The sequence below is a fragment of the Leisingera sp. SA32 genome, from assembly GCF_056033425.1.
Genome location: NZ_JBVYHB010000007.1, coordinates 111,828 through 203,793, shown reverse-complemented (window position 1 = coordinate 203,793; position 91,966 = coordinate 111,828). Strand labels below are relative to the sequence as shown.

General features: G+C 63.1%; 85 protein-coding genes, 2 tRNA genes, 7 pseudogenes, 2 riboswitches and 1 other annotated feature (1 of these 97 running past the window's edge). Of the genes and pseudogenes, 68 read left to right on the top strand and 26 right to left on the bottom strand.

From position 1 onward, the window contains the following. Positions 1-39 precede the first annotated feature (39 nt). Positions 40-1,268, bottom strand: a protein-coding gene (locus AC0IPL_RS12620; protein WP_474274872.1) for an IS3 family transposase whose coding sequence is annotated in 2 segments (ribosomal slippage) — positions 40-980 and positions 980-1,268 — 1,230 coding nt in all. Because the reading frame shifts where the segments join, the coding sequence is not laid out codon by codon here. Further along, positions 871-987 (bottom strand) — a sequence feature (AL1L pseudoknot). It overlaps the preceding gene by 117 nt. A 53-nt stretch (positions 1,269-1,321) precedes the next feature. On the opposite strand from AC0IPL_RS12620, the pseudogene istA reads away from it, so the two are divergent. Together istA and AC0IPL_RS12610 are read left to right on the top strand one after the other, a co-directional pair. Beyond that, positions 1,322-2,131, top strand: a pseudogene (gene istA / locus AC0IPL_RS12615) (IS21 family transposase); the annotation flags it as partial. A 664-nt stretch (positions 2,132-2,795) separates the two neighbouring features. Then, entirely contained in the window at positions 2,796-4,574 is a 1,779-nt protein-coding gene (locus AC0IPL_RS12610; RefSeq protein ID WP_474274871.1) for an SLC13 family permease, read from the top strand. Positions 4,575-4,578: 4 nt separating this feature from the next. Here AC0IPL_RS12610 and AC0IPL_RS12605 read toward each other — a convergent pair whose 3' ends face one another. From AC0IPL_RS12605 to AC0IPL_RS12575, 7 genes and pseudogenes are all read right to left on the bottom strand, one after another. Then, positions 4,579-4,977, bottom strand: coding sequence for a sodium:calcium antiporter (locus AC0IPL_RS12605; RefSeq protein ID WP_474274870.1), 399 nt, complete (start codon positions 4,975-4,977; stop codon positions 4,579-4,581). Positions 4,978-5,158: 181 nt separating this feature from the next. Next, positions 5,159-5,260, bottom strand: a pseudogene (locus tag AC0IPL_RS12600) (calcium/sodium antiporter); the annotation flags it as partial. A gap of 650 nt (positions 5,261-5,910) precedes the next feature. After that, positions 5,911-6,024: pseudogene (locus AC0IPL_RS12595) on the bottom strand (IS5/IS1182 family transposase); the annotation flags it as partial. Further along, positions 6,014-6,410, bottom strand: a pseudogene (locus tag AC0IPL_RS12590) (IS5 family transposase); the annotation flags it as partial. The pseudogenes AC0IPL_RS12590 and AC0IPL_RS12595, both read right to left, overlap by 11 nt. 335 nt (positions 6,411-6,745) lie before the next feature. Next, positions 6,746-7,888: an FAD-dependent monooxygenase gene (locus AC0IPL_RS12585; RefSeq protein ID WP_474274869.1), complete on the bottom strand. Its 1,143-nt coding sequence runs from the start codon at positions 7,886-7,888 to the stop codon at positions 6,746-6,748. Between the two features lie 182 nt (positions 7,889-8,070). Then, the gene (locus AC0IPL_RS12580) at positions 8,071-11,487 is read right to left on the bottom strand and encodes a molybdopterin cofactor-binding domain-containing protein (protein WP_474274868.1); all 3,417 of its coding nucleotides are present in this window, start codon (positions 11,485-11,487) and stop codon (positions 8,071-8,073) included. Beyond that, positions 11,484-12,032, bottom strand: coding sequence for a (2Fe-2S)-binding protein (locus AC0IPL_RS12575; protein WP_474274867.1), 549 nt, complete (start codon positions 12,030-12,032; stop codon positions 11,484-11,486). Before AC0IPL_RS12575 ends, AC0IPL_RS12580 begins: the two co-directional genes overlap by 4 nt. A 286-nt stretch (positions 12,033-12,318) precedes the next feature. Here AC0IPL_RS12575 and AC0IPL_RS12570 point away from each other — a divergent pair, with 286 nt between their 5' ends. The 8 genes and pseudogenes from AC0IPL_RS12570 to AC0IPL_RS12535 all read left to right on the top strand — a co-directional run. Then, entirely contained in the window at positions 12,319-12,783 is a 465-nt protein-coding gene (locus AC0IPL_RS12570; RefSeq protein ID WP_222455987.1) for a MarR family winged helix-turn-helix transcriptional regulator, read from the top strand. 314 nt (positions 12,784-13,097) lie between these two features. After that, entirely contained in the window at positions 13,098-13,847 is a 750-nt protein-coding gene (gene ndpH, locus AC0IPL_RS12565; protein WP_474274866.1) for a maleate isomerase, read from the top strand. Positions 13,848-13,858: 11 nt separating this feature from the next. Next, positions 13,859-14,641 (top strand): alpha/beta fold hydrolase, encoded by a 783-nt coding sequence (locus AC0IPL_RS12560; protein ID WP_474274865.1) that lies wholly within the window; start codon positions 13,859-13,861, stop codon positions 14,639-14,641. A gap of 26 nt (positions 14,642-14,667) precedes the next feature. Further along, positions 14,668-15,699 carry a 2,5-dihydroxypyridine 5,6-dioxygenase NicX family protein gene (locus tag AC0IPL_RS12555; RefSeq protein WP_474274864.1) on the top strand — a complete coding sequence of 344 codons (1,032 nt, stop codon included), beginning with the start codon at positions 14,668-14,670 and terminating at the stop codon, positions 15,697-15,699. Positions 15,700-15,720: 21 nt separating this feature from the next. Then, on the top strand, positions 15,721-16,344 hold the full coding sequence (locus AC0IPL_RS12550) for an isochorismatase family protein (protein WP_474274863.1): 624 nt from the start codon (positions 15,721-15,723) through the stop codon (positions 16,342-16,344). 116 nt (positions 16,345-16,460) lie between these two features. Continuing rightward, the gene (locus tag AC0IPL_RS12545) at positions 16,461-16,646 is read left to right on the top strand and encodes a hypothetical protein (RefSeq protein WP_474274862.1); all 186 of its coding nucleotides are present in this window, start codon (positions 16,461-16,463) and stop codon (positions 16,644-16,646) included. Further along, a complete protein-coding gene (locus tag AC0IPL_RS12540; RefSeq protein WP_474274861.1) occupies positions 16,643-18,127 on the top strand; it encodes a sodium:solute symporter family protein in 1,485 nt (494 codons plus the stop codon). Before AC0IPL_RS12545 ends, AC0IPL_RS12540 begins: the two co-directional genes overlap by 4 nt. A gap of 389 nt (positions 18,128-18,516) precedes the next feature. After that, a pseudogene (locus tag AC0IPL_RS12535) lies at positions 18,517-18,660 on the top strand (IS1595 family transposase); the annotation flags it as partial. Between the two features lie 328 nt (positions 18,661-18,988). Here the strand turns inward: AC0IPL_RS12535 and AC0IPL_RS12530 are convergent. From AC0IPL_RS12530 to AC0IPL_RS12520, 3 genes and pseudogenes are all read right to left on the bottom strand, one after another. After that, positions 18,989-19,165 (bottom strand): annotated as a pseudogene (locus AC0IPL_RS12530) (IS3 family transposase); the annotation flags it as partial. A 40-nt stretch (positions 19,166-19,205) separates the two neighbouring features. Beyond that, positions 19,206-20,231: pseudogene (locus AC0IPL_RS12525) on the bottom strand (NAD(P)-dependent oxidoreductase); the annotation flags it as partial. A gap of 192 nt (positions 20,232-20,423) precedes the next feature. Further along, complete coding sequence (locus AC0IPL_RS12520; protein WP_474274860.1) at positions 20,424-21,215, bottom strand: shikimate dehydrogenase family protein; 792 nt, start codon at positions 21,213-21,215, stop codon at positions 20,424-20,426. Positions 21,216-21,326: 111 nt separating this feature from the next. Between AC0IPL_RS12520 and AC0IPL_RS12515 the strand changes: the two genes are divergently transcribed. The 9 genes from AC0IPL_RS12515 (at position 21,327) to AC0IPL_RS12475 (ending at position 29,783) form a co-directional block, all read left to right on the top strand. Further along, positions 21,327-22,013: a GntR family transcriptional regulator gene (locus tag AC0IPL_RS12515; RefSeq protein WP_474274859.1), complete on the top strand. Its 687-nt coding sequence runs from the start codon at positions 21,327-21,329 to the stop codon at positions 22,011-22,013. A gap of 52 nt (positions 22,014-22,065) precedes the next feature. Next, positions 22,066-23,082, top strand: a complete 1,017-nt coding sequence (locus tag AC0IPL_RS12510) for an ABC transporter substrate-binding protein (RefSeq protein ID WP_474274858.1) — start codon at positions 22,066-22,068, stop codon at positions 23,080-23,082. 59 nt (positions 23,083-23,141) lie between these two features. Continuing rightward, entirely contained in the window at positions 23,142-23,909 is a 768-nt protein-coding gene (locus tag AC0IPL_RS12505; RefSeq protein ID WP_474274857.1) for an ABC transporter ATP-binding protein, read from the top strand. After that, complete coding sequence (locus AC0IPL_RS12500; protein ID WP_474274856.1) at positions 23,902-24,714, top strand: ABC transporter permease; 813 nt, start codon at positions 23,902-23,904, stop codon at positions 24,712-24,714. Before AC0IPL_RS12505 ends, AC0IPL_RS12500 begins: the two co-directional genes overlap by 8 nt. After that, entirely contained in the window at positions 24,711-25,967 is a 1,257-nt protein-coding gene (locus tag AC0IPL_RS12495; RefSeq protein ID WP_474274855.1) for an FAD-dependent oxidoreductase, read from the top strand. Before AC0IPL_RS12500 ends, AC0IPL_RS12495 begins: the two co-directional genes overlap by 4 nt. A gap of 101 nt (positions 25,968-26,068) precedes the next feature. Continuing rightward, positions 26,069-26,276, top strand: a riboswitch (cobalamin riboswitch). Positions 26,277-26,364: 88 nt separating this feature from the next. Continuing rightward, positions 26,365-27,084, top strand: a complete 720-nt coding sequence (locus AC0IPL_RS12490; RefSeq protein ID WP_474274854.1) for a (2Fe-2S) ferredoxin domain-containing protein — start codon at positions 26,365-26,367, stop codon at positions 27,082-27,084. Continuing rightward, positions 27,071-28,009: an ABC transporter substrate-binding protein gene (locus AC0IPL_RS12485; protein ID WP_474274853.1), complete on the top strand. Its 939-nt coding sequence runs from the start codon at positions 27,071-27,073 to the stop codon at positions 28,007-28,009. Before AC0IPL_RS12490 ends, AC0IPL_RS12485 begins: the two co-directional genes overlap by 14 nt. Continuing rightward, positions 28,010-29,017, top strand: a complete 1,008-nt coding sequence (locus AC0IPL_RS12480; protein WP_474274852.1) for a FecCD family ABC transporter permease — start codon at positions 28,010-28,012, stop codon at positions 29,015-29,017. Next, a complete protein-coding gene (locus AC0IPL_RS12475; RefSeq protein WP_474274851.1) occupies positions 29,007-29,783 on the top strand; it encodes an ABC transporter ATP-binding protein in 777 nt (258 codons plus the stop codon). The genes AC0IPL_RS12480 and AC0IPL_RS12475 overlap by 11 nt, the downstream gene beginning before the upstream one ends. A gap of 27 nt (positions 29,784-29,810) precedes the next feature. Here the strand turns inward: AC0IPL_RS12475 and AC0IPL_RS12470 are convergent, their stop codons facing one another. Continuing rightward, positions 29,811-30,107 (bottom strand): DUF2218 domain-containing protein, encoded by a 297-nt coding sequence (locus AC0IPL_RS12470; protein ID WP_474274850.1) that lies wholly within the window; start codon positions 30,105-30,107, stop codon positions 29,811-29,813. A gap of 77 nt (positions 30,108-30,184) precedes the next feature. Next, a complete protein-coding gene (locus tag AC0IPL_RS12465) occupies positions 30,185-32,161 on the bottom strand; it encodes a TonB-dependent receptor domain-containing protein (protein ID WP_474274849.1) in 1,977 nt (658 codons plus the stop codon). Positions 32,162-32,324: 163 nt separating this feature from the next. On the opposite strand from AC0IPL_RS12465, the gene AC0IPL_RS12460 reads away from it, so the two are divergent. Beyond that, positions 32,325-33,251, top strand: coding sequence for an AraC family transcriptional regulator (locus AC0IPL_RS12460; RefSeq protein ID WP_474274848.1), 927 nt, complete (start codon positions 32,325-32,327; stop codon positions 33,249-33,251). Positions 33,252-33,285: 34 nt separating this feature from the next. Here the strand turns inward: AC0IPL_RS12460 and AC0IPL_RS12455 are convergent, their stop codons facing one another. From AC0IPL_RS12455 to AC0IPL_RS12445, 3 genes are all read right to left on the bottom strand, one after another. Then, entirely contained in the window at positions 33,286-34,836 is a 1,551-nt protein-coding gene (locus AC0IPL_RS12455; protein WP_474274847.1) for a TRAP transporter large permease, read from the bottom strand. Continuing rightward, complete coding sequence (locus tag AC0IPL_RS12450; RefSeq protein WP_474274846.1) at positions 34,833-35,330, bottom strand: TRAP transporter small permease subunit; 498 nt, start codon at positions 35,328-35,330, stop codon at positions 34,833-34,835. The genes AC0IPL_RS12455 and AC0IPL_RS12450 overlap by 4 nt, the downstream gene beginning before the upstream one ends. Before the next feature lie 68 nt (positions 35,331-35,398). Further along, complete coding sequence (locus AC0IPL_RS12445; RefSeq protein WP_474274845.1) at positions 35,399-36,484, bottom strand: TRAP transporter substrate-binding protein; 1,086 nt, start codon at positions 36,482-36,484, stop codon at positions 35,399-35,401. Between the two features lie 213 nt (positions 36,485-36,697). Between AC0IPL_RS12445 and AC0IPL_RS12440 the strand changes: the two genes are divergently transcribed. Next, positions 36,698-37,399, top strand: a complete 702-nt coding sequence (locus AC0IPL_RS12440) for a GntR family transcriptional regulator (protein WP_474274844.1) — start codon at positions 36,698-36,700, stop codon at positions 37,397-37,399. Positions 37,400-37,419: 20 nt separating this feature from the next. On the opposite strand, the gene AC0IPL_RS12435 is transcribed toward AC0IPL_RS12440, so the two are convergent. Together AC0IPL_RS12435 and AC0IPL_RS12430 are read right to left on the bottom strand one after the other, a co-directional pair. Next, positions 37,420-38,124 carry a GntR family transcriptional regulator gene (locus tag AC0IPL_RS12435; RefSeq protein WP_474274843.1) on the bottom strand — a complete coding sequence of 235 codons (705 nt, stop codon included), beginning with the start codon at positions 38,122-38,124 and terminating at the stop codon, positions 37,420-37,422. A 143-nt stretch (positions 38,125-38,267) separates the two neighbouring features. Then, positions 38,268-39,137 carry a glycosyltransferase family 2 protein gene (locus AC0IPL_RS12430; protein WP_474274842.1) on the bottom strand — a complete coding sequence of 290 codons (870 nt, stop codon included), beginning with the start codon at positions 39,135-39,137 and terminating at the stop codon, positions 38,268-38,270. A 127-nt stretch (positions 39,138-39,264) separates the two neighbouring features. Here AC0IPL_RS12430 and miaB point away from each other — a divergent pair, with 127 nt between their 5' ends. The 12 genes from miaB (at position 39,265) to AC0IPL_RS12370 (ending at position 52,062) form a co-directional block, all read left to right on the top strand. After that, positions 39,265-40,587, top strand: coding sequence for a tRNA (N6-isopentenyl adenosine(37)-C2)-methylthiotransferase MiaB (miaB, locus tag AC0IPL_RS12425; RefSeq protein WP_474274841.1), 1,323 nt, complete (start codon positions 39,265-39,267; stop codon positions 40,585-40,587). Between the two features lie 289 nt (positions 40,588-40,876). After that, positions 40,877-41,455: an OmpA family protein gene (locus AC0IPL_RS12420; protein ID WP_474274840.1), complete on the top strand. Its 579-nt coding sequence runs from the start codon at positions 40,877-40,879 to the stop codon at positions 41,453-41,455. A gap of 12 nt (positions 41,456-41,467) precedes the next feature. Beyond that, entirely contained in the window at positions 41,468-41,773 is a 306-nt protein-coding gene (locus AC0IPL_RS12415; protein WP_474274839.1) for a hypothetical protein, read from the top strand. A gap of 142 nt (positions 41,774-41,915) precedes the next feature. After that, a complete protein-coding gene (locus AC0IPL_RS12410) occupies positions 41,916-42,926 on the top strand; it encodes a PhoH family protein (RefSeq protein WP_474274838.1) in 1,011 nt (336 codons plus the stop codon). Positions 42,927-43,008: 82 nt separating this feature from the next. Beyond that, on the top strand, positions 43,009-43,521 hold the full coding sequence (gene ybeY, locus AC0IPL_RS12405) for an rRNA maturation RNase YbeY (RefSeq protein WP_474274837.1): 513 nt from the start codon (positions 43,009-43,011) through the stop codon (positions 43,519-43,521). A gap of 22 nt (positions 43,522-43,543) precedes the next feature. Next, entirely contained in the window at positions 43,544-44,443 is a 900-nt protein-coding gene (locus AC0IPL_RS12400; protein WP_474274836.1) for a hemolysin family protein, read from the top strand. Next, positions 44,440-45,942: an apolipoprotein N-acyltransferase gene (gene lnt, locus AC0IPL_RS12395; protein WP_474274835.1), complete on the top strand. Its 1,503-nt coding sequence runs from the start codon at positions 44,440-44,442 to the stop codon at positions 45,940-45,942. Before AC0IPL_RS12400 ends, lnt begins: the two co-directional genes overlap by 4 nt. Before the next feature lie 61 nt (positions 45,943-46,003). Then, positions 46,004-46,052, top strand: a riboswitch (SAM-SAH riboswitch). Between the two features lie 8 nt (positions 46,053-46,060). Beyond that, positions 46,061-47,242 carry a methionine adenosyltransferase gene (metK, locus tag AC0IPL_RS12390; protein ID WP_474274834.1) on the top strand — a complete coding sequence of 394 codons (1,182 nt, stop codon included), beginning with the start codon at positions 46,061-46,063 and terminating at the stop codon, positions 47,240-47,242. A gap of 234 nt (positions 47,243-47,476) precedes the next feature. After that, complete coding sequence (gene trmB / locus AC0IPL_RS12385) at positions 47,477-48,253, top strand: tRNA (guanine(46)-N(7))-methyltransferase TrmB (RefSeq protein WP_474274833.1); 777 nt, start codon at positions 47,477-47,479, stop codon at positions 48,251-48,253. A gap of 102 nt (positions 48,254-48,355) precedes the next feature. Further along, positions 48,356-49,702, top strand: a complete 1,347-nt coding sequence (gene aroA, locus AC0IPL_RS12380; protein WP_474274832.1) for a 3-phosphoshikimate 1-carboxyvinyltransferase — start codon at positions 48,356-48,358, stop codon at positions 49,700-49,702. Next, positions 49,699-50,310, top strand: a complete 612-nt coding sequence (locus AC0IPL_RS12375) for a (d)CMP kinase (protein WP_474274831.1) — start codon at positions 49,699-49,701, stop codon at positions 50,308-50,310. Before aroA ends, AC0IPL_RS12375 begins: the two co-directional genes overlap by 4 nt. 180 nt (positions 50,311-50,490) lie before the next feature. Continuing rightward, complete coding sequence (locus tag AC0IPL_RS12370; protein WP_474274830.1) at positions 50,491-52,062, top strand: sulfatase-like hydrolase/transferase; 1,572 nt, start codon at positions 50,491-50,493, stop codon at positions 52,060-52,062. An 86-nt stretch (positions 52,063-52,148) separates the two neighbouring features. On the opposite strand, the gene AC0IPL_RS12365 is transcribed toward AC0IPL_RS12370, so the two are convergent. Together AC0IPL_RS12365 and AC0IPL_RS12360 are read right to left on the bottom strand one after the other, a co-directional pair. Continuing rightward, complete coding sequence (locus AC0IPL_RS12365) at positions 52,149-55,490, bottom strand: M10 family metallopeptidase (protein WP_474274829.1); 3,342 nt, start codon at positions 55,488-55,490, stop codon at positions 52,149-52,151. A 27-nt stretch (positions 55,491-55,517) separates the two neighbouring features. Next, entirely contained in the window at positions 55,518-55,922 is a 405-nt protein-coding gene (locus AC0IPL_RS12360; protein ID WP_474274828.1) for a hypothetical protein, read from the bottom strand. A gap of 258 nt (positions 55,923-56,180) precedes the next feature. Between AC0IPL_RS12360 and AC0IPL_RS12355 the strand changes: the two genes are divergently transcribed. The 4 genes from AC0IPL_RS12355 to AC0IPL_RS12340 all read left to right on the top strand — a co-directional run bounded on the left by AC0IPL_RS12355 (position 56,181) and on the right by AC0IPL_RS12340 (position 59,854). After that, positions 56,181-57,083, top strand: coding sequence for a metal ABC transporter substrate-binding protein (locus AC0IPL_RS12355; RefSeq protein WP_474274827.1), 903 nt, complete (start codon positions 56,181-56,183; stop codon positions 57,081-57,083). Positions 57,084-57,180: 97 nt separating this feature from the next. Continuing rightward, positions 57,181-58,116 (top strand): manganese/iron ABC transporter ATP-binding protein, encoded by a 936-nt coding sequence (locus AC0IPL_RS12350; RefSeq protein WP_474274826.1) that lies wholly within the window; start codon positions 57,181-57,183, stop codon positions 58,114-58,116. Next, complete coding sequence (locus tag AC0IPL_RS12345) at positions 58,113-58,994, top strand: metal ABC transporter permease (protein ID WP_474274825.1); 882 nt, start codon at positions 58,113-58,115, stop codon at positions 58,992-58,994. The genes AC0IPL_RS12350 and AC0IPL_RS12345 overlap by 4 nt, the downstream gene beginning before the upstream one ends. Then, a complete protein-coding gene (locus tag AC0IPL_RS12340) occupies positions 58,994-59,854 on the top strand; it encodes a metal ABC transporter permease (RefSeq protein WP_474274824.1) in 861 nt (286 codons plus the stop codon). The genes AC0IPL_RS12345 and AC0IPL_RS12340 overlap by 1 nt, the downstream gene beginning before the upstream one ends. 36 nt (positions 59,855-59,890) lie before the next feature. Here the strand turns inward: AC0IPL_RS12340 and AC0IPL_RS12335 are convergent, their stop codons facing one another. Continuing rightward, positions 59,891-60,364 carry a nuclear transport factor 2 family protein gene (locus tag AC0IPL_RS12335; protein ID WP_474274823.1) on the bottom strand — a complete coding sequence of 158 codons (474 nt, stop codon included), beginning with the start codon at positions 60,362-60,364 and terminating at the stop codon, positions 59,891-59,893. A gap of 177 nt (positions 60,365-60,541) precedes the next feature. Here AC0IPL_RS12335 and AC0IPL_RS12330 point away from each other — a divergent pair, with 177 nt between their 5' ends. From AC0IPL_RS12330 to AC0IPL_RS12295, 8 genes are all read left to right on the top strand, one after another. After that, entirely contained in the window at positions 60,542-61,513 is a 972-nt protein-coding gene (locus tag AC0IPL_RS12330; protein ID WP_474274822.1) for a GAF domain-containing protein, read from the top strand. A 121-nt stretch (positions 61,514-61,634) separates the two neighbouring features. Further along, positions 61,635-63,155, top strand: a complete 1,521-nt coding sequence (gene adh, locus AC0IPL_RS12325; RefSeq protein ID WP_474274821.1) for an aldehyde dehydrogenase — start codon at positions 61,635-61,637, stop codon at positions 63,153-63,155. A gap of 133 nt (positions 63,156-63,288) precedes the next feature. Then, positions 63,289-64,320 carry a LacI family DNA-binding transcriptional regulator gene (locus tag AC0IPL_RS12320; protein ID WP_474274820.1) on the top strand — a complete coding sequence of 344 codons (1,032 nt, stop codon included), beginning with the start codon at positions 63,289-63,291 and terminating at the stop codon, positions 64,318-64,320. 114 nt (positions 64,321-64,434) lie between these two features. Continuing rightward, positions 64,435-65,742 carry an ABC transporter substrate-binding protein gene (locus AC0IPL_RS12315; protein WP_474274819.1) on the top strand — a complete coding sequence of 436 codons (1,308 nt, stop codon included), beginning with the start codon at positions 64,435-64,437 and terminating at the stop codon, positions 65,740-65,742. Between the two features lie 339 nt (positions 65,743-66,081). Continuing rightward, a complete protein-coding gene (locus AC0IPL_RS12310; protein WP_474274875.1) occupies positions 66,082-66,912 on the top strand; it encodes a carbohydrate ABC transporter permease in 831 nt (276 codons plus the stop codon). Positions 66,913-66,922: 10 nt separating this feature from the next. After that, positions 66,923-67,753 carry a carbohydrate ABC transporter permease gene (locus AC0IPL_RS12305; RefSeq protein WP_474274818.1) on the top strand — a complete coding sequence of 277 codons (831 nt, stop codon included), beginning with the start codon at positions 66,923-66,925 and terminating at the stop codon, positions 67,751-67,753. 12 nt (positions 67,754-67,765) lie between these two features. Further along, a complete protein-coding gene (locus AC0IPL_RS12300) occupies positions 67,766-68,770 on the top strand; it encodes an ABC transporter ATP-binding protein (protein WP_474274817.1) in 1,005 nt (334 codons plus the stop codon). Between the two features lie 58 nt (positions 68,771-68,828). Continuing rightward, positions 68,829-70,331, top strand: coding sequence for a mannitol dehydrogenase family protein (locus AC0IPL_RS12295; protein WP_474274816.1), 1,503 nt, complete (start codon positions 68,829-68,831; stop codon positions 70,329-70,331). A 444-nt stretch (positions 70,332-70,775) separates the two neighbouring features. Here the strand turns inward: AC0IPL_RS12295 and AC0IPL_RS12290 are convergent. Then, positions 70,776-70,850 (bottom strand) — tRNA-Thr (locus AC0IPL_RS12290). A gap of 85 nt (positions 70,851-70,935) precedes the next feature. Here AC0IPL_RS12290 and AC0IPL_RS12285 point away from each other — a divergent pair. The 4 genes from AC0IPL_RS12285 to hisD all read left to right on the top strand — a co-directional run bounded on the left by AC0IPL_RS12285 (position 70,936) and on the right by hisD (position 74,263). Next, entirely contained in the window at positions 70,936-71,097 is a 162-nt protein-coding gene (locus AC0IPL_RS12285) for a hypothetical protein (protein WP_474274815.1), read from the top strand. After that, entirely contained in the window at positions 71,097-72,365 is a 1,269-nt protein-coding gene (murA, locus tag AC0IPL_RS12280; protein WP_474274814.1) for a UDP-N-acetylglucosamine 1-carboxyvinyltransferase, read from the top strand. The genes AC0IPL_RS12285 and murA overlap by 1 nt, the downstream gene beginning before the upstream one ends. Further along, positions 72,362-72,841 (top strand): DUF2948 family protein, encoded by a 480-nt coding sequence (locus AC0IPL_RS12275; RefSeq protein ID WP_474274813.1) that lies wholly within the window; start codon positions 72,362-72,364, stop codon positions 72,839-72,841. The genes murA and AC0IPL_RS12275 overlap by 4 nt, the downstream gene beginning before the upstream one ends. A 111-nt stretch (positions 72,842-72,952) precedes the next feature. After that, positions 72,953-74,263 (top strand): histidinol dehydrogenase, encoded by a 1,311-nt coding sequence (gene hisD / locus AC0IPL_RS12270; protein WP_474274812.1) that lies wholly within the window; start codon positions 72,953-72,955, stop codon positions 74,261-74,263. A gap of 86 nt (positions 74,264-74,349) precedes the next feature. Here the strand turns inward: hisD and AC0IPL_RS12265 are convergent, their stop codons facing one another. Then, on the bottom strand, positions 74,350-75,108 hold the full coding sequence (locus tag AC0IPL_RS12265) for an SDR family oxidoreductase (protein ID WP_474274811.1): 759 nt from the start codon (positions 75,106-75,108) through the stop codon (positions 74,350-74,352). 125 nt (positions 75,109-75,233) lie between these two features. On the opposite strand from AC0IPL_RS12265, the gene AC0IPL_RS12260 reads away from it, so the two are divergent. The 10 genes from AC0IPL_RS12260 to AC0IPL_RS12215 all read left to right on the top strand — a co-directional run bounded on the left by AC0IPL_RS12260 (position 75,234) and on the right by AC0IPL_RS12215 (position 80,560). Beyond that, positions 75,234-75,713, top strand: a complete 480-nt coding sequence (locus AC0IPL_RS12260; protein WP_474274810.1) for a UPF0262 family protein — start codon at positions 75,234-75,236, stop codon at positions 75,711-75,713. 3 nt (positions 75,714-75,716) lie between these two features. Beyond that, positions 75,717-76,175: an arsenate-mycothiol transferase ArsC gene (locus AC0IPL_RS12255; RefSeq protein ID WP_474274809.1), complete on the top strand. Its 459-nt coding sequence runs from the start codon at positions 75,717-75,719 to the stop codon at positions 76,173-76,175. Beyond that, positions 76,172-76,582 carry a ketosteroid isomerase-related protein gene (locus AC0IPL_RS12250; protein WP_474274808.1) on the top strand — a complete coding sequence of 137 codons (411 nt, stop codon included), beginning with the start codon at positions 76,172-76,174 and terminating at the stop codon, positions 76,580-76,582. Before AC0IPL_RS12255 ends, AC0IPL_RS12250 begins: the two co-directional genes overlap by 4 nt. Then, positions 76,582-77,169 carry a GNAT family N-acetyltransferase gene (locus tag AC0IPL_RS12245; protein ID WP_474274807.1) on the top strand — a complete coding sequence of 196 codons (588 nt, stop codon included), beginning with the start codon at positions 76,582-76,584 and terminating at the stop codon, positions 77,167-77,169. Before AC0IPL_RS12250 ends, AC0IPL_RS12245 begins: the two co-directional genes overlap by 1 nt. A gap of 74 nt (positions 77,170-77,243) precedes the next feature. Continuing rightward, positions 77,244-78,122: a carbon-nitrogen hydrolase family protein gene (locus AC0IPL_RS12240; protein ID WP_474274806.1), complete on the top strand. Its 879-nt coding sequence runs from the start codon at positions 77,244-77,246 to the stop codon at positions 78,120-78,122. 83 nt (positions 78,123-78,205) lie between these two features. Then, the gene (infA, locus tag AC0IPL_RS12235) at positions 78,206-78,424 is read left to right on the top strand and encodes a translation initiation factor IF-1 (RefSeq protein ID WP_005620785.1); all 219 of its coding nucleotides are present in this window, start codon (positions 78,206-78,208) and stop codon (positions 78,422-78,424) included. A gap of 179 nt (positions 78,425-78,603) precedes the next feature. Further along, positions 78,604-79,185, top strand: a complete 582-nt coding sequence (locus AC0IPL_RS12230; protein ID WP_474274805.1) for a Maf family protein — start codon at positions 78,604-78,606, stop codon at positions 79,183-79,185. Next, positions 79,182-80,204, top strand: coding sequence for a ribonuclease E/G (locus AC0IPL_RS12225; RefSeq protein ID WP_474274804.1), 1,023 nt, complete (start codon positions 79,182-79,184; stop codon positions 80,202-80,204). Before AC0IPL_RS12230 ends, AC0IPL_RS12225 begins: the two co-directional genes overlap by 4 nt. Then, positions 80,201-80,404: a DNA gyrase inhibitor YacG gene (locus tag AC0IPL_RS12220; RefSeq protein ID WP_474274803.1), complete on the top strand. Its 204-nt coding sequence runs from the start codon at positions 80,201-80,203 to the stop codon at positions 80,402-80,404. Before AC0IPL_RS12225 ends, AC0IPL_RS12220 begins: the two co-directional genes overlap by 4 nt. An 81-nt stretch (positions 80,405-80,485) precedes the next feature. Next, positions 80,486-80,560: transfer RNA gene (locus AC0IPL_RS12215), tRNA-Phe, on the top strand. A gap of 443 nt (positions 80,561-81,003) precedes the next feature. On the opposite strand, the gene AC0IPL_RS12210 is transcribed toward AC0IPL_RS12215, so the two are convergent. Continuing rightward, positions 81,004-81,333: an L-rhamnose mutarotase gene (locus AC0IPL_RS12210; protein ID WP_474274802.1), complete on the bottom strand. Its 330-nt coding sequence runs from the start codon at positions 81,331-81,333 to the stop codon at positions 81,004-81,006. Further along, positions 81,330-82,166 carry an amidohydrolase family protein gene (locus AC0IPL_RS12205; protein WP_474274801.1) on the bottom strand — a complete coding sequence of 279 codons (837 nt, stop codon included), beginning with the start codon at positions 82,164-82,166 and terminating at the stop codon, positions 81,330-81,332. The genes AC0IPL_RS12210 and AC0IPL_RS12205 overlap by 4 nt, the downstream gene beginning before the upstream one ends. Positions 82,167-82,228: 62 nt before the next feature. On the opposite strand from AC0IPL_RS12205, the gene AC0IPL_RS12200 reads away from it, so the two are divergent. Together AC0IPL_RS12200 and AC0IPL_RS12195 are read left to right on the top strand one after the other, a co-directional pair. After that, complete coding sequence (locus tag AC0IPL_RS12200) at positions 82,229-83,320, top strand: mannitol dehydrogenase family protein (RefSeq protein ID WP_474274800.1); 1,092 nt, start codon at positions 82,229-82,231, stop codon at positions 83,318-83,320. A 2-nt stretch (positions 83,321-83,322) separates the two neighbouring features. Then, on the top strand, positions 83,323-84,291 hold the full coding sequence (locus AC0IPL_RS12195) for an aldo/keto reductase (protein ID WP_474274799.1): 969 nt from the start codon (positions 83,323-83,325) through the stop codon (positions 84,289-84,291). Between the two features lie 31 nt (positions 84,292-84,322). On the opposite strand, the gene AC0IPL_RS12190 is transcribed toward AC0IPL_RS12195, so the two are convergent. Then, positions 84,323-85,225 (bottom strand): GntR family transcriptional regulator, encoded by a 903-nt coding sequence (locus AC0IPL_RS12190; protein WP_474274798.1) that lies wholly within the window; start codon positions 85,223-85,225, stop codon positions 84,323-84,325. A gap of 136 nt (positions 85,226-85,361) precedes the next feature. Here AC0IPL_RS12190 and AC0IPL_RS12185 point away from each other — a divergent pair, with 136 nt between their 5' ends. The 7 genes from AC0IPL_RS12185 to AC0IPL_RS12155 form a co-directional block, all read left to right on the top strand. Beyond that, positions 85,362-86,396, top strand: a complete 1,035-nt coding sequence (locus AC0IPL_RS12185) for an ABC transporter permease (protein ID WP_474274797.1) — start codon at positions 85,362-85,364, stop codon at positions 86,394-86,396. 58 nt (positions 86,397-86,454) lie between these two features. Further along, entirely contained in the window at positions 86,455-87,393 is a 939-nt protein-coding gene (locus tag AC0IPL_RS12180) for a substrate-binding domain-containing protein (protein ID WP_474274796.1), read from the top strand. Between the two features lie 72 nt (positions 87,394-87,465). Continuing rightward, positions 87,466-88,242 (top strand): ATP-binding cassette domain-containing protein, encoded by a 777-nt coding sequence (locus AC0IPL_RS12175; RefSeq protein WP_474274795.1) that lies wholly within the window; start codon positions 87,466-87,468, stop codon positions 88,240-88,242. Next, on the top strand, positions 88,239-89,249 hold the full coding sequence (locus AC0IPL_RS12170; protein ID WP_474274794.1) for a zinc-binding alcohol dehydrogenase family protein: 1,011 nt from the start codon (positions 88,239-88,241) through the stop codon (positions 89,247-89,249). The genes AC0IPL_RS12175 and AC0IPL_RS12170 overlap by 4 nt, the downstream gene beginning before the upstream one ends. A gap of 11 nt (positions 89,250-89,260) precedes the next feature. Next, a complete protein-coding gene (locus AC0IPL_RS12165) occupies positions 89,261-90,778 on the top strand; it encodes a UxaA family hydrolase (protein WP_474274793.1) in 1,518 nt (505 codons plus the stop codon). A 25-nt stretch (positions 90,779-90,803) separates the two neighbouring features. Then, positions 90,804-91,529 carry an SDR family oxidoreductase gene (locus tag AC0IPL_RS12160; protein WP_474274792.1) on the top strand — a complete coding sequence of 242 codons (726 nt, stop codon included), beginning with the start codon at positions 90,804-90,806 and terminating at the stop codon, positions 91,527-91,529. A gap of 22 nt (positions 91,530-91,551) precedes the next feature. Further along, positions 91,552-91,966: the 5' end (the start) of a fumarylacetoacetate hydrolase family protein gene (locus tag AC0IPL_RS12155; RefSeq protein ID WP_474274791.1), read on the top strand. Its footprint extends 428 nt past the window's final position; the window shows 415 of its 843 coding nt (coding positions 1-415); it begins with the start codon at positions 91,552-91,554; its stop codon lies off the right edge, out of view.

The following is a 91,966-nucleotide window of genomic DNA, read 5'->3' as shown; positions in this document are numbered from 1 at the left end:
TGAACCGCGCCGGGTTTGCCGGAGGCTGATTTCAGTTAGTTACGCGGCTCGTGCCTCAGTTTCCAGAGCGGCGTAGAAATTGGCCTCTGCTTCTGCCGGCGGAATGTTCCCGATAGGCTCGAGCAGACGGCGGTTGTTGAACCAGTCCACCCATTCGAGTGTTGCGTATTCCACCGCTTCGAAGTTTCGCCAAGGACCGCGGCGGTGAATGACCTCGGCCTTGAAGAGACCGTTGATCGTTTCGGCCAGCGCGTTGTCATAGCTGTCCCCAACGCTGCCGACAGAGGGCTCGATACCAGCTTCTCCCAACCGCTCTGTGTACTTGATCGACAGGTATTGGCTGCCGCGGTCGGAGTGGTGAACAAGCCCCATCGCCTTTGTCGGCCGCCGCTCGTGAACAGCCTGCTCCAGCGCATCGAGAACGAACCCGGCATGCGCCGAGGTGCTGACACGCCAACCAACGATCTTGCGGGCATAGGCATCGACAACGAAGGCGACATAGGTGAACCCCTTCCAGGTGGCGACATAGGTGAAATCGCTCACCCGGAGCATATTTGGAGCAGGCACCCGGAATTGCCGGTTCACTTTATCCAGCGGGCATGGGGCCTTCTTGTCGGGCACAGTCGTCTTGTGCGGCTTGCCCCGGATGATACCTTGAATACCCATGCTCCTCATCAGCCGGGCGACCGTGCAGCGGGCGACGTCGAAACCTTCCCGTTGCAATTGCCGCCAGACCTTCCGCACGCCATAGACTCGCCAGTTCTCTTCGAAAACCCGCCGGATCTCGGGCCGCAATGCCGCGTCACGCCGGGCACGGTCCGACCACCGGGCCGGATCAGCCCGCTTCGCCAGGTGGTCGTAATACGTGGAAGGGGCAATCGGCAGGACAGTGCAGATCGGCTCGACCCCATACTCCGCGCGATGCATGTCGATAAATGACACCATCACTTCGACCGGCGGTCGAGCTCCGCCATCGCAAAATACGCTGATGCCTTGCGGAGGATCTCGTTCGCCTGGCGCAGCTCGCGGTTCTCCCGCTCCAGCGCCTTCAGTTTGTCGGCCACATCGGTTGGAACGCCCGCCCGCTTGCCGCTGTCGACCTCTGCCTTCTTCACCCACTCATTCAGAGTGTGCGCCGAACAGCCGATCTTCGCGGAGATCGACATGATCGCCTGCCAGCGGGAACTGTGCTGGCCCTGGTTGTCCAGCACCAGGCGCACCGCACGCTCGCGAACCTCAGAAGAATACTTGTTTGTTGTCTTGCTCATTGTGGCTTCATCCTACTCAGGAGTTGAAGCCTCCGGCAAACCCGGTGCGGTTCAAGATGCTGGCGGCCAACGCCCGAAAGCCCAAACGCGAGCGACTGACCCGCATCCGCATCTTCGAGGAACTCCGGGCCTGAGGATATGATGGCGGCTATGATGCAGTCCGGCGATATGCGGCCACGTGGTCCAAGGAGGAACAGGAGGCCTCGGCCGCTGCCTATGTGCCGCTGATCTTCGACCCAGGCGAGGCCTACCAGTTCGACTGGAGCCACGAGATTGTGGTGATCGATGGGGCGACGACAACCGTGAAGGTGGCGCATATCCGGCTTTGCCACAGCCGGATGTTGTTCGTCCGGGCCTACCCGCGCGAGACGCAGGAGATGGTCTTCGACGCCCACGACAGGCCTTCGCCTTCTTCGGTGGAGCCTGCGCGCGGGGCATCTACGATAACATGAAGACCGCGGTGGACACGATCTTCGTCGGCCGCGAGCGCGCCTACAACCGCCGGTTCCAGCAGATGTGCGGGCACTACTTGGTCGACCCGGCCGCCTGCACACCTGCCTCTGGCTGGGAGAAGGGACAGTCGAGAACCAGGTTGGGGTTGTCAGGCGACGGTTCTTCGTGCCCAGACCGAAGTTCAGGAGCTATGCCGAGCTCAACGCCTGGCTCGGGGACCGCTGTGTGGCTTGGGCCAAGTCCCATCCGCATCCGGAACTGCGTGACCGGACAATCTGGGAATTATTCGAGGAAGAGCGCGCGAGCCCGGTGCCCTATGCCGGGCCTTTCGACGGCTTCCATGCCGTGCCGGCGTCCGTGTCGAAGACCTGTTCGTTCGCTTCGACAAGAACCGCTACTCCGTGGATGGCCTAATAGCCCAATACCAAAACTGAACGGGATCGTCCTCACCGGACGAGGTTCGTGGAAGAAGCCGAAAGTGTCTGCTGCGCAACGAGAAGCGCGTCCGAAAGCGAGGCTCTCCACAACCAATCCGACACATGCGTGCAGCGATGCCTCACCCGGCATCACCCAGACTGCGAAGAGAAGCGTGACCCGGATGAGCGACAATGATCCCGTACAAGGAAGGAAAACGAGCTTGACCCAAACGCCCAATTAGAGAAGCGGACCTTCAGGTCTGCTCAGCATACCAGGACGATGTTGCATCCCGCTCCAAGGTCAGCGAAGCGCAGTTAGTGGCTTTGGGAAGCTCAGGAAATAAAGCCTGTCAAAACGTACCCATTCGCCGCATAGCCAAATCCTAAAACGCCCATTCGCTGCGGATGCGGCCTTGGAAGACTGCTGGCGAACTGCTGTGCGGGAGGACACAGGCCTCCGCTGCGGCTGCAACTGCCCGGGCCAAGTCAGGTTTGCGATCTGGCGGAATGGGAGTTGGAAAAAACCTATTCCCGGGCGATCCGTTCAGTGGCATAATCACCCGCCACAGAGAAGGTGCGGCAGTCACACTCCCCTGCTCGCCATCCGGGCCTTGCCGCCGTCGCCCGTACAGCGCGGCGTATCTTCTGGGTGCTACACATGCTTCTCGATCTCGGCACTTATCAGTCACAGGCCGCCCTTCTGCTGGTGGCTGTCGTCTTTGCCCTGTTCCTCACCGAGCGTTTCGCCGCAGAAGTCACTGCCCTTGGCGGTGTGGCCGTGGCGCTATTGCTTGGTCTTGCGAGCACCGATGACGTGCTTACGGCTCTGAGTAATTCCGCCCCGGCGACCATCGGCGCGATGTTCGTGCTGAGCGCCGCGCTGGTGCGGACCGGCGTGCTCGAGGCAGTTGCCGAAACGCTGGGGCGCGGCATGGTGCTGCGCCCAAAGCTCACCATCACACTCTTCTTTGGCTTGGCGGCCGTCGCTTCTGCGTTCATGAACAACACTCCGGTGCTGATGATCCTGATCCCGGTGGTTTTCGGTATCGCCTGCCAACATGGCACCAGCGCTTCGCGCTTCCTCATGCCACTCAGCTTCGTCGTGATCATGGGGGGCACCTGCACGCTTATCGGCACATCAACAAACATCCTCGTGGACGGGGTGGCCCGCGGCCTTGATCTGGCGCCTTTCACGCTGTTCGAAATCGCTCCGCTCGGCCTCGTGCTGGCGCTGTCAGGCAGTCTCTACCTCGCGGTTGCCGCGCCGCGCCTTCTGCCCGAGCGAACGCCGGTGGCCAAAATGCACGCCCCGCGCAGCACCCGGTCCTGGCGCGTCGAACTCTTTGTGCCTGCGGCCTCGCCTTTGATTGGGCGCAAGGTCAGCGACGTCGGCGATCTCAGGCGCAGCACGACGCGGATTGTGGACCTGATCCGCGGCGACATCTCGCTGCGGAACAACCTTAATACCGAGGTTCTGCACACTGGAGATCGGATCATTGTACATGCCTCCGACAGCGAGGTGGCCGGCTTTCGCGAAAAAGGCGCCCGGGGCCTTGCCATTCCAGGGCTGGAATCTGCGACGGCCCAACGTCATCAGGTGATCGAGGCACTTGTGAAGGATCGTAAGGGAGTTTTCGCAGAGCTCGGCTGGCGGCGCAGCCACGGCGTTTACCCGATCGCCTTGCACCGGAGGGGCAGCGCGCGCGACCTGCGTGATGAGAAGCTGCACCTGCAACCCGGCGACACGGTGCTGCTTGACGGTCGGGGCGAGGATATTACCCGACTTGCCCTGGACGAGGATCTGATCCTGCTTGCGCCGCTTCAGGCCCGCGCTTTCCGGCGCGGCAAGGCTCCGATTGCGCTTGCGGTGCTGGCAATGGTGGTGCTGGGTGCGGCGCTCAAGCTTGCGCCGATCCTGCCGCTGTCGATCATTGGCGCTGCGATCGTCCTGCTGACTCGCTGCGTCGAGCCGGACGAGGGCATCGGCGCCATCGACGGCCGTCTTCTGCTGCTGATCGTCAGCATGCTGGTGCTGGGCACCGCGATGGAGCGCAGCGGCGCCATGGCGCTGATTGTCGAAGGGCTTTCGGTGCCGCTCGCGCAGATGAGCCCGATCCTCGCGCTGGCGCTGATCTACGCGGTGACCTCGGTGCTGACCGAGGTGGTCACAAACAATGCGGTGGCGGTGATCATGACTCCGATCGCGGTCGGCGTGGCCGCGGCGCTGGGACTGGATCCCCGAGCCTTTGTCGTTGCCGTGATGTTCGGCGCCAGCGCCAGCTTTGCCACTCCCATCGGCTACCAGACCAACACGATGGTCTACAACGCCGGCGGCTACCGTTTCAGCGACTTCCTGCGGCTGGGCCTGCCGATGAACATCCTTGCCGGCCTGGTGACGGTCCTGCTTGCGCCGGTGTTCTGGCCGTTGCAGCCATAACAGCTCACGGCCACAGCAGCCAGAGATAGCCGCCGTAGCCCGCCAGCAGCGCCAGTCCCTCCCAGCGGCGGACGCGGCGCCCCGTCGCAGCAAAGAAGACAAGCACGGCGCTGACGCCCACCATCAGCGGCGCGTAAAACCGTACGATCCCGGCAGAGACCGCGCCCGGCGCGATCAGCGCCGTCGTGCCTCCGATGCCGAGGATGTTGTAGATATCGGACCCGACGATATTGCCGAAAGCCACATCGCCCTGCCGTCTCACCGCCGCAATCACAGAGGTCACCAGCTCCGGCATGGAGGTGCCGACCGCGACGATGGTCAGTCCGATTACAGTCTCGCCTTTGCCGCTGGCCCGGGCCAGCGCCACCGCGCTGCCGACCAGCAGCGCGCCGCCAAGCACCACGAGGGCGAGCCGGCAAGGGCCAGCAGCGGCGGCAGGACAAGGGTCCGGCGCGGCGAAGGGCGGCCAAGGCCGGGGTCAGCCTGCAGCAGGGCGGCGCTTTTGCCGTGGCGCGCTTTTGGCGGATTACCAAGCCGACATAGATCACCAAACCGGCGGCAAACACCGCGCCGAGAAGGCGGGTCATCGGCAGCAGAGCCGCGAGCGTAGTGAAGACCGCCGCCACGCCAAGGCTCAGGGCGGCGCCGCGGCGAAGCGCAACTTCCGCGACGAAGACCGGGCAGATCAGCGCCGAAATGCCCCCGATCAGCAGAATGTTGGCGATGTTCGAGCCAATGATATTGCCATAGCGATGCCAGGGGATCCGGCGAGACCGGCCTGCACTGAGGTCACCAGTACCGGCAGCAATGTTCCGAAGCCGACCAACGTGAGCCCGATGACCAGCGGCTACACGCCCAGCCGTTCCGCGGCCTGCACGGCCCCTCGCACCAGCAGCTCGCCGCCGACCACCAGCAGTACAAAACCGGCGATCAGTGGCACCCAAGTTTCGGTCATTTCCAACTCCCACGCACTCCATTCTGCGCATAGCTGAGCAAGTGGCGACCCGTGCGTTTGCCTTCAAGGACCGAGTAGCGGGTTCACGGAGGTATTTGCAGGTAGCGGTCATGTCTCCGTCAGAAAGCCAAGTTCGCACGTTGCGTAAACTCGGGACGCAATCCCCCAGACTCGACGGTTGCCGTTCCTGCGGCGAGTGGCCGCTTGCAGGCCATCACTTCCTTTGGACATATCAGCGACCCCCGAAGAACTTTGGCGCTTGCGGCCAGAAGCAGCTAAGGTCAGCAGGCAGCCCATTGCCGACATTGGCCATTGTTGTTGGCATTTGACTTTGTTGCACAAATCGGCTTGTGAGCGCACCTTCCCGTTCCCTGGAGGGACTTATCCTACGGGCTCTGTGACAGGTATGCCAAGAGGCGTGTAGCGGTTGAGAACCGCGACGCGGGCCTGGACTTCCGCGACTTGCCGCCCAAAGTCTCTCGCCATCAGGGATTGCGTGCAGCTTGGTGTTCATGCCGCCCTTAGTGCGCCCGATCAGACGCCCACGCCCCCTTTTTAACCCCAAGACTGGAGGCCGCACGGTGTGCTTTCAGGTAAGTTGCGTCGATCATCACGGTCTTTTCCTCACCGTGATCAGCACCCAGACCGGCCATCATCTGGCCAAAGATGCCCTTGTCGCTCCACCGCTTCCAACGCTTGTACAAGGTCTTGCGCGGGCCGTAATCTTTGGGAGCATCACGGCAGCGCAAGCCATTGCGATTGATGGAGATAATTCCGCTCAGAACACGCCGGTCATCAACACGCGGCTTGCCGTGGGACTTCGGAAAGTAAGGCTCTAGACGGGCCATCTGCGCGTTCGTGAGCAAGAAAAGATCGGACATATTACCGCTCATTTTTCGAACCGTGAATCACGCTACCTCTCGGAAATCAATGGGTTCTGACCCTAGCTCACAACGCCCTCGCGGCGACACAGCTCTGCACAATGCTGTACTCCCCCTTCCAGCCGTTCAAGACGCCCTGATCTTTTTGTCAGCTGAATATTACTTTCCGGTGGCACGACGGATGTCCTTACGACCTTCTCGCCGTGGGTCCGCTCGGTTCCGGGTTTCTGTCTCACCCCCAATCCTTTGCGGTTACGATGAGGCAGAAACCCTCTCTTATCAAATCAGCCCAAACTGTCCCATTGGCGCCGACGTCAGACTGGCAAGATCGTCTGTCAGTCTAGCTGTACGCTCAGAGGGTCGTGCGCGTAGACCCAAGCCGGGTCTTCCGGCTCCTTCAGCCAGGTGTTTGCGTTAGATATGGTCTGCACCTTGGTCGCTCGCTCGCGGCGGGTGTTCTCATAGATCCGGAAGGCGGTGGCGTAGTCTGCGGTTCCGGTTTCCACCAGGCTGCGGGTCAGCACAGTGGCATCCTCAATCGCCATGCAGGCGCCCTGGGCCATATGCGGTCGCATCGGGTGGCAGGCATCGCCTAGCAGGCAGAGGCGACCCTGACTCCACAGGTTCAGCGGGTCGCGGTTCCAGAAGGGCCACTTGGTGACTTCCTCGGTGGCGTCGATCAGCGCGTTGACCATGGGGTGCGAGCCGCCGAAGATCGCCTCCATCTCCTCGCGCGAGCTGTCGACGAAACCAGTGTCATGCTCCCAGCCGTCCACTGGCACGCCGGTGACGTAGTAGTACTCGGACCCGTTGCCCTTGGTTGCATAGGCCATGATGTGGCGCGACTGCTCCCACCACCATTTAACGCAGGGCTCGAAATCCAGGCCGGAGGCGCGCAGCTTGTCCATATTGACCAGCGCCCGGTGCCCGACCCAGCCGGAAAAGCGGGGTTTTTCGACACCGAGCAGTTTCTCCCGGATAACGGAGTTGATGCCGTCCGCTCCGATCACCAACTTTGCCGAAACCTGCTTGCCGTTGGCAAAGGTGAGTAGCACGTCGTCATCGCGTTCCGTGATGTCGGTCAGCCGATGGTCAAAGTGGAGCCGGTCCTGCGGCAGTGCGGCGATCTGTTCCGCATGCAGGTCGCCCCGGTGAATGGTGATATAGGGCGCGCCATATTCCTTCTTGGCAAAATCGCCCAGTTCGATGCGGGACAGGTACTCGCCGGTCAGCCCGTCGCGGGAGTACCAGTAATCCGGGTGCGAGCCGATGGAGGCCAGCCGGTCCTCCAGCCCGATCTTGCGGAACACTTTCATTACGTTAGGGCCAATGTGGATCCCCGCGCCAAGGCGGGTGAACTCCGGCGCCTGCTCGAACGTGTGTACCGAGAAGCCCGCTTCATCCAGCAGCGCCATCGCCGCGGCGCCGCCGAGACCCGCGCCGATAACGGCGATGTCCACCTGTTCGATCGAGTGCATGTCAGTTCCTCTCTGTCACAAATTATATTGTTTGTGTACTAACAAATATTCTGGCGCTGGTCCAGATTAAAGCAATGGGAAAAATGCAGGTTTCAATGCAAACCGCCCTGTTTTCGTGTGAAACAGGGCGGTTGAAGGGCGATGGATATTTGTTTTTGTGCGAACAAAGATTGCGACGGGTGTCAATCCCACTGCGGCAGGTCCGGTGCATAACGGGCGCGGACATAGGCGGTGAGTGATTCGATCTGTGTTTCGCTCAGCTCGCCGCCGAAGGCCGGCATGTCGCGCAGGTCGTGGCTCATCGGTGCCGTCAAGCCGTCGCGGATCACGGTCTCCATCGTTTCGGGTGTGGGTGCGCGCACCGCCGCGGACTGGCTTAGCGGCACATGCGCCGCGGTCACGGTCCCGGCCAGCGCCGGTTCGTGGCAGGTTGCGCAGGCGCTTTCGAACAGGCGGTGCGTGGCGTCCGGCGCGGCGGGAAGCACCGGGGCAGGGGGCGGCGCCGCGGTGCCGCTGACCTGGGAGGCCAGATAGGTCGCCATGGCGCGGATATCGCCATCCGGCACCCCGTCGAGACTTTCGACCACGTCGGCCATCGGTCCCGACGCTGCGGCGCGCCCCGGCGCGACACCTTCGCGCAGGTAGCTGTAGAGACTGTCGGCGTCCCAGCCGCGCGCGCCTGCGGCCTCTCCTGCCAGCGCCGGTGCAAACCATCCTTTGATCATCGCGCCGGACAGTGCAGCCGGGCCGGCCTTTTCTGCTCCCAGCGCGTTGCGCGGTGTGTGGCAGGCGCTGCAGTGGCCGACGCTCTCTACCAGGTAGCGGCCGCGGTTCCATTCTTCGGACTGGGCGGGATCGGCGGCAAGTTCCTCCGGGCGGTGGAAAAGCGCATTCCAGACCGCGTTGCTGGCGCGCAGGTTCGCCGGGAAAACCATCTGCGCTCTTGGCGCCTCTGCCTGCACCGGCGGCAGGGTCTGCAGATAGCCATAGAGCGCATACATGTCCTCGCCGCTCATCTTGGCGAAGGATGTATAGGGAAAGGCGGGGTAGAGGTTGTGCCCATCACGGCTGACCCCCTGGCGCATGGCGCGGTCAAAGGCGGTGAAGCTCCACCCTCCAAGACCGGTGTCGGGGTCCGGGGTCAGGTTGGTTGTATAGATGGTGCCAAAAGGCGTTTCCACCGGGCGGCCGCCGGCATTTGGCACGCCGCCGTCTGCAGTGTGGCAGGTGGCGCAGTTGCCGGCGGCAAAGATCTGGGCGCCGCGCTCCAGTAGCTCCGCCGAGAAGCTGGCCGCACCGGGGGCGGGGCCAGCGGGGATCGCGCGGGCCATCGGTAGGGCAACGGCGCCCGCGGTCAGCGCGCCGCCAAGGGCCGCAGCCATTGCCAGCACCCGGGGTTTACGCCGTTTGCGCGCCGGGACAGGGGCCAGCAGGGCGGAGGCCCCCATATCCCGCGGTGCGATCCCCAGCGCGTCGCGCATCCGTTCCGGGGTAAAGGGCGCCTCACGCATGCGCACGCCAGTGGCGTCGAAGATCGCGTTGGCGATGGCGGCGGCAGAGGGCACCGCGGCGCTCTCGCCCACGCCCAATGCCGGTTCATCCGGGCGTTCCATCAGCATGGTTTCGATCTCGGGAACCTCGGGGAAGGTGCTGATCGGATAGGTAGCCCAGCTTTGCGGCGTCACCGTGATCTCGTCAAAGCTGACCTCTTCCTTCAGCACACGGCCTGCGGTCTGGTTGACGTTGCCGTGGATCTGATGGCGCACCCCGTCGGGGTTGATGACCAGCCCCTGATCCTGGCCAACGAACACGCGGGTGAGGGTGACCTCGCCGGTCTCCATGTCGACGGCGACGTCGCAGACCCAGGCCGCAGCCGCGGCGGCGGTGCCAGGGAAGGGCCCGTGGACGTAGGTGGCATAGGCAAAGCCGCTGCCATAGGCCATCCGGCCCTCACGGCGAAGCCGGGGCTTTTCGCGGGCGCCCCAGTCGGCGGCTTCGGCGGTGCGCCGGATCAGGTCGGCGGCGCGGGGATCGTCAATGTGCTGCAGGCGGAAGGCAACCGGATCCGCGCCTGCCTCATACGCCATTTCGTCGATGAAGCTTTCGTGGGCGAAGGTGTTGGGCAGGGCAGAAACGCCGCGCATCCAGGCGGCGCGCACGATCGGCGCCATGTCATGCACGGTGATGCGCTTATTCGGGATGCGGTAGGGCGGCACCGTGGTGCGGTCGCCCATGTCCGAGGGGCGCGGCTCCGGCGAGACGGCGCCGGTCAGCAGCAGCGCAAGGTTGGGCCCACGGTTCGAGGGATACCAGGTGTCGAGGCTGTAGGCGTGCAACGCCCCGTCCTTCAGGCCGCCGGAAATGTCCATCAGCTGGGCGGCGCCCTTCGGTTCCCACAGGTGTTCCTGCGATCGGGTCAACTGCACCCGCACGGGGCGGCCCAGGGCGCGTGCCATCAGCAGTGCATCGCCACATACGTCATCGGCGCAGTTACGCCCATAGCAGCCCGCCGCCTGATAGCGCCGGATCTCAATGTCTTCGGGCGCAAGGCCGGTCAGCGTCGCAAGGTCGCCGCGCAGCATGTGGGGGTTCTGGCTGCCGGACCAAACCACCGGCGCGCCGCCGTTCCAGTCGGCCACCGCGCAGGACGGCCCGATGGAGCCGTGCAGATGATAGGGCCAGACATAGGTGCGCGACAGGGTGGTGCTAGACTCGGCCATGCCGCGGTCGAAATCGCCGGTCCGGTCAAGCGCGCGCGGGGTCGAGGGCTGGTTGCGGATCGCATGCCGCAGGTCGCTGATATCCGGCGCCGCGGGTGGTTGGCGCCACTGCACCGGCAGCGCCTCGGCGATGGCCTGCGCCTGATCGGCGCGCTCTGCGGCAACGCCGAGAAAATCGCCCTGCCGAACCACCGCAATGAAGCCGGGCATGTGCTGCACGGCGGCTTCGTCCCAGCCGATCAGGCTGGTGCCGATGAAGGGGCCGCTGTCGCGCCCGGTATAGGGCGGGCGGATCACATGGCCATGGATCACGCCGGGCACGTCGACGTCGTGGATGTAGGTATGCTGTCCGGTGACTTTGGCAGGCAGATCCTGCCGCGGGGTCTTCTGGCCGACAATGGTATAATCCGCAGGCGATTTCACCGGAGTGGACAGATCGAGCGGCAGGGACTCTTCGCGGCCCTCGAGCAATGCCTCGTAGGAGACGGCGGTGTCCTTCCACAGGATCCGGCCTTCGCGCAAGGCCACGCCGTCGTTCGGTGCGTTCAGCCGCCGGGCACCGCGCCGGGTAAGCTCCTGGCGCAGCTGGGCAGCGGCCGCGCGCAGAGGAACGGCGGTCACCTGGATGGTTTCTGAGGCAATCGTCGGCCCCTGGTCGGGGGTGCGGCTGGTGTCGCCGAGGACGACCTGCACGCGGCTGAGCGGCAGTCCGGCCTCTTCGGCGACGATCTGGGCCAGGGCGGTTTGAATGCCAGTACCCAGATCCACATGCCCGTTGAAGGCGGTCAGCACGCCGCTGCTGTCGAAGGTGACAAAGATCTCGCGCCCGGTGTCGGTCTCGCGGTGGGTCGACAGGCTGCCAAAGGGGAGGTCGTTCATGCAGGATGCGCCTTTGCGGTCTTGGCCTCGGGTGCGGACACAGCGGCGGGCTGTGCCTTGGCGGCGGCCATCAGCCGCGCCGCGTGCTGCACCGAAGCGATGATTTCCTTGTGGGTACCGCACCGACAGAGGTTGTGGGCCAGGGCTGCCCGGATGCGCGCCGCGTCCGGCTGCGGCTCCTGCTTCAACAGCGCCACGGCGCTCACCACCATGCCGTTGAGACAGTAGCCGCATTGCGCACCTTCCTCGGCCAAGAAGCCCGCCTGAACCGGGTGCAGGGCGCCGGTTTCACGATCAGCGAGCCCCTCCAATGTCGTAACCTCGCGACCTCTGACCTGCCCCGCGCGCATGACACAGGCCCGCGCCGGAGCACCGTCCACCAGAACCGTGCAGGCGCCGCACTGGGCCATGCCGCAGCCATATTTCGGCCCCTTCAGGCCCAATTCGCTGCGCAGGATGTCAAGCAGCGTGCGGTGCGGGTCGACTGACAGGTCGTGGCCTGAGCCATTGACCTGCAGCTGCAGTGTTGTTGCCGTTTCCGCCATGCAGAGAGCCTCCCTTGTCGTGTGCAGCATGTCCCACGGATCGCTGCGCCCTAGGTGTTTTTGGGTGTATACAAACAAGTTTTTCAGCGTAGCGCAATGGTCGGCCGCTGCATTGTTCCGGCTTTGGCCCGCCACGTTAAGGGAATGTCTAAAATGTAGGCATGCAAACAGTCTGAAAACGCGAAGAAATCTCTCCGAACAAAGCCCAGACCCTTGTCGCAAGGTTGCCTCCGTGGCGCAGCCATGTAAACGGTGAAGCAGACAGATAACATTGGAGTGCCTGCAAATGCCGCCGCGCCACCACGAAGAGACCTCCGGTAAAACAGCGCAGACCGCGACGGAATACGTGCTGGACGAGCAGGTGGGCTTCTTGCTGCGCAAGGCCTATCAGCGGCACCAGACGATTTTCACGGAGCGGATGATCGGCGGGCTGACAGCGACCCAGTTTTCGATGCTGTTCCGCCTGGTGCAGGTGACGGGCCCAATTTCGCAGAACGCGCTGGGTCGTCTGGTTGCAATGGACGCGGCGACCACCAAGGGCGTGGTCTCGCGGCTGCAAGCCCAGGGGCTGGTGACCACTGAACGCGATACTGAGGACAAGCGCCGCTACATGCTGCGCTCGACCGAGAAAGGCCGCGCCCTCATCCAAGAGGCGCTGCCGGTGGTGATGGGCATTTCGGAAGCGACATTGGCGCCATTGACCAAACGCGAGAGCGAAACGTTCTTGCGGCTACTGGCAAAGCTCTGCTGATCCTCCGCGCCCGGCAGGCGGGCGGCTGAAGTCACAAATAGCATCTGCGAGTTTCGGCAATTCGGCCGGGGTCTGACCCCGGGCCCGGTCGCGATTCGCGCCTGCATTCGCCCGGCAGGCATAGGGCGCAGTTCACGTCTGATTATCAGATGTGTCAGCGTGGCTTTCGGGCACATATCGCGTCTTCGCTTTACCTAAATGACAATCAAGTTATTGAAATAGCTGTAGTTTGTATAAGGTACATTTTTTAAACTTGTTTTTATACGAACAAAATCCTACACATGAAATAATTCGTACACAAACAGGTGCAGGACATGAAACCCTATCGGATCGGCCAGATCGTCCCCAGTTCCAACATCACGATGGAGACCGAAATCCCGGCGCTGCTGCGGGCGCGGGAGGCCATCGCGCCGGAGCGGTTCACCTTCCATTCCTCACGGATGCGGATGAAGCATGTGACCAAAGAGGAGCTGGCGAAGATGGATGCCGACAGCGACCGCTGTGCGCTGGAACTGTCGGACGCCAAGGTCGATGTGATGGGCTACGCCTGCCTGGTGGCGATCATGTCGATGGGCCACGGCTATCACCGCGTGTCACAGGAACGCTTGCACGGCGTGACCAAGTCGAACGAGGCGGCGGCCCCGGTGGTGACCTCTGCCGGTGCGCTGGTCGAAGGCATCCAGGCCATCGGCGCCAAGAAAATCGCGGTGGTCGCCCCCTATATGAAGCCGCTGACCGAAATGGTGGTGGAATACATCCGCAACGAGGGCATCGAGGTGGTGACTTGGCGCGCACTGGAGATTTCCGACAACCTCGCCGTGGCGGCGCATGACCCAATGAACCTGCCCGGCATCGTGTCGGAAATGGACACCACCGATGTTGATGCCGTGGTGCTGTCGGCTTGCGTGCAGATGCCCTCGCTGCCGGCGGTTTCCACCGTCGAGGCACAAGTGAGCAAGCCGGTGCTGACCGCGGCCATCGCCACCACATGGCAGATGCTGAAGGCGCTGGAGCTCGACACCCGCGTTCCCGGCGGCGGCACCCTGCTGTCCGGCGCATACTGAGGGAGGCACACATGGCATTCGGATACAACGTTCATGCAAATGGCATCCGCCAGCACCTGATCCGCTATGCGGGCCCCGAGGGCGCGCCGGAACTTCTCGTCATTCCGGGCATTACCTCGCCCGCGATCACCTGGGGCTTTGTCGCCGAGCGGCTGGCAGAACGGTTCGACGTTCACGTGCTGGACGTGCGCGGGCGCGGGCTGTCGGAAACCGGAGACCTCGACTACACGCTGGATGCACTGGCCGATGACGCGATCGCGCTGGCGCGGCAGATGAACAATCCCGTGGTCATGGGCCATTCCATGGGCGCGCGGATCGCGATCCGCGCCAACGCCCGCGATGCGGCGCCTTTTGCCGGGTATATCCTGGTCGACCCGCCGGTGAGCGGCCCGATGCGCCGCGCCTACCCGTCGAAATGGCCTTGGTACGGCGACAGCATCGTGATGGCGGCGAAGGGCTGCTCGGCGGAGGACATGCGCGCCTATTGCCCGACCTGGACCGAGGAGCAGCTGGCCTTGCGCGCGGAATGGCTGCACACCTGCCACTGGGGTGCGATCCGCACCGCCTTTGACGGCTTCCACACCGACGACATCCACCAAGACATCCCCAAAATCGGCAAACCTGCACGGCTGGTGATCGCCGGGGGCGCGACGGTTGTGGATCCAGATGATCAGGCCGAGGTGGCAGAGCTGAACCCGAAGATCGAACAGCGCATCGTACCCGGCGCGGGCCACATGATCCCTTGGGACGACCTTGAGGGGTTCCTCGCCGCAGTTCTCGACTTCACCGCATAACAAACACGACTTCAGGGAGAAACACGATGGACCATCAGAGCTTTACCGAAATCTGCGTGCATCAGCTGAAAATGTCCGGCGTGCAGAAGGACGAGCGCCTGGTCGTGCTGACACAGGGCAGCGAGCGCCTAGATTATGCCGATGCCTTCATGGCGGCAGGCCGGATCTTGGGCGCTAACATGTACCACATGCGCTTGCCCGCGCCGCCTGTAACCGGGGCTTGGGCGGTCGGCCAGACCGGCCTGGCAGCCATGCCCGATGCGGTGGAGGCGCTGAAGAACTGCGACATGCTGATCGACTGCATCTTCCTGCTGTTCAGCCCCGAGCAGATGGCGATCCAGGCGGCCGGAACCCGCGTCCTGACCGCGGTGGAGCCGCCGGAGCTGCTGGCGCGGATGCTGCCAAGCCAGGAACTGCGCGAAAAGGTAGAGATCGGTGCGGACTACCTCTCGCGCGCCAAGGTGATGCGGATCACCTCGCCGCATGGCACCGACGTGACCTACAAGCTCAACACCTATGAGACCGTGGCCGAATATGCCTGCACCGACACGCCGGGCCGCTGGGACCACTGGCCCTCGGGCTTTGTCTTTACCGGCGGCGACGATGACGGCGTGGACGGCACCATCGTGGTGGCGCCGGGCGACGTGCTGCTGCCGCAGAACATGTATGTGCGCGACCCGATCACCTACACCATCGAGAAGGGCTGGATCACCGACATCCGCGGCGGGCTGGATGCGGAACTGGTGAAATCCTACATGCAGGCCTTCAACGATCCGCGCGGCATGGGGATGAGCCATGTCGGCTGGGGCATGAACCCCAATGCCAAATGGCACGGCATGACCCCGGGCGAATTCCCCGGCGGCATGGGGATGGAGCCACGCAGCTTTTACGGCAACGTGATGTTCTCGACCGGCCCCAACAACGAGCTGGGCGGACCGAACGACACCGCCTGCCACCTCGACATCCCGATGCGCGGCTGTTCGCTGTTCCTGGATGACGAGCCGATCGTGATCGACGGCGATCTGGTGGTGAAGGAAATGCAGATGGAGCGCGGCTGAGGCCGCGGGGGAGGGGGCAGCATGTCTCAGGAACAGGTCTATTCGGATGCGGGCTTTGGCCAGCCGGTGCCGCGCGGCACCCGGCCGGCCATCGTGGTGGTGGATTTCTCCTACGGGTTCACCGACACGCAATACCCGACCGCCGCTGACATGTCCGCGCAGATTGCAGCGACGCGACGGCTGACGGACAAGGCCCGCGCCATGGGTCTGCCGGTGATCTATACCACCATCGCCTTTCACCCTTGGGAGCGTGAAGCGCTGCCCTGGCTGAAAAAGGCCGCCGGAATGGCGGCCCTTGACGCGGGCAGCCGCCTGGTGGAAATCGACGCAGCTACGGGTATCGCGGCGGCAGATCCGGTGATTGTCAAACACGGCGCTTCTGCTTTTCACGGCACCAATTTGGCGGGCCTGCTGACCGGAGCAGGGGTGGATACGGTGATCGTCACCGGCGCCACCACCTCCGGCTGCGTGCGCGCCACTGTGGTCGATGCGGTGCAATCCGGCTTCAACGTTCTGGTGCCACGGGACTGCTGCGCTGACCGGGCGCAGGCACCACATGACGCGAACCTTTACGACATGAACCAGAAATACGCGGACGTCACAGACGCCGCCGATATCGAGGACTGGCTCGACAGCCTGGCCTGAGCCGTGTCATCTGCGGGCGTCAGCGCCCGCAGGCCGGATGCGGCAGACCCAAACAACAAGCGGTGCAGCAAAGCACCCTCTAACATAACTCAACGATCCAACGGGAGCGCAGATCAATGCTACGTACAGTATCACTGTGGCTGGTGGGGCTGGTCATTCTGGCCTGTTACGCCGTGCCTTACGGCCTGCTTGGCGACATGCCGAGCTGGACCGGTGCCTTTCTTTTCTGGACCCTTGCGGGGGTAGCCATCATCGTGCTGAACGCGCTGGCCACCGCCTCTTTCACGGAGGACGAGGAATGAGCCAGTCTTTCATCTGGTACGGCATCGCCGCCTATGTGGTGATCTCCATCATCGTCGCGGTCCTGTCGCGGGCGGGCAAATCCACCACAATGTCGGATTACTTTCTGGGCGGCCGCAGCATGGGCGGCGTGGTCTCCGCGCTCAGCTATTCGGCCACCACCTATTCCGCCTTCATGATGGTCGGCCTGGCTGGGCTCACCTACAAGGGCGGTGTGGGCGCGCTTGGGTTCGAGATCGTCTATTTCGCCGGCGTGTCGCTGGTCGCCATCTTCGGCCCGCGCTTCTGGGCGGCGGGCAAGAAATACGGGTTCGTTACCCCGTCGGAGATGCTGGGCGCGCGCTACGGCAGCCGCTGGGTTGCGATTGCGGCGGCGATCGTCAGCTGCATCTTCCTGATCCCGTATTCCGCGGTGCAGCTCTCTGGCGTGGGCTACCTGGTGTCCGGCATGTCGGACGGTGCGATTTCCTTTGGCACCGGGCTGCTGATTGCGACCGCGCTGGCGATCTTCTTTTCCTATGTGGCGGGCATCCGTTCCGTCATGTGGACCGACAGCCTGCAGGCGCTGGTGATGATCGTTGCCTCCTCCATCGTCGCCATCCTGGTGGTGAGTGAGCTGGGCGGCTTCACCAGCATGTTTGATGCCGTGGCCGAACGCAAACCCGAGATGCTGACAGTGCCGGGACCGGGATTGTTCAGCCTGCAGACCTTTATCGGGCTGACAATTCCGTGGTTCTTCTTCTCGATCTCCAACCCGCAGGTCAGCCAGCGCCTGTTCATGCCGGAATCCAAGGCCGCGCTGCGCCGGATGCTGCTGATCTTCCTGTGCTTTGGCCTGATCTACACGCTGGTCTCGGTAATCTGGGGGTTCTCTGCCTTCGTCGCCTTCCCGGAGCTGGAGCGCGCGGACTTGGCGACCTCGGTGCTGCTGGCGTCTGATTTCGTGCCGCCGGTGCTGGGAGTGATCGTGATGGTCGGTATTCTGGCCGCGGCCGTGTCCACCATCGATTCGATCCTGCTGACGCTGTCGTCGATGCTGGCGCGCGACGTTTACGGCAATGTCAGCGGCGACCAGTCCGACCACCGCCAGCTTTGGATCGGCAAGCTGGTGATCCCGGTGATCTCCGTCCTCGCCCTCGGCTTCGCCGCGCTGGAGCTGAGCCTGATCTCGATCCTGTCGGTTGCGGCCTCGGCCGGGCTGGTGGTGACCGTGCCCGCCATTGTCGGCGCCTTCTTCTGGAAGCGCGGCACAGCCGCCGGTGCGCTGGTCTCCATTGCGGGTGGCGGGCTGTTCGTGATCGCGATGTATCTGACCGGCAACAAGCTGTTCGGCTACAACGCGGGCATTCTCGGCCTGCCCGTGTCGACGCTGCTGTTCGTCGGTGTCAGCCTTTTGACCCGGCCCAGCGGCGAGGTGACAGAAGGTTTTGTTTCGGCAGGTTCCACGGCCGGTTCGGTGCCGTCGGAGACAACGGTGGCGTAAAGCCCTGCCACAGTGGCGGAGCAAAAGCAGCCCAGTTTGGAGGCCGCGGCTTGAAGCAAGCGGCCTCCAAATAACAAGCAGCACCCAAGGCGCATTGGTCGTCCGGCTAGTTCTGGAAGATCGACTGTTGCTGGCTGCGATGCGGGCGCAGCTTTCATTGAGCAGTCCTCATAGTATTCAGAACACGATTGGTGGTGGTTTCGGCGTCGGTTTTCTAATGAGGTAATTCTACCGGCTTATCCGTTAATGAAAGAGGCGCATACAGTAAGTCTCTGATAGTTGTGATGTTCTACCCCTTCCTTCCCATTTCTTCGTGAAAAGCCCGCCTCGTCACTTCGTCGGAACCTCCTCTGACAAGATTGTCCAATTGTCAGAACGAGAGGGCTCTGATGGCAACCGAACTCAAGTCGATCCCGGACATCTGGAAACGGATGCCGAGTGAAACGCGCGAACGACGGGTCCTAGAGGGTATTATATGGTCAACCGGAAGACACTGCCCGCATTGCCTGTCGGTCGCCTCGTCGGCTCTGCGCAGGCTTGAAAAAAGCAGGTAGATGAAAGGCCAACTTTGCAAAGGTCTCTATTCTGAGCAATGGTGCCGTGAGCTGTGTGTTATCATAGGGTCATATGATTGCGGAGACAGCAGGTAGGATGCGGCGGTTTCCTGCTCCCGCAACCAGCACAATTTCCTCCGATATATAGAAGGCTTCTGGCGCAGCGCCCGAAGCCTTCTGCGTGTTTGGGCCCTCCGCACCCGCCGCCAGCCGCAGCAGCCCGGCGAGATCGCCCTAAAGGGTCAGATCCAGGCCACAGCCCTCCGAAGCGGGCGTCAGCACCATCCGCTCGACCAGCGCCCGCTGTCCGGTTGGTGTTTACGCCGATCAGCGCAGATTGAGCAATCGCCCGACGCGCGGAGCTTTCGCCTCGCGCAGCGCGGCGGGTGACTGCGGTGGTCAGGGTCTGCGCGTATTCGGCCGACGTCTGGTGATCCAAGGACAACCGTGGGCGCTCGGTGTTGTAGTTCACGGCCCAAGGCGCGTTTAGTTGTTTTTGCAGCGGACAGGTGGAACGCTTGCGATCAACCTGTTGTGGCGGGGGGTACCGTGCCGACGGGGAAGACCTCGTGGCCACGCGCTTCCGGTTCCGCGTCGACGAGTTCCGCGGGAAACCCGTCGGCCAGGATCGACAGCCCGGTGGCCTCTTCCAGACGCCGGATAATGTCGTCCGTGTTGGCGCGCATTCCGTATCGTGCCTGGCCGTCTTTCATTATGGCGCTGACGAGCGGAGACAACTCCAGCGGCACATTGTTCTGTTCGGCGATGGACGCAAACAAACCCAGGTCCTTCAGAATAAGATCCATGGTGAAACTCACATCGCGTGAACCGTTCAGAATCAACTGGCTTTCCGTTTCGTGAACGAAACTGGTGCCTGACGAAATCTTTATCGCCTCATACGTCGTCGCCAGGTCCATGCCGGCGGCTTTCATGGTCACCAGCGCCTCACAGCAAGTCAAAAGATTTGCCGTTGCGAGGTAATTGGTCATCACCTTCAACGTGGATGCTGTGCCAATAGGGCCCGTGTGCAGAATCCGGCGACCCAGATGGGTCAGAAGCGGCAGCACCCGGTCGAAGGTTTCACGGGCACATCCTGCAAAAATAGATATGTTGCCGGTATCCGCTCGATGGCAGCCTCCCGACACGGGGCAATCAACGGCGGTGCCCCCCTTTTCTTCCACCAGCGTTGCAAGGCGACCGATTTCCGCGGCGTCGGTGGTCGACATCTCCAGCCAGATCTTACCGGGGCCGACCTCTGCCAGCATTGCCTCCATGACCGAGGCCGAGGCGGCAGGCGACGGAAGGCAGGTGATGACCACATCGCAATCGCGCATCAGCGCAGCGGGGCTGTTTGCCGTGCCTGCGCCGTGGGCCGCGAATGCATCCATCAGATCCTGCTGGCGATCCAGAACGGTCAGGTCAATGCCGTTGCGCAGGAGGCTCCCGGCCAGCTTTCCCCCCAGATTCCCGAGGCCTATAAAACCGACTTTCATGTTACGCTCCCATGCGGTGATGTCACTGGGAACCAGCCTGGCACGTTTCACCCGCTGATTGAAACGATGGTTTTGATTCTTGGGGTGAAGTGCCCGCCTGAATTTCCAGCGGGTCTGGTCCGGCGCTGTCCTGTTTAGGCCCTGCCGCCGGAGTACTTTTGACTGTCGTCCGAAAACGAAACGCGGGCAGTTCGGCCAGCCAGAATGACGCTGAGAAGGCGATCGGGACGCCTGCGCCGCGGTCTATTGTCAGCTGTCTTCCAGCCCGAGAAAGCCACGCATGCGTCCCGCTTGGCAACAGGCCATGTCCTTGCCGGTGACCGCTGGAACACCCGCCGAGACGGCGTGTTTCACCAGAGCGGTTTCCGCAGGATCCGTCAACGCGTCCGCAACGCACAGCGCGCCGTCGATCAACCTTTCGGAAAAGGGCGGCGGCGCTGCGCCTGGACTGCCGGCAGGCGATGCGTTGATGACAATTTCTGCATGGTCGAAGAGCGCGGTGGAGACCCGCAGATCTGCTGCCGCAGCCAGCTTTTTCGCCAAAATCGCGGCGCGGGCCTGGTCGGTGTCGATGATGGCGACGGCGGCTGCACCGCGCTTCGCGGCCTCGATGGCTATGGCCCCGCCTGCGGCACCGGCCCCGCAGATCACAATGCGGGACTGCGCGATGGAGGCGCCTGTTTGCTCAATCGCGTCCAGCATCCCGTGGCCGTCGAACATGTCACCAACCAAGTCCCCGGTCTTTGTGAGCCGGACAGTGTTTGCAACACCTAGAAAAGATGCGGTTTCGGACAGGGCGTCGCACATCTGCGCGAGGGCGACCTTGTGCGGCGTGGTGCTCAGGACGCCGGGTATATTCCGTGCGTGGCGTACCCATTGCAAAAAGGGCGCCAATCCGGCAGCGGGCAGGTCAATGGGCACGCAGACCGCATCCTGCCCCCTGGAGCGGAAGACTTCATTCCACAGGGCAGGTGTCGCAACCTGCGCCACGGGATCGCCCAGGATCGGGATGACCTGCGTCGCAGTCTGGGTCGTTTCCATCTTGTCCCCCCTTTGGCAGGCGCGTGACGCCCCCCTTGACGCCTCGTGTTGAACACTTCTAATAATGTTACACGTTTTTGGAATCAAGTAACGAAAAGGGAGCCGTGCGCTATGTTCGGCCGCAAACCCGAGAAGACGAATGCGCAAACCGTGGTCTCGGTGGTGGCGGCATCGCTGCGCCGCGATATTGCCTTTGGCGACCTGGCACCGGATTCCAAGCTGAAGATCGAAGCCCTGCGCAGCCGCTATGGTGGGTCGAACCATTCCGTGCGCGAAGCCCTGACGCAGCTGGCGTCCGAAGGGTTGGTAGAGGCCACTGCCCAGAGGGGGTTTCGCGTGGCCTCGGCGACCCAGGCGGATCTTCAGGACATCATCAAGCTGCGGGCAGAGCTGGAGCCACTGGCGCTGAAATGGGCGATGCAGAATTCGGACATTGCTTGGGAGGGGAGGCTGGTCGCCGCGCTGCACGCCACAGAACGCGCAACAGAATGCCTGCTGAAGGACCCGGACGGCGCCGTCATGATGTGGGACGAGGCGGCAAGGCAGCTGCATCAGGAGTTGATGGCGAGCTGCGGCTCTCCGCGGATGATCCGCGTGCTTGCGCAGCTCTATGACCAGTCGCGGCGCTTTCGGCTTGCGGCCTTGCGTGAAGGACGCTGCGACCCGCGCGAGCTGAGCAAGCTGCGCAGTGGCATGGTCGACGCCATTCTGGCCAAGGACGCAGATGCGGCAATTGCCAGTCTTGTCGGTGATATTCGGCATGAGCTGGACAGGCCGCCTGCGCAGGGCGGCCACTGAGACGAACTGCGCCCCGACGCGGGGCGTGTACCCAAGAGGAGGAGGAACTCACATGAAAACGTTTAACAGGCGTGCCGCACTGGCCGTTATGGGGGGGGCGCTTGCCACCCCGTATCTGGTGCGCTCGGCCCGCGCCGGAACCGCCGTGAATCTTGGCGCCTTGCGTTTTGTCAGCCATGCGCCCAGCTATATCGCCTATGACCGCGGCTACTTCAAAGAGGCCGGGCTGGATGTCAGCTTTGACTTCTTCGAGGCCGCACAGCCGATGGCGGTCGCGATTGCCTCTGGCGATACCGATTACGCGATGACCGCGATTTCCGGCGGCCTGATTTCGCTGGCAGACAAGGGTGTTGCCAAGGTTATCGGCGGCGCGCTGTCGGAGGAAAAAGGCATCTCCGGCCAGAAGATACTGGCCTCTAACGCGGCCTATGAGGCTGGCCTGCACAGCCCCGCGGATCTGGACGGCAGAACCTTTGGCATGACCCAGGCGGGCTCGTCCTTCCACTACATGGGCTCGCGTATCGCAGCGGCAGAGAATGCCAAGTTGAAGTTCAAGCCGTTGCAGAAAACCGGGGCGGTGATCGGCGCCATCAAGTCCGGGCAGATCGACGCCTGGTCCATCGTGCCGCATATCGCCAAGCCCTTGGCCGATGCCGGCGCTGTCAAGATCATCGGCGAGGTGGCGGACTACATCCCCGACTACCAGGTGACCACGGTCTTCACCTCGGCGCAGAACGCCGCCAATGAAACCGAGCAGACCCGTGCTTTCCTGGCCGCCCTGGCGCGCGGCGCGGCGGATTTCAACGCCGCTCTGGTCGACAAGACAGCAGAAGAGGGCGAGCGGGAGGCGGTCATTTCCCTGCTTGCGTCGCACATCTACCCCGACCGCGCGCCGGAGGACGCCCGCGGGCCGATCGTGAATGGCGCGATGCGGATCAATCCGGGCATGTCGCTGAACCGCGAGTCGGTCAGGAACCAGCTCAACTGGTTCAAATCGGAAGGTCTGGTCAAATCCGGCGTCGAATATGACACGCTGGTTGACGAAAGCTACGCCGAAGCCAGCGCCTGATCCCAAAGCGTCGGCTGCTCCGTCGCGTGTAGCCGACCACCCTGCCATCGGAAGTATCTATGGAACTCAGACTTGAAGGGGTCTCGCATCGCTATGGCGATGTCGAGGTCATCCGCAATATTGACCTCTCCATCCCCAAGGGGCGCATTGTCTGCATCGTTGGCCCCTCCGGCTGCGGTAAGTCCACCTTGCTGCGGTTTCTGGGCGGGTTGGAGCGCCCCACCGCCGGGACGGTCAGCCAGGTCGGCCAGCCGCCCAGCGACAGCATCAACCCGCTGACCTATGTGTTCCAGGACTTCGCGCTGCTGCCGTGGCGCACGGTGGAGGGGAACATCTCCCTAATCCTGTCTGACCACGGGGTGCCGGCGAAACGGGCAAACGCCATCATCGACGATGTGCTGGCCCGCACCAAGCTGAGCGATTTCCGCAAGGCGCTGCCCAAACAGCTGTCTGGCGGAATGAAGCAGAGGGTCGCCATCGCCCGCGCTCTTGCGGTGAATCCGGCGGTCTTGTTGATGGATGAGCCGCTGTCCGCCCTCGACAGCCAGACCCGCGAACTGTTGATGGATGATCTGGTGGATCTCTGGACCAAATCGCCCTTCACCGCGGTCTACGTGACGCACAATCTGGCCGAGGCGGTGCGCCTGGGGCATCAGGTCGTGGTGCTGTCGCGCCGCCCCGGTGCCATCAACGAGGTGATTGAGATCGACACCCCGCTGGCGGATCGCCGGTCCAATGACCCCGAACTTGAACGGACCCAACAGCATCTTTGGGCGCTGATGCGCGCCGAGGCTGAGGCCGCTGATATGGAATTGATCGATGACTGACACCGCATCCGAGACCTTAGATGTCCGCCCGGTGCAATTCCGCGGCGGCGGTTTTCGCCCGTCCTCTCCGCGTTGGGTCGGCCTGTTGGTATTTGTGCTTCTGATTGCCCTGCTGGAGTGGGGGACCCGCACGGGGGTCATCTCGTCGCTGACGGTGCCGCGTCCGTCGGATGTGTTCCACACGTTGCGGGATCTTGCGGTGTCGGGCGCGCTCTGGACCAACCTCGCCCCGTCTCTGATGCGCCTTCTGGTCGGCGGCACCATCGGCGCCAGTGCGGGCATTGCCGTCGGCGTGATGATCGGGCTGTTCTCGGTCGCCAGAGCGGGGCTGGTTCCGCTGGTTGCAGCGATCTTCCCAATTCCCAAGATCGCGCTTTTGCCGCTGTTCGTCATCTGGTTCGGCATCGACGAGGCTTCGAAATACGCCCTGATCGCCTTTGGCACCTTCACCCCCACGGTCGTGGCCACCTATGGCGCCGTGGACAACGTCGACCGCTCGCTGATCCGCATGGGGCAGAGCTTTGGCCTGCGCTGGTCGACGGTCGTGCTGCGGATCGTTCTGCCCGGTGCCATGCCCGGCATTCTGTCCGGGCTGCGCGTCAGCCTGGCCATCGCGATCATCCTGCTGGTGGCGGCTGAAATGCTGGGCGCCGAACACGGGATTGGCGCCTACATCCTGCAGGCGGGCTCGCTTTACGACCTTGAGCGCCTGTTTGCCGGGGTGACGATCCTGTCGCTGCTGGGCGTCTTGCTGTCGACAACCGTCGGGCTGGTCGAGAAACACCTGCTGGGGTGGCGTACATGAGCCGGAAAACAGAGAGTGAATACGATGTGGTTGTCGCCGGTGGCGGCGCGGCCGGCATCGGCGCGGCGCTGGGGGCTGCCCGCGTCGGGGCCAAGGTGTGCCTGGTGGAAAAATACGGGTTTCTCGGCGGCGCGGCGACGACCTCGCAGGTTCTCGCCTATTGCGGTTTTTTCCAGCAGGGGGCGGAGCCGGTAAAGGCAGTCGGTGGCGCTGGTGATCTGGTGCTCGATGCGATGCGGGCCTGCGGCATGACCGGTGAGGCCCACAATTCGGAAACCACCGGCAACTGGATCATCCTGCTGAACCCCGAGTCCGCAAAACTGGCCTTCGACAGGGTTCTGGCCGATCACGGTGTGGACGTGTTGCTGCATTCCCGTGTCGCAGCGGCAACGCGCACGGCAGACCGCATTGAATCGGTCACGGTGGCAGGGATGGAGGGCAGGCGCCGCATCATCGCCGAAGGGTTTGTGGATGCGACGGGGGATGCCAACCTGTCTCTCGTCTCCGGCGTTGAAATGCGCGAGGGCGATAGGGAGGGCAAGCTCCAGGCGGTCTCCGCGCCGATCCGGATTTCCGGTCTCGACCCCGAGACGCCAATTGATCGGCGCGCGATCCAAGCCGCCATCGCGGCGTACAACGCAACCGGCACCCACCCGATCACCCGTCGTGATGGGGGTATCTACACCCGCATTCCCGGCACTGGCGACATGTGGTGGATGATCATCGACCTTGCTTTGCGCGATCTCACCTCCGGCAGCTTCACCTGGGCCGAGCAGCGTGCCAGAGAAATGGCGAATGACTATGTGCAAATGCTGCGCGATCATGTTCCGGGTTTTGCGCGGTGCTTCCTGGCCCAATCCGGACCGCAGATTGGCATTCGCGAAAGCAGGCATCCCGCCACCCGCTATGAAATGACCGCCGAGGATCTCGCCAGCGGGCGGCAGCGTCCCGACAGCGTCGCCCGCGCGGCCTGGCCGGCGGAATTGCATGGCGAAGCAGGCAAGCCAATCTATCACCCGGTGGGCGGATCGGGATATGCCTCTGTGCCATTGGACAGCCTGAGGGTCCGTGGCCTCGACAACCTTTTTGTTGCCGGGCGCGTGGTAGGTGCCGACCCGGTCGCGTATGGATCCATTCGGGTGATGGGCACAGCCTTTGCCACCGGGGAGGCGGCCGGTATTTCCGCCGCATTGGGAACTGCCAACGGGGAGGACGTGGGCGCGGAGGTGCGCCGCCTTGGTGGTTTGACCTGACCCACGCGGCACCCATCAGCCGGTATTCCATGCTGCGCCCCGGTGGACGTCATTTGGGTATCGCGCAAAGGGCATAGCAGTTGACAGATCGGAGGAATTTGCGCAGACATCCAATCGATGGTTCCCGGCCATATCAGGCAATGGGATGAAAAGGGAATTTGGTGAGGGCCCAGCGGCCCAAGTCCAGAACTGCCCCCGCAACTGTGAGCGGTGAGTACTCCGTCAGAACCACTGGATCTGCCAGATCCGGGAAGGGACGGCACGCTTTGATCCGCAAGTCAGGAGACCTGCCATCGGCAAACCGTAACCAATCGGGCGGAGGGCCCGTGGAGGAAGAGATGACAGTGTCCACAGCGTTCTGCGCCTGCGTCTGCCCGCCTCCGCTCATGAGGCATGCATGGACGCGCGCATCTATTTGATTTCCGCAACTTACGTCAGCCAAAGCCGGTTTCGCGCATTGGCCGGCAGCCTGGCGGCGGCGGCGCCCTGCACTGCAACGGCGGTGCGGCTGGAGGGTTCTGGCGACGGGCTGTGGCGGGCGCTCGACGGGATGGCCGAGCTGGGGGCAACCCGGATTGAACTGCGCCCGGTCGGGCTGCCGTTCTCGCAAAGCCTGGAGAGCTGGCTGCCCGGTGCGGCCAGCGCCTGGCTGGCGCGCCAGGCCGGGGCGCGCCCTGAAATCCTGCTGGCCGGCGCGCCGCAGGCCGATGCGACGGTGGTGCACGCCGTCGCGCAGGCGCAGGTCGCCCTGTCGCCGATACAGCCGCGTCCCGATGGTGAATTGGGCAAGGGCTGGGACAGCCCGCCTGGTCATCGCCATCACCTGCTGGTCTGCACCGGGCCGCGCTGCCATCTGAAGGACGCCCCCTGTCTGCTGACGGCGCTGAAGGCGGAACTCGGACGGGCGCAGGTCGCCGCGGAGTGTCTGGTGACCTCCACCGGGTGCCTGTTTCCCTGCAACAGCGGGCCGGTCGTCATTCACTATCCCAAAGGCAACTGGTACCGGGTCCGCAACCGCGTGGAGGTGCGCAGCTTCGTGGCTGAGGCACTCTGTGCGGGGCGCGTGCCGGATGCTTTGATTATTCATCATTCAGGAGAGACACATGAGCTTGTTTAAGAGCCCCGCAGCGCTGTGCCTTGCTGCTGCTGCCACGGCGGCGCAGGCAGCTCCGGTCACCATTCAGGGCTGCGAAACATCGTACACCTATGAAACCGCGCCGACGCGGGCCATCACCCTGAACCAGCAGGCTACCGAAGTGATGCTGGCGCTGGGTCTGGAGAAGGCCCTGGTCGGCACCGCCTATCTGGATGACAAGATCCCGGCGCAATGGCTGGCCGCATATGACAGCGTGCCGGTGCTGGCCGAGAAATACCCGGCGGCGGAAATTGTTCTGACACAAGAGCCCGACTTCCTGTTTGCAGGCTTTGCCTCCGCCTTTTCCGAGGACAATCTGGGCGCGGCACAGAAATGGCACGATATGGGCGTTGGCACCTATCTCGTGGATGCCTCCTGCAAGGCGGCGCATCCGCAGGATGTTCCGTTGACCATCGCACCGATCCTCAAGGATATCGCGGTGATCGGTGACATTTTTGGCGTGCCGGACCGCGCCGACGCGCTGATGGCCGCCACCAAGGCCCGCATTGCGGCCGTCGAGAACAACCCGGCCGGAGCCGGGCGTACCGCCTTTATCTATGACAGCGGCACCGACACGCCGTTTTCGATCGGCTGCTGCGGCGGCCCCGCGCTGGTCGCCAAAACGGCGGGCCTGACCAGCATCAGCGCCGACGTGGAGGGCGCCTGGGTTGATCTGGCCTGGGAACGCGTTGTCGAGGCAGACCCGGATGTGATCCTGCTGATCGAGGCGGAATGGTCCTCGGCGCAAGAAAAGCGGGACTACATGGAAGCCGACCCGGTGCTGTCCCAGCTGACCGCGGTCAAGGCGCAGCGCTATGTGGTGGTGCCGTTCTCGGAAACCTTGCTGGGCACGCGTTTTGCCGATGGGGTCGAGAATCTGAATGCGCAGTTGGCGGCGCTGCGCTGAATGCAGGCGCGCTTTCCGCTTCTGTTCCCGGCGGCCTTGGCGGCGATGGTGCTTGCGGCCATCGCCGGTGTGCTGTGGGGCACGGCCGACATCGGCTGGGCGGACCGCCTCGCGATCCTGAGCCGGAGCGAGGATGCCCCACGTGGGCTGTCGCTGATCGTGTGGCAATGGCGCATCCCGAGGGTGATGGCGGTGGGCCTGATCGGGGCCGGTTTGTCCCTGGCGGGGGCGCTGATGCAGACGGCGCTGCGCAACCCGATGGCGGACCCTTACCTGATGGGGTTGTCCTCTGGTGCGTCGGCGGCGGCGGTGGCGGCGATCATCTGGCTGCCTGCCGCGATCACCGACTGGCTGGGGGTGCCGCTGATTGCCTTTCTGGGGGCGGCAGCGGCCTTTGCGCTGACCATGGGGCTGTCGCAACGGCGCGGCCAGCCGATGGATCCGCTGATCGTGGTGCTCGCCGGGGTGGCGGTGTCGCTAATGTTTCAGTCGCTCACCGCTTTTTTTCTGTATGTCGGCGATCCCCATGCGACCCGCAATGCCATGGGCTGGCTGATGGGCACCGCCGCCGGAACCGAGTGGCAGGAGGTGCCGTTGCTGGCGGTTTCGGTGGCGGTGTTGGGGGCGCTGTTTCTGACCCAGGCCAATGCGCTGGATGCCACCCTGCTGGGCGAGGAGCGCGCCCAGGCGCTGGGCATCCGCACCGCCCGGCTGCGGGCGATGATCTTTGTCGCCACGGTGCTGCTGACCGGCTTGGCAGTGGCGGTTGCCGGGATCGTCGGTTTCGTCGGTCTCATCGTGCCGCACATGGCGCGGCTGCTGGTCGGAGCCCGGCACCGGGTGCTGCTGCCCATCACCATGGTGCTGGGGGCAACGGTGCTGATTGTGGTTGACCTTATGTGTCGGGTGCTGCTTGCTCCGGAGGAGCTGCCGCTGGGCGTGCTGCTGGCGCTGTTTGCGGCACCGCCGTTCATCTTCATCCTGAGAGGGCTGCGCCGTGCCGTCTGAGCTTGCGTTGGAAATCGACAACCTGACGGTGGAGATCGCTGGCGCCGCTTATGTGCGCGACGTGTCGCTGGCGGTGCCGAGGGGGCAGATCCATGGGCTGCTGGGGCCGAACGGCGCGGGCAAGACAACGCTGCTGCGCAGTCTTTACCGTGCGGTGGCACCGACTGCGGGGCAGATCCGGGCACAGGGGCGGCCAATCGGCGACCATGCGCATCACGAATGGGCCCGCAAGCTGGGCGCGCTGGTGCAAAGCGCAGGCCTGCTGGCCGGGCTGACACCGCGCGACATCGTCGAGATTGGCCTGTCGGTGCTGGAGCTGTCGCGTGATGACTTTACCCGCCGTCGCCAGGAGGCGCTGGCGCTTGCAGGCCTGGCGGACAAGCAGGACCAGCCGGCCGGCAACCTGTCCGGCGGAGAGCTGCAGCGCTGCTATTTCGCCCAGCTTCTGGCCTGCGATCCGGAAATATATGTGCTGGACGAGCCGACCAACCACCTGGACCTGCATTACCAGTTGGCGTTGCTGGACGAGGTCAGGCGCCGCGGCCGCACCGTGTTGATGACCCTGCATGACCTGAACCTTGCGGTGCGCTATTGCGACCAGGTCTATCTGATGGCCGGCGGGCGCATTGTTGAACACGGCCGTCCGCTGGAAGTTCTGAACCGGCAGAACCTGATGACCCATTACCTGGTCGACGGCCAGTTTCAGGGCAATGCGTTGTCCCTCACCGGTCCGATCCGCCAGCAGGCTGAGCCGCGGCAGGCGTAGCGCGCGCTGCACAGGCAGGTCCGGCGCCTAGCCACCGCAAGGCGCGGACCAGTCCATTCCGGTAAAATCCTCGCGGAAGGCAAAGGTTTCCAGATGGGAGTCGATCACCGCGCGGCCGCGCTCCAACGCGGCAGTGTCCGGCCCGGTGATCTCGGCGCGCAGTTCGGTTTCGCAGGCGTGCAGAGTTGCCGGGCCAAAAGGAAACGGCACGCGGCCTTCCGTTTCGTCGCAAACCGCTGGAACCTTGTGGCCAAAATGCTTGCACAGCTGGCGCATGTACTTGCTGGCATGGGCGGTCTGAAACCGGCCTGTTTGTCGGAACATGGTGTCTGGCTTTCGTTGGCTGGGGCGTCCGGGGATGGCTGCTGCCCCCCCCCCGAATACACCTTTTATTGCTTCGATCAGAACTTCAGTCGCGCGGTCAGGCCGATGGTGCGGCCGGGCTCGTTCAGCGCGATCACCCGGCTGGCATCCACCCCGTCCGAGCTGCGGCTGGCGTAGGTTTCGTCAAACAGGTTGCGCACATCCAGCCGGACCTCCAGGTTACCGAGGCTGCGCGGGGTGTAGGCGGCATAGACGTTCACCACCTCATAGCCGGGCAGCGGCGCCGCGGCGTCGCTGTATGCGCGAGCGATCTCGGCGGTGCCGCCGAATTGCCACTGGTCGTCCAGCGCCCAGCCGCCCTCCAACGCGATAATCTGCCCCATCGGCCGCCCCAGGTAATAGGCGGTAGAGCCGACAGCATCGCCGTCCATGGTCACGTCCGCATAGGTCCAGTTCAGCCGGGCAAAGCCTGCACCCCAGTTGTATTCCAGCGATGCATCTACGCCCTCGCTGGTGAGGTCGGCAGTTGCGCCCCTGGCGCCTGCAGTGGGCAGGACGGCGGCGATGTCATCGACATCGGTGCGAAACACCGCGGCACTGGCCTTCCAGTTGCCATTGTCGAACCGCAGACCGATCCGGCCTGCCCGCACCCGCGAGGCGGCGAAGGCGTCGTAGGTCCAGGCGGTGCCAAAGTTGACCAGCGCCGCCTCGCCCAGTTCGTAGCCGCCCCAGGTCGAGGCGGCGCCGGCGTTCAGGGTCCATTTGTCGGACAGGATCACGTCAATCGCCCCGTTGGCGCTGAAGCCATCGTCGGAGAACTTGCGCCCGTCCGCGCCGGTAAAGTCCTGCGAATCGTAGCGACCGCCATAGCTGACGGACACGCGGCCCCCGAGATCTTGACGCGCCTGCGCAAAAAGACCGTAGTTCTGAAGCTTCTCGCGGCCGGTGCTGCCAAGCACGCCGGGGCCGCGGCCTTCGCCTTCGGCGGTCTCATCGAAGAAATCAAAACCCGCGGTCACCGACCCACCGGCGATGGCAAAGCGGTTTTTGAAGGTTCCGCTGAAGCTCTTGTTGCTGCCATAGACACCGCCGGCGTCGATTTCCTGCTCGTTGTGGCTTAGCTGGATCGTCGGATCCCAGAGGCCATAGGCCTCGGCGTTGGAATAGGTCAGCGCATAGGAGGTCCGGCGCGACAGCCCCTCGGTCAGGACGCTGGTGGCCCCGGCAACGCCGGCAAAATCCGGACGGATGAACAGGAGGCCGCCGGGACCCGCTTGGGCGGTGCGCAGGCCGGTGTCTTCGGTCTGCGAGGCGGCGAATTCAAACCGGTGGCCGCTGTCGAATTGATAGGCAAATTTTCCCACGTAGTCGGTTAGGTCGGCGCCGGTGCCCAGCACGGTATTGCCGTCGCCATCTTCATAATCGTCGCCGGTGCGGCGGGTGGCGTTCAGCAGGTATTCGAACCCGCCCTGGCGGCCAAAGATCGCCAGCGCGCTTTCGAGGTCGGTGCCGTTGTCGCTGGTGCCCAGTTTCACGCGGCCGCCGAAGGTCTCACCCGCGTCCAGCAGGTCTCTGGCGTCCTTGGTTTCATAGGCGATCGAGCCTGCCAGCGCGCCCGGACCAGCATCGGCCGGCGCCAGACCCTTGGTGATCTCCACCGATTTCAGCAGCTCCGGATCCAGCAGCACATTGCCGGTGTGGTGGAAGGCGGATTTGTTCTGCCGCGCGCCGTCGATGGTGACGGACAGCAGGCTTTCCTCAATCCCGTTCACATAGACCTTCTGCGCAATCGCCGCGCCGCCACCGGTGGTGACGGCGCTTTCGCCTGCAAAGACATCCTTGGTGCTGGAGGGGTTGCGCGCCGCGATCTCCTCTTCGGTAATTTGATCGTTGCCCAACACGGTCTGCGCGTCGGCAGCCTGGATGCGGATTTCGTCCAGCAGGAGCGGTGCGGTCCCCTGGTCGGCCTGCTGGGCCGCGGCCGACAGGGCCAGCAGGGGCGTGGTCATGGCGGTGCCCGCCAGCATGAAAGAACGCAGTGTCATCCGTGACATGTGCTACTCCTAGAAAAGTTGACTATTTAACTTGGGTAGTTAAACTGCCCGGACTTTCCCTGCCAGTTGGCGGTCTTTGCGCTTTGTTCAAAATCCTTTGTCAAATGTGCGAAATGAGGCCGCCACCCAGCCAGAGGGGCAACCTCCAGTTCGGAAAACGCTGATGGCCGGGACCGCAGACGCACTTCCCAATGTGATAGATTTTGAACCAAAGCTGGACTGGTGCGGCCATACCGACCGGCCGGGGGCAGGGGTCTTTGACGGGGTGGTGACGGCCTTGCAGATGCGCAGTGGCTTCGGGCTGCACACGCTGAATGCCACCGCCCGCGAGCGTTTTGAGGTGCGCAGCTGCCGCAAGCCGGGGGTGGTGCTGCATTGCTTCCTCGACGGTGTGGCGGATGCAGAGCTGGCGGGGCAGCCGATGAACTTGGGGCGCAGACCGGGGGAGCCGGTCAAGCTGGTGCTGACCTCCGTGCGCGAGTGCCAGCCGTTCACCCGCCGCTCGCAACCGCTTGAGTACGTCCGCAAAGTTAGCATCCAGATGTCGCATGGCTGGCTCGCCGAGAACGGTTTGCAATTGCCAAACGACGGCGAGGCGGTCCAGCACCTGGAGCGGCTGGCCGGGCCAGAGGACATCCGGGCGCTGGAGACCTTGGCGCGGATGCCCGGCTTTGCCGCGCCGTCGGCACGGTTGCAGGCGGAGGCGATGTCGCTGGGGCTGGTGGCGCGGTGCTTTGACGGGCTGGCTGACGGGCCGTGGCGGGTCGCGCCGACCGCGCGCGAACAGCGGCAGCTGCGCCGGATCGATGCGTTGGCGCGCCGCCCCGGTCCATTGCCGTCCTTGCAGGATCTGGCGCGTGAGGCAGGGCTAAGCCTGTCGGGGCTGCGGCGGTTGGTGCGGGCAGCGCATGGCTGCGCGCCGCTGGCGCATGTACGCCGCCTGCGGCTGGAGCGCGCGCGCGGGGCGCTGGCGGCTGACCAGATCAGTGTTGAGGAGGCGGCGGAGCTGGCGGGCTATGGCTCGGCGGCGAATTTCGCCACTGCCTTTCGCCGCCAGTTCGGCATCGCGCCGTCGCAGGCGCGGCGTTAGGGTCCGGCGGCTGCGCGCAGCCGCCGACCTTGGATCAGAAAATCGCCGAAGGCAGCCAGGTGGCCAGGCCGGGGATCATCCAGACCAGCAGCACCCCCAGCGCTTGCAGGCCGATGAAGGGCACGACCCCCTGATAGATGTGGCGCGTGGTGATCTCGCTGGGGGCAGCCCCGCGCAGGTAGAACAGCGAGAAGCCGAACGGCGGCGTCAGGAAGCTGGTCTGCAAGTTGATGGCGATCAGAATGCCCAACCAGACCGGGTCATGCCCCATCAGGATCAGCGTCGGCGTCACCAGCGGCAGCACGATCACCGAGATCTCGACAAAGTCGAGGAAGAAACCCAGCACAAAGATCAGCAGCATGCAGAACAGCAATGCGCCGGTTGGCCCGCCCGGCATGTCGCCCAGGATATGTGCCACGCGTTCTTCGCCGCCGAGGCCGATGAACACAAGCGAGAACATCCCCGCTGCCAGGATGGTTGCAAAGATCATTGCCGTCATCGTGGTGGTGGAGGTCACCGCGTCATGCAGCACCCGTTTCTTCAGGCCGCTGCGCAGCGCCATCACGACAGCGATGGCCCCCAGTACGGTCAGCAGCGCATAGAAAATGCCGATGGCCAAGTCGCCAGTGCTGAGGTCGCTGCGCTGCAGCCGCACCGGGTGCAGCCCAGACAGGATGCCCAGCAGGATCAGCGCCGCCGCGCCCAGCAGGATGATTCGCGCAGGCCCGCCTGCCCGCAGCCCCGCCATAAGCAGCGCACCGACGGCGCCAACGGATGCGGCCTCTGTCGGGGTCGCGATGCCTCCGAGGATGGCCCCGAGCACGGCAAAGATCAGCAGGATCGGCGGCACCACGGCGCCAAGAACCTGACGGCGGCTGGGGCGGGCCATGGCGAGCGGGGCGGCCGGCATGTCCTGCGGCCGCAGCGCGCCGCGCGCCAGGATATACAGCAGATACAACACCACCAGCACCAGGCCGGGGATCAGCGCCGCGGCAAAGAACTGACCCACCGACAGGGCCTCAACCGAGAACTTCCCCTGTTCGTACTGGGCCTGCTGATAGGCGTTGGACATCACGTCCGCCAGGATGATCAGCAGGGTCGAGGGCGGGATGATCTGGCCCAGTGTGCCGGCGGTGCAGACGATCCCCGAGGCCACCCGCGGATCGTAGCCCGCGCGCAGCATGGCGGGCAGGGCGATCATGCCCATCGCCACCACCGTGGCGCCGACGATCCCGGTCGAGGCAGCCAACAGGGCTCCCACCAGCACGACCGAGATGCCAAGCCCGCCTTTCAGCTGGCCGAACAGCCGCCCCATGGTGTCCAACAGGTCCTCCGCAATGCGGCTTTTTTCCAGGATCGCACCCATCAGCACGAACAGCGGAATGGCGATCAGAACCTGATTGCTGATGAGGCCAAAGGCCCGCTGCCCCAAGGCACCCAGCAGGGTGACATCCATCACCCCCAGAAGCCAGCCCAGATAGGCAAACAGTATCGCGGTTCCGGCAATGCTGAAGGCCACCGGAAAGCCCAGCAGGATCGCCGCCATCAGCGCGGCGAACATGATCACGTCGAGGTATTCGGTCATTGGGCGGGTCTTTCGGAAAACAGGCGGATCAGCAGGGCGACGGATTGAAGCATGACAAGAACGCAGAACGCGGGGATCAGGGATTTCAGCAGAAACACGGCCTCAATCCCGCCCACGGCGATCGGACCTTCGAAGATTTTCCAGGAGTTGCGCACCGAGGGCCAGGACCAGTAAAGCAGCGCCAGCATCGACGGCAACAGCAGGAACACGTGCCCAAAGATGTCGATCCGGCGCTGGGCACGCGGGCTGAGGCCCGCGTAGAACACGTCCACCCGAACGTGTTTGTCGACCAGCAAGGTATAGCCTGCCGCCAGCATGAACAGGGTGGCATGCATGTACAGAACACTTTCCTGCGCCGCGATCGAATTCACGCCGAACACGTAGCGGCCGACGACGATAGAAAACTGCGCCAGCACCATCATCAGTGCCAGCCAGCGTAACACGCCCGCCAGCTGCCGGTTGAGGCCGTCCAGCCTGTCAGCGACCCAAAGCATCCTGCTTCCTCCCCATCAAAAAAACCGGCGCCCGATAAGATCGCGCGCCGGCCGGTCGTTGCGTTGTATCAGTAGCCCATCACAGAAGCGCGGGCGTTCATCTGGCCGTTGTCGGCATAGGTCATGTAGCCGCCGACGCTGTCGCGGTAGGCGATGAAGCTCTCGGTGATGCGGCGCACCAGCTCGTCCTCGTCCTCACGCAGCTCTGCGATCACGTCCTTGGCGGCCACGCCCATGGCGTCGATCACGTCCTGCGGGAACATCTTCACCTGGACACCGTTCTCATCCACCATCTTCTTCAGCGCAAGCGCGTGTTTGGTGGTGTATTCGGTCCAGACCGGGTTGTAGAGGCTTTCGCAGGCCAGCGAGACGACCTGCTGCAGGTCTTCGGGCAGCGCGGCAAAGACATCGGCGTTGACACCGCATTCCTCGGCCGAGGACGGCTCACCCACGCCGGGCCAGTAGTAGTTCTTGGCAACCTGGTAGTAGCCAAGCGCGCTGTCGGTCCAGGGGCCGATGAACTCGCCCGCGTCCAGCGCACCGGTCTGCAGGCCCTGGAACATCGCCGGACCGCTGGTGGCTTCGGCTGCCATGCCCAGTTTCGACGCCATTTCCGACGCCAGGCCGGTGGTGCGGAACTTGAGGCCTTTCAGATCTTCGACCGAGTTGATCTCGTTCTTGAACCAGCCGCCCCACTGCGGGCCGGAGTTGCCGCACAGGAAAGGTTTGATGCCAAAACGGCCATACATCTCGTCGTACAGCGCCTGGCCACCGCCATGGTACAGCCAGCCGAACTGTTCATCCGCACGCAGGCCAAAGGGCTGCGAGCCGAACAGCAGGATGCCCTTGGACTTGGAACCCCAGTAGGCGGGAACCGCGTGATACATCTCGGCGGTGCCTTCGGAGACCGCGTCAAACACGCCGCGGCCCGGCACCAGTTCGCCAGCAGCAAACAGTTTCACCTCGATCCGGCCGCCGGACAGGGTGGTGATCCGGTCTGCCAGCATCTGCGCGGCCACGCCGGGGCCAGGCAGGTTCTTGGGCCAGGCAGTGACCATCTTCCACTGCATCTTGTCCTGGGCAATGGCGGGGCTGGCCAGCGCCGTTGCCGCGGCTCCCGCCGCACCGGCCTTCAAAAACGCACGTCTTTGCATCGCTTCAATCCTCCATCTGTTGTTGCATCTGGTGTCGCGGGGTCTGGTCCGCGCAGAATCAGCCTTGTTTTGTAGGTGCTTTAGATTAATATGTAGCTACATAATAATGTCAATCGCGGTTTGTGCGCTGAGGTGCCGTTGCCGAGGCGCTGCCGGACCTGTGACAACAAATTCCGCATCTGCGCCTATTTGCGATGCGGCCAGGGGACACGCATGACGGGCAAAACACGCCATTCCTGGAAGTCGATCCGCGACAGCATCCGCCAGATGATCCTGGATACCACCTATGGCCCGGGCGACAAACTTCCGCGGGACGAGGAGTTCGCGGCCCGTTTTGGCTGCGCACGTTCAACGGTGCATCGGGCGATGCGCGATCTGGCCGAAAGCGGACTGGTCGAGCGCCGCCGCAAGGGGGGCACCATGGTGCGGCGCGATCCGGTTACCCGTGCAACGCTGGACATTCCGATCACCCGGCTGGAGGTGGAGCAGAAGGGCTGCACCTACCGATATGAGCTGATCCGGCGGGCGGTTCAGGACACGCCCCCAGCGATCATGGCGAATTTCGGACTGTCCGCGCCGCGACCGATGCTGCGCGTCGAAGCGCTGCATCTATCCGATAACACCCCTTATATCTTCGAGGATCGCTGGATCTGCCTGGAAACCGTGCCGGAAATCGCAGAGATCGATTTGACACGCGAGAGTGCGAATGAATGGTTGGTACGCAATCGTCCCTACAGCCGGTGCGACCTGCGGCTCTATGCACGGCCGGGGGGCGAAGAGGACCGCAGCATTTTGCACAGCGACGTCGGTGACGCGCTCTTTGTGATGGAGCGGACCACCTGGATCGGCCCGGATCCGATCACCAGTCTGTGCGCGGTGGCGCATCCCGGTTACCAGCTGTTCACACAGGGCTGAACGCTCCCGGGGGCAGCAGCCTAGAGGTGGGTGGTCATCTTGTAGCCGGGGGCAAAGAACAGCTTGGCCAGCGTCACCGGGGTGCCACGCAACCAGGTGGTGCGCTCGGCCGTAAAGATCGGATCCCCGATCGGGGCTTCCAGGAATTCAGAGATGATCTGGTCGGCCTTGGTGGCCATGACGCTCAGCTCAAGATTGGTGAAAGGCACCTTCTGCACCAGCCAGTCGTTGGGGCTGGCGGCGGCAAAGTCGGCTTCCAGAACCTCGGGCACGCTGTCCGGGACGATCCAGCGGGTTTCGTACTGGTAGGGGGCATTGTCGGCATAGTGCATGCAGCGAACGTGCAGGATATCCTGACCAGAGCGCAGATTCAGCCGGGCGGAAATCCAGGCCGGGGCGGGCATCAGGCTGCGTTCAACCAGCGCATATCGGTAGCTGGCACCCGTGGCGGCGATTTCGTCGCGCACTAGGGGTATAGAAAACTGGGCCTTGCGGATCGGCGAATTCAGCACCCTTGTACCTGCCTTGCGCTTGCGCTCCAGGTACCCTTCCTCGGCCAGTTCCCGAAGGGCGCGGTTCACAGTGGTCCGGGTGCTGGAAAACTCCTCCGCCAGTTCCGTCTCGCTGGGCAGCAGGCTGTCCGGCGACCAGATCTTGGTTTCGATCCGGTCAAGCACAACCCTCTTGATGTCGCGATAGCTCATGTTCTGGCGCGGTGCGGCCATGCTGCCTCTCAGGGAATATTCTCGTTTAAGCTGGATAAATATACACATAATACCCCCACTGCAAAGCGCTGAAATGGTGCCAGGCCGTATGGCGGCAATTCCCGTTGGAGTCAGAGAGGTGTCAGGGAGGCGTCAGGGGCGGATCAGAACCATTGCCCGGGTTCCATCAGGCCAAGGTCCAAGAGCTGGCGCGAGTGCCACTCGAACGGGGCCGAGTTGTGCCAGCGGAAGGTTGCGATATCGAACGACGAGCCGGGGTTGCGCTTTAACGCCTTGGCGGTGCGGAAGGAACAGATGGCAGCAGTCAGATTGTGGTGCCAGGGGCAGGCGTAGGTGTTGTATTCCTGTACGTTGAAGGTGTGGTCGGCCTGCAACTCCAGCCCCGGCTGCACCTTGAACAGGGCAATCCGGTCAATCTTGCGGCTCGGGGCGGGGATGTGCTCCTCGAACCGCCAGCGCACACCGCCGAAGAAGTCCAGCTGCCGTTCGCGTGGGTGGCCGGTTTCGGGATCCTTGCGGGATTGGGCGTAATAGCCTGACTTGTCCAGAAATGCCGCCTCCAGAGAGACCGCGCCGGGGTGCGTCTCCAGATCGCCTGCATAAAGGTCGATCACATAGGTCAACATCGCATCGCGCCGCTCTTCGCTGTGGAATTCCAGCATTTCGCCTACGCTGCGCGTTTCGCAAAACGGGAAGAACAGATACTCCGCGTTGTAACAGTAGTAGATCCAGCAACCAGGCTGCGCGGCCGCGATCACCGCATTGACGGCACGGGGGACGGCGTCAGCGCTGCCGCAGTCATAGGGCACGCGGTGGACCTTGCTGCTGACGTCCTGCGGCAGGTCGAAGGCATCCGGCATCAGCGCCACTACACTGTCGAAACCGCACTGCAGATGGTGGCGCAGGGTGGTGGCGATCTCCACGTCGTCCTCGACAAAGATCAGCGCCACCGGTCCCTTGACCAGCAGCGCATCGCCTTCCTTCAGGAACGCCTCAAGCGAAGAATACATCATGCCCGTCTGCCCTTTGCCTTACTGGCCTTTGCGGTCAAAATCGGGTAAATGGCTGCGCATTGCAAGCGGCGGCATTTGCCTGTATTGCAGGCCGCTGTTTACCCACCCTGGCTGGAAGGCTGACCGCATGAGCGCCCCGAAGAAGCTGTTTATCAAGACCTATGGCTGTCAGATGAATGTCTATGACAGCGAACGCATGGCAGAGGCGCTGGGCGGCGAGGGGTATGTGGAGACGAAAACGGCGGATGATGCCGACATGATCCTGCTCAACACATGCCACATCCGCGAAAAAGCGGCGGAGAAAGTTTACTCCGAGCTGGGCCGTTTCAAGGGGTTGAAGGCAGAAAAACCGGATCTGAAAATTGGCGTGGCCGGCTGCGTGGCCCAGGCGGAGGGTGAGGAAATCATGCGCCGCCAACCGCTGGTGGATCTGGTGGTCGGCCCGCAAAGCTATCATCGCCTGCCGGAAATGGAAGCCAAGGTACGTGCGGGCGAAAAGGTTCTGGACACAGATTTCCCCGAGGAAGACAAGTTCGAGAAGCTGAAAAACCGCCCCAAGGCCAAACGCGGCCCCACCGCGTTTCTGACGGTGCAGGAAGGTTGCGACAAGTTTTGCGCCTTCTGCGTGGTGCCCTATACCCGCGGTGCCGAGGTCTCGCGCCCGGCGGATCGCATCCTGCGCGAAGCACAGGATCTGGTGGAGCGCGGGGTGCGCGAAATCACTCTTCTGGGGCAGAACGTCAATGCCTATCACGGGGCTGGGCCCAATGGGGATATGACGCTGGCACAGCTGATTTGGCAGCTGGACAAGATCGACGGGCTGGAGCGCATCCGGTTCACCACGTCCCACCCAAACGACATGCAGGATGACCTGATCGAGGCGCATGGAACCTGCGCCAAGCTGATGCCCTATTTGCACCTGCCGGTGCAGGCGGGGTCTGACAAGATCCTGAAGCGGATGAACCGCAGCCACACGGCGGAAAGCTATATCCGCCTGATCGAGCGCATCCGCGCGGCGCGTCCCGACATCCTCATCTCGGGCGATTTCATCGTCGGCTTTCCCGAAGAAACCGAAGAGGATTTTCAGGCCACCTTGGACCTGGTCGAGGAGGTCAGATATGGCACGGCCTATTCCTTCAAATATTCCACCCGCCCCGGAACCCCGGCGGCAGAACGGGCCCAGGTCGACCCGGCCGCAGCGGACGACCGCCTGCAACGCCTGCAAGCCCTGCTGACGCGTCAGCAGCGCGAGGTCCAGGACAGCATGGTTGGCCGTGAGGTGGGCGTATTGTTCGAAAAGGCGGGCCGGTTTCCCGGTCAGATGGTCGGAAAATCCGACTATCTCCACGCGGTTCACGTGGCCGATTGCGACCGCCAGATTGGCGATCTGGCGCGGGTGCGCATCGTTTCCTCCGGCGCCAATTCGCTGGCTGGAGAGCTGATCGGCTGATCCGGGCATAGTCGGGCGAATCCCCGGGGCACAATGCGTCCGCCAGCCCAAAGTGGGCGCCGCAGGCCCGTTGGCACCGATTTCGGGCGCGGCTGAATTGCATCAATTCGGTAAACAATGCTGCTAAAGGTCGGCAGAGTGTTTTGCAAACACGGCCAATACGTGCAGATTAATAAAAATTTTAGAAGGTAAACTGCATCAGAGTCAGGTAGTTTTACCTCAATGGCCCGTTTATGGGGCCAATATGCGGCGAATGCCCTGGGGGAACTTAGGTGAAGGAATTTTGGTTGTGCTGACATTCAAATTGAACAAGGCGATTGCGCTTGTGGCCGCTGCCGCCGCAGCTTTGAGCATCGCAGCCGCGCCTGCCAGTGCGCAGACCGGCCAACGAACCATCAAGGGTGAACGCTACGTGCCCACCATCTGGGTGGATCCGGATGGTTGCGAACACTGGGTCATGGATGACGGCGCTGAAGGGTTCATGACCCCGCATGTCACGCCAGATGGCAAACCGGTCTGCCGACGGGGCAACATCTGCGGCGTGATGCCAACCGACCAGTTCTTTGCAACCGACAAGCATCATATCAATGCCGCCGGCCGCAAGCGACTGGGTGAGTTCTTCCAGCAGGCGCGCTCCAATGGGGCGCGGGCCTTTGTGGTGGCCGGCCACACAGACAGCCGGGCCTCGGATGAATACAACATTCGCCTGTCCCAACGTCGCGCCACCGCGGTGGCGCAGGTTGGCCGCTCGGTGGGGGCGCGGATCGCCGATGTGCGCGCCTACGGGGAGCGCGACCCGCGAGTCCCCAACACCAGTGCCGGAAACATGGCGCAGAACCGTCGCGTCGAAATCTATTGCCTGCGCTGAGGAGACAAAATCATGCTGATGCGTAAAACTCTTGTGCTCCTTGTCGCTGCCGCACTGGTTTCGGCCTGCACGGAAACCTTTGATAAGACCCGTGACCAGCACGCCGGCGACGGCTCCTCCGGCCACCTGTCAAACATGACCGCCGGTATCTGGGTGGATCCCCAGGGTTGCGAACACTGGATCATCGACGATGGTCTGGAAGGCTATGCGGATCTGCGCCGGACCCCGGACGGCAAGCCGGTTTGCAACAGCAACCTGCCGCGCAATGTCGCCACCGGACCATTCAAGAAGAGCTCCACCTTCGCCGACGCGCTGTAACAAGCACTGGCAAGCGTGATGCGCAGCCGCCCCTTGGGGCGGCTGTTTTTGTTTCGGTTGCGTGAATTTCTGCGGCTGGATCTTGCGCAATATGCACTTCGCAGGCAGACTGAAACGGTAACCTCTGACTAAGGAGATCAGCTTGGCCATCAGTGCCCTGAATGACGCGCAAGACCAGTCCGCAAACCACGAAGTGCTGCTGGAATTTCCCGACAACCGATTGCTGATCGACCTGTGCGGCGAATACGACCGCAACCTGGCTGACATCGAACAGAAACTGGGCGTGCAGATCGTGCGCCGCGGCAACCAGCTCTCCGTGATGGGGGACAGCTCGGCGCGCGAACAGGCGGCCGGTGTGCTGACGGCATTATATGATCGGCTGGAAACCGGGCGCAGCGTCGAAACCGGTGACATCGACCGTGAACTGCGGATGAGCCCGGAGGCGGAGAGCGCCGAACCCGACGGCCAGTTGCAGATGTTCCGCGGTGGCCGGGTGGAAATCAAGACCCGCAAGAAACTGGTGGAACCGCGCACCGAGGCACAGAAAGCCTATGTGCATTCCCTGTTTGAAAACGAATTGGCCTTTGGCATCGGCCCGGCGGGCACCGGCAAAACATATCTTGCCGTCGCCGTCGGTGTGTCCATGTTCATCACCGGCCACGTCGACCGCATCATCCTGTCCCGCCCCGCGGTGGAGGCTGGTGAAAAGCTTGGCTATCTGCCCGGCGATATGAAGGACAAGGTCGACCCTTACATGCAGCCCTTGTATGACGCGCTGAACGATTTCCTGCCGGGTAAACAGCTGGCCAAGCTGATCGAGGAAAAACGTATAGAGATCGCGCCTCTTGCCTTCATGCGGGGGCGCACGCTCTCCAACGCCTTTGTCGTGCTGGACGAGGCGCAGAACGCCACCACCATGCAGATGAAAATGTTCCTGACCCGTCTTGGCGAAGGGTCGCGCATGGTGATCACCGGCGACCGCAGCCAGGTCGATCTGCCACGCGGCGTGCCGTCGGGGCTGGCCGATGCCGAACGGCTTTTGAAGACGATTCCCAAGATCAGCTTCAACTATTTCACCGCCCGCGATGTGGTGCGCCACCCGCTTGTGGCGGCGATCATCGAGGCTTATGACGCGGATGGAAAACCGGCCTGAGGCTGGAAACTGCCGCGTTCGTTTCATTTTTCCGGAAATACTCCGGGGGTGCGGGGGCTGGCCCCGCATTGACAGGCAAGACATGACACTCGACATCTCGATCGAAGACCGACGCTGGCAAGATGCCGGACTGGAGCCGTTGGCGACTGAGGCCGTTTCGGCGGTTTTAGGTCATTTCGCACTGGACCTCGCGGACTGCGAGGTCTCGCTGCTGGGTTGCGATGACGCCCGTATTGCGGAGCTGAACGCCACGTTTCGGGAAAAGTCCACGCCCACCAACGTGCTAAGCTGGCCGGCCGAAGATCTGGCAGCGGCGGAGGATGGCGACACGCCACCCCTGCCCGAGGCCGACTTCACAGGCGAGATCGCGCTCGGCGACATCGCCATCTCCTACGACACCTGCGCCCGCGAAGCAGAGACCGCAGGCAAGTCGTTGGCGGACCATACGCGCCATCTGACCATTCACGGAATGTTGCATCTGCTGGGCTATGATCACATTCGTGACCGCGATGCCGCATTAATGGAGGCGATCGAGGTGAAGATACTTGGCAAATTGGGGGTCGCGAACCCATATATGGAAGAGGACGCCCCCTGAACGGGGCTTTTGGATAGGATCGATGGGCGACATAGAAGGCAGTTCTAACGCGGCGCAAGGCGCGCTGGCACAAATCAACGGCAGGGCGCCGGACGCGTCTGCCCCCGAGAAACCCGGCTTTTGGGCCCGGTTGTTTGGCCGAAACACCCCGAAGGTGCAGCCCGCTGAGACAGCAGAGAGCGTGCCGCGCGATTCCGGTACGGCACCGCATGGCATGATAAACCTGCGACGGATGCGGGTTGAGGATGTGGCGATCCCGGCGGCGGAAATCTCTGCGGTGCCGGTCACCACCTCCGAAGAGGATCTGGTCAGCATCTTCCGCCAGAGCGGCTGTACCCGGATACCGGTCTACGAAGGCACGTTGGACACGCCGCTGGGCTTTGTCCACCTCAAGGATTTTTCGCTCACGCATGGCTTTAATTGCGACGCGTCGGAATTCGATCTGTCGCAGATGTTGCGGCCTTTGCTTTTCGTGCCGCCCTCAATGCCCCTCGGGGTGCTGCTGACCAAGATGCAGGCCGAGCGTCGCCACATGGCACTGGTGATCGACGAATACGGCGGTGTTGACGGGTTGGTCACCATCGAAGACCTGATCGAACAGGTGGTGGGTGAGATCGAGGATGAGCATGACGCCGACGAGCTGCAAACCTGGTTTGAGGAAAAACCCGGGTGCTACATTGCGCTGGCACGCACCTCGTTGCCGGAGTTCGAGGCCGAGACGGGCCATTCTCTGACCAGCCATGATGACGTGGACGAGGAGGAGATCGACACGCTGGGAGGGCTGGTTTTCATGCTGTCGGGCCGGGTGCCTGCCCGCGGCGAGGTGATCGAGCACCCCGAGGGTGCCGAGTTCGAAGTCATGGACGCTGATCCGCGCCGGATCAAGCGGCTGCGGGTGCGGCTACCGGACGCCGCTGCATGATTTCACTGCGGCTGGGGTCCGCGCTGCAACGGCAGCGCTTGCTGCCGGGCGGATTGGCGCTGGCTGGCGGTGCCTTGGCGTCGCTGGCGCTGGCGCCGTGGCATGTGCTGGCGGGCTTGCCTGTTGCATTGGGCGTCGCAGGCTGGTTGGCGCTTAAGGCACCTTCCGTCCGCGCCGCGGCGCTGTTCGGCTGGCTGTTTGGGCTGGGATACTTTGTCTTTGGACTGTCCTGGATCGTCGAACCGTTTCAGGTTGACCCCGAGCGGCACGGCTGGATGGCGCCCTTTGCGCTGTTGTTCCTGGCAGCGGGGCTGGCGCTGTTTTGGGGCGCCGCCTTTGGCCTTGCGGCGCGCGTACCCTCGGGCATTGGGCGGCTTACGATGCTGGTTGCGCTGTGGTCGTTGGCAGAGATCGGCCGTGCCTATGTGTTCACCGGGTTTCCCTGGGCGGCCTTTGGTCAGGTTTGGCTCGACATGCCGGTGGCGCACCTGCTGCCATTGATCGGCCCCCAAGGCGTGGCGCTGCTGACGTTAGGGGCCTTCGTGCCTTTGGCGTTTCTGGTTCAGCGACGGCCGCTGGCAGCGCTGCTTCCGTTTGGGATGTCGGCGCTGGCCGTTTTTGCATCGCCTGCACCGCCTGCGACGCAGCTGACAGACACCGTGGTGCGAATCATTCAGCCAAATGCGCCGCAAAACCTGAAGTGGCACCCGGATCACCGGTGGAATTTCGTGCGCAAGGCCGTGGCGCTGTCGGCTGCGGAACCGCGCCCGAACCTAATCGTGTGGCCGGAAACCGCGGTGCCATTGCTGTTGAACCGTGCCGAAGACACGCTCAAGGCGATCTCTGACAGCGCCGAGGGGGTGCCCGTTCTGCTGGGCATCCAGCGCGAGGATGAGGGCGCCTATTACAACTCGGCAATCCTGCTGGATCAGACCGGCGCGGTTGTCGCCACCTATGACAAGGCGCATCTGGTGCCCTTTGGCGAATACGTTCCCTTTGGCGACGTGATGGCGCGCTTCGGCATCCATGGCTTTGCGGCGCAGGCGGGGGCGGGCTATGCTGCCGGGCCCGGCGCGGAAATCATGGATCTGCCGATCGGCCGTGCTTTGCCGTTGATCTGCTATGAGGCTGTTTTTCCACAGGATGTGAACGCCGCCGCAACGCGTCCGCAAATGCTGGTACAGATCACTAATGACGCCTGGTTCGGCACAAGGTCCGGTCCCTATCAGCATCTGGTCCAGGCCCGCATGCGTGCACTGGAGCAGGGGCTGCCGATGATCCGGGCCGCAAATACCGGGGTCTCGGCGATGATCGGACCGGATGGTGCACTGATGGACCAGCTGCCGCTGGGCGAGGCTGGCCGTCTCGACGCGCGACTGCCGGAACCGCTGGCGGCCACGCTATACAGCCAGACCGGTGACTGGCCAGCGCTGCTGTTGTGCCTGTTTGCGATCCTGGCGGTTTGGCTGCGACGACGGTCGCTTGCGCCACGGTCATAGCTGCTTAACGTGCATCGAATATAGATTGACCCCCGCGGCCAAGCCGCGTTATGCGGCTTGATACTTGCCACAACGGCTTCCTGGCGTGGCGGGCTGAACCCAATGGAGCACTCTTTTCATGACCCGTATGAACTACACTTTCACTTCGGAATCGGTTTCCGAAGGCCACCCGGACAAGGTCTGCGATCGCATTTCCGATGCGGTGCTGGACGCGCTCCTGGCGGAAGAGCCCGAAGCACGCGTGGCCGCTGAGACTTTCGCCACCACCAATCGTGTTGTCATCGGGGGCGAAGTTGGCCTGTCCGACCAGGACAAGCTGCACGACTACATGGGCAAGATCGACGAGATCGCGCGCGCCTGCATCAAAGACATCGGCTATGAGCAGGACAAGTTCCACCATGAAACCGTGGAAATCACCAACCTCCTGCATGAGCAGTCCGCCCATATCGCGCAGGGCGTCGATGCCGCGGGCGACAAGGAGGAAGGCGCCGGCGATCAGGGCATCATGTTCGGCTTTGCCACCAATGAAACCGATGCGCTGATGCCTGCTCCCATTCAGTTCAGCCACGCGATCCTGCGCCGCCTGGCAGAGGTGCGCAAGAACGGCACCGAGCCGTCGCTGGGTCCGGACGCGAAATCGCAGCTGTCAGTGGTTTATGAGGGCGGCAAGCCGGTGGGCATCAGCTCCCTGGTGCTGTCCACCCAGCATATGGACGAGACCCTGACCTCTGCCGACATCCGCGCCATTGTTGAGCCCTACATTCGCGAAACCCTGCCTGAGGGCTGGCTGACGGATGCCACTGTCTGGCACGTGAACCCGACCGGAAAATTTGTCATCGGAGGTCCCGATGGCGACGCGGGTCTGACTGGCCGCAAGATCATCGTCGACACCTACGGTGGCGCAGCCCCGCATGGCGGCGGCGCGTTTTCCGGCAAGGATCCGACCAAGGTGGACCGGTCGGCCGCCTATGCCGCACGCTATCTGGCGAAAAATGTGGTGGCAGCTGGTATGGCCGACAAATGCACCATTCAGCTGTCCTATGCCATCGGTGTCTCTAAGCCGCTGTCGATCTATGCAGATACCCATGGCACCGGCGAGATCGCGCCTGCGGCCATTGAAAAGGCGATTGATCAAGTGATGGATCTGACCCCGCGCGGCATCCGCTCGCATCTGGGGCTGAACCGGCCGATCTACCAGCGTACCGCTGCCTACGGCCATTTTGGCCGCCAGCCGGAGGCCGATGGCGGTTTCAGCTGGGAGCGCACAGACCTGGCAGAGGCGCTGAAAAAGGCCGTGTGATAGGGCTGTCCGCCCATCACCTGCGCGACAAAAGGGCGGCCCGGTGGGTCGCTCTTTTTTCATGGTGCCGCAGCGACCGGTCTGCGACAGCCTAGGGGCCATTGATCCGGTCTGCCGTGACCGGCACGCAAGCCCGGTTGGTGCTGTCGGGCTTTGCCGGGTTGACCCGCGCGGCTGCTTGCGGCACAGCAGCGGCCAGCCCTTTGACCACGCCCTGAACAGGAGGCCAGACGCATGTCCGGCGACCAGAAGCCCCGCCAAGACCACCCTGCGGACGCCCAGCCCGCCGCCACAAACGCGGCCGAAAAACACGCAAGCGGCGCGCCCTGGCGCAATTTCTATGGCCGCTTCAAGGGCAAGACGCTGAAGGATAGCCAGAAGCGGTACCTGGATGAGGATCTGGCCAAGCTCAGCCCCGGCGCCGTAGGCTGGGACGAAAACCCGGACCGCAGACCGCTGGATCTGGACGCGTTGTTCGGCGGCAAGGATGCCTGGCTGGAGGTCGGGTTTGGCGGCGGTGAGCATCTCGTGCATCAGGCGGTCAACAACCCGGAGGTGGGCATCATCGGTGCCGAACCCTTTATCAACGGCGTGGCCATGCTGCTGGGCAAGATCCGCAACGCGCAGGCCGACAATATTGCAGTGCACCCTGGTGATGCGCGCGATCTGATGGATGTGCTGCCCGGACAGTCGATCTCGCGGGCGTTTCTGCTTTATCCTGACCCCTGGCCCAAGGCCCGCCATCACCGGCGTCGCTTTGTGACCCAGGAACACCTGGAGCCGCTGGCCCGCTGCCTGAAGCCGGGCGCGATGTTCCGGGTGGCCACCGACATTCCCGACTATGTTCGCCAGACGCTGGAAGAAGTGCCCAAAGCGGGCTTTGAATGGTTGGCGGAAGGGCCGACCGACTGGCGCCAACCCTGGGATGACTGGATCTCTACCCGGTATGAGCAAAAAGCGTTGCGCGAAGGGCGAACGCCGCATTACCTGACCTTCCGCCGTCTCGGCTGACGCCGCCGCGCTGCGGCGGGCAATTGCGCTGGACCGGTTCCGGCCAATCCGCTACCGATAACGCAAATAATAGACGAACGACCGACAGACGAAGGAAGCCTTATGTCCGGACACGGCACGCCCATCCCGATGACCTCGCACCGCTCTGGCCCGCTGACCGGCGTGGCCGATGTGCCCGGCGACAAGTCGATCTCGCACCGCTCGCTGATCCTGGGGGCGCTGGCCGTGGGAGAAACCAAGATCTCCGGCCTGCTGGAAGGCGAGGACGTGCTGGACACCGCCAAGGCAATGCAGGCCTTCGGCGCCGAGGTGGTGAACCACGGCGGCGGCAACTGGTCGGTGTTCGGCGTCGGCGTCGGCGGTTTTGCCGAGCCGGGCAACGTGATCGATTGTGGCAATTCGGGCACCGGGGTGCGGCTCATCATGGGGGTGATGGCGACCTCACCGATCACGGCGACCTTCACGGGGGATGCTTCGCTCAACAAGCGCCCGATGGCGCGTGTGACTGACCCGCTGGCGCTGTTCGGCACGCAGTCCGTGGGCCGCAGTGGCGGCCGCTTGCCGATGACCATCGTCGGCGCCGCAGATCCGGTGCCGGTGCGCTATGAGGTGCCGGTGCCCTCGGCGCAGGTGAAGTCGGCGGTGCTGTTTGCGGGCCTCAACGCGCCAGGCAAAACCGTGGTGATCGAGAAAGAAGCCACCCGCGACCACACCGAACGGATGCTGGCCGGTTTTGGCGCCGAGATTACCACTGAGGAAACCGACGAGGGGCGCGTCATTACACTGACGGGCCGCCCCGAGCTGACGCCGCAAGAGATCGCGGTGCCGCGCGATCCGTCCTCTGCTGCCTTTCCGGTCTGCGCGGCGCTGATCACGGAGGGGTCTGACGTGCTGGTGCCGAACATCGGCCTCAACCCGACACGCGCGGGCCTGTATTACACCCTTCAGGATATGGGCGCTGACCTGACGTTCGAGAACATGCGCGAAGAGGGGGGCGAGCCGGTTGCCGATTTGCGCGCCAAATACTCGCCCGATATGAAAGGCATCGACGTGCCGCCGGAGCGCGCGGCGTCGATGATCGATGAATACCCGGTGCTGTCGGTGGTTGCGGCCTTCGCGGAAGGCAAGACCATGATGGCGGGGGTCAAGGAACTGCGGGTCAAGGAAAGCGACCGGATCGACGCGATGGCCAAGGGGCTGCGCGCCAATGGCGTTACGGTTGAGGAAGGCGACGACTGGTGGGAGGTCACCGGCCTTGGAATTGGCGGCGTGCCCGGCGGGGCCACCTGCGAGAGCTTTCTGGACCACCGCATTGCCATGTCCTTCATGGTGATGGGCATGGGCGCGCAGCAGCCCGTCTCGGTCGATGACGGCAGCCCGATTGCGACGTCCTTTCCAATTTTTGAGCCGCTGATGGGCAGCTTGGGCGCCAAGCTGGAGCGCACATGAGCGAGAGCTTCACCATCGCGGTCGACGGGCCTGCTGCGGCGGGCAAGGGCACCATCTCCAAGGCCGTGGCGGCCCATTACGGGTTTGGCCATCTGGACACCGGCCTTCTGTACCGGGCCGTCGGGGCGAAAATGATGGAAGGCGTGGCCCCGGTCGAGGCGGCGCAGACGCTGACGCCGCAGGATCTGGCCCGCGAGGATCTGCGAGGCCCGGAGGTGGCGCAGGCGGCCTCCAAGGTGGCGGTGATTGCCGAGGTCCGGGCGGCGCTGGTGGATTTCCAGCGCGCCTTTGCCCGTCGTGCCGGCGGCGCGGTGCTGGACGGGCGCGACATTGGCACGGTGATCTGCCCTTATGCGCAGGTGAAATTGTTTGTCACCGCCAGCGCCGAGGTGCGCGCGCGGCGCCGGTTCCTGGAGTTGACGGCGGCGGGAAAGGTCATCACCCTGGCTGAGGTGCTGGCCGATGTGAAGGCGCGCGATGATCGCGACATGAACCGCGCCGAATCCCCGCTGCGCGCGGCCGATGATGCGGTGCGGATCGACACCAGTGATCTCAGCATCGAGGAGGCGCTGGCCGTCGCCCTGTCCGCGGTTGAGGAGCGTCGATAGGCCGTCGGCTGAACCTGTGCAGTCACTGTACCGGCCGCGCCCGGTTCGATGACGGTCCGGCGCGTGCGATAGCCATTGGCAACCCGCTCGCGCTGCCGGGTTTGCGGCTCTTGTATTTCTGTTTCGGTTCTTCACTGTTGGCCGCTGTGAAACGCGATTCGTGATTGCAAGGATCCCCTTATGCCCGCCACCCGCTCCGTGCCTCGCCCCGCGCCTCGCAACGTGCTGTTCGTCATAATTGATCAACTGCGCGCCGACTGCGTGACGGGCGCAATGGCGCAGCATGTCGACTTGCCCAACATCCGCGCGTTCATGCAGGAATCAGTGTCGTTCTCACGGCACTATTCGGTCACCAACCCCTGCGGTCCCTCGCGGGCGTCCATCCTCACCGGACAATACGCGATGAACCACCGCTCCGTGCGCAATGGAACTCCGCTGCGCCACGATACGCCCAACCTTGCCACAGAGATGCGCAAGGCCGGCTATCTGCCGATGCTGTTCGGCTATACCGATACCGCCCAGGACCCACGGGCGTTTGACGCCAACGACCCGGCGCTGCGTACCTATGAACACCCGATGCACGGTTTTCACGAGATGACCGAGATGCGGATGGAGATGTCTTACCCCTGGCGTTCGCACCTGCTGCGCCGCGGCTACGCCTTTGAAAACTACTGGGACGTCTATCGGCCGGTGTCGCGGAATGGCGGCGCGCCGCGGTTGAATGATCCGGCGATATACGCAGCGGAGGACAGCGACACCGCCTTTCTGACGGATTCTTTTCTGGGCAAGATGGCAGGGTATCACAAGGACAGCTGGTTTGCGCATCTTACCTACATCCGCCCGCATCCGCCGCTGGTGGCGCCTGCGCCCTACAATGACATGTATGACCCCGCCCGGTTGCCCCTGCCTGTGCGGCTGGAGACAGCGGCGCAGGAGGCGGCGGTGCATCCATTTTTTGGGCCAGCATTGCAATCGGGAACCGTCAGCGGCTTTGTTGAAGGGTTTCCCGAGCTTGAGCCAAGTGATGAAACGGTCCGCACCCTGCGAGCGGTCTACCTTGGGCTGGCGACCGAGGTAGACCATCACATCGGGCGGGTTGTCCAGTTCCTGAAGGACAGCGGACAGTACGACAACACGCTGCTGGTGTTGACTGCCGATCACGGGGAGATGCTGGGCGACAGGCATGCCTGGGGCAAAATGTCGGTCTACGACGCGGCCTACCATACGCCATTGTTGATCCGTTTGCCGTGCAACCAGGCGCGGGCCGGGGCGAACCTGACTGCAATCACTGAATCGATCGACATCGCCCCCACCATCCTCGACTGGATCGGCCAGGAAATTCCAGATGCAATGGACGGGCGCTCGCTGCTGCCGCTGCTGCGGGGGCAAAACCCGGAGGGCTGGCGGCAATATTCCTTTTCGGAGCTGGATTTTGCGGACCCCGTGGTGCCGACGCGCTGGCAGCAGGCGCTTGGCACCTCGGCCAGCGACAGCTGTCTAGGTATCCTGCGCGACGGACGGTTCACCTTGGTAGAATTCGCGTCCGATCTGCCGCCGTTGCTGTTTGACGCAGATGGGCAAGGGGAGCTGGAGAATGTGGCGGATCGACGGGAGTATGCGCCGGACCTCGTCCGATTGACGCGGCAAATGCTGCGCCACCGGATGCAGAACATGGATCACACGCTGTCGATGATGTCGGTGACGCCCGATGGGGTGCAAAGGCGCCCACGCCACGGACCCTCGGCTGGCTGACAGGGCGCGTCCGGCGCAGGCCGACCCAAAAGAAGCCCCGCCAGCGCGTGTGCTGGCAGGACTGTCGTGGCGGGTCGGGTCGAGGATCAGAAGAACCAGTCTTCCGTAAGAACCGCGGTGTCCTTGATACCTTTCAAGTAGGCGACGTTCAGGGCACCTTCGCCGCCGTCGCCGTCGGCGTCGAATTGCAGCCAGACCTGTTTGCCGTCGCTGAGGCTGAGTTGACCGTTTGCCAGGGCGGCCTGCAACGTGACCCCTGCATCCACAAGTACGCCGTCTAGATCAATCGTATCGCCATCCTTCAGCTTGAAATCCAGTATCTCGTCGCCGAACTCGTCGATCGCGTTGAAGACAAAGACGTCTGCGTCCTTGCCGCCTTTGACGCTGTCTGCGCCGATCCCGCCTTCGATCCAGTCGCCCCCGGCTCCACCGTCGATCGTATCCGCGCCGGCGCCGGCGAAGATGAAGTCATCGTCACTACCCGCTTTGATCTTATCGTCGCCATTGCCACCGTCGAGCACGTCCGAGCCGTTGCCGCCATCAATCTTGTCAAGGCCGTCGCCGCCGGTGATGGTATCGTCCCCGTCGCCGCCTTTGAGCTGGTCATCGCCACTGCCGCTGGTTATCCCATCGTTGCCATCCCCGCCATCCAGCCTGTTTTCGCCGTCCCCGGCGCTCAGGGTATCATTGCCGTCTCCGGCCTTGATCTGGACCAGCCCGTCACCGCTGATAATGACATCGTCGCCATCCCCGCCGTCGAGCTTCTTGTCGCCGTTGCCTGCATAGATCGTGTCGTTGCCCTCACCGCCCTTGGTTTGGCCCTTGCCTTGGCCGCTGGTGATGTAGTCGTCGCCGCTTCCGGTATCGATCGTGATCTCGCCATCGGCGATCAGGACGGTGTCGTTGCCTGCTCCGGTCTTGATCCGGGCATCACCGTCGCCAAGGTTCAGCACATCCATGCCGTCACCAGTCTCGATCTTCTTGATGCCATCACCGGCAGTGATGCTGTTATTGCCCCCCTTGGACTTGATCTGGATCTTGCCGTTTACGACGGTGATATGGTCGTCGCCAAGGCCGGTGACAACTCGGTCTTTTCCGTTGCCGGAATGGATGATGTTGTGGCCGCCGCTGGCCTTGATCTGGTCGTCGCCCTCGCCTGCGGTAATGCTGTCGTCGCCTTCGCCGACAGTGATAGTGTTGTCACCATCCCCCCCATTTACATTGTTGTTGCCCTCACCTGCCTTGATCTGATCTTTGCCGCTACCGCTGGTGATACGATCATCGCCGTCGCCGGCGATAATTTTGTTGTCGCCATGACCCGAATTGATGATATTTGCGCCTGCACCTGCCCGGATCTGGTCCGCCCCACCCCCGGTTGTAATCATGTCAGCGCCATCCCCGCCGTAGATCCTGTTGGCCCCCTCACCGGCGTCGATGGTGTCGTTCCCGCCACCGGTATTGATCTGGTCCTTGCCATCGCCGCCCGTGATGCTGTCGTTTCCGGCGCCGCCTTCGAGCTTGTTGTCGCCATTGCCACCATCTAGAACGTCGTCGCCGTCGCCCCCGACCAGCTTGTCCTTGCCGTCGCCGGCAGTGAGGGTATCGTTTCCGCTGCCCCCATCCATTTGGTTTTTGCCGCTACCGCCGTTCAGGGCATCTGCACCGTCACCGCCTGCCATCTTGTCATCACCATCGCCGCCGGTGAGTGCGTCATCGCCGAGGCCGCCAATCAGCTTGTCGTTGCCCGCACCACCGATGAGCGTGTCATTCCCGTCGAAACCATGAAGGTGATCGTTGCCGTCGCCGCCGTCTATGCGGTTGGCCAGCGCGTTGCCATAGCCTTTGTCGGAAGCGCTGCCGAGGAGAATGTTCTCGATATCCGTACCGTTGCTGACGGTCAGGGTCTTGGAACCGATCTTGCCCGCAGTACCGCTTTCCAGGGTGATGGCCGATTTCAGGGTAACCGCGCTGAGGTCCAGCGTGTCATTACCGCCGTTGGTGTCGGTGACGGTTCCCAAAAGGTTGGTCCAGCTGGGCACGAAACCATCCGTGAACGTGTAGGTGTTGTCCGGCGAAGGCGAAGGCGGCGGTGGCGGTGGCGGGGTATCGCCACTGTTGATGATCTGCGCGACGTCCGCGTTGGCATCAATTCCGGACAGGAATACCAGCAGGGTACTGCTGCCATCGTGGGAGATCTTGAGCCAGGAACCGCCGCTGCCAGCCTCGAGCGAGACCACGCCATCACCCACGGCATCGCTTCCGCCATAGCCAATGCTCTGAAACAATGCGGTTACGTCGATCCGATCGCCGACCGTCAGGTCAAAGTCGGAAACGCTGTCCCCAGCGTCGCCAAGGCTGGTATAGACAAAGCGGTCTGCGCCAGTGCCGCCGGACAGTGTGTCTGCTCCGGCGCCGCCAATCAGGATATCATTGCCTTCGTGGGCGTCGATCCGGTCATTACCCGCGCCGCTTTCCAGCCGGTTGTTCGCCGCATTGCCAATCAGGTGGTCGGTGCCAGTGCCGGTGATGGCGTTTTCGATCACGGTGCCCGATGCAATGGAGAAGTTGCCGACATTGCCATTGATGTCGGAATAGGTGCCCTCGCCAAGGTTCAGGGTTTGATTGCTGCTGCGCGTACCGAGATCAATGACATCCGTGCCGCCGCTGTCGACGATGGCCACAGCCCAGCCCGCGGTCAGGTCCATTCCGAAGCGGCCGGTGGTTTCGCCATCGCCGTAGGTCGTATTCCCGGTCTCGACGTTTACCGGCGTACCGTAAAGGTGGTGAACGGCGGCGATGTCGGCTAGCTGCGCGGTCGCCAGGTAGGAAAAGGAAGCGTTGATGGCGGTGTTATCCTGCTGGCTGAAGTAGGACATGACCGACACCTGCCAGCTGTCGTTGGCGAAATGCGCATCCGCGCCATAGCTGGCACTGCCGTTGTAGTTGCCGGTATGGCCCAGCCCGAGGGCGTGGCCGATCTCGTGAATGTAGGTTTGCAGGTAGTAGTCGCCATATTGCGACCAGCCCGTATCGACGTTGACGGAGGAGCTGAGAATCGTGGTGCCGCTGACCGACGAACTGGCGTATGCACCGGAGTTATTGTCATCAAAGGTAATCTTGGCGCTGCCGGTGGTTTCGACAAAATCGATTCCGGTCAGGGCTGTCCAGCTTTCCAACGCCTTGCGGGCGGTGTCCTTGCCGTTCGCGTTCAATCCGCTGAGATTGACGGTCAGTTCGCCGCCTGCCTGCACGTCAAAGCTACGCTGCCCGCGCCCGGTGGCCTCCCAGTAGCCTTGATACAGATACTGCGCAACCTGCTCGATGGTGTAAGTCGGTTTGCTGCCCGAGGACTGACCGCCGCTGCCGGTGCCGCTGCCGTCCGTGGCTTCGGGGATACGATGATTGGCCTGACCGCAAAATTCACACATGACCGGGTTCCATCCTAAATCGATAATTTACAGGGGAAATTCAGTGTGCTGGACCAACTGCCCAGCAAAGTCTTCGAGACTGGCGTGCGTCAGCGAACCGTCCATCACCGAGTGCTCGATAACGGGGCCCTCCCCATGGCGGCCATCGCTGTGGCGCCACGTGAGGGAGCCAGACATCCAGGTCTGTTCCTGATGCTGTGGTAGGTACCGCAAGGTCAGGCCTACGGCGCCGTTGTGGCCGTCGACAACAGATACATCTGCGTCCGGAAAGCGTTGCCGCAGGCTCGCAGTCAGGGCGGCGCACAGGGGTGCTTGCATCTGCGCGGTGCAGTGCAACTGAATGGCTGGTGCCGCCTGGCCGAAGGCGGACGAGCCACTGATCAGCAACCAGGCGATTGCCGAACAGCTCGAAAGAGAACCGATGGGGGGCATGGAATACGCTCGCTCAGACGGTGGAAAGGTCAGGTTCAGTCCTGCGCCGTTCTGGCTGCTGCTTTTTTTCTAGATACGGATTCGGGCAAAATGGCAGTTGCATTTCGGGCGACATTAAGACGTCGTTAACCCGCGTTAACCTTCTGGCAGCACCTGCGCCTCGGTGGAGAGAAGTTGCAAGTCATTCTCATTTTCGTTGACAGTTGAGAATGATTTGCAATAACGGTAAGGCAAGGACACCAGCAAACGGAGAATCGCATGTTCACCCATCTGCTCAAGACGGCATCAGTGGCGACCCTGGCGGTCTTTGCCGCGAATGCCGCGATTGCCGAGGACAAGATGAAAGTGGTCACGACCTTCACCGTTCTTGCCGATATGGCGGCCAATGTGGCAGGCGAGGCAGCCGAGGTTGTGTCGGTCACCAAACCGGGGGCGGAAATCCACGGCTACGAGCCGACGCCGCGCGACATCGTGCGGGCTTCGGACGCGGATCTGATCCTTTGGAACGGGATGAATCTTGAGCTGTGGTTCGAACAGTTTCTATCCAACATGAAAGATGTGCCCTCGGTCACCTTGACCGAAGGGATCGACCCGATCCCGATCGCCTCGGGGGCGTATGAGGGCAAGCCCAACCCGCATGCCTGGATGGGGTTGGACAACGCGCTGATCTATATCGACAACATCGCCGAGGCTTTTGCCGAACATGACCCGGAGAACGCGGCGGTTTACGTAAAGAACGCAGGTGATTACAAGGACAAGCTGCGTGCCACCATTGAACCGCTGCGCCGCGCCATCGCCGAGATCCCCGAGGACAAACGCTGGCTGGTGACCTGCGAAGGTGCCTTCAGCTACCTGGCGCGTGATTTCGGCATGAAGGAGCTGTATCTCTGGCCGATGAATGCCGATCAGGTCGGCACCCCGCAGCAGGTGCGCAAAGTCATCGACGGGGTGCGTGCAAATGACATCCCGGTGGTGTTCTGCGAAAGCACCGTCAACACTGCGCCTGCCCAGCAGGTTGCGCGCGAAACCGGGGTTGCCTATGGCGGCGAGCTGTTTGTCGACTCGCTGAGCGAGGCGGACGGTCCGGTGCCCACCTATCTGGACCTGCTGGAGGTGACCTCGCAGACCGTGGTCCGGGGTCTGGCGCAGGTGACCAACTGACACACGTTGCAGTATATATTCGCCCCGCGGTGTCCAGCCGCGGGGTGTTTCATTTCACAATGCACGCATTCTGTGTGTAACTCTGCGGGATTGCCGAATGTTTGACGCCAGCGAGAGCCACGAGATGAACACCAGCGCCGCCGCCCGCGGGATTGCCGCCAGAAACGTGACGGTCACGTACCGCAATGGCCACACCGCCCTGTGGAATGCCAGCTTTGACATCCCGCGCGGCACGGTCACGGCGTTGGTTGGGGTCAACGGCGCGGGAAAATCGACCCTGTTCAAGGCGATCATGGGCTTTGTGCCCGCCGCTGAGGGCGAGATCCGCATCTTGGGGATGACGGTAAAACAGGCGCTGCGGCAGAACCTGGTCGCCTATGTGCCGCAGTCAGAGGAGGTGGATTGGGCCTTCCCGGTGCTGGTCGAGGACGTGGTGATGATGGGGCGCTATGGTCACATGGGCTTTCTGCGGCGTCCCAAGGCGGCTGACCATGCGGCGGTGGATGAGGCGCTGCGCCGGGTCAACATGCAGGATTTCCGCCACCGCCAGATCGGCGAGCTGTCCGGTGGACAGCGCAAGCGGGTGTTCCTGGCCCGCGCCCTGGCGCAGGACGGGCAGGTGATATTGCTGGACGAACCCTTTACCGGCGTTGACGTGAAGACTGAAGAACAGATCATCGCCCTGCTGCGGGAGTTGCGCGACGAGGGGCGGGTGATGCTTGTCTCGACCCACAACCTGGGCAGCGTGCCGGAGTTCTGCGACCGAACGGTTCTGGTCAAGGGCACGGTTCTGGGCTTTGGCCCGACGGAAACCACCTTCACACGCGAAAACCTGGAACACGCCTTTGGCGGGGTGCTGCGCCATTTCACCCTCGGCGGCGAAGCGCTGCATGAAGATGGCGACACGCGCAAGGTGACCATCCTGACCGACGACGAACGTCCGTTTGTGCAATATGGTGAGAAGACCCAGACCAGCAAGCGCAAGAAGCAGTCAGGAGACGCGGAGCCGGGCAGGGGGAAGGGCAAGCCATGATCGAATACCTGCTGGAGCCTTTTTCCTATGGCTATATGACCAACGCGATGTGGGTCTCGGCGCTGGTGGGTGGGGTCTGCGCCTTTTTGTCGGCCTATCTCATGCTCAAGGGCTGGTCACTGATCGGCGACGCGCTCTCGCATTCGGTGGTGCCGGGGGTGGCGGGCGCCTATATCCTGGGGCTGCCCTTTGCGCTGGGCGCCTTCATCGCCGGCGGGTTGGCGGCGGGGGCAATGCTGTTTTTATCGGAGCGTTCAGGCTTGAAGGTGGATGTCATCATCGGGCTGATCTTCACGTCTTTTTTCGGTCTGGGGCTGTTCATCGTCTCGATCAGTCCGATGTCGGTCTCCGTGCAAACCATCACCATGGGCAACATTCTGGCCATCACGCCAGAGGATACGATGCAGCTGGCGATCATCGGCTTTGTCTCGCTGGTGGTGCTGGTGGCCAAGTGGAAAGATCTGATGGTCACCTTCTTTGATGAAAACCACGCCCGCACCATCGGGCTGCGCCCCGGCCTGCTCAAGGCGGTGTTTTTCGTGCTGCTGTCGGCCTCGGTGGTGGCCGCGATGCAGACGGTGGGGGCGTTTCTGGTGATCGCCATGGTGGTGACACCCGGCGCCACGGCCTATCTGTTGTGCGACCGTTTCCCACGGCTGATCCTGCTGTCGGTTTTGATCGGCGCGCTGACCAGTTTCTTCGGGGCCTATGCCAGCTATTTTCTGGACGGGGCCACTGGCGGTATCATCGTGACGCTGCAGACGCTGATTTTCTTGACGGTTTTTGTCTTTGCGCCGAAACACGGGCTGCTCGCGGCCCGGCGCAAGGCGCGGGCGGCGCTGCGGCGCGGGCCTGCGGCACAGCAGGAGGGCGTGTGATGGATATCGAAACCCTGCTGATGCCGTTTCAGTTCGCTTTCATGCAGAACGCCTTTCTGATCTCGGTGATCGTGTCGGTGCCGACGGCGCTGCTGTCGTGCTTTTTGGTCATGAAGGGCTGGGCGCTGATGGGCGATGCGGTCAGCCATGCGGTGCTGCCGGGGATCGTTCTGGCCTATATTGTGGGCATTCCGCTGATCCTGGGCGCCTTTGCGGCAGGCATGCTCTGCGCCGTGGCCACTGGTTTTCTGTCTGGCAACAGCCGGGTCAAGCAGGACACGGTGATGGGCGTGGTCTTTTCCGGCATGTTCGGCCTGGGCATCGTCTTGTATGTCTCGGTCGAAACCAACGCCCATCTCGATCACATCCTGTTCGGCAACATGCTGGGGGTCGAACCGCATGAGCTGTGGACTGCCGGGGTGATCTCTGTGGGGGTGGCGGCGGCGCTGCTGCTGAAGTGGAAGGATCTGCTGTTGCACAGTTTCGATCCGGCGCAGGCGCGGGCGTCTGGCCTGCCGGTGACCGTGCTGCACTATGGTCTGCTCGCCGCGCTGTCGCTGACCATCGTCGCGACCCTGTCGGCGGCGGGTCTGATCCTGGCCATCGGCTTGCTGATCGCGCCGGGGGCCATTGCCTTCCTGCTGGTGCGCAGGTTTGGCACCATGTTGTGGGTATCCGTTGTGGTCTGCATGGGCTCGATGCTCGCGGGGACCTATGCCAGTTTCTATCTGGACAGCGCACCTGCACCAACCATTGTGCTGATCCTGACCGCGGTGTTTGTGATCGCGCTGATGCGGCGGCTGGCGCTGACCCGCCGCATGTCGACGCAGCGGGCCAAGGACACCGCAAACGCAGGCTGAGGGCAGGCATGCCAGCCTGCCCCCTTTGCATCAGGTTCAGAGCCCCAACGCGCTGAGCCCCGGATGATCCGCCGGGCGCGGGCCGAGTGGCCAGCGGAACAGGCGCGCTTCCTCAGTGATTTTCAGGTCGTTGATCGAGGCGAAGCGATGCGCCATGCGGCCGTTTTCGTCGAACTCCCAGTTTTCATTCCCGTATGACCGGAACCACTGGCCCGCTGCATCCTGCCACTCATAGGCAAAGCGCACGGCGATGCGATTGTCGACAAAGGCCCACAGCTCCTTGATGAGGCGGTAGTTGGTCTCGCGTTGCCATTTGGCGGTCAGGAAGCGGTGAACGTCTTCGCGGCCCTGCGGGAATTCGGCTCGGTTGCGCCAGTTGGTGTCCAGCGTATAGGCCGGCGCCACCTTGTCGGCGGAGCGGCTGTTCCAGGCATCTTCGGCTGCACGGACCTTGGTGATGGCCGTGTCACGAGTAAAGGGCGGCAGTGGCGGGCGGGGCTGTTCGTTCATTTTATGTACCGATCTGTTAACCTTCACTTATGGTGTACAGATCGGTACGTAAATTGCAAGCGGCAGTTTGGCGGACGTATCAGCGTCGCGGGCGTGTTCAGCACAGGCGGGAAGGGGCTGGCGAACAGGATATTTCCGAAACGCGGATAAAGTGCGTATGGTCGGCGTGGGAGGATGATGGATTTGGCTTCAGAAACGCAACATGCCGCGCGGGTGGTCGACATTGCACGGCAGCCGGGGGCAGCAGCCCGGTCGCGACTGGCGGCATCCTGGCGGAGGTCGCTTGATCACCACGGGCTGGACCCAGGCCAGCAGCGCGGCGTGCAGAGGATCGCTGCACAGGCCCTGGCAGACCGCCGCGACCGCAGCGAGCCAATGATGCGACTTGCGGCACCGAAACTTGATGCGCTTTTTCAACTCGTGTGCAGGTCCGGCTGTGGCGTGTTGCTCACTGATGCCGAGGGGGTGGTGCTGGACCAGCGGACCGCCAGCGGCGACGTCGCAACCTTTAAGGCCTGGGGGCTGACGCCGGGCGCGGACTGGTCGGAAGCCTCTGAGGGCACCAATGGCATCGGCACCTGCATCGCTGAGGCGCGTCGGGTGATCATCCACCGAGACCAGCACTTTCATACCCGCAACACTGGCATGAGCTGCATGGACGCGCCGATTTTCGGCCCGGAGGGAGAGCTGATCGGGGCACTGGACGTGTCCTCTGGGCGGGCGGATCAGACCGAAGCCTTCAACCGGCTGATTGCGGCGACGGTCACCCAGACCGCCCGGCAGATCGAGACGGACAATTTCCGCGCGGCCTTCCCCGGTGCCCGGATTGTCGTGGTTGACACCGGCGACAGCGAATCGGCAATGCTGCTGGCCGTCGATCAGGATGATCTGGTGTTGGGGGCAACCCGAGGTGCACGCCGGGCCTTCGGTTTGCGCTTGTCGGGCCCAATTGCGACCCTGCCGGCCTCGGATCTGTTGGGCCGCGAAGAGGGGCCCACAGGGTTCGAGAAGGCGGCACGCGCTGCCGTCAACCGGGCACTGTCCCGTGCAAATGGCAATGTGTCGGAGGCGGCCCGCAACCTCGGGATCGGCAGGGCCACGTTGTACCGGCGGATGAAGCGGCTGGGGATCGGTGGACGCGAGGGGTAACCTGTCTCACTGCTGAGACAGATCGTGACCGCAGTTGGGGCCGACCGGGCTGACCGGAGCCGGACTGGCGCGCATCCTCTTTGGCATTCCCGGCGGAGGACCGGGGCTGAAGGAGGAACCCATGAACGAACAGACCCAGATTACCAAAGAGCATATGTCCCCGTTCAAGACGCGTTACGACAATTTCATCGGCGGCGAATTCATCCCCCCGGCAAAGGGGCAATATTTCGACAACATCACCCCGATCACCGGCGCCAAGGTCTGCGACGTGGCGCGGTCCACTGCGGAGGATGTTGAACTGGCGCTGGATGCAGCCCACGCCGCCAAAGATGCCTGGGCTCAGACATCTGCGGCCGAACGCTCGAACCTGCTGCTGAAAATCGCCGACCGGATCGAGGAAAACCTAGAGCTGATTGCCACGGCGGAAACCTGGGACAACGGCAAGCCGATCCGGGAAACCACAGCAGCGGATATTCCGCTGACGGTCGACCATTTCCGGTATTTCGCAGGGGTGCTGCGTGGCCAGGAAGGGGCGATGTCCGAGATCGACCATGACACGGTGGCCTATCATTTCCACGAGCCTCTGGGCGTTGTTGCTCAGATCATCCCCTGGAACTTCTCGGTTCTGATGGCGGCCTGGAAACTGGCTCCGGCGCTGGCGGCCGGCAACTGCGTCGTTTTGAAACCTGCCGAGCAGACCCCCGCTGCGATCATGGTTCTGGCCGAGGTCATTGCCGACCTGCTGCCGCCGGGCGTGTTGAACATCGTCAACGGCATGGGGCCGGAGGTTGGCGGTCCGTTGGCGAGATCTTCGCGAATCGCGAAGATCGCCTTCACCGGCTCGACCGAGACGGGGCGGATCATCATGCAGGCCGCGACGGAAAACCTGATCCCGGTCACACTGGAGCTCGGCGGAAAGTCGCCGAACATTTTTTTCTCGGACGTGATGGCCGAAGACGATGCCTTCCTAGACAAGGCGATCGAAGGGTTTGTGCTGTTCGCCTTCAACCAGGGCGAAGTCTGCACCTGTCCGTCCCGGGCCCTGATCCAGGAGGATATTTATGAAGAATTCATCGCCCGTTGCATCGCGCGGGTGAAGGCGATCAAGCAAGGCGATCCGCGTGACATGGCCACAATGGTCGGCGCCCAGGCCAGCCAGGAACAACAGGACAAGATCCTGTCTTATCTGACCATCGGCGTTGAAGAAGGTGCAGAGGTTCTGACCGGCGGTGGCGCTGCGCGGTTCAACGGCGACCTGTCAAACGGCTATTACGTGCAGCCGACCATTTTGAAAGGCCACAACAAGATGCGGGTCTTTCAAGAGGAGATCTTCGGTCCGGTCGTGTCGGTTACCACCTTCCGCGATGAGGCAGAGGCGCTCGCCATTGCCAATGACACGATGTATGGCCTCGGCGCTGGGGTCTGGACGCGCGATGGCACCCGCGCCTATCGATTTGGCCGCAACATCGAAGCGGGACGTGTCTGGGTGAACAATTACCATGCCTATCCGGCCCACGCAGCCTTTGGCGGGTACAAGCAATCCGGTATCGGACGGGAGACCCACAAGATGATGCTGGATCACTACCAGCAGACCAAGAACATGCTGGTCAGTTACAACCCGAATAAACTGGGCTTCTTTTGACGCTGGCCGTCAGGTTCCGCACCGCTTTTCCGTAAACGGGCTGTGAAATTTTCCGCGCGTCAATTATTGTCGCAGGAAGATTTTGGGCAAGGCCACATCGGCCTTGCCCCGCAACAGCAAAGCGAGCGCCTGCATGGAAGACCGTAAGATAAGAAACATGGAAGAGTTCGCAGCGCTCAGCGGTATTTCGCGGCCGACGTTGTCGAAATTCTTCAATGACCCTTCCAGTGTACGGGCGTCGACCAGGCAGCGTATTGAAGCGGCGCTTGATCGCTATGATTATCGCCCCAACCTCTATGCGATCAACCAGAACCGAAGACTGACCAAGAACATCGGCATCGTCGTGCCTTATCTCGCCGACCCGTTCTTTGCCGAAATCGCGCGCACCATCGAGGCCCATGTTCTGAACATGGGGTATCGCCCGGTGTTGCTGGGATCGCACGGCGACGCCGATCAGGAGATCGAGAACCTGGAAAACCTGCGCTTGCTCAAGCCGGCGGGTGTGCTGCTTGCCCCGTTGGGGCGGCGCTCGGACCAGGACCGGATTACCGCGTTCTGCCAGGATGTCCCGACGGTCCTGTTCGATGCCACCGTGGGTTCCGCTGGGGCGGCCTTTGTGGGGTCTAACAATAATCAAAGTATTGGTTTGATTGTGGACTACCTGTGCCGGACCGGTGAGCCACCTGCATTCTTCGAAATGAAGGATCCGGCGAACCCGAACGCGCATAAACGGCGCCATGCCTATGTCGCCGCGATGGAGCGTTTGAACCATACTCCGCACCTGATTCAGGCCCCTGGGACCGGATGGGAGTTTGAAGAAATCGGTTTTCTGGAAGGCACCCGTGTGGTGAGGGACCGGAACCTTCCAACCAACACCATCCTGTGCAGCAACGACCGTCTGGCGATTGGCGTTTTGTCGGCAGCCTATGAGGCCGGGATAAAGGTGGGGCTCGGCGCGGATTGCAGCATGCGGGTTGCCGGGCACGACGATCACCCGTTTTCCCGCTTTACCTGCCCGACACTGACCACGGTTTCACAGGACTATGAGGCGATCGCCCGGAAAAGCGCCGAAACGCTCAGGGCCGTGATCGAAGCGGGAAATCCGAACGATTCGCGCAAGGAAACCCTTTTCGATGGCCAGTTGGTCATGCGGGGATCTGCCTAAGCTGCTGAAAACGCAAGCTGTACGGTTAAACTTTACGCGCGTAAAGAATTAAATTGACGCTAGGTCGCCATCGGCGGTAACCTTGAAGCCAACATCTGAACAGGGAGGTAGAAGATGTTTGCGAAAAATGCATTGAGTGCGGCAACGGCGCTATCGTTGCTTGCGGTCGGGGGCGCATCTGCTGAGACCATCACAATTGCCACCGTGAACAATGGTGACATGATCCGGATGCAGGGTCTGACCGACGATTTCACCGAAAAGACCGGCCATGAGGTCGAATGGGTGACGCTGGAAGAAAACGTGCTGCGCCAGCGTGTCACCACCGACATCACCACCAAGGGTGGCCAGTTCGACATCATGACCATCGGCATGTACGAAACCCCGATCTGGGGCGCGAACGGCTGGCTGGTCCCGCTGGACGACCTGTCGGCGGAATATGACGCCGACGACATCCTGCCCGCCATGCGCGCAGGGCTCAGCCACGAGGGCACGCTTTATGCCGCCCCCTTCTATGGCGAAAGCTCGATGATCATGTACCGCACCGACCTGATGGAGCAGGCCGGCCTGGAGATGCCCGACGCCCCGACCTGGGAATTCATCCGCGACGCCGCCGCGGCGATGGATGATCCAGAGGCGGACATCAACGGCATCTGCCTGCGCGGCAAGGCCGGCTGGGGCGAGGGCGGTGCCTTCATCACCGTCACCGCCAACTCCTTCGGCGCACGCTGGTTCGACGAGGACTGGAACGCCCAGTTCGATCAGCCCGAGTGGAAGGAAGCGCTGGAATTCTACGTCAGCATGATGAACGACTACGGCCCCGCGGGCTATGCCACCAACGGATTCAATGAAAACCTGTCGCTGTTCCAGCAGGGCAAATGCGGCATGTGGATCGACGCCACCGTGGCGGCCTCCTTCGTGACCAATCCCGACGACTCGCAGGTCGCCGACAAGGTGGGCTTCGCTCTGGCGCCGAACAAGGATGGCGTAAGCAAGCGCGCCAACTGGCTCTGGGCCTGGGCCCTGGGCATCCCTGCGGGCTCCCAAAAGGCCGATGTGGCGAAGGAGTTCATCGAATGGGCAACTTCTAAGGAGTACATTGAGCTGGTCGCCGCCAAAGAAGGCTGGGCCAACGTGCCGCCCGGTGCGCGCATCTCTCTCTACGAGAACGCCAACTACCAGGAAGTGCCTTTTGCCGCGATGACGCTTGAATCGATCAAGGCCTCCGATCCGGAGAACCCGACAGAAAAGCCGGTGCCCTATGTCGGCATCCAGTTCGTCGCCATCCCCGAATTTGCAGGCATCGCGACCGAGGTGAGCCAGGAGTTCTCTGCCGCCTATGCCGGTCAGCAATCGATCGACGAAGCGCTCGAGAAGGCCCAGGCCATCACCAACGAGGCCATGGAAGCCGCCGGCTACCGCTGAGACACACGCGCTCCCCAGCCCGGAGGGCCATGCATTCTTCCACCTTGGAGGACGATGCATCCCCTCCGCCCCGGAGAGCGGCGCTTCCGCCGCTCTCCGGCCCAGTCCCCAGAAACGGGCATGCCCCCGAAAATCGCATGACCGTCCCGCACCAACGTTCCGCATGATCGCCCCAAGCGGCCCCTGCCGCTGACGGAGGAGGTACACCCAATGACTACGCAACAGCCCCAATCCACGCCCCCCCTCGGCATGGACCCGGCTGCAACCAAGCCCAAAGGCCCGACCGCGGCGGCCGCGCAACATGGCGGCACCCGCCACGCCCGCACCGCCGCCAGGCTGATGATGGCGCCCGCGGTGGTGCTGCTGCTGGGCTGGATGCTGGTGCCGCTGACCATGACGCTCTATTTCTCGTTCAAGAAATATCTGCCGCTGCGCGGCGGTGATCTGGGCTGGGTCGGCTTTGACAACTACGTCCGCTTCGTTTCCTCCAGCGCCTTCTGGCCCAGCGTGCAGGCCACGCTGGTGATCGTCGGCGGTGTGCTCGCCATCACCGTGGTCTTCGGTGTGCTGCTGGCGCTGCTGCTCAATCAGCCGATGTGGGGCCGCGGCATTGTCCGCATCCTGGTGATCGCGCCCTTTTTCGTGATGCCCACCGTTTCTGCTCTGGTCTGGAAGAACGTCTTCATGGACCCGACAAACGGCCTGCTGGCGCATCTGTGGCGCGCCTTCGGGGCCGAGCCGATGGTCTGGCTGACTGAGGCCTCGACCCAGTCGATCATCCTGATTGTCAGCTGGCAGTGGCTGCCCTTTGCGACGCTGATCCTGCTGACCGCGATCCAGTCGCTGGACAGCGAACAACTGGAAGCCGCGGAGATGGACGGCGCGCCGCCGGTGAAACGCTTTGGCTATATCACCCTGCCGCATCTGTCGCGCGCCATCACCGTGGTGGTGCTGATCCAGACCATCTTCCTGTTGTCGATCTTCGCCGAGATCTTTGTCACCACTCAGGGCGCCTTTGGCACCAAGACACTGACTTATCTGATCTTCCAGCGCGTGCTGGAGAGCCAGAACATCGGGCTCGGCTCTGCCGGAGGGGTCTACGCCATCATCCTCGCCAACATCGTTGCTATCTTCCTGATGCGCATCGTCGGCAAGAACCTGGACGCTTAAGGAGGCCCGCATGGCACGTGCAATCACATCGCAACGCAAAGTCCTGAATACTGCCCTGGCCTGGGGCGTGGGCCTCTTGATCTTCTTTCCGATCCTCTGGACCATCCTGACCAGCTTCAAGACCGAAGCCCAGGCCATCGCCGATCCGCCCGTGTTCCTGTTCTTCGACTGGACGTTGGAGAACTACACGGTGGTGCAGGAACGCTCCAACTATGGTCGGTTCCTGTGGAATTCGATCGTCATCGCCGGCGGCTCCACCATCCTCGGCATCCTCATCGCGGTGCCCGCCGCCTGGTCGATGGCTTTCGTACCGTCTAAACGAACCAAGGACATCCTGTTGTGGATGCTGTCCACCAAGATGCTGCCTGCCGTGGGCGTGCTGTATCCGATCTACCTGATCTTTATCAAAATGGGGTTGCTGGACACCAAGGTGGGACTGGTCATCGTGCTGATGCTGATTAACCTGCCGATCATCGTCTGGATGCTTTACACCTACTTCAAGGAAATCCCCGGCGAAATCCTGGAGGCCGCCCGGATGGATGGCGCTACCCTGCGCGAAGAGGTGCTGTATATCCTGACGCCCATGGCCATTCCCGGCATCGCGTCGACGCTGCTGCTGAATGTGATCCTTGCCTGGAACGAAGCCTTCTGGACGCTTAACCTGACGGCCGCCAAGGCGGCACCGCTCACCGCTTTCATCGCCAGCTATTCCAGCCCCGAAGGCCTGTTTTACGCCAAACTCAGCGCGGCCTCGACCATGGCCATCGCTCCGATCCTGATCCTTGGCTGGTTCAGCCAGAAACAACTCGTCAGCGGCCTCACCTTTGGCGCCGTGAAATAAGGAGACACGCTTATGGGACGTATCACTTTGGACAAGGTCTCCAAGAGCTTTGGCGACGTGCAAGTCATCCCACCCCTGGATCTGACCATCGAAGATGGCGAATTCACGGTCTTTGTCGGCCCCTCGGGCTGCGGCAAGTCCACCCTGTTGCGGCTGATCGCCGGGCTGGAGGACGTCAGCTCGGGCCAGATTCGCATCGACAAGCAGGACGCAACCAATGTGCCCCCGGCCAAGCGCGGCCTCGCCATGGTGTTCCAGTCCTACGCCCTGTATCCGCATATGTCGGTGCGCAAGAACATCGCCTTTCCGATGCGCATGGCGGGCATCCCGGCAGAGGAGCAGGAGCGGCGCATCGAGGGTGCAGCCCGCGCGCTGAACCTCACCGATTATCTGGACCGCCGCCCGGGCCAGTTGTCCGGCGGCCAACGCCAGCGGGTCGCCATTGGGCGTGCCATCGTGCGCGAACCTTCGGCCTTTCTGTTTGATGAACCCCTGTCGAACCTCGACGCCGCGCTGCGGGTCGGCATGCGGCTGGAAATTTCCGAGCTGCACGAACGGCTGGAAACCACGATGATCTATGTCACCCACGACCAGGTCGAGGCGATGACCATGGCCGACAAGATCGTGGTGCTGCATGGTGGCGTGATCGAACAGGTCGGCTCGCCACTCGATTTGTACCACAGGCCGCGCAACAAGTTCGTCGCCGGTTTCATCGGCTCGCCCAAGATGAATTTCATCGAAGGCGAAGAGGCCGCCAAACTGGGAGCCCATACCATCGGCGTGCGCCCCGAACACATCGAGGTCTCGGGCGAGGCCGGTACATGGTCCGGTGTGGTCAGCGTATCGGAACATCTTGGCTCCGATACGTTTTTCCACGTCCATGACACCGGGTTGGCCGACACGATCACCGTGCGTGCTGGCGGCGAAGTGGGCTATCGCCACGGTGATCGGATCTTCATGACCCCGCGTGCCGATGTGATCCACCGCTTCGACGCTGACGGGCTGCGGATCGCATGAGCGTGCCCGCGATCTGCTGCTGGACAGGTGAACAATGGAAATGCTGATGGAGCGGCACATGGCAAATCACCCCCCTGTAAGGCTTGGCCTGGATGCGCTACGGGATTTGCCCGAGGCTGTCATGCGCCCGCAATACGACCGCGCTGCGCTGTCTGCGGGAATCATCCATGTCGGGCTGGGAAACTTTCACCGTGCGCATCAGGCTTGGTATCTGCATCGGCTGATGCAACAGGGGCTGGCACAGGACTGGGCCATTCTTGGCGCCGGGGTGCGCCCCTACGATACCGCCATGCGACAAAAGCTGCTGGCGCAGGACTGCCTGACGACGCTGATCGAGCTGGCGCCGGGCCGTGTCTCGGCAGAAGTGACCGGCGCGATGGTGGATTACCTGCCGATCGAGGATGGCAACGGCGCTCTGATCCGCGCCATGCGCGACCCGGCGATCCGCATTGTGTCGCTGACGGTGACAGAGGGTGGCTATTACCTCGACCCGGATAGCGGCGGATTGGATGTCAGCCATCCCGACATCCGCTACGACGCGGCCAATCCGCAGGCTCCGCGGACTGTGTTCGGTGCCATCGTGGCGGCGCTGAAAGCCCGTCGCGAGAGCGGCGCTGGGCCTTTCACCGTGCAGAGTTGCGATAACTTGCGCGGCAATGGCAGTGTCGCCCGACAGGCGGTGGTGACGCTGGCACGTTCTTCCGATCCGGCGCTGGCGGATTGGATCGACCAGCACTGCAGCTTCCCAAATTCCATGGTTGATTGCATCGTGCCGGCCACCGGACCGGCGGAAATCTCTTTGGTTCAGAAATTGGGGATTGCGGATGCGGCCCCCGTCACCCATGAAAACTACCGCCAGTGGGTAATCGAGGATGATTTCTGCGCCGGGCGACCCGATTGGGACAAGGCCGGAGCGGTGTTCACCCCGTCCGTTCACGACTACGAAGCGATGAAGATACGCATCCTGAATGCAGGCCATCAGGTGCTGGCCAATGTCGGGGAGCTTTTGTCGGTTGAAACCATTGCCGATTGCATGGCGCATCCGCTGATTGCGGCTTTGTTCCGAAAGGTTCAGCACGAAGAGATCGTGCCCGGCGTGTCCGCGGTCCCAGAGATGACGCCGCGCGCCTATGTGGGCCTGATTGAGCAGCGGTTTTCCAACCCTGCCATCCGCGACACGGTCCGGCGGGTCGCCTTTGACGGCTCGGCGCGGCACCCAGGCTTCGTGCACCCGGCCCTGCGGGATGCCCTGACCGCGGGCGGACCCGTCGCGGGGCTGAGCCTCGTCGAAGCGATGTGGGCCCGAATGTGTGCGGGAACGCGCGAGGACGGCAGCGAGATCGAGGCGAATGACCCCCATTGGGGTGATCTTGCCACTGTTGCACGGGCCGCGAAGTCACGCCCGCGGGCTTGGCTTGAGCAACATCACATCTACGGTAACCTCGTCGAAAACGAGCTGTTCGCGGCAGAGTTTTCACGCTGGCTGAGCCTGATTTGGTCGCATGGCAGTGAAGCGGCTTTGCGGGCCTACCTTGACGGGGAAGACGGCGAGCGTCCGTAATTGAAAGCCGGGGGGGGCTGGGGAAATCCCACGCCCCTCCCGCGGCCTAGGGTGTCGTGCCGCGCTGGTTTGGCGCTTTTGATCGGCGCGAGGCTGTCGCGCTGCATCTGCTGCGGTTGGTTGGACCGGCGAGGATCTGTTTCAGATCCGATTCGTGATCGTGGGCACACTTGCGGACGTATGATTCGCGCGGTGACGACTGCGGACGTCGTGCGCAGCCGGTCGGGCTGGTCGGCTGGATAAAACGCGCACCGAACGTCGCCCACAGCCGCTGCTGCGGCCGCATTGTTCCAAAGTGGCCGGGGCGCCCGCCCTGATATCCGATAAACGTTGGGCTGACTATAGAGCGCGCTGTAGCGGAGAGGCTTCAGGCGCCCGAGCATGCACTAAAAATCGTTGCACTTCAGCGAGCTGGCAATCTTGCTTCTGATTTTCTTGGGAAACTGGTGCTGCTGGAGAGAATTGAACTCTCGACCTCTCCCTTACCAAGGGAGTGCTCTACCTCTGAGCTACAGCAGCGCCGGTGAGGGGGCTTTTAGGCATAAACGCGGAGGGGCGCAAGAGCATTCTGGACGGTTTTTTCGCACTAAGTTACAGAAGTCTTATGGCAGAGAAGAAAACACCCAAAAACGCTGATTCAGCAGCCTCTCGCGAAGACCGGCTGAAGGCCGCGCTGAAGGCCAATATGGCGCGCCGCAAGGCGCAGGCCAAGGCGCGGGCGGTGCAGCAGGACCAAGATACAGGCAAGGACGGAGAACAGGGCTGATGGATTCGATTCTGGTAACGGGCGGTGGGCCGCTGAACGGGCAAATCCCGATCGCAGGCGCCAAGAACGCCTGTCTGACACTGATGCCGGCAACATTGCTGAGCGAGGAACCGCTGACGCTGACCAACGCACCACGGCTGAGCGACATCAAGACGATGACAACGCTGCTGCAGTCGTTGGGGGCCGAGGTCTCCAGCCTTCAGGACGGTCAGGTGCTGGCAATGTCCAGCCACGATCTGACGAGCCACGTTGCCGACTATGACATCGTGCGCAAAATGCGCGCGTCCAACCTGGTGCTGGGTCCGATGCTGGCGCGGTTGGGGCAGGCGGTGGTGTCGCTGCCCGGCGGCTGCGCCATCGGGGCCCGGCCGATGGACCTGCATATCCACGGGCTCGAGGCGCTGGGGGCTGAGATCGAGCTGAAAGACGGCTACCTGCATGCCAAGGCGCCCAAAGGTCTGAAAGGCGCGGTGATCGAACTGAGTTTCGCCTCCGTCGGGGCCACCGAAAACATCATGATGGCAGCGACACTGGCCAAGGGCACCACGGTCATCAAGAACGCCGCGCGTGAGCCGGAAATCGTGGACCTGGCCGACTGCCTGCGCAAGATGGGCGCGCAGATCGAAGGCGATGGCAGCCCGGACATCACCATTCAAGGTGTGGACCGTCTGCATGGCGCGACCCATCAGGTGGTGACGGACCGGATCGAGCTGGGCACCTATATGCTGGCCCCGGCGATCAGCGGTGGCGAGGTGGAACTTCTAGGCGGACGCATCGGGCTGGTTGGTGCCTTCTGCGAGAAACTGGATGCGGCCGGCATCCAGGTGACGGAGACCGAAAAGGGGTTGAAGGTCCGCCGCACAAATGGCCGCGTCAAGGCGGTGGATGTGGTGACCGAACCCTTCCCCGGTTTTCCCACCGATTTGCAGGCGCAGATGATGGCGCTGATGTGTACGGCCGAAGGCACTTCTGTGCTGGAGGAAAAGATCTTTGAGAACCGGTTCATGCACGCGCCGGAGCTGACGCGCATGGGCGCGCGCATCGACGTGCATGGGGGGCACGCCACAGTCACCGGGGTCGAACGCCTGAAAGGCGCGCCGGTGATGGCCACCGACCTGCGGGCCTCGGTGTCGTTGATCCTGGCAGGTCTGGCGGCGGAGGGCGAAACCGTCGTCAGCCGGGTCTATCACCTGGATCGCGGGTATGAGCACGTGGTGCGCAAATTGTCCGGCGTGGGTGCCCGCATTGAACGGGTCCGGGATCAATGACGCAGGACGCAAGTTTTGAAGACGGTCGCGAGGTTCCGCTGAATCTGGGCGCGTTGGACCCGGAGGATCTGAAAGTGCTGTCGTCGCTGGCGCAGGACGCGGTCTTTCCGGTCACGGAAATGAGTTGGCGCAAGGCACAGCGCCGCTTTGCCCTTCTGGTGAACCGGTTCCGCTGGGAAGACCGGGACGCCGCCGAACGCCGCGGCCGTGTCTATGAACGGGTGCAATCCCTGCTGGTGGTGGACAATGTCCTGGCGGTGGCCTCGCAGGGGGTGGACCGCAGCGACCGGGACCTGGTGCTGTCCCTGCTGTCGATCGGATTTGAACCCGGTGAGGATGGCGCAGGCCATGTGCTCCTGACGCTCGCGGGAGATGGCGCCATCCGGTTGTCGGTTGAGGCACTGGAAGTCTCATTGCGCGATGTGACGCGGCCCTACCGGGCGCCGTCTGGCCAGGCACCTGACCACGGCGCCTGACCATTTTTGCGCGCCCAAGGATCCGCAGCGCGGCAAAGCGGCCCGGCGACGGCATATTTCTTGAGGCCGCCGGATGTTGCCGCTATGCGGGGGAACAAACAGGAGATCCCGATGCCGCAGTTTCTGAACACCGCTGATTCCGATTTCGAACAGGCCTTTGCCGCGCTGTTGGGCGCCAAGCGCGAGGACAGCCCGCAGGTGGATGCCGTGGTCGCGAAGATCATCGAGGATGTGCGAACGCGAGGCGATGCTGCGCTGCTGGAACTGACCGCGACATTCGATCGGATGGAGCTGGAACCCGGCCAGTTGCGGATTTCTGACGCAGAAGTCGACGCTGCGGTGGCAGCCGTTTCGCCACAGGATCGTGCCGCGCTGGAATTGGCTGCGGAGCGCATCCGCGCCTACCACGCGCGGCAGATGCCGCAGGATGCGCAGTGGACTGACGCGGCTGGCGCGACCTTGGGCTGGCGCTGGTCAGCCGTAGCGGCGGCGGGTCTCTATGTCCCCGGCGGGCTGGCCTCCTATCCGTCGTCGGTGCTGATGAACGCGATCCCGGCCAAGGTGGCGGGGGTCTCGCGGCTCGCGATCACGGTGCCGACGCCGGACGGGCAGATCAACCCGCTGGTGCTGCTGGCGGCGCGACTGTCCGGTGTGGATGAAATCTATCGCGTAGGCGGTGCACAGGCGATAGCGGCACTGGCCTATGGCACCGAAAGCATCGCCCCGGTGGACAAGATCACTGGTCCCGGCAACGCCTTTGTCGCGGCGGCCAAGCGGCGGGTCTTTGGCAAGGTCGGCATCGACATGATCGCCGGGCCGTCGGAAATTCTGGTGATCGCCGACAAGGACAACAACCCCGACTGGATTGCCCTGGACCTGATGAGCCAGGCAGAGCATGACGAAAGCGCCCAGTCGATCCTGGTGACTGATAATGCGGACTTCGGCCGGGCGGTGGCAGCCGCAGTGGACAAACGGCTCGAGACGCTGGAGCGCCGCGCAATCGCCGCTGCCTCTTGGCGCGATTTCGGAGCGGTCATAACCGTCCGCGATCTGGACGAGGCCGCAGCGCTGTCCAACCGCATTGCGCCGGAACACTTGGAGCTTTGCGTGGCCGATCCCCAGGGTTTGAGCCTGAAAACCGTTCATGCGGGTGCAATTTTCCTGGGCCAATACACACCCGAAGCCATCGGAGATTACGTCGGTGGGCCAAACCACGTGTTGCCGACAGCCCGTTCGGCCCGGTTTTCCTCTGGTTTGTCCGTGATGGATTTCCTGAAACGCACCACGCTGAGCCAGATGACGCCGGAGGCGTTGCGCGCGATTGGACCGGCGGCAGCGGCGTTGGCCGCCAGCGAAAGCCTGGAGGCACATGGGCTGTCCGTCACGGCCCGGCTGGATGCGCTAAACGATCAGGACGGCTGAGGGGCGCTGCCCCTCTTGCCCCTGCGGGACAATTCACCCCGGAGTATTTCTGACCAGAAAGAGCGCGGGCCTTCGGCGCGCGATTGTCAGTAGTGAGCGGTGTAGCCGCCGTCCACTGCCAGCACCTGCCCGGTGACGTAAGACGCGGCGGGCGAAGCCAGGAACAGGATGGCGGGGGCCAGCTCCTGCGGGCGTCCCCAGCGGTCAAGCGCGGTCGCGGCCTTCAGCCGGTCGGCAACTGCCGGATCCGCAGCGGCGGCCATATTCGGCGCAGTCTTGAAGAAACCCGGCGCAACGGCGTTGACGGTGATGCCGCTGGGGCCAAGCTCTGCGGCCAGCGCCCGCGTCATGCCGTTGATCCCGGCCTTGGCAGTGGTGTAGGCCGCATCCCCCGACTGGGCGATGATTCCGGCGATGGACGACAGGTTGATGATGCGCCCATATCCGCGCGGAACCATCTGTGCCGCGGCCAGTTGACACAGATGGAACGGGGAGACGAGGTCGACCTCCCACAGGGATTGTACATCCGCGCGGGTGAAGTCTGACAGGCTGCGGCGGTCGCGCTGGCCGACGTTGTTGACCAGGATGTCGAGCCCGCCTTGCGCCGCCAGGTGTTCGAACGCGGCGCAGGCTGCGGCCTCGTCTGCGATGTCGAGCACCAGCGGATGCGCGGTGCCGGGGATCTGGTCGATCGCTGCGGCGACACGCGCGGCGCTGCGCCCGTTGATCCAGACCTCAGCCCCGGCCTGCGCCAGCAGTCGCGCCGCAGCAAACCCCAGCCCGTCGGTCGAGCCGGTCACCAGCGCGCGCTGGCCCTTCAGGGGGAATGGGTCAAGCCCGGTCATGTCTGGTCTCCTGTGTTGGCAGGCTGTGCGCTGCTGGCTGGCCTGTCAAGCACAGCTGCATTGCCCCGCGGGCGGTCGTGCGCTACTCAGGTTCGGACGCCTTCGCGCATATAGAGATCAGAGCCATGAGCCGTATCAGCCATATCGAACTGGACGACCGCAACCTGCCGCCGCCGACCCCCGAAATCGATCAGGAGCGAAAGGTGGCGATTTATGATCTGATCGAGCAGAACAGCTTTGCGCTGCCGGGCCGCGAGGCGCGCGGCATGCCGGATGGTCCTTATCATCTGGGACTCGCCATCCGTGAGAAGCGGTTGGTCTTTGACGTCAACACCGAGGATGGCGAGAAGGCGGCGGAGTTTCACCTTTCGCTGTCGCCGTTCCGCCAGGTGGTCAAGGATTACTACCAAATTTGCGAGAGCTATTTCACCGCGGTGAAGACCCTGCCGCCCAGCCAGATCGAGACCATCGACATGGCCCGCCGCGGCATTCACAACGAGGGCAGTCGCGTTTTGCAGGAACGGTTGGAGGGCAAGGCGGAGGTCGACACCGACACCGCCCGCCGACTGTTCACCCTGATTTGCGTCTTGCACTTCGGAGGCTGATGCGTGGAGGAGCTGCCGCAGTCCATTCTGTTCTGTTGCGACCACAATTCGGTCCGCTCTCCGATGGCAGAGGGCATCATGAAGAAATTCTACGGCACCGGCACCTATGTTCAGTCGGCTGGCGTCAAGAATGACATGGAAATTGACGGCTTCTGCATTGCTGTCTGCCAAGAAATGAACGTGGAGTTGTCGCGCCACCGCTCGCGCTCCTTCGACGAGATGGAGCGCTGGGGGGATGATTTGTCGTCCTTCGATCTGGTCGTGGCACTGTCACCGGCCAGCCAACGGCGGGCACTGGAGTTGACCCGTTTTTTTCACCTCGATGTCGAATATTGGCCGATTTTGGACCCAACCGGGCTGGGCGAGACGCGCGACGCCAAGCTAGACAGTTACCGACAGACAAGGGACCAGATCATCCAGCACCTGAAAAAACGCTGGGGCGAACCGACGGAGAGACTATGACTGAGATCATCGCGCGCTATTTCAAAGCCTTCAACGCAGGCGACATAGACGCCATGCTGGACTGCCTGGATGACGGCATCGCCCATCACGTGAACGAAGGCGAGATCCGTACCGGCAAGGCGAAGTTTGCTGAATTTTGCGCACATATGAGCCGCTGCTATAAGGAAGAGCTGACCGATATGGTCCTCCTCTCCAGCCCCTGCGGCTCCCGTGCAGCGGCGGAGTTCATCGTAAACGGTACCTATCTGGCGACCGACGACGGTCTTCCGGAGGCAGCCGGCCAGACCTACCGGCTGCCGGGCGGGTCGTTCTTCGAGCTGACAGGTGGTAGGATCTCGCGCGTCACAACCTATTACAATCTCGCCGACTGGATTGCCCAAGTGTCGGACAAGGGGCGCGCGGCCTAATGCGCCTGCGCATTGCGGCGTTGACCGGCGCGGCACTGGAGGCCGCACTGGAAGATGTGGCGCGTCTGCGGATCGAGGTGTTTCGCGCGTGGCCGTATCTCTATGATGGCGACCTGGCGTATGAACGCCGCTATCTGCAAAACTACCGCGACAGCGCCGGGGCGGTGGTTGTTGGGGCCTTTGATGGCGACACATTGGTCGGCGCCGCGACCGGCACGCCGCTGAGCGATCATGCCGATGATTTTGCCGCCGCTTTTGCAGCGCGCGAAATTAATCTGGCAGACGTGTTCTACTGCGCCGAATCAGTTCTGCTGCCCGCCTACCGTGGTCGCGGCGCGGGGCATGGGTTCTTTGATCTGCGCGAGGCACATGCGCGCAGGCTGGGGTTCACCAAATCGGCCTTTTGTGCGGTGCAGCGCCCTGCGGATCACCCTTTGCGGCCCAAGGACTATGGGTCGCTGGATCCGTTCTGGCGCAAACGCGGTTACCAGCCTGTACCCGGGGCTGTCGCCCATTTTGCGTGGAAAGATTTGGGCCAGAGCGTCGAGAGCTCAAAATCTCTGCAGGTCTGGATGCGGGATCTGTAACGCCAGGCCGACACCTTGCGCTGAGTGGTCCGGCAGGGCAATGCTGCGGACATATCGCCAACAGGAGAGACCCGATGAAAATTGCCGCCGCCGCCTATCCGCTCGACTGGCTCGACAGTTGGGCCCAGTATGAGGACAAGCTGGCGTCCTGGGTGGCCGAGGCGGCGGGCGAGGGCGCGGATCTTCTGCTGTTTCCCGAATACGGCGCGATGGAGCTGTCGACCTTGGCAGGGGCGGAGGCTGCAGGTGATCTTCAGCGCTCGATCCACGCGGTGTCGGACCGGATGGAAGAGGCCGCGGCGTTGCATTTGAAACTTGCGGCGCAGCATGGCGTGCACATCCTAGGCGCGTCGGCCCCGGTGCTGACCAGTACCGGACAGGTCGTGAACCGGGCGGAACTGTACACGCCGACTGGGGGGCGCGACCATCAGGACAAGCAGATCATGACCCGATTCGAGCGGGATGACTGGGGGGTCGCTGGAGGCGGGCCGCTGAAGGTGTTTGAAACCGCGCTAGGCAGAATCGGCGTGCTGATTTGTTACGATAGTGAATTTCCCCTGCTGGGGCGTGCCTTGGCAGAGGTGGATGTGATCCTTGTGCCCTCCTGTACCGAGGCGCTTGCGGGCTACTGGCGGGTGCGTCTGGGGGCGATGTCGCGGGCGCTGGAATGTCAATGCGTTACCGCCATGGCCTCGGTGGTGGGGACCAACAGCTGGTCTGAAGCTGTGGATGAAAACACCGGCATGGGCGGCATTTTCGGCCCGCCTGACAATGGCTTCCCCGGTACCGGTGTGATCGCCGAAGGCACGATGGATCAGCCTGGCTGGACCTATGGTGAGGTGGACCTTGAGGCGATTGCACATGTCCGGGCCGACGGCGGTGTGCTGAACCGCCTGCATTGGGATGAACAGCTGCCTCGCATTAATTCGGTCACAAAAGCGGTGTTAACCTGATTGAGCCCTTGAAAAACGGGGGAAATGCGCTCATTTAAGCGCACGTCCCGCGGTTTGCGGGGGAACGCAACGATGGAGACAACATGGCCAAGGAAGATACGCTCGAATTTCCCGGTGTCGTGAAGGAACTCCTGCCTAATGCGACGTTTCGGGTCGAGCTGGAAAACGGCCATGAAATCATCGCACATACGGCAGGCAAGATGCGCAAGAACCGCATCCGTGTTCTGGCTGGCGACAGGGTCCAGGTGGAAATGACCCCCTATGACCTGACCAAGGGCCGGATCAACTACCGCTTCAAGTAAGCCGTTGATCCGCCAAGAGATGCAAAGCCCGGCCTTTCGCCGGGCTTTTGTTTTTTCAAGCGGCTTTTCAGCCGCGGCCTCCGGCGGGATATGTCCGGCAGGGGGAAAGAGCGGGCTGCTCTTTTCCGCTGCCGGCAATCCCAGTATGACGGGCGCAAACCGGCAAGAGGGCAAGGCACATGGCATTCATTCTGGGATCGGGCAGCCCACGGCGGCTGCAGTTGCTGGCGCAGCTGGGGGTGCGCCCTGACGCGGTGCGTCCGCCCGAGGTCGATGAAACCCCACTGAAGGGCGAGCTGCCGCGCGCCTACTGCACCCGCGTGACGCAGGACAAGACCCGCGCCGTGACCGCCGGCGGGGATGATGTGGTGCTCTGTGCCGATACCACCGTTGCGCTCGGCCGCCGCATTCTGGGCAAACCACGCGACGCGGGCGAGGCTGCGGAATTCCTGTTGGCGCTGTCGGGGCGCCGCCATCGGGTTATCACCGCCGTTGCCGTGCGCCGTGGAGAGCGGGTCTGGGCCAAGGACGTGGTCAGCCAGGTCAAGATGAAAAACCTGTCTGATGAAGAGTTGAACGCCTATCTCGCCACCGGCGACTGGCAGGGCAAAGCCGGAGCCTATGCCATTCAGGGGCCTGCCGGAGCCTTTATTCCCTGGATCAGCGGCTCCTTCACCGGCATCGTCGGTCTGCCGCTTTCTGAAACTGCTAATCTGCTGCGCGCCGCTGGGCTGCCGCTTTATCAGGAGACTGCCGCATGAAGGGCCGTACCATTATTCTCGACCACATTCAGGACCGTGAGGCTGCGGCCTTGATGGTGGATGGTAAACTGGAAGACTTTCTGATCGCCAGCGACGCTCCCGCCCCCGGTACTATCTATCGCGCACGTGCCGACCGCCCGGTCAAGGGGCAGGGCGGCATGTTCCTGACCACGCCGGACGGCCCCGCCTTTCTGCGTCAGGTCAAGGGGCTGTCGCCGGGGCAAATGCTTCTGGTGCAGGTCTCGGGCTATGCTGAGCCGGGCAAGGCGATCCCGGTCACCCAGAAGCTGTTGTTCAAGAGCCGTTATGCCATCGTGACGCCGGACGCGCCGGGGCTGAACATCTCGCGCAGTATCCGCGACGAGGATGAGCGAGACCGCCTTCTGGAGATCGCCCATGAAGAAATGGGTGAGGCTGGCTATGGTCTGATCCTGCGCTCGGCCTGTGCGGGCGTGAACGGCGAGGAGATCGCCGAGGATGTGGCTGCCATGGTGTCTCTGGCGGCGCAGGTGATGGAAGATGACGGCTCCGAGATGGAGGTTCTGGCCGAGGGGGATGGGCCGCATCTTCTGGCGTGGCGCGACTGGGTGGACGCCGCAGACGTGGAACGCACGCCCGGAGGTTTCGAGAGGCTGGGGGTATTGGATGCACTGGATATCGCGCAAGGCATCCGCGAACCATTGCCGGGCGGCGCCTTCCTGTTCATAGAGCCCACCCGGGCACTGGTGGCGGTCGACGTGAACACTGGCACCGACACGTCGCTGGCTGCTGGGGTCAAGGCGAACATCGCGGCCGCCAAGGCGCTGCCGCGAGCTCTGCGCGTACGGGGCCTGGGTGGTCAGATCGTGCTGGACCTCGCGCCGATGCCTAAGAAGGACCGTCGCGCCTTTGAAACAGCGCTGCGGGCAGCCCTGCGTGCGGACCCGGAGGAGACGATTTTGGTCGGCTGGACCAACCTTGGCCATTATGAGTTGCAGCGCAAGCGTGGCCGCATCGCCTTATTGGAGGTTCTGACATGAGCTGCCCGATCTGCGGCGGCAAGGTTGAGCGCGCCTACCGGCCTTTCTGTTCTATCCGCTGCGCGGACATCGATTTGGGAAAGTGGTTGAACGGCACCTACGCGGTGCCGAGCCAGACCCCCGAAGACGTTGAAAACGCTTTGGAAGAGTCACGCGCTTCGCCGGAGGAACAAGAAACCTCTCCTCGAATCCGGCATTAGTGATTTTCTTTGAAAAAGCCTCTGGACACCTGCGCGTACAGAGCATAGAAGGCCCACACCCAAGGCGAACAGCCTTCCCGTGCCCGGGTAGCTCAGGGGTAGAGCAGTGGATTGAAAATCCTCGTGTCGGTGGTTCGATTCCGCCCCCGGGCACCACGATACCTCTCTAAGGTATTGTTTTACATCAGCTTTTGCATTTGGCAAAGCGAGGGGTAGAACAAATTGGAGAACATTTCACGCAGCTATGTCTTCGTGAAAGAAGGTATCTACTACTTTAGCCGCCGTGTCCCGGTGGACCTTCGGATCCGAGAGGCTGAACTGCCAGACAAGCACCTTCTTTGGCAGGGTTGAGCAGACCGTACACCGAACAGGGGAATGAGACTTTTGTCACATCCGACGCTTTGACCCTGTCGGAGGCTGCGTTGACTTACGCCTGAATTGGATCCGCTGGCGGGATGATCTTGCAGGGTGGAAATTTCGCCTCGGTTCATCAAGTCGCCGCGAAACCTGGACGGCCTATTGCTGATCCCGCTTGACGCCACGGAGAACCGGTAAATAAACCGGCAGCAGGCCATCTCATCCGGTTTTCGGAGTTCGCGCTACGGCAGATGAAAGACCTCTTCCATCCCTGCCCACCACTCGCCCTCCGCCCGGCTGGCCAGCGGCGTTTGCATCGGTCCGCAGATCGTCCACCATTCGCGGGTTACTGGATCTTCCGCTATCGCGGCAGAGTCGGCCTGAAAATCTTCTCCGGTGTATTCCCAGTAGCTGAACATCAGCATCTCGGGCTCGCGCAGAAAGATCGAGTAATTGGTGATGTTGGAGGCCCGCAGCCGTTCCAACACCTGCGGCCAGACCTCAGCGTGCAAACGAATGTATTCCGCCCGGTGTTCGGGCTTCAGGCCGATGACTTGTGCCATGCGTTTCATGGTGTCTCCTGTGTCAGGTCGTAAATGCGGGTGGCGGTGCCGCCGAAAAGGGCCGCGCGCTCCCCCGGAGACAGCTCCGCGGCCATCTCTTGCGCTGTTGCCAGCCAGCCGGGATAGTCGCCCGCCAGCTCCAGTACCGGCCAGTCACTCCCCCACATCAGTCGCTGCGGACCGAAACACGCCAGAACGTGGTCGAACACCATGCGCAGGGTGTCGGCAGACCAGCCGGGGCCGAATTCATTGGCCAGGCCGGACAGCTTGCAGCTGATCTGTGGATGCGCCGCCAGCGCCGCGATGCCGCGGCGCCACTGGGGGCCGGGATCGGTTCCGTCAAAGACCGGCTTGGCGCAATGGTCGACGATGATCGTCAGCTGCGGCAGCGCGCCTGCCAAGCGGGCGATTGCACCCAGGTGTCGTGGCGTGATCAGCGCATCCATCCGCAGTCCGGCCGCAGCGACCTGTTTCAACCCTGCCAGCACATCCGGACGCAAGATCCAGTCGGTGTCGGCAATGTCCTGCAGCATCGGGCGGATGCCCTTCAGCCGCGGGTGGGCCACGCTGGAGATCTGCGTCGGCACATCAGCAGTGAGATCCAGCCAGCCTACCACACCGCGGATCAGCGGCGCCTGATCGGCGAGGGAGAGTAGGTATTCGGTCTCCGCCAGGGTGGGGGCGGCCTGCACCGCGACTGTTCCAGCGACCCCGGCGGCCTGCGCCAGCGGCGCCAGATCCGGCGGCAGGATGTCGCGGCGGATTTCAGCCACGCTGTCGTCCATCCAGGCGTAGTCGCCCCGGTCGATCCGCCAAAAATGCTGATGTGCGTCGATGATCACGGATTTTTCCTTGCAAGAGGATCGGTTCTAAATAATAACAAACCAAAACGGGAGGGGCGTCAATGAGAATTCCATCGGTGCTGCAATTCGGCACCAGCCGCTTTTTGCAGGCACATGCGGATCTGTTCCTGGCCGAAAGCTGGCCGGATGCACAGCCTCTGACCGTGGTTCAGACCAGCGGTGATGCCAGCCGCGCGGGCCGGGTCCGCGCCCTCACTCAGGGGTATGAGGTCAAGATCCGTGGGTTGCGCCAAGGGGGCGCCGTGGAGGAAAGCCGCACGGTTCGCGCGGTGGCGCGTGGTCTGACGCTGGCCGCCGACCTGGCGGACGTTCAGCAGATGGTGGCGGAAACCGCGGATGTCATCCTGTCCAACACTGCCGACGCGGGGTTTCGTCCACAGTCAGCCGACCAGGCGGGCCAGTTTGATCCGGCGATGTCCTATCCGGCCAAGCTGGCGCATTTGCTGCAACTGCGCTACGCGGCCGGCGGGCGGTCTGTTCAGATCATGCCGACCGAACTGGTGGCCAGCAACGGGCGCGCACTGCGCGAGCTGGTGCTGAATGCGGCGGTCGGCATGGGGGCGGACTATTGCGCCTGGCTGCGCGAGGAGGTGGTCTGGGTCAACTCGCTGGTCGACCGGATCGTCTCGGAGCCGTTGCAGCCGGCGGGCGCGGTCGCCGAACCCTACGCGCTGTGGGCGATTGAGGCGCAGCCGCGCCTGGAGCCGCCCTGCCGTCACCCGGCCGTGCAAGTGGTGCCGGACCTGGGACCGGTCGAGCGTCGCAAGCTTTATGTTCTCAACCTTGGCCACACTTGGATGGTTGCCGACTGGCTGGCACGCGGGCGTCAGGGGGCGACCTATGTGCGCGAGGTGATGGCAGACACGGACTGGGCCGCGCGGCTGCGGGCGCTGTACGATGCGGAGGTTGCGCCTGGGTTTGCGGCCGCGGGCGAGGCGCAGGGGCTTGAGGCCTATATCGAAACCACGCTGGAGCGGTTCGCCAACCCTTATCTGGACCACCGGCTGGAAGACATTTCACAGAACCACGGCGAGAAGCTGGATCGCCGTATCGGGGCCTTCCTGGCCTGGGCAGAGCAAAACGGCGACACGGGCGCCAAACCGCAGCTGCGCGCTGCGCTGGAGCGGAGATGACCATGAAAACGAGAACCGTCGGCCGAACCGGCCTTGATGTGACTGAGCTGTCCTTTGGCTGCGCCAGCATCGGCAATCTTTACCGCGCGGTCAGCGAAGCGGATGTCGCGGCCGTTCTGGACTGCGCTTGGCAGGCGGGGATCAGATATTTCGACACCGCGCCGCATTATGGGCGTGGCCTTTCGGAACAGCGTTTGGGCCGTTTCCTGCGCGGGCGGTCGGACGCGGTTGTCTCGACCAAGGTCGGGCGGCTGCTGTCGCCCGCCCGCGCCCCGATCGCGCAGGCCGATGGCTTTGTGAAGCCGGCGCAGAACGATGTACATTATGACTATTCCGGCGACGGTCTCGAAGAGAGCTTTGAGCAGAGCTGCGAACGGTTGGGGCGCCGGGAGATCGAGATCCTCTATGTGCATGATATCGGAGAATATACCCACGGGGTTGAGGGCAACCGGCCGCACCGGGAGGCCTTCTTGGGTGATGGCTATGAACGGCTGGTCCGGCTGAAGGAGCAGGGCCGGATTCGCGCTTTTGGCCTTGGCGTCAACGAATGTGAGGTCTGCCTGGACGTGATGCGCAACGCCGGGCCGCTGGACGTGATCCTGCTGGCCGGGCGGCTGACGCTGCTGGACCGTTCGGCCGAGGCGGAACTGGTGCCGGAATGCGCCCGCGCGGGCACCAGCCTGGTGCTGGGGGGCATCTTCAATTCCGGGATCCTCGCAACCGGCCCGGTGGCGGGGGCGACCTATGATTACGGCCCGGCACCACAGCCGATATTGAACCGCGTGGCAGAGTTGCAGGAGCGCGCCGCAGCGGTGGGCCTACCGCTGGCCAGTGCGGCGTTGCAGTTTGCCGTCCGCCATCCAGCGGTTGCGTCGGTGTTGCTGGGAACGGCAAAACCATCCTCCCTGACCCGAAACCTGCGGGCGTTGCAGGCGCCGGTGCCCGAGGGGTTGGACGCGCTGCTTGCCTGAGCGGTCGGACGGAAAGGCGGGCCTGGGCCGGTCAGCCCAGGTCGTGATGGCGCAGTGACGACAGCAGCGTTGTCTTGGAGGTTCGCAAGTGCCGTTGCGCCGCCGCTTGTGCCGCCTCTGCGTCACGGGCCTCCAGCGCGTCGATGATGGCAAGGTGTTCATCGATAGCGGCGGCGTTGCGGTCCTTTTCCTCGGTCTTGTCCCACATGTAGTGGTAGTGAAAGATCAGCGAGATCACCTTTTGGAATTCGGCAATGAAGCGGTTCGTCACCACCGAGTTGATGGCCAGGTGAAAGCGTTCGTCCAGTTTCGAGAACTCGTGAAAATCGCTGTCGATGGCCTCTTTCAGCGCCAGGTGGTCGCGGCGCAGTTGCGCAAGGGCCGCCCAGACCGGATGGTCTACCGGCGCCTCGGCGACTTGGGCCACGGCGTTCAGTTCTAGCACAGAACGGAAATCAGACAGCTCCACGGCGAACGCCTTGGTAAAGCCCAGCAGCATCCAGCCGCCCTGCGGCCGCCGGGTCACCAGGCCAAAGCGGCTGAGCCCGGCAAGGAACTCTTTGAAGTCATGCTGAGGCACGTCAAAGGTGCGTGACAGCTCTGCCACCGACAGCGGCGTGTTGGCGGGCACATCGAACCGCAGCACCCAGTCGAGGAAACGCTGCTCCAGGTCGGTCTTGTCGGTGCTGGTCTCCAGCATGGCGATCCGGTCTTCGGGGCCGGGTGCGCGCAGCAGCTGCTTGTCACGTCCTTGCCAGGAAATCAGGCCCCGTTCCTGCATTCGCGTCAGGCAGCGGCGGATCACCGTGCGGCTGACGCCGGCAATGTCGGCCAGCCGGGTTTCGGAGGGCATCGGCGCCGCCGCGGGCAGTGTTTCGCAAAAGGCGAGGATTTGATTGTAAGCCTCGCGGTACCGGGTGTCGCGGCGCGCCATGTCTGTGCCCTTCCTCATCCATGCCTTGAAGGCAAATTCTGTTCTTGTACATTATTATAAAAAACAATTGACAGGAATCAAGTGAGTCCTGTTTATGTATTAAATAATTAAATGCAAGACTGCGAAAGGGAGGCGTATGTCACAAGCACTCAAACCCGCGGCCGGGCGGGCGCAGGCGCCGCTTGCGGGCCTGATGCCGGAGGCGGCGAAACTTCACCGTCTTTCTGCGCTGCTGACGCTGCTGCTGCTGATCGCGGGCTTCTCCCTGGCCAGCCAGGCTTTCTTTTCGGTCAACAACGGTCTGACGATCCTGTTGCAAACCTCGGTCATTGGTTTGTTGGGCATCGGCATGACCATGGTGATCATCACTGGCGGGATAGATCTATCGGTCGGCTCTGTGCTGGCGCTGTGCGGGGTGGGCACCGCTATGGCGGTCAAGGCCGGAGCGCCAGTGGGCATCGCGATGGGGTTCGGCATCGTGATCGGGGCCGCTTGCGGTGCGGTCAACGGGTTCGTGGTGACGCGGCTGAAGATCCCGCCCTTCGTGGCGACACTGGGCATGATGCTGATGGCGCGCGGTCTGGCGTTGCAGCTGACGGGCGCCGCACCGATTTCGCAGCTGGGCGAGGCTTTCGGCACCCTCGGCAACGGCGCTTTGTTTCGCATGGTGGAGATGCAGCCCAACGGTTTTCCCAAGGTGATCTTTCCCGGCATTCCCTATCCCGCGATCCTGCTGCTGGTGGTGGCCGGGGCGGCCGCCTACATGCTGCGTCGGCGCCGCATCGGTCGCCACATCTATGCCACCGGGTCCAACGAGGAAGCGGCACGGCTGTCCGGTGTGCGCGTCGATCAGACCAAGCTTTACGCCTATGTGATGTCGGGCGCTTTGGCGGGGCTGGCGGGCAACGTGCTGATGTCGCGGCTGGTCACGGCCCAGCCCAGCGAGGGCGTGATGTACGAACTGGACGCGATTGCGGCGGCGGTCATTGGCGGCGCGTCCCTGTCGGGTGGCGTGGGCACGGTGTCCGGCACCATGATCGGCGCCTTCATCATCGGCATCCTGCGCAACGGGCTGAACATGGCGGGGGTCTCTGCCTTCATCCAGCAGATCGTGATCGGGGCGGTGGTGATCGGCGCGGTCTGGGTCGACCAGATGCGCAACCGGCGCTGAGGTCGCAAGACACGACAAGACAAGAAGAAAACCAATATCTCAATAGAGGAGGAATGAGATGCGGTCCTTTAAACTTGGAATGCTGGCGTCGGCGGTGGCGCTGTCGACCGGGATGGCCCAGGCGGGTGAAATCGCGGTGATCGTGAAAACCACCAGCTCGAACTTCTGGCAGAACGTCAACAAGGGCGCCGAGGTGGCGATCGCCGCGCAGGACGAACACACCTTCAGCTTTGACGGTCCGGCAACCGAAAGCGCCGTTGCCGACCAGGTGAACCTGGTGGAGAACGCCATCAACCGCGGTGTCTCCGGCATCGTGCTGGCCCCCTCCGACCCGGAGGCGCTGGCCCCGGCGGTGAAGCGCGCCTATGAGAGCGGCATCCCGGTCGTCATCATCGACAGCGCGCTGGCCGAAGGCGCGCAGGGCACCTATCAGGCGTTCCTGTCCACCGACAACTGCGCCGCCGGAGAGGAAGTCGCCAAGCGGATGATTGACGAGGCGGGCACCGAGGGCAAGGTTGCGGTGATGTCCTATGTCGCCGGCGTGGGGTCGGAAATCGGCCGGGTCGGGTGCTTTTCCGACTATCTGAAAGCCAACTCCAAGCTGGAAATCGTCGGTCCTTACTATTCCCAGAGCCAGATGGCGCTGGCGCTGAACCAGACCACTGACATCCTGGCCTCGAACCCGGATCTGGTTGGCATCTTCGGTGCCAATGAGCCGACGGCGGTGGGCATGGGCCGCGCCATCATGCAAGCGGGCAAGGCCGGGGAACTGGTGGCGCTGGGCTTTGATGGCAACGCCGACCTGCAACAGTTCGTGCGCGATGGTCTGATGGAGGCCACCGCGGTGCAGGGCTCTTTCGCGATGGGCGAAAAAGGCGTGAACGCGGTGATCGACATCCTGTCGGGCGAGAAGGTCGACTCCTTTATCAACACCGGTGTGGTGCTGGTGGATCAGGAGAACATCGACACCGACACAGCCAAGAATGTGCTCTACTGAGCCGCTGTGCCGGAGGGCGCAGCCTGCGTCCTCCGGCCCGAACTTCAGACGACCCCGGCAGAAAGGCAGACCATGTCGCAGACCCCTTTGGTAGAGATGATTGGTATCGAGAAGCACTTTGGCGGGGTGCGGGCGGTGGATCATGTTTCGCTTGATCTCTATCCCGGCGAGGTGGTCGGGGTGCTGGGCCACAATGGCGCGGGCAAGTCCTGCCTGATGCGCATCCTGGCCGGTGCGATGGTCCCGAACGCGGGCGAGATCCGCGTGAATGGCGCGCGGTTGGCGTTCACCGACCCCAACGATGCGCGCGAGGCGGGGATCGAAACGATCTACCAGACGCTGGCGCTGGCCGACCATCTTGATGCGCCTTCGAACCTGTTTCTGGGGCGTGAGCTGAAGACGCGCTTCGGCAATCTGGACGATGCGCGGATGCTGCAGGAAAGCCGCAAGGTGCTGGCGCGGCTGAACCCGAACTTCAAGAACCTGTCGGACCCGGTGTCGTCGCTGTCGGGTGGGCAGCGGCAGGTGATCGCGATTGCGCGTGCGATCTATTTCGACACCAAGGTGCTAATCATGGACGAGCCGACGGCGGCGCTGGGCCCGTCGGAAACCGCCATGGTCGCCGACCTGATCCGCCAGCTTCAGGCCGAGGGCATCGGCATCCTGCTGGTTAGCCACGACATGCATGACGTCTTTGATCTGTGCAACCGGGTGGTGGTGATGAACAAGGGTCGCCTGGTCGGCGCCCATGGCATCGAGGAGGTGACCAAGGACGACGTGCTGAGCCTGATCGTCAAGGGGGAGCTGCCCGCCGACTGGTCGGCCCGCAATCTGGAGGCGGCGCAATGAAGGATCTGGCACAGGATCAGATGGTCTGCGGTGTTTGCGTGGAACCTGGCACATTTGCGCTGGAAACCCGCGCAAAGCCGCAGCAGGCGCCTGCGGGCTATCGGCTGGTGGACATTGCCGCCATCGGCATCTGCGGCACCGACTACCATATCTTCGAGGGCAAGCACCCGTTCCTGAACTACCCGCGCGTGATCGGGCATGAGCTGTCGGGCCATCTGGCGGACGGTCCCGATGCAGGGCAGCTGGTCGTGGTGAACCCTTATATCTCCTGCGGGACCTGCCGCGCCTGTCAGCGGGGCAAACCGAACTGTTGCAGTTCCATCGCGGTTCTGGGGGTTCACACGGATGGCGGCATGTGCGCCCGCATCGCGGTGCCCGACGCCAATCTTTACCCGGCCGAGGGGCTGACACCGGAGCAGGCGGCGATGGTTGAGTTCCTCGCCATTGGGGCCCATGCGGTGGCGCGCTCCGGTTGCGGCGCGGGTGACCGGGTGCTGGTCACCGGGGCTGGACCTATCGGACTGGGCACCGCGCTGTTTGCCCGCATCGCCGGCGCCGAGGTGCATTTGCTGGACCTCAGCGAAAAACGTCTGGCCGCCGCGGCAGAGCTGTTCGGCTTTGCCGACACGCACCAGCCGGGCGATGACATCCTGAGCGGCGATCTGGCCGAGGGCTTTGATGTGGTCTTTGACGCCACCGGCAATGCAGGGGCGATTGAGGCTGGCTTTGCGCTGGTTGCCCATGGCGGCAGCTCGGTGCTGGTCAGCGTGGTGAAGGAGAGCATCACCTTTGCCGACTCCGAGTTCCACAAGCGTGAGAGCCGCATCATCGGCAGCCGTAACGCGCTGAGGGCGGATTTCGACCGCGTGATCGCGGCGATCCGCGCAGGCGAGGTGCCGACCGATGCCATCGCCTCAGCCGTGGTGCCGCTGGCGGAGCTGCCGGGTCAGTTCGCCGCTTTGGCCGAAGACCGTGATCACCTCATCAAGGTGCTTGTGACACCGTGAAAGATACCGACATGACCGACCAGCCCTTTGCGCTCAGCCTGCATGATGCGGACAATATTCTGGTGGCCCTTCGGGCAGTGCCCGCGGGAACCGAACTGCCCGGCGGCGTTACCACCCGCGAGGCCATCCCGGCCGGCCACAAGATCGCGCAGCTCAGCGTTCGGGCGGGCGAGAACATCCTGAAGTACGGCCAGATCATCGGCGCTGCCACGGCCGATATTGCAGCCGGTGCCCTTGTGCATGTGCACAACCTCGGCATGGGGGCGCATAAGCAGAACTATGACTTTGGCGCCGCCGCGCAGGCATTGCCCGCAGCGGATAGCGCGGCGGAATTTCAGGGTTATCACCGCCCCTCGGGGCGGGTGGGGACGCGCAACTACCTGGGCATCCTGACGTCGGTCAACTGCGCAGGGTCGGTGGCGCGCTTCATCGCCGAGGCCGCGGCCCGGGAGGATTTGCTGGCGGCGTTTCCCAATGTTGATGGCATCGTGCCGATCGTGCATGGCTCCGGCTGCGGCATGTCCGGCACGGGTGAGGGGTATGAAACCCTGTTTCGCACCCTTGCGGGTTACGGCCACAGTGCCAACTTCGGTGCCATCCTGATGGTTGGCTTGGGGTGTGAGGTGATGCAGATCCCGGATTTGATCGACCGCAGGGCGCTGAGGGACAGCGCGCGCTTCCGTTATATGACCATCCAACACGAGGGCGGCACGCGCGCCACCGTCGACAAGGGGCTGGCGCTGCTGCGCGAACTGGCGGCAGAGGCCAACAAGGCCACCCGCGCGCCTGCGCCGGCCGGTGCGCTGGTGCTGGGCATGCAGTGCGGCGGCTCGGACGGCTATTCCGGCATTACGGCGAACCCGGCACTGGGCGTGGCCTCGGATCTGCTGGTGCGCCATGGCGGCACCTCGATCTTGTCTGAAACCTCGGAAATCTACGGCGCCGAACACCTGCTGACCCGCCGCGCGGTGGATGATCCGACGGGTCGCAAGCTGATTGACCTGATTGATTGGTGGGAGGACTACACCGCCCGCAACTTCGGCGAGATGGACAATAACCCCTCGCCGGGCAACAAGCGCGGCGGGCTGACCACCATCTTGGAGAAATCCCTGGGCGCGGTGGCCAAGGGCGGTAGCGCGCCACTTGCGGGTGTCTTTAAGTTCGCCGAGCCGATCGACCGCAAGGGCTTCGTCTTCATGGACAGCCCCGGATATGACCCCTGTTCGGTGACCGGGCAAACGGCGTCGGGGGCCAACCTGATCGCCTTTACCACCGGGCGCGGCAGCGTGTCTGGCTATCAGCCGGTGCCCTCGATCAAACTCGCCTCCAACCCGGATCTGTGGCGGCGGATGGAAACGGATATGGATGTGAACTGCGGCGACATCCTGAGCGGCGTCAGCCTGGAGAAGAAGGGGCGAGAGATCTTTGATCTGTTGCTGCGGGTGGCCTCGGGCGAGCAGACCAAGAGCGAGGCGCAGGGTTTTGGTTCGGTGGAATTCGTGCCCTGGCAAATCGGCGCGGTAATGTGACCACTGCACAAAAGGAGGAACGACAATGACAACAGATCTGACCGGCCAGCGGGTGCTGATTACCGCCGCGGCGCAGGGCATTGGCCGCGCGAGCGCCGAGGCGTTCCTGCGCGCGGGCGCCAGCGTGCTGGCCACCGACATCAATTCCGCCGGACTGGACGGCCTGGACGGCTGTGATACAGCCCGTCTGGACGTTCTGGACGCGGCCAGCGTGGCCGCTGTCTGCGAGGCTGCGGGCGACGTGGACGTGTTGTTCAACTGTGCCGGTATCGTGCATGGCGGCACCGTGCTCGAATGCCGAGAGGAAGAACTGGACTTTGCCTACGACCTGAACGTCAAGGCGATGGTGCGAATGGTGCAGGCGGTGCTGCCCGGGATGCTGGCGCGCAAATCCGGTGCGATCATCAACATGTCCTCAGTGGCCTCCGCCGTCAAAGGTGTGCCGAACCGCTTTGTCTATAGCACCACCAAGGCAGCGGTGCTTGGGCTGACCAAAGCCATCGCCGCCGATTACGTCGCGCAGGGCATTCGATGCAATGCAATCTGCCCCGGCACGGTGCAGTCGCCCTCGCTGGATGACCGTTTGGCGGCGACAGGCGATTATGCGGCCGCGCGTGCAGACTTTGTTGCCCGTCAGCCGATGGGCCGCATCGCGGAGGCTGCGGAGATCGCCGATCTCGCCGTGTACCTTGCGGGCGCCACCTATACCAGCGGCCAAGCCTGCTGTATCGATGGTGGCTGGACCATTTGAAACCAAAGAAGAAAGACGCGATATGAAACTGCTTCGCTTTGGCGCTTCGGGTGCCGAAAAACCGGGTCTGCTGCACACGGATGGCAGCATACGGGATCTCTCTGGTCTGATCGACGATCTGTCCGGCAAGAATCTTTATCCCGACAGTCTGGAGCGACTGGCAAAGGCGGATATCGAGGCGCTGCCCGTCGTCGAAGGCAACCCCCGTCTGGGGCCACCGATTGCGGGCTCAGGGAAATTCATCTGCATTGGTCTGAACTATGCCGATCACGCCGCCGAAAGCGGACTGGCTGTGCCGTCGGAACCGGTTGTGTTCATGAAAGCGACGTCCGCCATCTGCGGCCCAAATGATCCGATCATCATCCCGCGGGGCTCAGAAAAGACCGATTGGGAGGTCGAATTGGCGGTAATTATCGGCAAGCCCGCCAAATACGTCA

What these genes read in the sequence shown, in the direction of transcription:
- AC0IPL_RS12585 (WP_474274869.1), bottom strand. Translation starts at nt 7,888, where the DNA reads ATGCACTCGATCGAACAGGTGGACATCGCCGTTATCGGCGCGGGTCTC.
- AC0IPL_RS12160 (WP_474274792.1), top strand. Translation starts at nt 90,804, where the DNA reads ATGACAACAGATCTGACCGGCCAGCGGGTGCTGATTACCGCCGCGGCG.
- AC0IPL_RS12415 (WP_474274839.1), top strand. Translation starts at nt 41,468, where the DNA reads ATGCTGATGCGTAAAACTCTTGTGCTCCTTGTCGCTGCCGCACTGGTT.
- AC0IPL_RS12240 (WP_474274806.1), top strand. Translation starts at nt 77,244, where the DNA reads ATGAAAATTGCCGCCGCCGCCTATCCGCTCGACTGGCTCGACAGTTGG.
- murA (WP_474274814.1), top strand. Translation starts at nt 71,097, where the DNA reads ATGGATTCGATTCTGGTAACGGGCGGTGGGCCGCTGAACGGGCAAATC.
- AC0IPL_RS12430 (WP_474274842.1), bottom strand. Translation starts at nt 39,137, where the DNA reads ATGATGTATTCTTCGCTTGAGGCGTTCCTGAAGGAAGGCGATGCGCTG.
- AC0IPL_RS12555 (WP_474274864.1), top strand. Translation starts at nt 14,668, where the DNA reads ATGGACCATCAGAGCTTTACCGAAATCTGCGTGCATCAGCTGAAAATG.
- AC0IPL_RS12460 (WP_474274848.1), top strand. Translation starts at nt 32,325, where the DNA reads ATGGCCGGGACCGCAGACGCACTTCCCAATGTGATAGATTTTGAACCA.
- AC0IPL_RS12365 (WP_474274829.1), bottom strand. Translation starts at nt 55,490, where the DNA reads ATGTGTGAATTTTGCGGTCAGGCCAATCATCGTATCCCCGAAGCCACG.
- AC0IPL_RS12375 (WP_474274831.1), top strand. Translation starts at nt 49,699, where the DNA reads ATGAGCGAGAGCTTCACCATCGCGGTCGACGGGCCTGCTGCGGCGGGC.
- AC0IPL_RS12450 (WP_474274846.1), bottom strand. Translation starts at nt 35,330, where the DNA reads ATGCTTTGGGTCGCTGACAGGCTGGACGGCCTCAACCGGCAGCTGGCG.
- hisD (WP_474274812.1), top strand. Translation starts at nt 72,953, where the DNA reads ATGCCGCAGTTTCTGAACACCGCTGATTCCGATTTCGAACAGGCCTTT.
- miaB (WP_474274841.1), top strand. Translation starts at nt 39,265, where the DNA reads ATGAGCGCCCCGAAGAAGCTGTTTATCAAGACCTATGGCTGTCAGATG.
- AC0IPL_RS12485 (WP_474274853.1), top strand. Translation starts at nt 27,071, where the DNA reads ATGAGCTTGTTTAAGAGCCCCGCAGCGCTGTGCCTTGCTGCTGCTGCC.
- AC0IPL_RS12500 (WP_474274856.1), top strand. Translation starts at nt 23,902, where the DNA reads ATGACTGACACCGCATCCGAGACCTTAGATGTCCGCCCGGTGCAATTC.
- AC0IPL_RS12505 (WP_474274857.1), top strand. Translation starts at nt 23,142, where the DNA reads ATGGAACTCAGACTTGAAGGGGTCTCGCATCGCTATGGCGATGTCGAG.
- ndpH (WP_474274866.1), top strand. Translation starts at nt 13,098, where the DNA reads ATGAAACCCTATCGGATCGGCCAGATCGTCCCCAGTTCCAACATCACG.
- aroA (WP_474274832.1), top strand. Translation starts at nt 48,356, where the DNA reads ATGTCCGGACACGGCACGCCCATCCCGATGACCTCGCACCGCTCTGGC.
- AC0IPL_RS12200 (WP_474274800.1), top strand. Translation starts at nt 82,229, where the DNA reads ATGAGAATTCCATCGGTGCTGCAATTCGGCACCAGCCGCTTTTTGCAG.
- AC0IPL_RS12445 (WP_474274845.1), bottom strand. Translation starts at nt 36,484, where the DNA reads ATGCAAAGACGTGCGTTTTTGAAGGCCGGTGCGGCGGGAGCCGCGGCA.
- AC0IPL_RS12185 (WP_474274797.1), top strand. Translation starts at nt 85,362, where the DNA reads ATGTCACAAGCACTCAAACCCGCGGCCGGGCGGGCGCAGGCGCCGCTT.
- ybeY (WP_474274837.1), top strand. Translation starts at nt 43,009, where the DNA reads ATGACACTCGACATCTCGATCGAAGACCGACGCTGGCAAGATGCCGGA.
- AC0IPL_RS12180 (WP_474274796.1), top strand. Translation starts at nt 86,455, where the DNA reads ATGCGGTCCTTTAAACTTGGAATGCTGGCGTCGGCGGTGGCGCTGTCG.
- AC0IPL_RS12470 (WP_474274850.1), bottom strand. Translation starts at nt 30,107, where the DNA reads ATGTTCCGACAAACAGGCCGGTTTCAGACCGCCCATGCCAGCAAGTAC.
- AC0IPL_RS12345 (WP_474274825.1), top strand. Translation starts at nt 58,113, where the DNA reads ATGATCGAATACCTGCTGGAGCCTTTTTCCTATGGCTATATGACCAAC.
- AC0IPL_RS12550 (WP_474274863.1), top strand. Translation starts at nt 15,721, where the DNA reads ATGTCTCAGGAACAGGTCTATTCGGATGCGGGCTTTGGCCAGCCGGTG.
- AC0IPL_RS12245 (WP_474274807.1), top strand. Translation starts at nt 76,582, where the DNA reads ATGCGCCTGCGCATTGCGGCGTTGACCGGCGCGGCACTGGAGGCCGCA.
- adh (WP_474274821.1), top strand. Translation starts at nt 61,635, where the DNA reads ATGAACGAACAGACCCAGATTACCAAAGAGCATATGTCCCCGTTCAAG.
- AC0IPL_RS12515 (WP_474274859.1), top strand. Translation starts at nt 21,327, where the DNA reads ATGTTCGGCCGCAAACCCGAGAAGACGAATGCGCAAACCGTGGTCTCG.
- AC0IPL_RS12250 (WP_474274808.1), top strand. Translation starts at nt 76,172, where the DNA reads ATGACTGAGATCATCGCGCGCTATTTCAAAGCCTTCAACGCAGGCGAC.
- AC0IPL_RS12560 (WP_474274865.1), top strand. Translation starts at nt 13,859, where the DNA reads ATGGCATTCGGATACAACGTTCATGCAAATGGCATCCGCCAGCACCTG.
- AC0IPL_RS12195 (WP_474274799.1), top strand. Translation starts at nt 83,323, where the DNA reads ATGAAAACGAGAACCGTCGGCCGAACCGGCCTTGATGTGACTGAGCTG.
- infA (WP_005620785.1), top strand. Translation starts at nt 78,206, where the DNA reads ATGGCCAAGGAAGATACGCTCGAATTTCCCGGTGTCGTGAAGGAACTC.
- AC0IPL_RS12455 (WP_474274847.1), bottom strand. Translation starts at nt 34,836, where the DNA reads ATGACCGAATACCTCGACGTGATCATGTTCGCCGCGCTGATGGCGGCG.
- AC0IPL_RS12310 (WP_474274875.1), top strand. Translation starts at nt 66,082, where the DNA reads ATGATGGCGCCCGCGGTGGTGCTGCTGCTGGGCTGGATGCTGGTGCCG.
- AC0IPL_RS12510 (WP_474274858.1), top strand. Translation starts at nt 22,066, where the DNA reads ATGAAAACGTTTAACAGGCGTGCCGCACTGGCCGTTATGGGGGGGGCG.
- AC0IPL_RS12465 (WP_474274849.1), bottom strand. Translation starts at nt 32,161, where the DNA reads ATGTCACGGATGACACTGCGTTCTTTCATGCTGGCGGGCACCGCCATG.
- AC0IPL_RS12170 (WP_474274794.1), top strand. Translation starts at nt 88,239, where the DNA reads ATGAAGGATCTGGCACAGGATCAGATGGTCTGCGGTGTTTGCGTGGAA.
- AC0IPL_RS12175 (WP_474274795.1), top strand. Translation starts at nt 87,466, where the DNA reads ATGTCGCAGACCCCTTTGGTAGAGATGATTGGTATCGAGAAGCACTTT.
- AC0IPL_RS12440 (WP_474274844.1), top strand. Translation starts at nt 36,698, where the DNA reads ATGACGGGCAAAACACGCCATTCCTGGAAGTCGATCCGCGACAGCATC.
- AC0IPL_RS12495 (WP_474274855.1), top strand. Translation starts at nt 24,711, where the DNA reads ATGAGCCGGAAAACAGAGAGTGAATACGATGTGGTTGTCGCCGGTGGC.
- AC0IPL_RS12335 (WP_474274823.1), bottom strand. Translation starts at nt 60,364, where the DNA reads ATGAACGAACAGCCCCGCCCGCCACTGCCGCCCTTTACTCGTGACACG.
- metK (WP_474274834.1), top strand. Translation starts at nt 46,061, where the DNA reads ATGACCCGTATGAACTACACTTTCACTTCGGAATCGGTTTCCGAAGGC.
- AC0IPL_RS12260 (WP_474274810.1), top strand. Translation starts at nt 75,234, where the DNA reads ATGAGCCGTATCAGCCATATCGAACTGGACGACCGCAACCTGCCGCCG.
- AC0IPL_RS12580 (WP_474274868.1), bottom strand. Translation starts at nt 11,487, where the DNA reads ATGAACGACCTCCCCTTTGGCAGCCTGTCGACCCACCGCGAGACCGAC.
- AC0IPL_RS12315 (WP_474274819.1), top strand. Translation starts at nt 64,435, where the DNA reads ATGTTTGCGAAAAATGCATTGAGTGCGGCAACGGCGCTATCGTTGCTT.
- trmB (WP_474274833.1), top strand. Translation starts at nt 47,477, where the DNA reads ATGTCCGGCGACCAGAAGCCCCGCCAAGACCACCCTGCGGACGCCCAG.
- AC0IPL_RS12230 (WP_474274805.1), top strand. Translation starts at nt 78,604, where the DNA reads ATGGCATTCATTCTGGGATCGGGCAGCCCACGGCGGCTGCAGTTGCTG.
- AC0IPL_RS12220 (WP_474274803.1), top strand. Translation starts at nt 80,201, where the DNA reads ATGAGCTGCCCGATCTGCGGCGGCAAGGTTGAGCGCGCCTACCGGCCT.
- AC0IPL_RS12400 (WP_474274836.1), top strand. Translation starts at nt 43,544, where the DNA reads ATGGGCGACATAGAAGGCAGTTCTAACGCGGCGCAAGGCGCGCTGGCA.
- AC0IPL_RS12210 (WP_474274802.1), bottom strand. Translation starts at nt 81,333, where the DNA reads ATGAAACGCATGGCACAAGTCATCGGCCTGAAGCCCGAACACCGGGCG.
- AC0IPL_RS12480 (WP_474274852.1), top strand. Translation starts at nt 28,010, where the DNA reads ATGCAGGCGCGCTTTCCGCTTCTGTTCCCGGCGGCCTTGGCGGCGATG.
- AC0IPL_RS12275 (WP_474274813.1), top strand. Translation starts at nt 72,362, where the DNA reads ATGACGCAGGACGCAAGTTTTGAAGACGGTCGCGAGGTTCCGCTGAAT.
- AC0IPL_RS12610 (WP_474274871.1), top strand. Translation starts at nt 2,796, where the DNA reads ATGCTTCTCGATCTCGGCACTTATCAGTCACAGGCCGCCCTTCTGCTG.
- AC0IPL_RS12340 (WP_474274824.1), top strand. Translation starts at nt 58,994, where the DNA reads ATGGATATCGAAACCCTGCTGATGCCGTTTCAGTTCGCTTTCATGCAG.
- AC0IPL_RS12300 (WP_474274817.1), top strand. Translation starts at nt 67,766, where the DNA reads ATGGGACGTATCACTTTGGACAAGGTCTCCAAGAGCTTTGGCGACGTG.
- AC0IPL_RS12285 (WP_474274815.1), top strand. Translation starts at nt 70,936, where the DNA reads ATGGCAGAGAAGAAAACACCCAAAAACGCTGATTCAGCAGCCTCTCGC.
- lnt (WP_474274835.1), top strand. Translation starts at nt 44,440, where the DNA reads ATGATTTCACTGCGGCTGGGGTCCGCGCTGCAACGGCAGCGCTTGCTG.
- AC0IPL_RS12190 (WP_474274798.1), bottom strand. Translation starts at nt 85,225, where the DNA reads ATGGCGCGCCGCGACACCCGGTACCGCGAGGCTTACAATCAAATCCTC.
- AC0IPL_RS12520 (WP_474274860.1), bottom strand. Translation starts at nt 21,215, where the DNA reads ATGGAAACGACCCAGACTGCGACGCAGGTCATCCCGATCCTGGGCGAT.
- AC0IPL_RS12370 (WP_474274830.1), top strand. Translation starts at nt 50,491, where the DNA reads ATGCCCGCCACCCGCTCCGTGCCTCGCCCCGCGCCTCGCAACGTGCTG.
- AC0IPL_RS12265 (WP_474274811.1), bottom strand. Translation starts at nt 75,108, where the DNA reads ATGACCGGGCTTGACCCATTCCCCCTGAAGGGCCAGCGCGCGCTGGTG.
- AC0IPL_RS12355 (WP_474274827.1), top strand. Translation starts at nt 56,181, where the DNA reads ATGTTCACCCATCTGCTCAAGACGGCATCAGTGGCGACCCTGGCGGTC.
- AC0IPL_RS12320 (WP_474274820.1), top strand. Translation starts at nt 63,289, where the DNA reads ATGGAAGACCGTAAGATAAGAAACATGGAAGAGTTCGCAGCGCTCAGC.
- AC0IPL_RS12545 (WP_474274862.1), top strand. Translation starts at nt 16,461, where the DNA reads ATGCTACGTACAGTATCACTGTGGCTGGTGGGGCTGGTCATTCTGGCC.
- AC0IPL_RS12435 (WP_474274843.1), bottom strand. Translation starts at nt 38,124, where the DNA reads ATGGCCGCACCGCGCCAGAACATGAGCTATCGCGACATCAAGAGGGTT.
- AC0IPL_RS12350 (WP_474274826.1), top strand. Translation starts at nt 57,181, where the DNA reads ATGTTTGACGCCAGCGAGAGCCACGAGATGAACACCAGCGCCGCCGCC.
- AC0IPL_RS12570 (WP_222455987.1), top strand. Translation starts at nt 12,319, where the DNA reads ATGCCGCCGCGCCACCACGAAGAGACCTCCGGTAAAACAGCGCAGACC.
- AC0IPL_RS12165 (WP_474274793.1), top strand. Translation starts at nt 89,261, where the DNA reads ATGACCGACCAGCCCTTTGCGCTCAGCCTGCATGATGCGGACAATATT.
- AC0IPL_RS12295 (WP_474274816.1), top strand. Translation starts at nt 68,829, where the DNA reads ATGGCAAATCACCCCCCTGTAAGGCTTGGCCTGGATGCGCTACGGGAT.
- AC0IPL_RS12330 (WP_474274822.1), top strand. Translation starts at nt 60,542, where the DNA reads ATGGATTTGGCTTCAGAAACGCAACATGCCGCGCGGGTGGTCGACATT.
- AC0IPL_RS12305 (WP_474274818.1), top strand. Translation starts at nt 66,923, where the DNA reads ATGGCACGTGCAATCACATCGCAACGCAAAGTCCTGAATACTGCCCTG.
- AC0IPL_RS12225 (WP_474274804.1), top strand. Translation starts at nt 79,182, where the DNA reads ATGAAGGGCCGTACCATTATTCTCGACCACATTCAGGACCGTGAGGCT.
- AC0IPL_RS12575 (WP_474274867.1), bottom strand. Translation starts at nt 12,032, where the DNA reads ATGGCGGAAACGGCAACAACACTGCAGCTGCAGGTCAATGGCTCAGGC.
- AC0IPL_RS12540 (WP_474274861.1), top strand. Translation starts at nt 16,643, where the DNA reads ATGAGCCAGTCTTTCATCTGGTACGGCATCGCCGCCTATGTGGTGATC.
- AC0IPL_RS12360 (WP_474274828.1), bottom strand. Translation starts at nt 55,922, where the DNA reads ATGCCCCCCATCGGTTCTCTTTCGAGCTGTTCGGCAATCGCCTGGTTG.
- AC0IPL_RS12490 (WP_474274854.1), top strand. Translation starts at nt 26,365, where the DNA reads ATGGACGCGCGCATCTATTTGATTTCCGCAACTTACGTCAGCCAAAGC.